Below are 107020 nucleotides of genomic sequence, written 5' to 3'. Positions count from 1 at the left end.
GCCGTAGGGCCCGAGGGGTGGCACGACAGTTACGAGGTCCTCGCCGACCAGGAGCGGGTGGTCCGGGACGAACGGGGCGAGCGCCGGGAGCGGCTTTGCGAGGTGAAGTGCCGCCTCACGGTCCTCGGGGTCACCAAGGAGGACGTGGGGGAGGGCGACTCCCTCAAGGCCGCCTTCTCCGATGCCCTCAAGCGGGCCGCGGTGAAGTTCGGCGTGGGCCGTTACCTCTACCGCTTGGAGAAGCAGTGGGTGGACTACGACCCCGAAAAGGGCCGCTTCACCCCGCCCAAGCTTCCCGAGGAGGCGGAGGCGGGCGAACCCGAGGAGGAGGAAAAACCCGAGGCCTACCGCCTGATAGACCAGCTCCTGGAGCGCCTGAAGGAAAAGGGCCTAGGGAAGGAGGCGGCCAAAATCGTCACCAAGTACGGGGGGTACGGCAAAACCCCCGAGGAGACCAAGCGCCTCTACGGGGAGCTCCGGGCCCTGCTCAAGGGATGAGGATCGTCGCCATCGGGGACCTCCACGCCAACTTCCCCGCCCTCTGGCGGATCCTCAAGGCAGAGGGCCTAGCGGACGCCTCCCTCAAGCCCACACCCCTCCTCCGCTCCGGGGCCGTCCGGGTGGTCCTCCTGGGCGACCTGGTCCACCCCAAGACGCCGAGGGACTACGAGAGGCTCACGGGCCTCGCCCCCTTTGACCCCGAAGACCCCACCCATCTCCGCCTGGCCGCCGGGGCCCAGATCCGGGAGCTTTTCCGTCTGAAAGCTTTCCAGGAGGAGGCCGAGGGAAACGTGGTCGTCCTCCTGGGCAACCACGACGAGGCGGCCCTAAGGGGCGAGCCCATCCTGGGCAACCGCCACCTCCAGCACCTGGAGTTCCACCCCGAAAGGGGCGGCAAACCCCTGCCCGAGGCCCTAAAGGCCTGGATGGCGGGCTTCCCCAAGGAGTTCCTCCTCGAGGGCATCCACTTCGCCCACGTGGGCCCCGTGCCCTGGCTCCAGGAGTACGACGAGCTCTTCTACGCCCAAAGCGAGCCCAAGACCTGGTGGTTCCGCACCCCCGATTACGTGGAAAGGATGGGCTACCGCTTTGGCGTCTACGGCCACGTGCCCATGCGGGAGGGCATCCTCCTCAAAGAACGCTTCGCCCTCATTGACGCCCTGGACCTGGGCGAGTACCTGGAGCTTGCCCCTCAGGAGGAGCCCCTAAACCCCCGGATCAAGCGCCTCCCCCATGCCTAACCCCCTCACCTCCCCCAAAACGGTGCGGGAACTCCTTTCCCGGCACGGCCTTTTCGCCGACAAGCGCCTCGGCCAGAACTTCCTGGTCTCCGAAGCCCACCTCCGGCGCATCGTGGAGGCGGCCAAGCCCTTCACGGGGCCGGTCTTTGAGGTGGGGCCCGGGCTTGGCGTCCTCACCCGGGCCCTGGCGGAAGCGGGGGCCGAGGTGACGGCCTTAGAGAAGGACACCCGGCTCAAACCCGTTCTAGAGGAAACCCTTAGGGGCCTCCCCGTCCGCCTCCTCTTCCAAGACGCCCTCCGCTTCCCTTGGGAAGGGGTACCGGAAGGAAGCCTTCTCGTGGCCAACCTCCCCTACAACATCGCCACCCCCCTGGTCACCCAACTCCTCAAGACGGGCCGCTTCGCCCGGCTGGTCTTCCTGGTGCAGAAGGAGGTGGCGGAGCGCATGACGGCGAGGCCCGGAAGCCCGGCCTACGGGGTGCTCTCCTTGAGGGTGGCCCACCACGCCCGGGCGGAAAAGCTCTTTGACCTTCCCCCTGGGGCCTTCTTCCCCCCGCCCAAGGTCCAAAGCAGCCTGGTGCGCCTCACGCCCCTGGGGGTGCCCGACGACCCCGAGCTCTTCCGCCTGGTGGAAGCCGCCTTCGGCCAGCGGCGCAAAACCCTCAAAAACGCCCTGTTGGCCGCCGGCTACCCCCGGGAAAGGGTAGTCCAGGCCCTGGCCGCTTTGCGCCTTTCGGAAAAGGTCCGCGCGGAGGACCTGGACCTTCCCCTCTTCCAAACGCTTAAGTCCCTTATCTACACCGGTGAGTAGCCAGCGAAATCTCCATAAGATGGGGTATTACACCGATTACCCCCCTCCGGTGTACCCCACCCCTTTTGTCTCGGGAAGGGGGTGGTAAGATGGGCGGGAAAGGGGGCGGGGTCCTTGGGCTCCACTGGGTCCCCGCCTCGTGAAGAGATGCACGAAAGGAGGGGACCTTGGCGCCGATCGCAGAGTACGTGAACGTCCTCATCTACCTGGGGGTGGCCCTCTTCATCGGGGTGGCGGCCCTGGGGGTGGGGGCTCTTCTGGGCCCCAAGAAACCGGGCAGGGCCAAGCTCATGCCCTACGAGTCGGGGAATGACCCCGCCGGGGAGGTGAAGCGCTTTCCCGTCCACTTCTACGTGGTGGCCATGCTCTTCATCCTCTTTGACGTGGAGGTGGCCTTCCTCTGGCCCTACGCCGTGAGCGCCGGGGGGCTTGGGCTATGGGGCTTCCTGGGGGTCTTGGCCTTCACCCTGCTCCTCTTCGTGGGCTTCCTCTACGAGTGGTGGAAGGGGGTGATGCGGTGGCACTGAAGGACCTGTTTGAAAGGGATGTCCAGGAATTGGAGCGGGAGGGGATCCTCTTCACCACCTTGGAGAAGCTGGTGGCCTGGGGAAGGTCCAACTCCCTGTGGCCCGCCACCTTCGGCCTCGCCTGCTGCGCCATTGAGATGATGGCCTCCACCGACGCCCGCAACGACCTCGCCCGCTTCGGCAGCGAGGTCTTCCGGGCAAGCCCCCGCCAGGCGGACGTGATGATCGTGGCCGGGCGGCTATCCAAGAAGATGGCCCCGGTGATGCGCCGGGTCTGGGAGCAGATGCCCGACCCCAAGTGGGTGATCTCCATGGGGGCCTGCGCCAGCTCCGGGGGGATGTTCAACAACTACGCCATCGTCCAGAACGTGGACTCCGTGGTGCCCGTGGACGTCTACGTGCCGGGCTGCCCCCCGCGCCCCGAGGCCCTCATCTACGCCGTGATGCAACTCCAGAAGAAGGTCCGCGGCCAGGCCTACGACGAGAAGGGGCGGAAGCTTCCGCCCGTGGCCGCTTGGCAGCGGGCAAGGGGGTGAAACGTGCGGCTCCATAGCGTCTTGGACGATGCCCGGGCCAAGGGCTACCCCATAGAGGACAACGGCCTCGGCAACCTCTGGGTGGTCCTGCCCCGCGAGGCCTTCAAGGGGGAGATGGCCCGGTACAAGGAGATGGGCTTTAACTACCTGGCGGACATCGTGGGCCTGGACTACCTGGAATACCCCGACCCCCGCCCCGAGCGCTTCGCCGTGGTCTACGAGCTCGTCTCCCTGCCGGGGTGGAAGGATGGGGACGGGAGCCGCTTCTTCGTCCGGGTCTACGTGCCGGAGAAGGACCCTAGGCTCCCCACGGTGACCGACCTCTGGGGGAGCGCCAACTTCCTGGAAAGGGAGGTCTACGATATGTTCGGCATCGTCTTTGAGGGGCACCCGGACCTGCGCAAGATCCTCACCCCAGAGGACCTCGAGGGCCACCCTTTGCGCAAGGACTTCCCCTTGGGGGAAACCCCCACCCTCTTCCGCGAGGGGCGCTTCATCGTGCCGAGCGAGTTCCGGGCGGCCATCACCGGCAAGAACCCCGGCCTCACCCTCTACAAGGGAGGTAGCCGCAAGGGCTACCGGTCCCTCTGGGCCGACCTGACCAAGGCCAAGGAGGTCAAATGAAGGACTACCTGGACCCGGTGGAGACCCTGGAGGAGCCCAAAGAGCTCCGCACCGAGGTCATGACCCTGAACGTGGGCCCGCAGCACCCCTCCACCCACGGGGTATTGCGGGTGGTGGTCACCCTATCGGGCGAAGAGGTCTTGGACCTCGTCCCCCACATCGGCTACCTCCACACCGGCTTTGAGAAGAACATGGAGAACCGGACGTATACGCAGGTCATCACGTATACGCCCCGGATGGACTACCTCCACTCCTTCGCCCACGACCTAGCCTACGCCCTGGCGGTGGAGAAGCTGGTGGGGGCGGTGGTGCCGCCCAGGGCCCAGACCATCCGCATCATCCTGAACGAGCTCTCCCGCCTGGCGAGCCACCTGGTCTTCCTGGGCACGGGCCTTTTGGACCTCGGGGCCCTCACCCCCTTCTTCTACGCCTTCCGCGAGCGGGAAACCATCCTAGACCTCTTTGAGTGGGTCACGGGCCAGCGCTTCCACCACAACTACATCCGCATCGGCGGGGTCAAGGAGGACCTGCCCGAGGAGTTCGTCCCCGAGCTCAAGAAGTTCCTGGAGGTCCTGCCCCACCGCATTGACGAGTACGAGGCCCTCTTCGCCGAAAGCCCCATCTTCTACGAAAGGGCGCGGGGCGTGGGGGTGATCCCCCCCGAGGTGGCCATCCACCTGGGCCTCACCGGGGGCTCCTTGAGGGCAAGCGGGGTGAACTACGATGTGCGGAAGGCCTACCCCTACGCCGGGTACGAGACCTACCGGTTTGACGTGCCCCTTGGGGAACACGGGGACGTGTTTGACCGGATGCTCGTCCGCATCCGGGAGATGCGGGAGTCGGTGAAGATCATCCAGCAGGCCCTGGAGCGCCTCGAGCCCGGGCCCGTCCGCGACCCCAACCCCCAGATCACCCCGCCCCCCCGCCCCCTCCTGGAAACCTCCATGGAGGCGGTCATCTACCACTTCAAGCACTACACCGAAGGCTTCCACCCTCCCAAGGGGGAGGTGTACGTGCCCACGGAGTCGGCCCGGGGGGAGCTCGGCTACTACATCGTTTCCGACGGCGGAAGCATGCCCTACCGGGTAAAGGTGCGGGCCCCCAGCTTCGTCAACCTGCAAAGCCTGCCCTACGCCTGCAAGGGCGAGCAGGTGCCGGACATGGTGGCCATCATCGCCAGCCTGGACCCGGTCATGGGCGACGTGGACCGCTAAGGAGGGAAGATGGGGTTCTTTGACGACAAGCAGGACTTCCTGGAGGAAACCTTCGCCAAGTACCCGCCCGAGGGGCGGCGGGCGGCCATCATGCCCCTTCTAAGGCGGGTGCAGCAGGAGGAGGGCTGGATCCGCCCCGAGCGGGTAGAGGAGATTGCCCGCCTGGTGGGCACCACCCCCACGGAGGTGATGGGGGTGGCGAGCTTCTACTCCTACTACCAGTTCGTGCCCACGGGGCGGTACCACCTGCAGGTCTGCGCCACCCTAAGCTGCAAGCTGGCGGGGGCGGACGAGCTTTGGGATTACCTCACGGAAACCCTGGGCATCGGCCCCGGGGAGGTGACCCCGGACGGGCTTTTTAGCGTGCAGAAGGTGGAGTGCCTGGGAAGCTGCCACACCGCCCCCGTGGTCCAGGTGAACGATGAGCCCTACGTGGAGTGCGTGACCCGGGCCAGGCTTCAGGCCCTCCTGGAAGGCCTCCGGGCGGGAAAGCGGCTTGAGGAGATAGAGCTTCCCGGCCGGTGCGGCCACCACGTGCACGAGGTGGAGGTATGACCGGGCCCATCGTTTCCGGAAAAGACCCCCGGTTTGAGCGCACCCTCTACGCCCACGTGGGCAAGGAGGGCAGCTGGACCTTGGACTACTACCTGAAGCACGGGGGGTACGAGACGGCCAAGCGGGTCCTAAAGGAGAAGACCCCGGAAGAGGTCATAGAGGAGGTGAAGCGCTCGGGGCTCAGGGGCCGGGGCGGGGCGGGCTTCCCCACGGGGCTTAAGTGGAGCTTCATGCCCAAGGACGGGCAGCAGCACTACCTCATCTGCAACGCCGACGAGTCCGAGCCCGGGAGCTTCAAGGACCGCTACATCCTGGAGGACGTCCCCCACCTCCTCCTGGAGGGGATGATCCTGGCCGGCTACGCCATCCGGGCCACGGTGGGCTACATTTACGTGCGGGGCGAGTACCGGAAGGCGGCGGACCGCCTCGAGGCCGCCATCCGGGAGGCCCGGGCCCGGGGCTACCTGGGGCAAAACCTCTTCGGCACGGACTTCTCCTTTGACGTCCACGTGCACCGGGGGGCGGGGGCCTACATCTGCGGGGAAGAGACCGCCCTCATGAACTCCCTGGAGGGCCTTCGGGCCAACCCCCGCCTCAAACCCCCCTTCCCCGCCCAGGCGGGGCTTTGGGGCAAGCCCACCACCATCAACAACGTGGAAACCCTGGCCTCGGTGGTCCCCATTCTGGAGCGGGGGGCGGACTGGTTCGCCCAGATGGGCACGGAGCAGTCCAAGGGCATGAAGCTCTACCAGATCTCCGGCCCCGTGCGGCGGCCTGGGGTCTATGAGCTCCCCATGGGCACCACCCTGCGCGAGCTCATCTACGAGTGGGCCGGGGGACCCTTGGAGCCCATCCAGGCCCTCATCCCCGGCGGGTCCTCCACCCCACCCCTGCCCTTCACGGACGAGGTCCTGGACACCCCCATGAGCTACGAGCACCTCCAGGCCAAGGGCTCCATGCTGGGCACCGGGGGGGTGATCCTCATCCCCGAACGGGTGAGCATGGTGGACGCCATGTGGAACGTCACCCGCTTCTACGCCCACGAGTCCTGCGGCAAGTGCACGCCGTGCCGGGAAGGGGTGGCGGGGTTCATGGTGAACCTTTTCGCCAAGATCGGCACGGGGCAAGGGGAGGAGAAGGACGTGGAAACCCTGGAAGCCCTCCTTCCCCTCATTGAGGGCCGAAGCTTCTGCCCCTTGGCGGACGCCGCCGTCTGGCCGGTGAAAGGCTCCTTGAAGCACTTCAAGGACCAGTACCTCGCCCTGGCCCGGGAGAAGAAGCCCGTGCCCAGGCCAACCCTCTGGAGGTGAAGGTGGTTAGGGTCAAGGTCAACGACCGCGTGGTGGAGGTACCCCCGGGGACGAGCGTCATGGACGCCGTCTTCCACGCGGGGTACGACGTCCCCCTTTTCTGCTCGGAAAAGCACCTCTCCCCCATCGGGGCCTGCCGCATGTGCCTGGTGCGCATCGGCCTGCCCAAGCGGGGCCCCGACGGGAAGCCCCTGCTGAACGAGAAGGGAGAGCCCGAGATCCAGTGGCAACCCAAACTGGCGGCAAGCTGCGTCACCGCCGTGGCCGAGGGCATGGTGGTGGACACCCTTTCCGAGGTGGTGCGGGAGGCCCAGGCGGGGATGGTGGAGTTCACCCTGGTCAACCACCCCCTGGACTGCCCCACCTGCGACAAGGGAGGGGCCTGCGAGCTCCAGGACCGCACGGTGGAGTACGGGCTTTACGAGAAGTACTACCAGAAAGACCCCCTGGAGCTTCCCGTCTACACCCGCTTTGAGTTCACCCGCCGCCACGAGGACAAGCACCACCCCCTCTCCCCCTTCGTGATCCTGGACCGGGAGCGGTGCATCCACTGCAAGCGGTGCGTGCGCTACTTTGAGGAGGTCCCGGGGGACGAGGTCCTGGACTTCATTGAGCGGGGGGTGCACACCTTCATCGGCACCCTGGACTTCGGCCTCCCCTCGGGCTTCTCCGGAAACATCACCGACATCTGCCCCGTGGGGGCCCTCCTGGACCTCACCGCTCGTTTCCGCGCCCGCAACTGGGAGATGGAGGAAACCCCCACCACCTGCGCCCTCTGCCCCGTGGGGTGCGGCATCACGGCGGATACCCGGAGCGGGGAGCTCCTGCGCATCCGGGCCCGGGAGGTGCCCGAGGTCAACGAGATCTGGCTTTGCGATGCGGGCCGCTTCGGCCACGAGTGGGCGGATACGGACCGCCTCAAGACCCCCCTGGTGCGCAAGGAGGGCAGGCTGGTGGAGGCCACCTGGGAGGAGGCCTTCTTGGCCCTCCAGGAGGGCCTGAAGGGGGCCAAGGGGGAGGAGGTGGGGCTTTACCTTGCGGGGGACGCCACCCTCGAGGAGGGCCTCATGGCCGCCGAGCTGGCCCGGGTCCTTGCCACGCCCCACCTGGACTTCCAGGGCCGCACCGCCGCCCCGGCGAGCCTCTACCCCGCCGCCACCCTGGAGGACCTCCTCCGGGCGGACTTCGCCCTGGTCCTCGGGGACCCCACGGAGGAGGCCCCCATCCTCCACCTCCGCCTCTCCGAGTTCGTGCGGGACCTCAAGCCTCCCCATCATTTTGCCCACGGCACCCCCTTCGCCGACCTGCAGATCAAGGAGCGCATGCCCCGAAGGAAGGACAAGATGGCCCTCTTCGCCCCCTACCGCGCCCCCCTCATGCGCTGGGCCGCCATCCAGGAGGTCCACGCCCCCGGGGAAGAGCGGGAGATCCTCCTCGCCCTCCTGGGGGAGAAGGAGGGGAGCGAGGCGGTGCAAAGGGCCAGGGAGGCCTTTGAACGGGCCGAGCGCCCCGTGCTCATCCTGGGGGCCGGGGTCTTGCAGGATGCGGTGGCGGCGGAACGGGCCCGGCTCCTCGCCGAGCGCAAGGGGGCCAAGGTCCTCACCATGACCCCCGCCGCCAACGCCCGGGGCCTCGAGGCCATGGGGGTCTGGCCCAAGGAGAAGGGCGCCGCCTGGGATGAGCCCGGGGCCCCCTACGCCTACTACGGCTTTGTACCCCCAGAAGGGGCCCTCAAAGGGAAGCGCTTCGTGGTTCTCCACCTAAGCCACCTCCATCCCCTGGCCGAGGCCTACGCCCACGTGGTCCTGCCCGCCCCCACCTTCTACGAGAAGCGGGGCCACGTGGTGAACCTGGAAGGCCGCGTCCTCCCCCTCTCCCCCGCTCCCATTGAGAACGGGGAGGCGGAAGGGGCCCTCCAGGTCCTCGCCCTCCTCGCGGAGGCCCTCGGGGTGCGGCCGCCCTTCCGGCTCCACCTGGAGGCGCAAAGGGAGCTTAAGGCCAAGAAGGTGCCCGAGGCCATGGGCCTCCTTTCCTTCCGCACCAAGGCGCTCAGGCCCAGGGAGGAGAAGGGCAACCTCTACCTCCGCCCCACCATGTGGAAGGCCCACCAGGCCGTGGGCAAGGCGGTGGAAGCCGCCTCCCTGGAGCTTTGGGTCCACCCGGAGACGGCCCGCCTCGAGGCCCTCTTGGAAGGGGCCCTGGTGGAGGTGGAAACCCCCCTGGGCCCGCAGAAGGCCCGGGTGGTCCACCGGGAGGACGTGCCCAAGGGCCTTTACTACCTCTCCGCCCGGGGCCCCTGGGCCGGCAGGAGGCTGGAGGCCCGAATCCTGGTCCCCACAGGAGGTGAAGCGTGAACCCGTACCCCCAGGACCCCTACTGGATGGTGGCCCTCAAAGCCTTTCTGGTGGTGGTGGGCCTCCTCACCGCCTTCGCCTTCATGACCCTCATTGAAAGGCGGCTCCTCGCCCGCTTCCAGATCCGCATGGGCCCGAACCGGGTGGGACCCTTCGGCCTCTTCCAACCCATCGCCGACGCCATCAAGAGCATCTTCAAGGAAGACCTGGTGGTGGAGCGGGCCGACAAGGTCCTCTTCGTCCTCGCCCCCCTCCTCGGGGTGGTCTTCGCCCTCCTGGCCTTCGGGGCCATCCCCTTCGGCCCGCCTGGGAGCTTTTTCGGCTTCCACCCCTGGGTGGTGAACCTGGACCTAGGGATCCTCTACCTCTTCGCCGTGAGCGAGATGGCCATCTACGGCATCTTCCTGGCGGGGTGGGCCTCGGGGAGCAAGTATAGCCTCCTGGGCTCCCTGCGCTCCTCCGCTAGCCTCATCTCCTACGAGCTCGGCCTCGGCATCGCCCTCCTCGCCCCGGTGCTTCTCGTGGGGAGCCTCAGCCTGAACGACATCGTCAACTGGCAAAAGGAAAACGGCTGGCTTTTCCTCTACGCCTTCCCCGCCTTCTTGGTCTACGCCATCGCCGCCCTGGCCGAGGCCGCCCGCACCCCCTTTGACCTCCCCGAGGCGGAGCAGGAGCTGGTGGGCGGCTACCACACGGAATACAGCTCCATCAAATGGGCGCTTTTCCAGATGACGGAGTACATCCACTTCATCACCGCTAGCGCCCTCATCCCCACCCTCTTCCTAGGGGGCTGGACCATGCCCTTCCTCAACGTCCCCTACCTCTGGATGTTCCTCAAGATCGCCTTCTTCCTCTTCGTCTTCATCTGGATCCGGGCCACCTGGTTCCGCCTCCGCTACGACCAGCTTCTCCGCTTCGGCTGGGGGTTCCTCTTCCCCGTGGCCCTTTTCTGGTTCTTGGTCACCGCCCTCGTGGTGGCCTTGGACCTGCCCCGGGTCTACCTCGTCTACCTCTCCGCCCTAAGCTTCCTCGCCCTCCTCGGGGCCCTCTTCTATAGCCCCAAGCCCGTGCGCAAAGGAGGTGGCGCATGACCCTAAAAGCCCTAGCGCAAAGCCTCGGCATCACCCTGAAGTACCTCTTCTCCAAGCCGGTGACCGTCCCCTACCCCGACGCCCCCGTGGCCCTAAAACCCCGCTTCCACGGGCGGCACGTCCTCACCCGCCACCCCAACGGCCTGGAGAAGTGCATCGGCTGCTCCCTCTGCGCCGCCGCCTGCCCCGCCTACGCCATCTACGTGGAACCCGCCGAAAACGACCCGGAAAACCCCATCTCCGCTGGGGAGCGCTACGCCAAGGTCTACGAGATCAACATGCTCCGGTGCATCTTCTGCGGCCTCTGCGAGGAGGCCTGCCCCACGGGGGCCATCGTTCTTGGCTACGACTTTGAGATGGCGGACTACCAGTACTCCGACCTGATCTACGGCAAGGAGGACATGCTGGTGGACGTGGTGGGCACCAAGCCCCAGCGGCGCGAGGCCAAGATGACCGGGAAGGCGGTGAAGCCGGGCTACGTGGTGCCCTACGTTAGGCCCGAGCTGGAGGGCTTCAAGGCCCCCACGGAAGGAGGGAAGCGGTGAGCCCCTGGGAAGCCTTGGCCCTCCTCCTCCTCCTCGCCACCGGGCTTCTGGTGGTGACCCTGAGGAACGCCATCCACGCCGCCTTGGCCCTCATCGCCAACTTCCTGGTCCTGGCCGGGGTGTACGTGGCCCTGGATGCCCGCTTTCTCGGGTTCATCCAGATCATCGTCTACGCCGGGGCCATCGTGGTCCTCTTCCTCTTCGTCATCATGCTCCTCTTCGCCGCCCAAGGCGAGGTGGGCTTTGACCCCTTGGTGCGCTCCAAGCCCTTGGCCGCCCTCCTGGCCTTGGGGGTGGCGGGGATCCTCCTCTCCGGGTTCCTGGGCCTGAAGCTCGCCCTCACCCAGGACCTCCAGGGAGGGCTCCCCCAGGCCCTGGGGCCCCTCCTCTACGGGGACTGGCTCCTCGTCCTCCTCGCCGTGGGCTTCCTCCTCATGGCGGCCACGGTGGTGGCGGTGGCCCTGGTGCAACCCAGCCGCTCCCTAGACGCCCTGCGCCCCGAGGAGCGCAAGGAGGAGGTGCTCCGATGAGCTACCTTTTCGCCTCGGCCCTCCTCTTCGCCCTCGGGGTCTATGGCGTCCTCACCCGCAGGACCGCCATATTGGTCTTCCTCTCCATTGAGCTCATGCTGAACGCCGCCAACCTCTCCCTGGTGGGCTTCGCCAAGGCCCACGGGCTGGAAGGGCAGGTGGCCGCCCTCATGGTCATCGCCATCGCCGCCGCCGAGGTGGCGGTGGGCCTGGGGCTCATCGTGGCCATCTTCCGCCACCGGGAAAGCACGGCGGTGGACGACCTATCGGAGCTTAGGGGGTAAGCATGGCGCTGCTATCCACCATCCTCCTGCCCCTTCTGGGCTTCGCCCTCCTGGGGCTCTTCGGCAAACGGATGCGGGAACCCCTTCCCGGGGTCATCGCCTCTGCCCTGGTGTTCCTTTCCTTCCTGGTGGGCACGGGGCTCCTCTTGGGGGGTGGGGCCCGCTTTGAGGCGGAGTGGCTTCCCGGCATCCCCTTTAGCCTTCTCCTAGACAACCTCTCCGGCTTCATGCTCCTCATCGTCACCGGGGTGGGCTTCCTCATCCACGTGTACGCCATCGGCTACATGCACGGGGACCCGGGCTATAGCCGCTTCTTCGCCTACTTCAACCTCTTCATCGCCATGATGCTCACCCTGGTCCTGGCGGATAGCTACCCGGTGATGTTCATCGGCTGGGAAGGGGTGGGCCTGGCGAGCTTCCTCCTCATCGGCTTCTGGTACAAGAACACCCAGTACGCCGATAGCGCCCGCAAGGCCTTCATCGTGAACCGCATCGGCGACCTGGGCTTCCTCCTGGGCATGGCCATCCTTTGGGCGCTCTACGGGACGCTTTCCATCTCCGAGCTCAAGGAAGCCCTGGAAGGCCCCCTGAAGAATCCCTCCCTCCTGGCCCTGGCGGGGCTTTTCCTCTTCCTCGGGGCCGTGGGCAAAAGCGCCCAGGTGCCCCTCATGGTCTGGCTTCCCGACGCCATGGCCGGCCCCACCCCGGTTTCCGCCCTCATCCACGCCGCCACCATGGTGACCGCCGGGGTCTACCTCGTCGCCCGGAGCTCCTTCCTCTATAGCGTGCTGCCCGACGTTTCCTACACCATCGCCGTCATCGGCCTCCTCACCGCCTTCTACGGGGCCCTTTCCGCCTTCGGGCAAACCGATATCAAGAAAATCGTCGCCTACTCCACCATCAGCCAGCTCGGGTACATGTTCCTGGCGGCGGGGGTGGGGGCCTACTGGGTGGCGCTTTTCCACGTCTTCACCCACGCCTTCTTCAAGGCCCTCCTCTTCCTGGCCTCGGGGAGCGTGATCCACGCCCTGGGCGGGGAACAGGACGTGCGCCGGATGGGCGGGCTCTGGCGCCACCTGCCCCTGACCCGCTGGCATGGGCTCATCGGCGCCCTGGCCCTGGGAGGCCTACCCCTCCTTTCCGGCTTCTGGTCCAAGGACGCCATCCTCACCGCCACCCTCACCTACCCCTTCGGCGGGGTGGGCTTTTACGTGGGGGCGCTCCTGGTGGCGGTGCTCACCGCCATGTACGCCATGCGCTGGTTCGTTTTGGTCTTCCTGGGGGAGGAGCGGGGCCACCACCACCCCCACGAGGCCCCGGCGGTGATGCTCTGGCCCAACCACCTCCTGGCCCTGGGCTCGGTGCTCGCGGGCTACCTGGCCCTGCCCCACCCCTTGCCCAACGCCCTAGAGCCCTTCCTGAAGCCGGCTTTGGCGGAGGTGGAGGCCCACCACCTCTCCTTGGGGGCCGAGTGGGGCCTCATCGCCCTCTCCGCCCTGGTGGCCCTCCTCGGGCTTTGGCTCGGCTACACCTTCTTCCAACGCAAAGCCTTCCCCGCCTGGTACCTGGCCTTTGAGCGGGCGAGCCGGGAAAGCTTCTACGTGGACCAGATCTACAACGCCCTCCTGGTGAACCCCCTGAAGGCCCTAGCCGAGGCCCTCCTTCAGGGGGACTTTGGCCTCCTTAGGGGGTACTTTGGCCTGGGGGGTGCGGTGCGGGGCCTGGGGCAGGGCACGGCCCGGCTCCAGGCGGGCTACCTTAGGGTGTACGCCCTCCTCTTCGTGCTGGGCGTCCTTGTCCTTCTGGGGGTGATGCGGTGGTAGTCCTGGCCATCCTCCTACCCATCCTCTTCGGGGTGCTCCTCCTCTTGGGCGCCCCTAGGGCCCTGGGGGTCCTGGGGGCCTTGGCCTCCTTCCTCCTCAACCTGGCCCTTTTCCTGGCGCAAAGGGGCGGGGAAAGCTTCGCCCTAAGCCTGCCCCTCCTGCCGGGGGCGGGGGTCCACTGGGCCTTCGCCCTGGACGGGCTTTCCGCCCTCTTCTTCCTCACGGTGGGCCTCACCGTCCTCCTAGGGGCCCTGGTGGCCCGGGTGGAGGGGCGCTTTCTGGGCCTCGCCCTCCTCATGGAGGGGCTCCTTTTAGGCCTCTTCTCCGCCCAGGACCTGGTGGTCTTCTACCTCTTCTTTGAAGCGGCCCTGATCCCCGCCCTCCTCATGCTCCTCTTCTATGGCGGGGAAGGCCGGCTTAAGGCCATCTACACCTTCCTCCTCTTCACCCTGGTGGGCTCCTTGCCCATGCTGGCCGCCATCCTGGCGGTAAAGGCCCTAGGGGGAAGCCCCACCTTCCTCCTCAAGGACCTCCTCGCCCACCCCGTGCGGGGCGAGGCCGCCCTCTGGGTCTTCCTGGGCTTCGCCTTGGCCTTTGCCATCAAGACGCCCCTCTTCCCGGTGCACGCCTGGCTTCCCCTCTTCCACCGGGAAAACCACCCCTCGGGCCTGGCGGACGCCCTCGGCACCCTTTACAAGGTGGGGGTCTTCGCCTTCTTCCGCTACGCCATCCCCCTGGCCCCCGAGGGCTTCGCCGAGCTCCAGGGGCTTCTCCTCTTCCTGGCGGCCCTTTCCGCCCTCTATGGGGCCTGGGTGGCCTTCTCCGCCACGGACTTCAAGACCCTCCTCGCCTACGCCGGGGTTTCCCACATGGGGGTGGCGGCCCTGGGGGTCTTCTCCGGTACCCCCGAAGGCGCCCTGGGGGGGCTGTACCTCCTGGCGGCGAGCGGCGTCTACACGGGGGGGCTATTCCTCCTTGCGGGGAAGCTTTACGAGCGGCTCCACACCCTGGAGATTGGGCGCTACCGGGGCCTCTCCCATAGCGCCCCGGGGCTTGCCGCCTTGGCCCTCTTCCTCTTCCTCGCCATGGTGGGGCTTCCCGGCCTTGCCGGTTTCCCCGGGGAGCTCATGACCCTCCTTGGGGCCTACAAGGCAAGCCCTTGGCTTGCGGGCATCGCCTTCCTCTCGGTGATCGCCTCCGCCGCCTACGCCCTCACCGCCTTCCAGAAGACCTTCTGGGAGGAGGAGGGGAAGGGGGTGGCGGACCTGAAGGGGGAGGAGTGGCCCTTCGCCCTGCTGGCCGTCGTGGCCTTGGTCCTCATGGGCGTCTTCCCGGGCTTTTTCCTCCAGGGCCTTGAGCCCTTGGCGGAGGCCTTCGCCCGCATCCTCGGAGGTGGCGCATGACGCTTTTGGTGCTGGCCGGCTTCTCGGTGGTCCTCACCCTTTTGGGCTTTTTCGTCTCCGTCCCCGCCTTCAAGCGGCTCACCATCCTGGGGCTTTCCCTGGGGCTTCTGGCCCTCCTCCTCACCTGGGGACGGGCGGAGGCCTTTGGCCCTTACCAGGTGGACGGCGTATCCCGGACCTTCACCCTCCTCGCCCTCCTGGGGGCCCTTTGGACCGTGGGGCTCGTGCGCACGCGGCGCTTTGAGTTCTACCTCCTGGTCCTCTACGCCGCCACGGGGATGCACCTCCTCGCCTCCACGCAGAACCTGGTCCTGATGCTGGTGGCCCTCGAGGCCCTCTCCCTCCCCCTCTACGCCCTCGCCACCTGGCGGCGGGGGGCGGGCCTCGAGGCCGCCCTCAAGTACTTCCTCCTGGGGGCCCTGGCTGCCGCCTTCTTCCTTTACGGCACCGCCCTCTTCTACGGGGCCACGGGAAGCCTCCTGGCGGGTACCCCTGGGGAAGGCCCCCTCTACGCCCTGGCCCTGGCCCTCCTCCTGGTGGGGCTCGGCTTCAAGGTGGCCCTGGCCCCCTTCCACTTCTGGACCCCGGACGTCTACCAGGGTAGCCCCACCCCCGTGGTCCTCTTCATGGCCACGGGGGTGAAGGCCGCCGCCTTCGCCGCCCTCCTCCGGGTGGTGGCCCCGGGGGCGGGGGACGCCCTGGCCCTCCTCGTGGCCCTTTCCGTCCTCATCGGCAACCTGGCCGCCTTGGGCCAGAAGGAGGCCAAAAGGCTCCTCGCCTACTCCTCCATTGCCCACGCCGGGTACATGGCCTTGGCCCTTTACACCGGGAACGCCCAAGCCCTGGGCTTCTACCTCCTCACCTACGTCCTGGCCACGGGCCTGGCCTTCGCCGTGCTCTCGGAGGTCTCCCCGGACCAGGTGCCCTTGGAGCGCCTCAAGGGCCTCTTCCACAAGGACCCCCTCCTGGGCCTGAGCCTCTTCGTGGCCGCCCTCTCCCTCCTGGGCCTGCCCCCCTTGGCGGGCTTCTGGGGGAAGTACCTGGTTTTCACGGAGGCGGCCAAGGCGGGGCAGTGGGGGCTTCTGGTCCTGGCCCTCCTCACGAGCGCCGTGAGCGCCTACTACTACCTGGGCCTGGCCCTGGCGGTCTTCCAGAAGGGCGAGGCGGAAGCCGCCCCCAGGCCCCTGGCCCGGAACGTGGCCCTTTTGGTGGCCCTTTTCCTCCTCCTCCTCGGGCTTTTCCCGGGAACGCTGCTTCCCGCCCTGGCGGCGGGCTAGCCGGCACCCGGCTCCAAGGGGGGCCAAGGCCCCCCTTGTGCGCTTTTTGGGGCTTGGGTAAAGTGAGGGCCAACGTGGAAGGCCCCTTGGCCCCCGAGCTTTGGGAGAAAGACCCCTTGGCGGGCGTGCGGCTTTTCGCCCAAAGCCTGCCCAAGGAGATCCGGGGGGCCTGGCTTTTGGGGGTGGCAAGCGGCTTCCTCTGGCCCGAGGCCCCGCCCCCCAAGGACCTCGCCGCCCTTTTCCGCCGCCTCGAGGGGGCCTGGCAAGAGGCGGAAAGCTACTTTTGGGACACGGGCCTGGACTTCCCCGTCTTGGTGAGCGAGTGGGCGAGGGGCGCCCTCGAGCCCCTCCTTTACCGCAAGCGCCGCCCCAGCTACGCCCGCCTGCGCCAGGCCTTTCTCCAGGGAAGCCGCCTTGGGGAAGCCCTTCGGGCCAGGGTCCCCTAGAGGATGCGCTTGCCCAAAAGGCTCAAAGCCAGGCCCACCATCATCTCCGCCGTGCGGTTCCGCTCGTCCAGGATGGGGTTCACCTCCACCAGGTCCAGGCTTCGCACCCGCCCGGTCTGGGCGAGGATTTCCATGAGGAGGTGGGCCTCCCGGTAGGTAAGCCCTCCCGGCACCGGGGTGCCCACCCCGGGGGCCAGGGTGGGGTCCAGGACGTCCGCATCCAGGGAAACGTGCAGGGGTAGGCCGTCCAGGTAGGCCAAGGCCTCCTCGGCAATGCGGGCGATGCCCAGGCGGTCCACCTCGTGCATGGTGTAGACCCTGACCCCCATCTCCCGCAGAAGCCGCCTCTCCCCGGGGTCCAGGCTCCGCACCCCGATGAGGACCACGTCCCTGGGGTCCACCGCCTGGAAAACCTCCGTGAGCCGGGTGTAGCCTAGCCCGGAGAGCACCGCCAGGGGCATGCCGTGGATGTTCCCGGAAGGGCTCGTCTCCGGGGTGTTGAAGTCGGCGTGGGCGTCCACCCAGATAACCCCAAGCCGCCCCTTGGCCACGCCGGAAACCGAGCCCATGGAAAGGGAGTGGTCCCCCCCAAGGACGATGGGGAAAACCCCTTCGGGCAAGGCGCGAAGCCTCTCCTTTAGGTCCAGGGCCGCCTGGCGGATCTCCTCCAGGTAGGGCCCCTTGCGCCCCCTAAGGGTTTCCGCCACGGGCACCCGCACGTCCCCTAAGTCCTCCACCAGGTAGCCCAAGGCTTCCAGTTCCTCCAAAAGCCGGGCGTAGCGCAGGGCGGAAGGCCCCATGTCCACCCCGCGCCTTCCCGCCCCCAGGTCCATGGGCACCCCAACCACCGCTACCCGTTCCATGGGGGGCATGGTAGCAGAAAGCCCTATGCGTTGCCCGGGAAGTTTATGCCCGCAAGCCCAAACCACCCCGCCCCAGACCCGCACGGGGCCACCCAAAGCGGCACGAGGGGCCTGGGGGCAGGGCAAGACAGCGTCAATCCCCTTACGGGGAAGCATCTCTTGTAACCGGTTATCGGCTAGGTAGACACCCTTTACCCTGGGAGGACAGTCGCAATCCCCTTACGGGGAAGCATCTCTTGCAACTTATCAGGAGGTATGGGGTGGGTACGGGGTGCCCTACCTGTCGCAATCCCCTTACGGGGAAGCATCTCTTGCAACTCGGGGCGAACGGGCGCGTGGTAAGGGCGTCCTCCGAAGTGTCGCAATCCCCTTACGGGGAAGCATCTCTTGCAACCTGATGCCCGTCTTCAAGGGCGTGCACATCATCCGTGCCCGCCAGTCGCAATCCCCTTACGGGGAAGCATCTCTTGCAACCACAAGGCGCAGGAGATCATGACTGAGGCGTGGGGGATCGCGGAGTCGCAATCCCCTTACGGGGAAGCATCTCTTGCAACCTGGCTTTCATTTACTCCTACGCCTCTAGAAAAATCTTGTCGCAATCCCCTTACGGGGAAGCATCTCTTGCAACCAAACACAAATGCGGGAAGAGGTCGCCCTAATCAAACAGTCGCAATCCCCTTACGGGGAAGCATCTCTTGCAACACAGAGGTTGTCTTCGCCACCTACAACGAGATGGTGTCGCAATCCCCTTACGGGGAAGCATCTCTTGCAACTAGTGGAGTTCTTGGCGTTCCTAGACTCCAGAACCTTCCTAGCTTGTCGCAATCCCCTTACGGGGAAGCATCTCTTGCAACGGCAACCCCTTAGGAATAGCGTCCTGGAGGGCATGCTCCGGAGGGGGTTTTCTGAGAAAGATGAAGTCTGGAATATGCACACGCCGTATAAGGGCCATTTTTGGGGGTTTATGCTGTTAGGCAGGCGCATGGGGAACGGGCGATGAGAGGGCCAAAGCGCATAAAGCCCTTGCGCAAGGGGAAAACCGTTTGTCAAGATGCCCTCCGGCGGGTGCCGGTACCCCCATTCTAGCACTTCACCGTAACGCTTGACGCGGTCCAAAAAAGACGGACGAGGGCCCTTCAAGGGCTCGCTATACCATGTGAAAGCGAAAGGCGCGCCCTTTCCATCGTGTCAAGTGACCATCGCCGCGGGTAGCCCCTGGCCCGTCAGGCTAGGAAATCCGCCCTAAAGGCGCTATACTTGTAAGGATGGAACAGCGCGAGGTGACCAGCATTAACCTAGCCCGCCTTTTGAAGGAAGGAGGCACCGCCCGGGCCGCAGGCGTGGTGCGGGAGGCCTTCCATGTGGGCGAGGAGCACTTCCCCTTGCAGGGCGAGGCCAACTGGAAGGTGGCGGTGTCCGCCGTGGGCGGCCAAGAGTACTGGCTTTCCGGCGAGGTGGAAGGGGTGGTCCTCATGGAGTGCCGCCGTTGCCTCAAGCCCACCCCCACCCACATCCACGCCCACTTCCAGCACCTCCTTCGCTACCAAGAGGGCCTAAAGGAGGTGGTCTTCCACGAGGAGGAAGAGGAGGAGTACTACACCTTCGGCCTTCCCGACCTGGACCTCCTCCCCTTCCTCACGGAGGCCTTCGTCACGGAGATGCCCTACACCGTGCTGTGCGAGGAGGGGTGCAAGGGGCTTTGCCCGGTGTGCGGGGCCGACCGCAACCTGGTGGACTGCGGCCACGAGGTGGGGCTCTCCCACCCCTTCACGGGGCTTAAGGACCTCCTTCCCGAACTCTAGCGGGTCTGCTATACTACCAGGGGTTTAGCGGGGGCCAAGGCCCCCCACGGAGGATTGGAGATGGCGAAGCACCCGGTACCCAAGAAGAAAACCTCCAAGGCCCGGCGGGACGCGCGTCGGAGCCACCACGCCCTAACCCCCCGACCCTGGTTCCCTGCCCCGAGTGCAAGGCGATGAAGCCCCCGCACACCGTTTGCCCGGAGTGCGGCTACTACGACGGGCGCAAGGTCCTAGAGGTTTAGACCCCGTTCAATCCCCAAGCCCCGGCTCTCCGGGGCCTCAACTTTTTTCATGGGCGCGAGTATAGTAAAGCCCATGACGGGAGGTCGGGCATGAGCGGCATCCTGGCCCTGGGGGCCTATGCGCCCCAAAGGGTCATGAAAAACGAGGAGTTTGAGGCCTACCTGGACACCTCGGACGAATGGATCGTGACCCGCACGGGCATCCGGGAACGGCGCATCGCCGCGGAGGACGAGTACACCTCGGACCTGGCCTTTAAGGCGGTGGAGGACCTCCTGGCCCGCCACCCGGGGGCCCTGGAAGGGGTGGACGGGGTCATCGTGGCCACCAACACCCCGGACGCCCTCTTCCCCGATACCGCCGCCCTGGTCCAAGCCCGCTTCGGCCTCCAGGCCTTCGCCTACGACCTCCTTGCGGGCTGCCCGGGGTGGGTCTATGGCCTGGCCCAAGCCCACGCCCTGGTGGAGGCAGGCCTCGCCCGCAAGGTGCTGGTGGTGGGGGCCGAGGCCCTCTCCAAAATCCTGGACTGGAACGACCGGGCCACCGCCGTTCTCTTCGGGGACGCCGGGGGAGCGGCGGTGGTGGGGAAGGTCCGGGAGGGCTTTGGCTTCAAGTCCTTCGTCCTGGGGGCGGACGGCGCTGGGGCCAAGGAGCTCTACCACGCCTGCGTGGCCCCGAGGCTACCCGACGGCACCTCCATGCGAAACCGCCTTTACATGAACGGGCGGGAGGTCTTCAAGTTCGCCGTGCGGGTGATGAACACGGCCACCCTCGAGGCCATAGAAAAGGCCGGCCTCACCCCCGAGGACATCAAGGCCTTCGTACCCCACCAGGCCAACCTCCGCATCATTGATGCCGCCCGGGAGCGGCTTGGCCTCCCTTGGGAGCGGGTGGTGGTGAACGTGGACCGCTACGGGAACACCTCCACCGCCTCCATCCCCCTGGCCCTCAAGGAGGCGGTGGACGCCGGGCGCATCCGGGAGGGGGACCACGTGCTCCTGGTTTCCTTCGGGGCCGGGCTCACCTGGGCGGCGGCGGTCCTCACCTGGGGGGGTGCCTGATGTGGGCGGCCCTCTTCCCGGGGCAGGGCTCGCAGAGGGTGGGCATGGGAAGGGCCCTCTACGAGGCCTTCCTCGAGGCCCGGGAGGTCCTGGACCGGGCCGAGGCGGTCCTGCCGGGCCTCCTCTCCCTCATGTGGGAAGGCCCTGAAGAAGCCCTCACCCTCACGGAAAACCAGCAACCCGCCCTCCTCGCCGTGGGCTACGCCGCCTACCGGGCCTACCTGGGCCAAGGGGGCAAGCCCCCCGCCCTGGCCGCCGGGCACTCCTTGGGGGAGTGGACGGCCCACGTGGCCGCCGGCACCCTGGAGCTAGAGGACGCCCTAAGGCTTGTGCGCCTCCGGGGGCGGTACATGCAGGAGGCGGTGCCCCCGGGCCAGGGGGCCATGGCCGCCATCCTCAAGCTCCCCCTGGAGGAGATTAGGGCCGCCTTGGAAGGCCTGGAAGGGGTGGAGATCGCCAACCTCAACGCCCCCGAGCAGACGGTCATCTCCGGGCGAAAAGAGGCGGTGGAGATGGCGGCGGAAAGGCTTAAGGCCAAGCGGGCCCGGGTGGTCTTCCTGCCCGTTTCCGCCCCCTTCCACTCCTCCCTCATGGCCCCCGCCCAGGAAAGGCTCGCCCAGGAGCTGGAAGGGGTTCCCTTCCGGAAGCCCCTTTTCCCCGTCTACTCCAACGTCACCGCCCAGCCGGTGGAGGACCCCGAGGCCATTAGGGCGCTCCTCCTTCAGCAGATCACCGCCCCCGTGCGCTGGGTGGAGATCCTAAAGGATATGGAAAGGCGGGGGGTGCGCCGCTTTTTGGAGTTCGGGAGCGGGGAGGTGCTGAAAGGGCTCGTGGGCCGCACCCTGGAAGGGGCGGAAGCCCTTTCCGTCACCGACCCAGAAACCTTGCAAAAGGCGTTGGAGGTGCAGGATGCGTAAGGCGCTCATTACCGGAGCGAGCCGGGGCATCGGCCGGGCCATCGCCCTCCGCCTGGCCCAGGAGGGCTTTGCCCTGGCCATCCACTACGGCCAAAACCGGGAAAAGGCGGAGGAAGTGGCGGAGGAAGCCCGCCGCCTAGGAAGCCCCTTGGTGGGCATCCTGGGGGCGAACCTCTTGGAGGCGGAGGCGGCAAGCGCCTTGGTGCACCAGGCGGCGGAGGTTTTGGGCGGGCTAGACACCCTGGTGAACAACGCCGGCATCACCCGGGACACCCTCCTCGTGCGCATGAAGGACGAGGACTGGGAGGCGGTCTTGGAAGCCAACCTCTCCGCCGTCTTCCGCACCACCCGCGAGGCCATCAAGCTCATGATGAAGGCCCGCTTTGGGCGCATCGTGAACATCACCAGCGTGGTGGGGATTCTCGGCAACCCGGGGCAGGCCAACTACGTGGCCTCCAAGGCGGGGCTCATCGGCTTCACCCGGGCCGTGGCCAAGGAGTACGCCGCCCGGGGCATCACGGTGAACGCCGTGGCCCCGGGGTTCATTGAGACGGAGATGACGGAGAAGCTACCCCCCGAGGTGCGGGAAGCCTACCTCAAGCAGATCCCCGCCGGCCGCTTCGGCCGCCCCGAGGACGTGGCCGAGGCGGTGGCCTTTTTGGTTTCGGAAAGGGCGGGGTACATCACCGGCCAGACCCTTTGCGTGGACGGGGGGCTTACCCCCCACTAGGTGGTAAAATCCCCCAGGGAGGTTTCCATGACGGAGCAGGAAATCTTTGAAAAGGTCAAGGCGGTTATCGCGGACAAGCTCCAGGTGGAGGCGGAGAAGGTGACCCTCGAGGCCCGCTTCATTGAGGACCTGGGGGCGGACTCCCTGGACACCGTGGAGCTCATCATGGGCCTGGAGGACGAGTTCGGCCTGGAAATCTCCGACGAGGAGGCCGAGAAGATCCGCACCGTGAAGGACGCCGTGGAGTACATCAAGGCCAAGCTGGGTTAGTACCCATCCGTGCCTCCGGGAGCGGGGTGCTTCCCCGCTCCCCGGCCTTTTGGGAAGGCCACGGGGTATACTACCCCCATGCGACGCGTGGTGGTCACCGGCCTCGGCGCCCTCACCCCCATCGGGGTGGGGCAGGAGGCCTTCCACAAGGCCCAACTGGAGGGCAAGAGCGGGGTCCGCCCCATCACCCGCTTTGACGCCTCGGCGCTTCCCGTGCGCATCGCCGCCGAGGTGGACGTGGACCCCGAGGCCTACCTGGACAAGAAGGAAATCAAGCGCCTGGACCGCTTCGCCCAGTACGCCCTCATCGCCGCCGAGCTGGCCCTCCAAGATGCCGGGCTGGAACCGGGTGCCCTGGACCCCGAACGGGTGGGCACCCTGGTGGGCACCGGCATCGGGGGCATGGAAACCTGGGAGGCGCAGAGCAAGGTCTTCCTGGAAAGGGGTCCCAACCGCATCAGCCCCTTCTTCATCCCCATGATGATCGCCAACATGGCCTCGGCCCACATCGCCATGCGCTACGGCTTCATGGGGCCCTCCACCACCGCCGTCACCGCCTGCGCCACGGGCTCGGACGCCATCGGCCAGGCCTACCGCATGATCCAGTGGGGGGAGGCGGACGTGGTCCTGGCCGGGGGCACGGAGGCCGCCATCACCCCCATGGCCATCGGGGCCTTCGCCGTGATGCGGGCCCTTTCCACCCGGAACGAGGAGCCCGAGAAAGCGAGCCGCCCCTTCACCCTAAGCCGGGACGGCTTCGTCATGGGGGAGGGGGCGGGGATATTGGTCCTGGAGGAGTACGAGCACGCCAAGAAGCGGGGGGCTAAGGTCTACGCCGAGATCGTGGGCTTTGGCCGGAGCGCCGACGCCCACCACATCACCGAGCCCCACCCCGAAGGGAAGGGGGCCGCCCTGGCCATGCGCCGGGCCCTGGAGGACGGCAAAGTGCCCCCGGAGGCCGTGGGCTACATCAACGCCCACGGCACCTCCACCCCCGTGGGGGACAGGGCCGAGGTCCTGGCCATCAAGCAGGTCTTCGGGGAACACGCCAAGCGGCTCATGGTCTCCAGCACCAAGAGCATGATCGGCCACCTCCTGGGGGCGGCGGGGGCGGTGGAGGCCATCGCCACGGTGCAGGCCCTCCACCACGGGGTCATCCCCCCACCCTTAACCTGGAGGACCCCGACCCCGAGCTGGACCTGGACTTCGTGCCCGAACCCCGGGAGGCCAGGGTGGACTACGCCCTTTCCAACTCCTTCGCCTTCGGCGGCCACAACGCCGTCCTCCTCTTCAAGCGGGTCTAGATGCTGTTCCCTCGGGAAACCCTTCTGGAACTGGAGGCCAGCCGCCTCGCCCCCTACGCCCAGAAAGCCAAGGACACCCGGGGGCGCATGCACCCGGAGCCTGAGTCCCCCTTCCGCACCCCCTACCAGAAGGACCGGGACCGCATCCTCCACACCACCGCCTTCCGCCGCCTGGAGTACAAGACCCAGGTGCTCCCGGGATGGGCGGGGGACTACTACCGCACCCGCCTCACCCACACCCTGGAGGTGGCCCAGGTATCCCGCTCCATCGCCCGGGCCCTCGGCCTCAACGAGGACCTCACCGAGGCCATCGCCCTCTCCCACGACCTGGGCCACCCCCCCTTCGGCCACACGGGGGAAAAGGTCCTGCACGAGCTCATGAAGGCGCATGGGGGGTTTGAGCACAACGCCCAGGCCCTGCGCATCCTCACCCACCTGGAGGTGCGCTACCCGGGCTTCCGCGGCCTCAACCTTACCCACGAGGTCCTGGAGGGCATCGCCACCCACGAGGCCGCCTATGTCCCCGGCTTCAAGGAGAGCTACCAGGGGCAGGGGACCCTCGAGGCCCAGGTGGTGGACCTCTCCGACGCCATCGCCTACGCCGCCCACGACCTGGACGATGGGCTCAGGGCAGGGCTTCTGCGCCCGGAGGAGCTCTTGGAAGTCCCCCTCCTCAAGGCCTTGGCCCAGGAGGAAGGGCTGGACCTCCTGAGGCTTCCCGAGTTGGAAAGGCGGGTCTTGGTGCGGCAACTGCTGGGCTACTTCATCACCGCCGCCATTGAGGCCACCCACGCCCGCCTGGAAGCGGCCCAGGTGCAAAGCGCCGAAGCGGTGCGCCACCACCCAAGCCGCCTCGCCGCCCTCACGGAGGAGGCGGAACGGGGACTTAAGGAGCTCAAGGCGTTTTTGCTGGAGCGCTTCTACCGCCACCCCGAGGTGCTCCGGGAAAGGCTCAAGGCCGAAACCGCGCTGGAAGGGCTTTTCCGCGCCTACACCCGCTATCCGGAAACGCTACCCAAAGAGGTGCAGGCCAGGATTTCCGAGGAGGGCCTGGAGCGGGCGGTGTGCGACTACATCGCCGGCATGACGGACCGCTACGCCCTGGAAGCCTACCGCCGCCTCTTCCCCTAAGGCGTAGAATGGGTAAGTGAAAACCCTAGACTGGAATACCCTTTTTGGCGAAAGGGCGCGCCGCATCCAGGCCTCCACCATCCGGGAGCTCCTCAAGCTCACCCAGCGCCCTGGGGTCATCAGCTTCGCCGGGGGGCTTCCCGCCCCCGAGCTTTTCCCCAAGGGCTTGGCGGCGGAAAAGGCGGCCGCCATCCTCCGGGATAAGGGCGAGGTGGCCTTGCAGTATGGGCCCACGGAGGGCTACTTCCCCCTAAGGGCCTGGGTGGCGGAGTGGCTTGGCCTAAGCCCAGAGGAGGTCCTCATCACCACGGGAAGCCAGCAGGTCTTGGACCTCCTGGGGAAGGTCTTCCTGGACGAAGGAAGCCCCCTCCTCCTGGAGGCCCCCAGCTACATGGGGGCCATCCAGGCCTTCCGGCCCTATGGTCCCCGCTTCCTCACCGTGCCCGCCGGGGAAGAGGGGCCGGACCTCGAGGCCCTGGAAGAAGCCCTGAAGGGGGAACGCCCCCGCTTCCTCTACCTCATCCCCTCCTTCCAAAACCCCTCGGGGGGTCTCATGCCCCTTCCCGCCCGTAAGCGCCTCCTGGAGATGGCCATGGCAAGGGGCCTCGTGGTGGTGGAGGACGACGCCTACCGGGAGCTCTACTTTGGGGAAAGCCGGCTTCCAAGCCTCTTTGAACTCGCCCGGGAGGCGGGTTACCCCGGGGTCATCTACCTGAGCAGCTTCTCCAAAATCCTCGCCCCGGGCCTCAGGGTGGCCTTCGTGGCCGCCCACCCCGAGGCCATCCTGAAGCTCACCCAGGCCAAGCAGGGGGCGGACCTCCACTCCCCCGTCCTCAACCAGATGCTGGTCCACGCCTTGGTACAGGAGGGCTTCCCCGAGCGCCTCGCCCTCATCCGCCAAACCTACCGGGAGAAGGCGGAGGCCATGCTCTCCGCCCTGGACCGGGAGATGCCCGCGGGGGTGCGCTACACCCGGCCCAAGGGGGGCATGTTCGTCTGGATGACCCTACCCGAAGGGCTTTCCGCCGAGCGCCTCTTCCAACGGGCCATAGAGGAAAACGTGGCCTTCGTGCCCGGCAGCCCCTTCTTCGCCGAGGGGGGTGGGGAGAACACCCTAAGGCTTTCCTACGCCACCATGGACCGGGCCCGGATAGAAGAGGGCGTGCGCCGCCTGGGAAGGGCGCTTAAGGGGCTTCTAGCCCTCGTCTAGGAAAAGGAGGGGCTCCCGCTGGCGCAAGGCCTCCACCAAAGTATCTAAAAAAGCCTCGCCCGCACGAACCGTTTCTTCGGGATTTCGCAGAAGCGGCTTCTTGCGGCTGTCCATCTCCAAGACCCAATGGGCCTCCACAAGCCCTTGGGCCCAAAGGGGCGGCCGCCTTTGGGCTAAGGCGGCCAGGCCTTCCTTAAAGCGGGCATAGATGGAAAGGAGTTCGTCCCCTTCGGGCCGCTTGTAGGTGCCCTTCCGCTTGGTAGGGGCGCCGTGGTCTAAAACCACGACGTACCCCACCACCACCTCCGGGAAAAGCATCTGAACGGAGGAGACCTCCCCCACCAAGTCATCCAGGCGGTTAGGCCACGAACCCGAGGGGTTTCGCAGAATGGACTTGAGCGAAAGGAGGAGCCGGGGCTTTTTCGGGAGAGAGGGCTCCACAGGGTAGACCAAGCCCAGGTCCCAAGCTTTTTCCCGCGCCAAGCCTGGCACCTGGACCTCCGCTTCCAGATAGGGCCAAAGGCGGGACGGAAGGCGGTCCTTTAGCCGCTCTACCAAGTACTTGGCCAGGCCGCCTTGACGCCCGCTGTCCTGGGAGGAGGTACCCAGCACCCCTTGCAAAAGGCGCTCTAACTCCCTGGCTAGGTCTCGCTCCATCGCCAAACCTCCAGGGGTTCAAGCCGAGCCTCTGGGAGCTCCTGGGCGAAGCGCTTTTGGGCGAGCTCGGCGTACTTGGGCACGAGCTCCACCCCCAAAGCCCGCCTCCCCCACCGGGCAGCGGCGATAAGGGTGGTGCCGGTGCCGGCAAAGGGGTCTAGGACCACGTCCCCCACGAAGCTGAACATGCGCACAAGCCGCTCCGCCAACTCCAGGGGGAAGGGGGCGGGGTGGGCCTTGGTGCTCTCCCCCGGGATGTCGTCCCAGATTTGGCGGAACCAACGGGCGAAGAGGTCCTTGGGGATTCTGGAGGCTTCCCGTTGCTCGGGGGTGGGCTTGCGGTAGCCCCCGGGCTTCCGTTGCATCAGGATGTACTCCACCTCGGTCTTGATGATGGCCCCGGGCTCGTAGGGCTTGCCCAAGAAAAAGCCGGGGCGGTCCGCTTCTAGGGCGGCGTTGGTGTGCTTGTGCCAAAGGATGGGGTTCAGGTTGTCGAAGCCCATCTTCCGGCACCGCACCTGGATGTCGGCGTGGAGGGGAAAGACCAGGTGCCGCCCGAAGCGTTTCCGGGCCACGGCCACATCCCCCACCACCACGATGAGCCTGCCCCCAGGCACCAGTAGGCGGTACACCTCCCGCCAGACCCGGTCCAGCTCGTCCAAGAACGCCTCGTAATCCTCCACGTGGCCGAGCTGGCCGGGCACGTCCTCGTAGCGCTTCAGGGTCCAGTAGGGGGGAGAGGTGATGACCAGGTGCACGGAGGCCTCGGGCAACCGGCTGAGCACCTCCCGGGCATCCCCCACGTAGAGCGTGTGCCCTTTGGACGTTCCCACCCCTGCCGCCGGAAGGGCCTGGAAAGCGTTCATTGAACCCCAGTATATCCTTCCAAGCGGGTTTCCTCCGGCCACACCCCCCCACCGCCTCCCAAGCCCGCACCATATCCAAAGGCACGGGGGCTAGGAACTCCAGGATGCGCCCGGTGCGGGGGTGGGGGATTCTGAGCTCGTAGGCGTGCAGGGCTTGGCGGGGGATATGGGGGCTTTTCCTGCCGTAAACCTCATCCCCCAGGATAGGCGCCTTAAGGTGCTTCAGGTGTACCCGGATCTGGTGGGTGCGGCCCGTGTGGGGCCTGGCCTCCACCAGGGCGTAGGGCCCTGCGGTGGCGAGGACCCTAAACTCCGTCTCGGCGTACCGGGGAGCCACGCCCCCCACATGCATCTTGTGCCGCTCCACCGGGTGGCGGCCAATGGGGGCGATGAGGGCTCCCTCCTTGGGGTGCCCCTCGGTGAGGGCCAGGTAGCGCTTCATCACCAGCCGGTCGCGGAAGGCCCGGGAAAGGGCCTCCACCGCTCCCGGGTGTTTGGCCACCACCAAAACGCCGCTGGTGTCCTTGTCCAGGCGGTGGACGATGCCCGGGCGCACCCACTCGGGCCGTGCGGACGGCAGGGCTTCCGGAACCTCCAGGTACCGGCCCAAAAGGGCGTTCACCACGGTACCCGTGTAGACCCCGGGGGCCGGGTGGGTGAGGAGGCCCGGGGGTTTGTTCAGGACCAGGAGGTCCTCGTCCTCGTAAAGCACGGGGATGGGAAGGTCCTCCGGGACCACCATAGGGCGCTCCTCTGGGGGCTCCACCTGGACCTCTTCCCCCTTGAGGCGGTAGGCGGGCTTTTCCACCACCCGATTCCCCACCCGCACCCGGCCCTCGGCAATCCAGGCCTGAGCCCGGGCCCGGCTCACGCCGCAGGCCTCGGCCACCGCCTGGTCCAGGCGCACCCCCTCCGCCTGAAAGCGCACCACGGTCCCCATTGTAGGGCTAGAAGCTGTGCTCGGGGCCAGGGAAAACCCCTTCCCGCACCTCCTCGGCGTACTTTGCAAGGGCCTCTTGGATGAGCTTCCCCGCCTCCAGGTAGCGCTTTACAAAGCGGGGCTTGAACTCCCCATAAAGCCCCACCACATCGTGGAAGACCAGGACCTGGGCGTCCGTATGGGGCCCCGCCCCGATGCCCACGGTGTGGATGGAAAGCCGCTCTGTGATCTCCTTGGCCAAGGAGGCGGGCACCATCTCCAGCACCACCCCATAGGCCCCCGCCTCCTCCAAGGCCAAGGCCCCTTTCAGGATGCGCTCGGCCTCCTCTTTGCCCTTACCCTGGAGCCTGTAGCCCCCAAGCTGGCTCGCCGTCTGGGGGGTGAGGCCCACGTGCCCCAGGACCGGCACCCCGGCCCGGGTGAGGCCCTTGACAATCTCCGCCACCTCCTCGCCCCCCTCCAGCTTCACCGCATCCGCCCCGCCCTCCTTGAGGAGGCGCTCCGCCGCCCTCAAGGCCCGGTCCAGGGTGGCGTAGCTCAGGTAGGGCAGGTCCGCCACCAAAAAGGTCTCCGGGGCTCCCCGCCTGGCCGCCTTGGTGTGGTGGAGCATCTCCTCCAAGGTGACGGGGACGGTGGAGGGGTAGCCCAGCACCACCATGCCCAAGGAGTCCCCCACCAAGATGGCGTCCACCCCGGCGGCCTCAGCCAGCCGGGCCGTGGGGTAGTCGTAGGCCGTGAGGTAGACGAGCCTCTTGCCCTTAGCCTGGCGAAACTCCTTCACCGTGCGCCGCACGGGAAAAGGCTATCATGAAAGGGCGTGGAGGTTTACCCGGACCTTGCCCTAAGGCCCAAGACCCTGGACGAATACATCGGCCAGGAGAGGCTCAAGAGAAAGCTCAGGGTCTACCTCGAGGCCGCCAAGGCCCGGGGGGAGCCCCTGGAGCACCTCCTCCTCTTTGGGCCCCCCGGTCTCGGCAAAACCACCCTGGCCCACGTCATCGCCCACGAGCTCGGGGTGAACCTGCGCATCACCTCGGGGCCGGCCATTGAGAAGCCTGGGGACCTGGCCGCCATCCTGGCCAACTCCCTGGAGGAGGGGGATATCCTCTTCATTGACGAGATCCACCGCCTAAGCCGCCAGGCGGAGGAGCACCTCTACCCGGCCATGGAGGACTTCAAGATGGACATCGTCATCGGCCAGGGGCCGGCGGCGAGGACCATCCGCCTGGAGCTTCCCCGCTTCACCCTCATCGGGGCCACCACCCGCCCCGGCCTCATCACCCCGCCCCTTAGGAGCCGCTTCGGCATCGTGGAGCACCTGGAGTACTACAGCCTGGAGGAGCTTGCCCTTGGGATCAAGCGGGACGCCCGCCTCCTTGGGGTGGAGATCGCCGAGGAGGCCGCCATAGAGATCGCCAAGCGGAGCCGGGGCACCATGCGCATCGCCAAGCGGCTCTTCCGCAGGGTGCGGGACTTCGCCCAGGTGGCGGGGGAAGGGGTCATCACCCGGGAAAGGGCCGAGGAGGCCCTGGCCACCTTGGGGCTAGACGAGCTCGGCCTGGAGAAGCGGGACCGGGAGATCCTCGAGGCCCTCATCCTCCGCTTCGGCGGCGGCCCCGTGGGCCTCGCCACCCTGGCCACGGCGGTGTCCGAGGACCCCGGGACCCTGGAGGAGGTGCACGAGCCCTACCTCATCCAGCAGGGCCTCCTCAAGCGCACCCCCAGGGGGCGGGTGGCCACGGAAAGGGCCTACCGCCACCTGGGCTTTCCGCCGCCGGCGGAACCCCTTCTCTAGCATGATCCGGGCCACCTTGGAGGAACTGGACCTGGGCGAGCTCCTAAAGGCCCTCGCCGCCCAGCGGAAAAGCGCCGTGGTGGCCTTCCAGGGGCGCATCTATGGCCGGGTCCACCTCCTAGGCGGGCGCATCCTCTACGCCCGCACGGAGCCCGGGCCCCACCTGGGGGAGTACCTGGTGCGCCTCGGCCACCTGAGCCTGGAGGAGGTGCAGGCCCTGGTGGAGCGCCAGGGCCGGGAGAACCCCGGCACCCCCTTAGGGGCCTTGGCCCTGGAGCTTGGCCTCATCGGGGAGGAGGAGCTACGGGAGGCCCTGGAGGCCCAGGTCCTGGAGGCCTTGGCCACCCTCCTGGGGGAAAGGGAGGGGGAGATCTTGGCCGAACCCCTCACGGAGGGGAGCCAGGTGGCCCTGCCCCACACCCTGGACACGGACGCCGCCCTCATGGAGGCGGCGAGGCGCCTGGACGAGTGGCGCCGGGGCCAGGTGGACCCGGACGAGGTGCTCCACCTGGTGGAAGACCCCACCCGCCACCCCCTTTCCCCCGAGGCCTGGGCGGTGTTGGAGCACCTGGACGGGGTGCGCCGGGCGCGGAGCGTGGCCCTCCTTTCGGGCCTGCCGGAAGAAGCGGTGTACCACCTCCTCTTTGAGCTCAAAAGCCGGGGCCTGGTCCGCCCCTCCACCCTCCTGGCGGAGGACCCCTTGGTCCTCATCCTTTCGGAGAGCGGGGTGGTGCGGAGGCTCCTTTTGTACCTCCTCGAGGCCCACCGCTTCCGCGTCCTCCTGGCCAAGGACCTGGAGATGGCCCTGAGGCTCCTCAAGGAAAGGCCCAAGGGCGTCATCCTGCAAGGGGAGAAAGCCCTGGAGTGGGTCCGCAAAATCCGGGCCCACCCCGAAGGGAAACTGGCCTCCTTGTACCTGGTGAGCGAAACGCCCCCAGGCCTCCTCTTCCGCCCCCTAAGGGTCCTCCACCTGCCCAAGCCCCTTCGGGCCCAGGAGGTGCTTAAGGCCCTAAGCCCCCTGCGGCGGGGCTAGTTGGGCCGCCTGCCCTGGCGCAGGATGGCCTCCGCCCGCTCCCGGTAGGCGAGGAGGGCCTGGTGCCACTCGTCGGCAGGGTGGACATGGGGAAGCACCGCCTCGGCGCGGGCCAGGATCTCCTCGGGGGAGCGGTAGCCCAACTGGGCCAGGGTATCCACCACCATCTCCTGGGCCCCCACCCACTCCCGGCTTCCCTCCTCGGAAAGCTCCGCCGCCTTGCGGTAGTGGGCCAAGGCCTCCTCCAGGTGCATGAGGTCGTAGGCCACGTGGCCCAGGATGAGCTCCCCCGCCGCCTCCGCCCCCTGGGCCATGGCCTCCTTGGCCACGCTTTCCGCCTCCTGGTAACGCCCTTGGCGGTAAAGGGCCTCCGCCAGGTCCGCCAGGGCCTGGGCCCGGTAAGGGTAGCCCTCCTCTTCCACCAAGCGCCGGAGGTACTCCTCCGCCTCCAGGTAGGCCCCCTGGTCCAAGGCCGCCACCCCCATCTCGTGGAGGACATAGGGGCGCTCCTCCCCTTGGGCCCTCGCCAGGGCCTCCTGAAAGGCGGCCATGGCCTCCGGGTAGCGGCCTAGGCGCAGGAGGGCCTGGCCGAGGAGGAGAGGGGTGCCGTAGGCCTTGTGGCCGCTTTCCTCCTCCCTCCTCAGGGCCTCCTGCACCTCCTCGAGGGCGCGGTTGGGGTTTTCCAGGAGGAGATGGGCCCGGGCCAGGAGGTAGTGGCGGGTGGCGGCGTCTTCGGCGCCTTCCATCTCCCCCACCTCCTCCCTCGCTTCCTCCAAGGCGAGGAGGGCCCTTTCCCCCTCCCCCGCCTCCACCCACATGGCGGCGGCGTCCAGGAGGAGCCAGTAGCGCTCAAGCCCCAGGGCGAGCTCCGCCCCCCGCTCGTAGGCCATGGCCGCCTCCCGGTGGCGGCCAAGCCGCTCCAAAGCCCTCCCCTTAAGGGCCTCCGCCCGCCAGGCCAAAAAGGCGGGAAGCCCCTCCTTAAGCGTCCCAAGAACCTCCTCAAAGCGGCCTAGGTAAAAGAGGGCCTGGGCCTGGTGGTAGAGGGCCCGGGGATCCCCCGTGGGGAGGAGAAGGGGAAGGACTTCCCGCTCGCTTCGGCCCTCCAGGGCCAAAAGCTCCGCCAAGAGGGCCCGGTAGAGGGGGTTAAACTCCAACCCCCCAAGCTCATAGGCCTCCTCCAGGGCCTGGTGGGCCCGCTCCAGCCCCTCCTCCCCATAGAGGCTATGCACCTCGGCGAGGAGCAGGAGGGCCTCCCGGGCCTCCTCCTTGGAGCCGAAGAGGGCCTTGCGGGTAAGGCGCTCTATGGCGGTGTCGTAGTCCCCCTGGTGCAGGGCCTCGAGGACCCCCCTCATCGCCGCTAGAGGATACCACAGCCTTCAGTCCTCTCACCCGGTAAGGCGCTACCATAGGGCAAGGGAGGTAGATGTTGCCGCAACGCTTGAACCCCTTCACCCTAATCTTTCTGCTCCTCTTAGGCTACCTGGCCTACACCGCCTTCACCGGCCCCCCCGCCCCCACCCTCTCCTACACCGGCTTCCGGGAACTGGTGCGCCAGGGCAAGGTGGCCGAGGTCACCCTGGAGGAAACCCGCCTCCTGGGCACACTCAAAGAACCCGAGCGCTTCCCCACCCCCCAAGGAGGCACCCAGGTGGCCCGCCGCTTCCAGGTGCCCCTGCCCCCCGCCCAGGTGGCGGACCCCGAGCTCTTGCGCTTCCTGGAGGAAAACGGGGTCCGGGTGGTCACCAAAGCGCCCTCCTTCTGGCCGCAACTCCTCCTCTACGTGGGACCCACCCTCCTCCTTATCCTCTTCTTCTGGTTCTTCTTCATGCGGGCCCAAGGGGGGGCGGGCCAGGTGATGCAGTTCGGCCAAAGCCGGGCCAAGCTCTACGGCAAGGAGCGGAAGGTGAACACCACCTTCAAGGACGTGGCCGGGCACGAGGAGGCCAAGCGCGAGCTCATGGAGGTGGTGGACTTCCTCAAAAACCCCAAGAAGTACCTAGAGCTAGGGGCGGAGATCCCCAAAGGCGTCCTCCTGGTGGGCCCCCCGGGCACGGGCAAGACCCTTCTGGCCCGGGCGGTGGCGGGGGAGGCGGGGGTGCCCTTCTTCTCCGTCTCCGCCAGCGAGTTCATGGAGATGTTCGTGGGGGTGGGGGCGAGCCGGGTGCGGAGCCTCTTTGAGGACGCCCGCCGCAACGCCCCCAGCATCATCTTCATTGACGAGCTGGACTCCATCGGCCGCAAACGGGGAGCGGGCATCGGGGGCGGCCACGACGAAAGGGAGCAGACCCTGAACCAAATCCTTTCCGAGATGGACGGTTTTGAGAAGGACACCTCCGTCATCGTCCTCGCCGCCACCAACCGCCCCGACATCCTAGACCCCGCCCTCCTCCGCCCCGGGCGCTTTGACCGCCAGGTGGTGGTGGGCCTTCCCTCCTTGGAGGAGAGGAAGGACATCCTCCTGGTGCACATGCGGGGCAAGCCCATCGCCGAGGACGTGGACGCCCTGGAGCTCGCCCACCTCACCCCGGGCTTCTCCGGGGCCGACCTCAAGAACCTGGTGAACGAGGCGGCCCTCCTCGCCGCCCGGGACGGGGAAAAGAAAATCCGCAAGGAACACTTCCTCAAGGCCCTGGACAAGATCGTCCTGGGCCTGGAACGCCCCGCCCTCAAGCTTTCCCCCGAGGAGAAGCGGGCCGTGGCCTACCACGAGGCGGGCCACGCCGTGGTGGGCGAGGTGCTGCCCCACGCCGACAAGACGGAAAAGGTGTCCATCGTCCCCCGGGGCATGGCCCTGGGGGCCCGGTGGAGCAAGCCGGAAGAGCGGGTCCTGGTCTCCCGGGAGCACCTCATGGACGAGCTTTCCGTCCTCATGGCGGGCCGGGTGGCGGAGGAGCTTTTCACCGGCACCGTGACCACCGGGGCCCAGGACGACTTCAAGCGGGCCACCCAGATCGCCAAGCGCATGGTCCTGGACTGGGGCATGGGGGAGCACTTCAAGAACATCGCCTGGGGCTCGGACTCCGGCCCCATCTTCCTGGGCGAGGAGATCGCCAAGAAGAAAGACCACTCCGAGGAGACCGCCCGCCTCATTGACCAGGACATCCGCAAAATCCTGGACGAGGCCTACGCCCGGGCCCGCGAGGTCCTCCTGGCCCACGCCGAGGCCATGCACCGCCTGGCGGAAGAGCTCCTCCGGGAGGAAACCATCCCCGGGGAAAGGGTGCGGGCCATCCTGCGGGAAACGCAGGCGGTGCAGAGGGCGGAGGAGGCTTAGCAAAGCCCGGGCAAGGCGGCCCGGGCCTCCTCCAGCTCCGCCCGGGCCCTCCCCTCGTCCCAGCCCAGGAGGGGGGCCATGAGGGCCACCACCCGGGGCAGGGCCTCCCGCGCCGCCTCCTGGTCCAAAAGGGCCAGGCCCATCCGCCGGGCGAGCACGTCCAGGGGCTTCTGGGCAAGCTCCTCCCGCACGGCGTAGACCACCTCCCCCTCCAGGTAAGGGCGCCCGGGCAGGAGGGGCCTATCCCCCAGGGCCGCCACCGCCTGCGCCTCCCTGCCGTAGGTGCGGTAGAGGTGTTCCGCCACCCCCTCGGGGAGGTCCAAGGGGGGCTTGGGGCCAGCCCCCAGGAGGGGGGTGGCGTGGGAGGGGGAGGGGGGAAGCCCGAGGCCCAGGTCCCGGTCCAAGCGGTCCACGAGGTCCTGGGCCATGAGGCGGAAGGTGGTCCACTTGCCCCCCGTGAGGGTGTAAAGCCCCCTTTCCTCGGCGATGAGGTGGTCCCGCACCAAAAGCCGCGTCTCCCCCCGCCCCACCAGGGGCCTAAGGCCGCTCCAGACCGCCCGGATATGGGGGGAGAGGTCCCCCAGGTAAGGCCTCACCTCCTCCAGGAGGTAGGCCACCTCCTCCTCCTTGGGCAAGGGGCAGAAGCTGGCCTCGGCGGGCCGGTCGGTGGTGCCCAAGAGGGCCTTTCCCCGGTAGGGCAGGAGGAAGAGAACGCGGCCGTCCCGGGTCCTGGGGAGGAGGAGGCCCGTCCTGAGCGGGTAGTCCAGGACCAGGTGGGCCCCGCTGGAGGGGGTGAGGAGGGGGGGCAGGTGGGGGTCCAGGAGGCGGCGGGTAGCGTCGGTGAAGGGGCCCGTGGCGTTCACCACCGCCTTGGCGTGGACCTCCACCTCCCTTCCCGTGAGGTGGTCCCGCACCACCGCCCCCACCACCCTGCCCCCTTTCAGGAGAAAGGCGTGGGCCTCGGCGTGGTTCAGGGCCAGGGCCCCTCGCCTTAGGGCGGAGAGGAGGAGGGCCAGGACCAGGCGGTGGTCCTGGAACTGGCCGTCCCAGTAGAGGATGCCCCCCAGGGTGGGGGGTAGATCGGGGAAAAGTTCCGCCACCCCCCTCGGGGGGAGGTAGCGGGTGGGCCCAAGGCGCCTTTGCCCCGAGAGGAGGTCGTAGAGGAGGAGGCCCGTCCCGTAGTAGGGGAGCTCCAGGGGCCGGAAAAGGGGGGTGAGGAGGGGGAGGGGGTAGGCCAGGTGGGGGGCCAGGTCCATAACCACCTTGCGTTCCCGGAGGGCGTCCATCACCAGGCGGAGTTGCCTCCGGTCCAGGCGCCTCAGGGCCAGCTCCAGGTAGCGCACCCCCCCATGGAGGAGTTTGGTGGAGCGGCTGCTGGTCCCCGAGGCGAAGTCCCTGGCCTCCACCAAGGCCGCCTTGAGCCCCCTTAGGGTCGCCTCCCACAGGACCCCCGCCCCCGTGGCCCCTCCCCCTAGGACGAGGAGGTCCCAGGGCTCCTTCAGCCGTTCCCACAGGGCTTCCCGGTCGGCCATCTACCCCTCCTGGACCCAGCCCTTGGCCCGTTCCACCGCCCGACGCCAGCCCCGGTAAAGGGCCTCCCGCCTCGCCTCCGGCATCCGGGGCAGGAACCGGGCCTCTTCCCGCCAAAGGGCGGGAAGGTCCCCCAGGGAAAGCGCCCCCGCCCCGATCCCCGCCGCCCACGCCGCCCCCAGGGCGGTGGTCTCCGTGACCCTTGGCCTCAGCACCGGCACCCCCAGAAGGTCCGCCTGGATCTCCAGGAAAAGGTCGTTCTGCGCCATGCCCCCGTCCGCCTTCAGGGCCTTGAGCCCTAGCCCCGCCGCCCCCGCCATGGCCCAGGCCACCTCCCCCACGGAGAAGGCCACCCCCTCCAGGGCCGCCCGGGCCAGGTGGGCCCGGGTTGTCCCCCGGGTAAGCCCCAGGATGGCCCCCCGGGCGTAGGGGTCCCAGTGGGGGGCCCCAAGCCCCGTGAAGGCGGGGACGAAGTAGACCCCGCCCGCATCCTCCACCTGCCGGGCTAGGCTCTCCACCTCGTGGCTTTCCCCAAGGAGGCCCACCTCCCTAAGCCACCCCACCGCCGCCCCCGCCACGAAGACGCTTCCCTCCAGGGCGTAGGCCGCCTTGCCCTCCAGGTGCCAGGCCAAGGTGGTGAGGAGGCCCCCCTCCGCCCAGACGGGCCGCTCCCCCGTGTTTAGGAGGAGGAACGCCCCCGTGCCGTAGGTGCACTTCCCCTCCCCCGCCCCCAAGGCCGCCTGCCCCAGAAGGGCCGCCTGCTGGTCCCCCAGGACCCCTCGGATGGGAATAGGGGCCCCCAAAAGCCCGGGCAGGGTCTCGCCAAAGTCCCCGTCCGAGGGCCGCACCTCGGGGAGGAGGGCCTTCGGGATACCTAGCACGCGGAGGAGTTCCTCGTCCCAGGTCAGGGTTTCCAGGTGGAAGAGGAGGGTGCGGCTGGCGTTGGTGGGGTCGGTGGCGTGGACCCTGCCCCCCGTGAGGTTCCAAAGGAGCCAGGTGTCCACGGTGCCGAAGCACACCTCTCCCCTCTCCGCACGCTCCCTTAGCCCAGGCACGCGCTCCAAAAGCCAAAGGAGCTTGGTGGCGGAGAAGTAGGGGTCCAGCAGGAGCCCCGTGCGCGCCCGGAAAAGCCCCTCCAACCCCCGCTCCCGCAGGGCCTCGCAAAGGGAAGCGGTCCTGCGGTCCTGCCAGACGATGGCGGGGTGGAGGGGCCGCCCCGTATCCCTCTCCCACACCAGGGTGGTCTCCCGCTGGTTGGCGATGCCCAGGGCCAGCACCGCCTCCGGCCCCACCCCCGCCCGGCGCAGGGCCTCCTTGGCCGCCCAAAGCTGGCTCTCCCAGATCTCCCAAGGATCGTGCTCCACCAAGCCTGGCTCGGGGTAGTGCTGGGCAAAGGCCCGCTGCGCCACGGCCACCACCTCCCCCTCCAGGGTGAAGAGAATGGCCCAGCTGGACGTGGTGCCTTGGTCTAGGGCTAAAAGGTATTTCATAAAACCTCCCTAAGCCGCTTCGCCGTTTCCTCGGGCAGGGCGTCCACCACGAAGGTGCCCGCCCCAAGTTCCGTCCCCGCCAGGAACTTGAGCTTGTCCTGCGTGCGCTTGGGGGGGTAGAACTCCACGTGGAAGTGGAAGGTGCGCTCCTCCCCCAAAGGGGCGGCGTGGAAGGCCATCACGTAGGGAAAGGGTTCGCCAAAAAGGGCATCGTACCGGGCCACCACCCGGCCCAGAAGCCGGGCGAAGGCCGCCATCTCCTCGTCGGAAAAGGTCCAGGGCCCCGGGTGGCGCTCCCAGGGAGCAAGCCAAACTTCATAGGGGTAGCGGGCGAAGGGGGGAACGAAGGCCAGGAAGCCTTCCTCCTGGTCTATCCAGTAGGCCTCGAGGCGGGGAAAAAGCTCCTGAAGCACGGGCCGCTCGCGGAAGGCGGCGCTTTCCCGCTCCAAGATGGGGGGCACAAAGGGATAGGCGTAGATCTGCCCGTGGGGGTGGTGCAGGGTCACCCCTACCGCCTCCCCCCGGTTCTCAAAGGGCATGACGAAGCGCACCCCCGGGAGGCTATAGAGGGCCTGGTACCGCTCCCGCCACACCCAGGCCAAAAGAAGCCTCTCCTCTTCGGAAAGGGTGGCGAGGCTTCCCGTGTGGAGGGGCGTGTAGACCACCACCTCGCACCGGCCCCGGGCGGCCTCCGCGGGCACGGGGAGGCCAGCGGGGGGAGGGGGTGGGCTGGCAACCAGGGCGGGGAAGCGGTTCTCAAAGACCGCCACCTGGAAGCGGGTAAAGGGGATCTCCGTGGGGAAGGCCCCTTCCCGGCTTGGGCAAAGGGGGCAGTGCTCCTTCGGGGGAAGGAAGGTGCGCTCCTGGCGGTGGGCGGCGTAGACCACCCACTCCCCCCGCAAGGGGTGGTAGCGGAGGTGGGGGGCGGCGTGGAAGGCCTCCTCCCCCTCCGGCAAGGGCGCCTCCTCCAAGGGGCTTAGGCCGTAGAGGATGAGCTCCCTTCCGTCCCCTTTGCGGTGGTGGCGTTTAAAGAAGGGGGGCATAGTCCAGAACCTCCTCCCCGAAGCGGAAGCGGTAGGGACCGAGCCGCTCCACTCCTCCCTCTTCGGTCAAAAAACCCCGCAAGCGCACCTCCTCTTCCGGCAGAAGCCAAGAGGGGGGGTCCGAGGTGGCCTTAAAACCGGTATAACGCGCCAAAACCTCTTGCAGCCGCATGGTCTCTGGGGAAAGTAGGTTAAAACGGGTGCGGAAGAAAACCACATCGGGATCCACTTGAACGTTTTCCCGAAGCCAAAGCCGGTGCAAGGTGGTGCGCAGGGCGTTTCTGAGCCCGGGCCCCGTGGGGTCGCCGAGCCAGGTGGAGCGGTCCTCGTTGTCCCAGTAGGGGGCCACATCGGGACCTACCCTAAGCCCATCCGCCAACCCCAAAGAGGCCAAAACCGGAGCCCCACAGAAGAGGAGGTAGGCATCCCCCGCTGCCTGGCGTATCCGCTCCATAGCCACACGATACCGCCCCTCACCCTCCGCCCCGGGAAGGGATGCTGCATAGAGGAAGTCTAGCTTTAAGTAGTCATAACCCCAGGAGCACACCTTCCGGATGAGGCCCTCCACCCAGGCAAGAACCTCTTCCTTCCCCGCATCCAAAGCCAAAAGGGGCTTCCCCCAGTTGAAGCCCGCAGGAAGCGGCCGCCCCTCCCGGTCCCGGAGGAGCCATTCTGGGCGGGCGTGAACAATGGGGCTATCCGCCGTTACCAAGAAAGGGGCAAGCCAAAGCCCCGGCCGCAGACCCTTTGCCCGGATTCGCTCCGCCAGATAGGCCATGCCATGGGGAAAGCGCTCATTAGCCTCCCAGTCGCCCAGAGCTCTCTGCCAACCATCGTCTACCTGAAAGACCTCAAAGGGATAGCTGGCCACCTCTTCCAGAACCTGAAGGAGGCGCACCTCGCTTATGTTCGTATAAAAAGCGTACCAAGAGCACCAGACCCTAGGCGGCTTTCCCAAAAGGCGGCGAGGCAGGAGGCGGGCGTAGGCGGGAAACACCTCTTCTTCAGAACCCCAAGCCACGAACCACCCACCCTCTTCCCCCTCCATCCGGCCCAGGAGCAAATCCGGCCGGCCCAGGACCCGGGCCCCTACTCCCAAGGCACCCAGCAGGAGCACCCGGCCCTCGGGGCCGCGCAGGGCGCCGAGCCCACTGCCCCACCACTCTGAGGCACGAAGCAGGAAAGGGTCATCGGCCTGGGGCTGGCGTTCTGGAGGAAGAAGAGGAACCGGCGGCTGGGAAAGCGAAACCCAGGAAGCCAGGCTCCAGCTTTGCCAACCGTGCCGGAAGAACGCCTCTCCCCGAAAAGGGGGATAAACCCGTACCTCCCTGCCCTTGAGGTACAGCCCACCTGGGGCCGCTTTCACCTCCTCCGCTTCCAGGGCCACCTCGAGGCTCCCCACCTTTACCCGCATCCCTTAACCCTCCTCCCAAACCGCCACCTCGTACGGGGAAAGCCTAGGGCCTCCCAAGCGGAAGCGCACCCCCGAAGGAACGGGAAGAACCACCTCTTCGGGGCCATAGTTAAAGGCAAAAACCAAGTGGCCCCTCCACCGCAAGCGGAGCCCTGAGGGCAAGGGCTTTGGCGAAAGCCCTCCTTCCTGGGCCAAGCCTACCAACAGAGCACCAAGGAGCTCCGGGCTAGGCCAAGCAGCAAGGTACAGGTAGCGGCCCGCCCGGAACAAAGCCCCTAAACCATCCGCAAAACGCAACAGGGGGCTTAGATCCGTTTCCACCCACTCCCGCCACAGGCCCGAAGAAAACCGGCCCCAAGGTCCCTCTACCTCTTCCCGCAAACCCGGCGGCAAGCTTTCCACCCGCACCACCTTCAGCGGAAGCAAGGCCTGCAAAGGCCCTGGAGGGAGCCCTTGAGGAATATGGAAGTTCTCGTTTTTACTGCCACTCCTTGGACCAAAAAGCACGATACCATCGGCTTCCCTAAAGGCATTCAGAGCCTTCTCCCGCACAATGGGCAGGCTCGGCACCAACACCAGCCGGTACCCCTGCAAAGCAGCCCCCGGTGGAACGATATCCACGTCCAATCCGAGCCGCCTGGCTACGCTGTAGAAGAGAAACACCAAGGCCAGGTAGTTCCACTCAGCCCCATGGGGCTGGACCTCGTAAACCCAAGGGGCTTCGGGATCATAGACCAAGGCCACAGGGGCCTGCCCGGGAGGGGGTAAGGAAAGCGCGCCCAGCTCCTCCACCACCCGTTGCACCTCAAAGAAAGCCGCATCTGGGGCATAGTCCGGCCGGTGCAAACCGGCGTGCATCTGTTCTTGGGCAAAGGGCACCTGCCGCCACCGGAAGTAGGAAACCACCTCCGCCCCGTGCGCCAAAGCCTCCCAGGTCCAAAGGCGCACCATGCCCGGAGCGGGATTGGGGTTGTGGGGTGCCCAGTTCACCGGGCCCGGTTGCTGCTCCATCACCCAAAACCGTCCCCGTCCCACCGCGCGGTAAAGGTCGTGATGGAAAGCCGCCACGTCCGGGTGGCCCGTCCGGGCGTAGCGAAGCTTTTCCTCCTCCGGAAGGGGCATGAGGTCGGTGAAGCCCAAGGGATAGCTGTCCCAACTCGCAAAGTCCAAGTCCTCTCCCAAGGGGAAAGGATTTAGGTCCGTGAAGAAACCCATGAAATTGTGCGTGACGAACTTACCCGGGGCGTGCGCCCGAAGGATTTCCACCTGGAGGCGGTTGTAACGCCGTACCTGCTCCGAGGCAAAACGATAGTAGTCCAGAAGGTGACTCGGGTTGGCCTCAGCCACGGTGAGATTAGGGAGTTCTACCTCTTGGAAGGTACGGTAGCGTTGGCTCCAAAAAACGGTCCCCCAGGCCTCGTTGAGGACATCTATGCTCCCGTAGCGCTCCTCAAGCCACTTCCTGAAGGCATCTTGGCAGCGCTCGCAGTAGCAGCGCACCGTGCCGTGGCAGCCGTACTCGTTGTCCGTTTGAAATCCCGCCACTGCGGGGTGCTTACCGTAGCGTTCTCCTAAAAGCGTGACGATGCGGCGCGTTTCCTCGTGGTAAACGGGGCTACTGAAGCAGTAGTGGCGCCTCCCTCCAAAGCGGCGCCTACGCCCCTCCCTGTCCACAGGCAGGATCTCGGGGTAACGGTCCACCAGCCACTTGGGCGGCGTGGCCGTGGGCGTGCCCAGGACCACCTTTAGTCCCGCCTGGGCCAAGACCGCCACCGCCTCGTCCAGCCAGGCCCAGTCCAGACGGCCAGGCTCCGGCTCCAAAAGGGCCCAGGCAAACTCCCCCACCCGCACGTAGGCAAGCCCAAGCTCGCGCATCCGCCTAGCATCTTCAGACCAACGCTCCCTAGGCCAGTGTTCGGGGTAGTAGCAAACACCTAGCATAGCCTTACTCCTTTACCGCACCCGCGGTTATGCCCGCCACGAAATAACGCTGTAAAAAGAGGAAAAGCAACAAAAAGGGTACCGTCATCAAGGCCGAACCCACCATGATGCCTCCCCAGGAAACTCGGGTAAGCCCGATGAGCGTACCCAAGGCCACCGGGGCGGTATACATCTCCTTTTGCGAAAGCACCAGAAGGGGCCAAAGGTAATCGTTCCAGGCATTTAGGAAAAGGATGAGGGCCAGCGCCGCCAAGGCAGGGCGCACCAGGGGCAAGGCGATCTGGAAGAAGATGCGCACCTCCCCCGCCCCATCCACGCGGGCGGCGTCCAGGAGGGAAGAAGGAAGGGAAAGGAAAACCTGGCGCATGTAAAAAACCCCCAAAGCGTTGGCCAAAAAGGGCAGGATAACGCCCCAGAAGGTGTTAGTGAGCTTCAGGTCCCTGGCCACCAAGATGTATTGGGGAATGACCACCACAAAGTAGGGAATGGTGAGCGTGGCCACGATAAAGGAGAACACCAGGGCTTTAAACCGGAATTGGTACACGGCAAGGGCATACCCCGCCATGGCACTAAGCAAAAGTCCCCCTAGGGTGTAAAGCCCAGACACCACCACACTGTTTAAAAGCGCCCGCAGGAAATTGGTATCTGCCTGCAGGTTGGCCAAGTTCTGCCCGAAGGCCCCTCCCGGAAGGAGCGGCGTGGGTATACGAAAGATCTCCTCTTCGGGATGGGTAGCAAACACCACCATGAGCCACAGCGGCGCCAGCCACAAAAGGGCTAAGGGCAAAAGCCCAACGTGGAGGACCAAGGCGAGCCAAAAACGCTGCTTGCTCATCGCTCCCTCCATAGGCGCATCTGCAAAAAGGAGAAAAGCGCCGCCAAGAGGGCCACCGTGTAAGCGATGGCCGAAGCGTAGCCGAAGTTAAAGCTCCGAAAGCCCTGCTGGTACAGGTACACGCCCAAGGTCATGGTGGCGTTGCCAGGCCCCCCGCCTGTGATGAGGAAAGGCTCAGTGAAAAGCTGAAGGGTGCCGATGATGGAAAGGACCAGGGCAAAGAGAAGGACCGGCCGTATGCCAGGTAGGGTCACGTGCCAAAACCTCTGCCAAGGACCCGCCCCATCCAGCGCAGCCGCCTCGTAGAGTTCCTTAGGAATGCTCTGTAACCCCGCCAAGAGGATAATGGCGTTGTACCCTGTCCAACGCCAGGTCAGGGCAATGATAATCACAGCCATGGCCGGCCCGGGGGCATAGAGCCAGTCATACCCTGGATGCCCTAACGTCCGGAGAAGGGCGTTCACCGCTCCAAACTCCGTGTTGAAAAGGAGGCGAAAAACCGCAGAATACGCCACCGCCCCCACCACCACAGGGGCGAAAAAGGCAAAGCGGAAGAAACCCTTGGCACGCAAGAGGGCTGAGTTCAAGGCCAAGGCGAGAAGAAGGGCTAAGGCCAGCATCAAAGGCACTTGTACGAGAAGGATGAAGAGGGTGTTCTTGAGGGCGGTCCAGAAGAAGGGGTCTTGCAGGAGACGCCCCCAGTTGACACCCACCTCGAGGCGCCAAGGATAAACCCGGGTGTTCAAAAAGGAGAGATACAAGGAGTAAGCGATGGGCCAAGCCCAGAAAACCGCAAAGAGAAGGGCATAAGGGGTCAGAAAAAGAAAGGGGGCGATCCTCATGGCTTAGAAAAGGGGGCCATGGCCCGAGGCCATAGCCCCCGTTCGGCCCCTATCGGGCGATGGGCAGTCCCGTGGCCCGGCTAATCTGCCTGGCCGCCTCGTCCAAAGCCTCCTTAGCCGTCCTGTACTTCCCCGCCAGGAAGTCCGCCTGGATGGCGGTCATGATCTGCCGCGCTTCCTGGAAGTACTGCGTACCCCGCGCCGGTGGGATTTTTCCAAGGGTCCCTAAGATTGATTGCCAGATGGGTTGGTTGCCCCAGTAGGGCTGGGGTTGCTTAACGTAAGGATCGTTCAACGCTGGAAGGTAGGAAGGAACCAGACCGTACTCCCTGAGCATGGTTATCTGGCCCTCTGTGGTGGCCAAAGCGTGCCTGACAAACGCCCACGCTGCCTCTTTATTCCGGCTGGATGCGGGAATGGCTAACGCAGAACCGCCCAGGTTGGCTGCCCGCACCCCACCCTTGGTGGCAGCCGGCATCAGGTAAACGCCCCACTTTCCGCTCTGATCGGGAGCGTTCGTGCGGATGGTTCCTTCGTACCAACCACCGAACATGGCACTGGCCACGGTTCCGGCCTTGATGTACTGGATTTGCTCGTTCCAGCCCCCAAAGGCCACTACCCCTGCGTCCACAAGCTTCTTGATGGTATCCAAAGCGCGCACGCATCCCGGCTGATTCACCGTGACGGCGTTGCCCTGGTTGTTGAAGTAGAAGCAACCGTTCTGGTTGGCCAACATGCGGAACCACTCGTCGTCCTGGCCGTTGGCAATGGTGCCCATCTTCACCCGGCCTCCCGTGGCCTGGAGCATCCGCCTACCGGCCGCAAGGAAGTCATCCCACGTCTCTATCCTGTTGGGATCAATCCCTGCTTGCTGGTAAAGATCCCGGCGATAGAAGATGACCACTGGCCCGGAATCCCAGGGGATGGCGTAGATCCGATTCCCCACGGTGAGCTCGGTCCACTTGAACTCCGGAAAATCCCTCCGCAAGGCAGCCGCGCCGAGCCCAGCCAGGTCCGCAAAGCAGTTAGGGAAACGGCTCCAGAACACCTCGGCCTCGTTGTTCTCCACGGAATAAACGTCGGGCAGATCCACCCCGCCAGCGGCACACCCCGCCAGACCCCGGTCAAAAACCTGCTGGTTGCCCAGGTCCACTACCCTCACCTTCACGTTGGGGTAAAGCTTGTTGAAGCTCGGAATGGTAGCCTCCAAGGCTTTGGCGGCAATGTCCCAGCTCCATACGGTGATCTCGCCCCGCAACGAAGGGTTCTGCGCTAGAGCCAACCCCAAAAGGGTCGCCAACGCCACTAACCTTGCCCTCATGGCACCTCCTTTTCACCCCTAGGGGGGGTGTTCTTACCCTACTATTGGCTACGTTTTTTTGTCAAGTGTGACCTTCAAATATACTACGTAAGCTAACGAAATTTGCCAAAATATGCCTATGCCCACCCTCGAGGCCGAAGCCCGTCGGGCGAAGATCCTAGACCTTCTCAAGGAAAAGGGGCAGGTACGCGTGGCGGAGCTGGCCAAGCTTTTAGGAGTTTCCCAGGTTACCGTCCGGGCGGACCTGGACGCCCTGGAGCGAAGCGGCCGTCTTAGGCGGCTTCGGGGCGGAGCGGTCCTCTGGGAAGCCCGCCGTGCCGAGCTTCCCCTAGAGATCACCCGGACCCTTCACGCCCGGGAAAAGGAAGCCATTGGCAAAAAGGCGGCAAGCCTGGTAAAAGACGGGGACGTCATCCTCCTGGACGTAGGGTCCACCACCACGGAAATGGCCAAGGCCCTTTCCCCCAACCTGCGGGACGTGGTGGTCATCACAAGCGCCCTCAACATCGCCCTGCTTCTGGAGAGTCATCCAGGCATCACGGTCATCGTCACCGGAGGAAGGCTCAGACCCCTACAACATTCCCTTGTCAACCCATTCGGCACCCTGCTCTTGGAAGAATTGAACGCCGACAAAGCCTTTCTGGGGTGCAACGGCGTCCACCCCGAGCGGGGCTTCACCAACACCAACCTGGAGGAAGCAGAGGTAAAGAAGGCCATGGTGCGGGCTGCGAGGGAAGTGTACTTTCTGGCGGACCACTCCAAGCTCCTCCAAGTGGCTGCCGCGCGCATCGCTCCCCTCGAGGCCGCCACCGCCCTCATCACAGACCGCAAAGCAGGAAAGGAAACCTTGGAAAGCCTTCGCCAAGCCGGGCTACAGGTGGAAATCGCCTAGCCCTACCAAGCCTCTCCAGGCGGCACCAAGGGTTCCAAGTAGACCAGTTCCACCACCTGCCGCGACCAAAGCCTTTCCCCCTCCCAGGCCTCCCCCACCAGGCGGTACCTCCCTGGAGGAAGCCTGCGCAGGGCTTCGGCCACCCTCATGAGGCGCTCTTGCGCTTCCCAGGGGCTTTCCCAAAGCTCCCCCAGGCTGAAAAACCGCCGCACCTCTCCCCCCGCCACCGCCACCTCGCCCTCCCAAAGGGGCAAAGCCACCGGGCCCTCCAGGGCCAGGGCCACCCGCAGGGTTAAAGGGCGCTCCAGGTCGTTCACCAGCCACGCCTCCCACAACGGCACGCCGCCCACCTCTAGCCGCTCCCGGTAGGGCACCAGGGAAAGGAGAACGGGGCTACTCGCCTCCTTTAGGGCGTGAAATCCCTTCTTGGGGATGCGCTCCACGTCCAAGACCGCCCAGGTAATCCCCTCCCAAGGCTCGGCGAAGAGGAACTGGAAGTAGCCCACCACCTTTCCCTTGGCCCGGCGGTAGACGTGGATGGCGAAGGAAAGGAGCCGGGCTTGGTAAGCCTGGGAGTTCTCCACAAAACTTTCCAAAGATGTCCCCATCTCCACCCCCGCCACCCGGAAGGTTTCGTGGGGCTGGAAGTTGTGGTACGCCCACACCTCCCACTTGGGAGGCCAGGCAGCCTCCCCCAAGACCCGGCGCAACAGCTCCGCCCGGGGAAGGGCCTGGGCTCCAAACTCCGAGGGCAACGGGGCCCCTGGCAGGGCCAAGAAGTCCCTAAAGTGCCCCCAGTACCACCCGGGGTAAGGGTGCTCCCGGAAATCGGAGGCCTCCTTCACCAAGCGGCTTGGGTCCTGGGCCCGAAGCTCCGCCGCCAAAAGGGGTCCCAAGGCGTGGCGGTTATGGGTGGGCTCGTTTTGGGCACACCAAAGGTAGATGGAAGGATGCGCCCCGTAGTGTTCCACCATGGCCCGCACCTGGCGCACCGCCTCCTCGGCGAAGGCCTCGTCCGGGGCATAGCCCCACTGCAAGGGAAAGTCCTGCCAGACCAAAACCCCTTCCCGGTCACACACCTCGTAAAAGACCGGATGGGTGAGGTGGGCGTGGACGCGAACCGCATTGAGCCCTGCTTCCTTCAACAGGGCCACGTCCTTCTCCGCCAAGGCCTGGGAGTAGGCGGCAAGCCACTGGGTGGGGATGTGGTTGGTGCCCCGCAGGAAAAGGCGCCTCCCGTTCAAGAGGAGCCAGCCCTCCTCATCCCAAGCCACGGTGCGGAAACCCAAGGGTGCGGAAACCCGGGCCTGGGCCAGTTCGGCCTCGAGGCGAAAAAGGTGGGGAAAGCCCCGCTCCCACACCTCCCAAAGGGGCATCTCCGGCAGGTCCCACACCACCTCCCGGTACCCCCGCCCCGCATCCCCCCGCAGGCCCACCTCTTGGGTCCACGCCTCCCCGGGGAAGTTCTCCGGGGAAAGGCGGAGCAAAACCCGCTCCGCAAAAGGCCTCGGGGCATCCAGAAGAAGCCGCACCAGGAGCCGCCACCCCCCGGGCCTGGGGTGAAGCCGGTGGGTGAGGTGGAGGAGGGCCACCTCCTCCCGGAACACCACCTCCACCCCACCCCATAGCCCCCCCGTGCCCCGCTCCTGCCCCCGTGGGCTAACCCCCCCAGGCCGGCAGTCGTGCTGGCCCAAAACCCCCTTGATCTGCCGCTTAAAGCGGGGCCACTGGCCTAAGGGCTCTTTGGGGGCGGAAACCCGCAGGTAGAGCTCCTTCCCCGGGGGAAGCTCCAAAAGCCAGGGGAAAAAGTAGCCCTCGTGCCGCCCCAAGAAGCGGCCTTCCAGCCAGGCCTCCTGGTAGTAGTCGCCCAAGGAACGCAGAAACCTCCGTGGACCCCCCTCGGGTAGGGTAAGGCGGTACCAGCCCACCTCCGCCTCCAGGCCCTCGAGGGTCCACTGGTGGGGCAGGGCCACCTCCCGCCAGCCTTCTTCGGGCAGCGCTTCCGGTTCGCCCGCAGGGTGGGCCAAGAAAAGGGCGCTTTTTAGCCTCATTCCCGCACCTCGTGGGGAAAAAGGGCAGCGAGAAGGTAGGCGAGGAGGATAGCCACCCCTGGGATCACGGAAACCAAAAACCGGAACGCCAGACCCGGGTTCGGCCCCGGGTTCTCCCCGCTCACGTAGCCGAAAAGGGGGCCCAGGAGGGCGAAGGCCAGGCCCACCAAGGCCCCCGAGGCCCGCCCCAGAAGGCCCACCAGGCTGTAGTAGGCCCCTTCCCGCCGGGTGCCGGTGCGCTCGGCGTCCAGGTCAATCACCTTGGCCATGACCACCTCCCCCGTGACCCGCACCCCGGCGAAGCCCACCCCCACCAGGGCCCCCACCAGGAGGGCCGACCCTAACCCCTGGGGCAGGAAAAGGAACAGGGCGGCCAACCCCATGACCAAATGGGCGAGCCGCCAGGCCCGCTTCCCCCCTAGCCGCCTAGCCATTACGCCCCAAAGGAAGACCGAGGGCAAGGCCACCAGGAAGACGGCGGCGAAGAGGAGGCTGGTGGCCGCCTCGGGCAGGCCCAGGCTGTGCTTGGCGTAAAAGGCCATCCCCGTCTGGATCACCGTGCGCCCGAACTCAAAGAGGAGGCCCACCAAGGCCGCCACCCAGAAGGCCCGATTCCCCAGAACCAGGCGGAACGAGGCCCAAAGCCCGAGGGAACTCCCCGCCTTCGGGTCTTCCTCCACACCCCTCAGGAAAAGAGTAAAGGCGATCGCGGCCAGGAGGGCAAAGAGGAGGGCCATCCCCCCAAAGCCCACCTGGGCGTAGACCACGGGAGCGAGGGCGATACCGAAGATGAGGCCGAAAAGCTCCGTCCCGCGCTTCCAGGCGGCGGCCTGGGCCCGCTCGCCCAAGCCCCGAAACACCTCGGGGAAAAGCGCCCCGTAGTTGGTCCAAACCACGGTGGCTAGGGTTTCATAGAGGAAGATGGCCAAGGCGAAGTAGTAGGGGAGCACGCCGGGGCTTTTGGCCCAGTCCGGCACCCAAAAGACCAGGAGGTAGGCCAACAGGAAGAGGGGAACGCCCACCCAAAGCCAAGGACGCCGCCGGCCCCAGGGGGTCTTGGTCCTATCGGAAAGGTGGCCAAAGAGGGGGTCATTGAGGGCGTCCCAAAGGGCGTACACCCCCCGGGCCAGGGCGTAGAAGGCGGCGGAAAGCCCAAGCCGCTCCAGGTAAAAGAAGGCCAAATAGGTGCCGAAGCTCTCGGAAACCAGGGTAAGGCCAAGCTGTCCCGCTGCGTAGCGCCAAGGCTTCATAAGGCCTCCCGCACCGCTTTCCAGGTCAGGGGATGAAACTCCGCCAGGACCCGCCGCACCTCGGGGTGGGAAAGGGCGAAATAGTCCGCCTCCCGGCTAGGCCAGTCGGGGAGGGCCCGGCCTTCGGGGGTGGGAAGGGCGCTGTGGTGGACCAGGTAGTAAAGCCCGGGAGGCAGGTGGGCCAGGTTCAGGTAAAAGCCAAGCCGCTCCTCGGGCGGGCCGCCGTAGGGGTCCAGGAAGCGCACCTTGGGGTAGGGGGCTTCCACCAAAAGCCGCTCCAGCTCGGGAAGGAAGGCCTCAGGTACCCCCAAACCCTCCAGGCCATCCGGCACCAAGGGCACCAGGCCATACGCCTCGGCCAGGCGCAGGTAGATCTCCGCCAGGTCGGGCCGGAGCACCGCCCCTTGGTGGCTATCCAGGTGGGTGGGGGAAAAGAGTCTCTTGGCCGCTTCAATCTGCGCCCGAAGCTCTTTTTCCACCTCCTCTGCCCGGGCCCGCCGCCAGAGGTCCTCGAGGGTGGCCGGAAAGTAGCCGCCCTCGTCCTTAAGGCTCTCCCCTCCCGTCAGGGGGCGGAGGCGGGGTGCGGCCCACTCGCTGGTGAGGGTGAGGTGAACCCCTAGGTCCACACCCCGCACCTGGGAGGCCCAGGCCCCCGGGACCATGACGCTCCCCGTGGGCAGGCCCAGGGCGAAAAAGGCAGCGTTCTGGGCGTGGGTTAGCCCCAGGTCATCGTGGTGCAAAAGGAGAACCCGCCGCCCCTTTAGGCCGAGCCGCTCCAAAAATTCCACAAACACCCCCTTTCCTTATGCCCTCAGCTTACAGGAAAGGGGGCCCAGGCCTACGCCAACGCCAGCTCCACCAGCCGCCTGAGGAGCTCGGGGTAGGGCAGCCCGCCCGCCGCAAAGAGCCGGGGATACATGCTGGTGGGGGTGAAGCCGGGAATGGTGTTCACCTCGTTCAGGTAAAGCTCCCCATCCGCCAGGAAGAAGTCCACCCGGGCCATGCCCCGGATCCCGAGGAGGCGGTAGGCCTTTAGGGCCAGCTCCTGCACGGTCTCTTGGGTACCCGGGTCTATGGGCGCTGGAATCAAAAGCTCCGCCCGGCCCGGGGTGTACTTGGTCTCGTAGTCGTAAAAGGGGGCCTGGTAGCGCACCTCGCCCACGGGGCTCGCCTCACCCAGGATGTTCCCCAAAACGCCCACCTCCAGCTCCCGCACCCCTTCCAGGGCCTTTTCCACCACCGCCTTGACATCATGGCGGAAGGCCTCCGCCAAGGCCGCTTCCAGGTGGGCGTAGTCCTCCACCCGGGTGATGCCGATGCTGGAGCCGGTGTTGGCGGGTTTCACGAAAAAGGGCGGTTCAAAGGGAATAAAAGGCCTCTCCCCCCGGTAAAGGGCCACCCAGGGAACCACGGGAATGCCCGCCTGGGCCAGGACCCGCTTGGAGAGGTCCTTGTCCATACAAAGGGCACTCGCCGCCACCCCCGCCCCCACATAGGGCTTGCCCAAGAGCTCCAAAAAGCCCTGCACCGTCCCGTCCTCCCCAAAGCGGCCGTGGAGGAGGGGAAAGACCACCTGGTACCGGTCCCAGTCTAGGGAAGGCGGGAAGGGGAGGCGGCCCAAAGGGGCTACCCCAGCCTTAAGGGCCGCCTCCGCCTCTTCCCCCAAAAGCCAGCGCCCATCCTTGGCGATGACCGCAAGCTCCGTGGGAAAGGGCATGTGGCGAAGGACGCCCTCGGCGGAAAGCAGGGAAACCTCGTGCTCGGGGCTTTGGCCCCCGGCGAGGAGCAAAACGGTGGGCTCGGCCATACCCCAAGCTTAGCGGTTTTCCCGCAGGTCCAGGCCGTTGTAGCGGTCGGCGCAGGGGAGAAGCCCCCGCTCCACCCAGCAGAGCACCGCCTCCTTGGCCGCCTCCAATACCCTTTCCAAAAGGGGGAGCTCCTCGGGAGCGAAGGGGGAAAGCACGTAGGCCGCTCCTAGCTCCTTGGCAGGGGGCTTGCCGATACCCACCCTTAAGCGGTGGAAGGCCAAGGTACCCAGGGCCTCGGCGATGGAGGCCACCCCCCGGTTTCCCGCAGGGCTTCCCCCCGCCTTTAGGCGCAGGCGGCCCAAGGGGAGGTCCATCTCGTCGTGGACCACCAGGATGCGCTCGGGAGGGATTTTGTAAAAGCGGGCCAAGGGGGCCACCGCCTGGCCCGTGAGGTTGTAGTAGGTGAGGGGCTTCAGGAAAAAGCCCTTCTGCCCCCCCACCTCCGCCTCCGCCAAAAGGGCCTCCCCCTTCTTGCGAAAGGGAAACCCCAGCCGGTCCAAGACCATGAAGCCCACGTTGTGCCGGGTATGGGCGTAGCGCTCCCCGGGGTTGCCTTGCCCCACCACCAAGAACATGGCCCTAAAAGAAAGCGGGGAGCCCAAGCCCCCCGCCCCCAAGGGGGAGGCTAGGCCTCCTCCTCCTTCTTGCCCTTCTTGATGACCTCGGGCTCGGCGGGGGCCTCCGCCGCCTCGGCCGCCAAGCGTTCCACGTCCTCCGGGGGCACCACGGCGGCGATGGTCTCCTCGGGGGAGATGGCGAGTTTTACCCCTTCGGGCAGCTTCAGATCGGCGGCGTGGAGGCTATCCCCGATGCCGAGGCCGGAAACGTCCACCTCAATGTACTCGGGGATGTTGCGGGGAGAAACCCGCACCAGGATGTCCCGGTGCACCTCCTGGAGCACCCCGCCCTCCCGCACCCCCTGGGGCGTGCCCACGAAGCGCAGGGGCACATACATCTCCACGGGCTCGTCGGAAAGCACGTAGAAGTCCACGTGTTCCGGACGGCGGCGGCGCTTGTCCAGGTTCACCTGGCGCACCAAGGTGGGGAGCTCCTTGCCGTCAGGGAGTTCCAGGACAATCACATGGTGGATGGAGGCCTGACGGAAGACCTTGTCAAACTCCCCCAGCTCCACGTAGACCTTCTGGTTCAGGCTCTTGTTGTACATGACCCCGGGGAGCTTCCCCGCACGCCTTAGGGCGGCGGGCTTCTCCCCCTCCCGGTAATAGGCCTTTAGGCGGTACTCCATGGCTCCTCCTCGCACGCAAAACCCTGCCCCCCCAAGGGGCGCACAAAGGAAAGCTTACCACATCCCCCTAGATGAGGGCACTCACCGACTGGTTGGTGTGCACGTGGCGGATGGCCTGGGCGAGGAGCTCGGCGGTGGAAAGCACGGTGTAGCCGCCGTCCTTTAGGGGGATGGTGTCGGTGAAGACCACCTCCCGGATGGCGGGGTGGGCCAGGTTTTCCCGGGCCTCCCCCACCAGGACGGGGTGGGTGGCCATGACCACCACCTCGGGCAAGGCCCCCGCCTGGAGAAGCGCCTCCACCCCCCGCCTTATGGTCCCGCCCGTGGAGACGATGTCGTCTATGATGAGGGGCCTTTTCCCCTGCACGTCCCCGATGACGTAGGTGACGGAGGTCTCCTTGGGCCCGTGGCGGCGCTTGGCCAGCATGGCCAGGGGTAGCCCAAGCCGTTCAGCGAGCCGCCTGGCCTCCTCCGCCCGGCCGGCGTCGGGAGAGACCACCACGGCGTTTTCCGCATAGCCCCTTTCCTGGAGGTAGCGGGCGAAGAGGCGCACGGCGGAAAGGTGGTCCACGGGGATGTCAAAGAAGCCCTGGATCTGGGGGGCGTGGAGGTCTATGGCGATGATCCGGTGGACCCCCACCCGCTCCAAAAGCCCCGCCACCAGCTTGGCGCTCACGGGCTCGCGGCCCTCCGTCTGCTTGTCCTGGCGGGCGTAGCCGAAGTAGGGGATGACGGCGTTGATGCGGCCGGCGGAGCTCCGCCTTGCGGCGTCCGCCAGGAGGAGGAGTTCCATGAGGTGCTCGTTCACCGGGGGACAGGTGGGTTGGATGAGGTAGACGTCGTCCCCCCGGACGCTCTCCAATAGCCGCACCCGGATCTCCCCGTCGGGGAAGCGGTCCACCAGGGCCTTGCCCAAAGGCACGCCTAGGGCCTCGGCGATCCTTTGGGCCAAGCCCGGGTGGGCGTTACCCGTGAAGAGGCGGATTTGCATTGGAACCCCCCTCTTAGTATACGAGGGCCCGGGCCAGGAGGCCGAGCCGCCTCGAGGCCTCCCGCAAAAAGGCCTGGAAGTCCCCTTCCGCCCCCTCCCCCGCCCCGTCCGTCACCGCCCGCACCAAGGCCATGGGGTGGCGGAACCGGTAGGCCACCATGAGGGCAGCCGCCCCTTCCATCTCCACGGCGTGGGCCCCGTGGAGGGCGCGAAGCCTTTCCGCCTCCTTCCGGTCCGCCAGAAACCGGTCCCCCGTAGCCACCACCCCCCGCCTCGAGGGCAGGCCCAGGGCCAAGGCCGCCCCTTCCGCCCGCTCTAAAAGGTGGGGGTCCGAGGGGAAAAAGCGCACCCCCAGGGCGGTCTCCCCCGGGGCCCGGCCAAAGGGGGTGAGGTCCACGTCCCACTGCACCGCCCGCTCCGCCAAAAGGAGGTCCAGGGCCCTAAGCCCGGGGTCCAAGGCCCCCGCCACCCCCAGGAAGAAGCTCTCCTTGGGAGCGAAGCGGGTGAGAACGTGGGCCACGGCCATGGCCGCCGCCACCTTGCCCACGCCCGTTTCCGCCACCAAAACCCCCTCGCCCCGGTAAAGGGGAAAGGGGGCTTCCAGGAGCACCCCCGCCCCCAGGGCCTCCCGGATGGCCCCCGCCTCCTCGGGCTCGGCGGCGAAGAAGGCCGTCACCGCCCCTCCAAGGGAACCGTGGGCTGCACCCGAAGCCCCGCCTTCAGGACCCTTTCCGCCCAAGCCTTAGCCCCTTCCAGGTCGTGGTCCCGGTAGTTGCCGCACTCCCTAAAGCTCGCCCCGGGAATGGGCCCCTGGTGGAGCAAGACGTCGCGCAGGGCCCTCTCCAAGGCCACCAAGACCCGCTCCTCGTCCAAGGGGCCTTCCGCCACCAGGTAAAACCCCGTCCGGCACCCCATGGGGGAAAGGTCAATGACCCCTTCCAGGTGGTCCCGCAGGTACCCGGCCAGGAGGTGCTCCAGGGTGTGGAGGCTGGCGGTGGGAATGGTTTCCCGGTTGGGCTGAGCGAACCGCAGGTCGTACTTCTCCACCACCCCGCCTGCCAAGGGCTTCCTGCCCGCTAGGCGCACATAAGGAGCCTGGACCTTGGTGTGGTCCAGGGCGAAGCTCTCCACCTCGGCCATGCCCTCATTACACACCATCTCGGGGGAAAATGAGGGCATGCAGAAGCCCAAACTGCAAAGCGCCTCGGAGCTTGCCGCCAAAGCCCCCCCGCTCAAAGGGGTGCCCACGGGGGTAAAGGGCCTGGACGAGCTTTTCTTCACCCTAGACCCCACCACCCTCAAACCCAAACCCCTAGGGGGCTTTCCCCAAGGGGCGGCGGTGCACGTCACCGGGGTTTCCGACACGGGGAAGAGCCTTTTGGCCGAACAGTTCGCCCTTAAACAGGCGGAACGGGGCGAGGCCGTGCTCTTCGTCACCACGGAAACCCCAGCCCCTCTCTTGGTTCAGGGCTTGAAGCTCCGGGCCAGGGCCATGGGGCTTAAGGAAAAGGTCCTGGAGAACGTGCTCATCGCCGATGCCGCCACCTATACCGCCCTTCGCGAGGACCTCCAGGCCCTTTTCGCCACCCTCGAGGAAGGCCTTGCCCAAAACGCCCGCCACCTGGTGGTGGACTCCCTCACCGGGCTTTACGAGGCCAAGGAGATCGCCGCCCGGCAGGTGGTGCGGCAGGTGTACGCCTTCAGCAAACGCCACGACCTCACCGCCGTCATGGTCAGTCAGAAACGCTCCGGCCACGAAGAGCTTTCCGCCGAGGCCGCCGGCGGCTATGCGGTGAGCCACATCTTGGACGCCACCGTGGTCCTGGCCAAGCTCCTGGTGATGAACCCCGCCCAGGCCAAGCTCTACCGGGTGCCCTTGGGGGAGGTGGTGCGCTTCCTGCGGATAGACGGGTGCCGCCTCTCGGGCCACGACACCCGGACCCACTACCTTCACATACGTCCAGAAGGGCTCTTGGAGGTGGGGCCACCCCTAGGAAACTAACTTGGCAAGACACATATAGATTGCTATAATGGCAGAAAGTAGGAACCTATGATACTCCCTCCTCGGTCGCCCAACCCCAAGGAGCTAGAAGCCACCGTGCTTCGGGTCTTCCTCAAGGTGATTGACCTGCTGGGCGGGCCCAGGGCCATGGCGGAAAAGAGGCGCCTCACCTGGGCGGCAAGCCTCATGACCGCCGCCTACGCCGTGGTCTTGGCCCAGGAGGCCATGTGGAGCGACGAGGCCATCGCCAAGGAACTGGGCCTTTCCACTGCGGCGGTGCGCCAGATCCTCCGCGCCGACCCGGAAACCGCCCTCAAGAAGGTGACGGAGATGGCGGAAGGGGAAGGCCTTCGCACCCACGTGGCGGGGGGGCTGGCCAAAGCCGCTTACCGAGCCATCCGCCAAGGCCAGGAGGAACCCCGGGTGCTCGGCTACTTCCTGGAGCGCTTTGTGGAGATGATGGGGATCCCTTGGGCCGTCCTGGTGCTCAAGGCTGTGAAGGGCCTGGACTTCCCCGTGAACAAGGAAACGCTCTTGGAAAGGCTCCGGGGCTTGCGCATCCTGGATAGGCCGGCGGAGGAGATCCTCGAGCGGCTGGAGTACCCCGTGCAAAACCCCGCCGAGCTCCTGCACCAGGTAAGGCTCCACCTGGAGGCATAGTAGACTGGGGCCGTGGTCCTGGTCCTGGACTTCGGCTCCCAGTACACAAGGCTCATCGCCCGGAGGCTCCGGGAACTCCGGGCCTTCTCCCTCATCCTCCCGGGGACCACCCCCTTGGAGGAGGTGCTCAAGCACCAGCCCAAAGCCCTCATCCTCTCCGGCGGCCCCAAGAGCGTCTTTGACCCCGAGGCCCCCCGCCCCGACCCCCGCCTCCTGGAGCTAGGCCTCCCCACCTTGGGCATCTGCTATGGGATGCAGCTCCTCGCCCAGGAGCTCGGGGGCAAGGTGGAGCGCGCGGGCCGGGCGGAGTACGGCAAGGCCCTCCTCACCCGCTACGAGGGCCCCCTCTTCCGGGGGCTTTCGGGAGAGGTCCAGGTCTGGATGAGCCACCAAGACGCCGTCACCGAGCTTCCCCCCGGTTGGCGGGTTTCCGCCGCCACCGAGGAAAACCCCGTGGCGGCCATGGAGGGGCCGGACGGCAGGACCTTCGCCGTGCAGTTCCACCCCGAGGTGGCCCACACCCCCAAGGGGATGCAGATACTGGAGAACTTCCTGGAGATAGCCGGCGTTCCCCGCGATTGGACCCCAGAGCACGTGCTGGAAAGCCTCCTCCAAGAGGTGCGGGAGCGGGTGGGGAAGGAGCGGGTCCTCCTGGCGGTCTCCGGGGGGGTGGACTCCAGCACCCTGGCCCTCCTCCTGGCCAAGGCCGGGGTGGACCACCTGGCGGTCTTCGTGGACCACGGGCTTTTGCGCCTGGGGGAGCGGGAGGAGGTGGAAGGGGCCTTAAGGGCCCTTGGGGTGAACCTCCTGGTGGTGGAGGCCAAGGAGCGCTTCCTTCGGGCGCTCAAGGGTGTGGAAGACCCCGAGGAGAAGCGGAAGATCATCGGCCGGGAGTTCGTGGCGGTCTTCTCGGAGGTGGCCCGGGAAAGGGGGCCCTTCCGCTTCCTGGCCCAAGGCACCCTCTACCCCGACGTGATTGAGTCGGCAGGGGGACACGGGGCGGCCAAGATCAAGAGCCACCACAACGTGGGGGGGCTACCGGAGGACTTGGAATTCGCCCTCCTAGAGCCTTTCCGCCTCCTCTTCAAGGACGAGGTGCGGGAACTGGCCCTCCTCCTAGGCCTGCCCGACCCCCTCCGCCTGCGCCACCCCTTCCCGGGACCGGGGCTTGCCGTGCGCATCCTGGGGGAGGTGACCGAGGAGCGCCTGGAGATCCTAAGGCGGGCAGACGACCTCTTCACAAGCCTCCTCAAGGAATGGGGGCTTTACCCGCAGGTGGCCCAGGCCCTGGCCGTCCTCACCCCCTTAAGGAGCGTGGGGGTGGCGGGGGACGAGCGGAAGTACGGTTACGTCCTGGCCCTCAGGGCCGTGACCACGGAGGACTTCATGACCGCCGACTGGGCCAGGCTTCCCTTGGAGTTTCTGGACGAGGTGGCCCGGCGCATCACCCGGCGGGTCCCCGAGGTGGGCCGGGTGGTCTACGACATCACCTCCAAGCCCCCCGCCACCATAGAGTGGGAGTGAGCGGCGGCGGAAGGCTTTGGTACACTTAGGGCAAGGAGGCAAGCCATGCCCACCTTTATCGTGCTCAGCACCCTCACGGACGACGGGGCGGAAACCCTGGTGAAAAACCCTGAGCGCATCAAGGAGGTGAACCAGGAGTTGGAGCGGGACTTCGGGGTGAAGGTGGTGGCCCAGTACGCCGTGCTGGGCCCCTATGACTTCGTGAACATCGTGGAGGCGGAGGACGCCGCCAGCGTGGCCCGGGCCATGCTCCACCTGGCCTCCCGGGGGAGCGTGAAGACCACCACCCTCGAGGCCATCCCCGTGGCCGAACTCATCGCCCGGCTCAAGTAGTGGAGGTCCTGGAAACCGCGGTCTACGCCCGGGACCTGGAAAAGGCGCGGGCCTTTTACGAGGGGGTCTTGGGCCTGCCCTGCTTCCAGTACAAGCCCCCCCGCCACGCCTTCTTCCGCGCCGGGCGGGGGGTGTTTTTGGTGTTCAACCCCGAGCACACGGAGAAGGACCCCCTCCTTCCCCCCCACGGGGCCCGGGGGAGCGTCCACGTGGCCTTCCGGGTGGCGGAGGAAGAGCTTCCCCTGTGGGAAGCGAAGCTGAAGGCCCTGGGCTTTCCCGTCTTTTGGGCGGAGTGGCCCAAGGGGAAAAGCCTTTATACCCGCGACCCCGAGGGGAACCTGGTGGAGCTCGCCCCCGCCAAAATCTGGGACCTTTAGCCCTCTTTAAGCCAACGGGCGGCCTCGAGGGCGGCGTAGGTGAGGATGCCCTGGGCCCCTGCCCGGCGGATGGCGTAAAGGGTTTCCAAGACCGCCCGCCTCTCGTCCAGGTACCCCTTGAGGGCGGCGAGTTTGAGCATGGCGTACTCCCCGGAGACCTGGTAGGCGAAAAGGGGCTTCGCCAGGCGCCCCTTCAGGGCGGCGAGCACGTCCAGGTAAGGCAGGGCCGGCTTCACCATGAGGAGGTCCGCCCCTTCCTGGTCGTCCAGGCCCGCCTCCCTTAGGGCGTCCCAAAGCCCCGCCTTGGGGTCCATCTGGTAGCCCGAGCGGTCGCCAAACTCCGGGGCGCTCGCCGCCGCCTCCCGAAAGGGCCCGTAGAAGGCGGAGGCGTACTTCACCGCATAGGAGAGGATGGGCACGTGGGGGAAACCCCCCTCGTCCAGGGCCTTCCGGATGGCCCGCACCTGGCCGTCCATCATGGCGCTCGGGGCCACCACGTCCGCCCCCGCCTGGGCCTGGGAGAGGGCGGTCTTGGCCAAAAGCTCCAGGGTGGCGTCGTTATCCACGTAAAACCCCCAAGGCCCTTCCCGCACCACCCCGCAGTGGCCGTGGCTTGTGTACTCGCAAAGGCAGGTGTCGGCGATGACCAGGAGCTCGGGGAGTTCCCGCTTAAGGAGGCGGATGGCCCGCTGCACCACCCCCTCCTCGGCGTAGGCCCCGTGGCCTAGGGGGTCCTTCTCCCCCTCGGGGAGAACCCCAAAGAGGATGACCCCGCCAAGCCCTGCCCTCAGGGCCTCCTCCCCCAGGCGGGGTAGGTCCTTTATGGGGTGGCGGTAGACCCCAGGCATGGAGGAAACCTCTTCCCTTTCCCCTTCCCTCTTCACGAAAAGGGGAAGGATGAGGTGCCGGGGGGAAAGCTCCACCTCGGCCACCAAGGGGCGCAGGAGGGGGGAACGCAGCCTTCTTGGGCGCTCCATGCCTTCCACTATACTCATAGGGGAGGGACGATGAACCTACAAAAGCTCCTCAAGGAAGCGCAAAGGGCCCAGAAGAAGGCGGCGGAGATCCAAGAGCGCCTGGAAACCATGACCGTGGTGGGCACGGCCCAGGGCCTGGTGGAGGTGGAGGCCAACGGGCACGGCAAGATCCTGGCCGTGCGCCTCAAGCCCGAGGTGCTCACCGCCTTCCAGGACGACCTCGAGGGCCTGGAAGACCTCCTCCTCGTGGCCATCCAGGATGCCCAGAAAAAAGCCCACGAGCTTTCCGAAAGGGAAATGGCCCGGGAGCTTGGGGGCGTGGGCCAGATGCTGGGGAAGCTCTTTTAGATGCGGTACCCCGAAAGCCTCCTCAAGCTCGCCCGGGCCCTCTCCCGCCTCCCCGGCATTGGCCCTAAGACGGCCCAGAAGCTCGCCCTCCACCTGGCCTTCCACCGGGAGGAGGCGGAAGGGCTTCGGGAGGCCCTGGAGGCCACCCGGGCCCTGGGGGTCTGCCGGGTGTGCGGCAACCTGGCGGAAGGGGAGCTCTGCCCCATCTGCCAGGACGAGGGCCGCGACCGCACCCTCCTCGCCGTGGTGGAGACCGTGGCGGACCTCTATGCCTTAGAGCGGAGCGGGGAGTTTACCGGGGTCTACCACGTTCTGGGAGGGGCGCTCAACCCCTTGGAGGGCATCGGCCCCAAGGAGCTCAACCTGGAAAGCCTTTGGCCCCGCCTCCCCGGGGTGAAGGAGGTGGTCCTCGCCACCTCCATGACCGTGGAGGGGGAGGCCACGGCCCTTTACCTGGCGGAGGAGCTCAGGCGCCGGGGAATCAAGGCCACCCGGCTCGCCTACGGGCTCCCCGTGGGCGGAAGCCTGGAGTACGTGGACGAGGTGACCCTGGGCCGGGCTTTGGAGGGGAGGAAGCCCCTTTAGCATGGAGGAGATTCTGCAACGCCTGCTGGACCGCGTAGAAGGCGCCTTCGCCGCAGGGGTCGGCACCCTGGACGGGCTTCTGGTGGAGGGGGCGAGGCGGAAGCGGGTGGACCTCGAGGCGGCCATCGCCGAGCACGCCGCCCTCCTCCGCCAAGCGCGAACCACCTACGCCGCAAGCCTGGGCGCTTCCCGGGTGGAAGAGCTCTGGATAGGCGGGCATCCCGTGGTAGGCTATGCCCGGATGGCGCGTGCCCCCAAGGCCCGGGAGGACCTCTTCCTGCTCCTCCTCATGGAGCCCTCGGCCAACCTAGGCCGGGCCCGGGTGGAGGCCGCCAAGGCAGCGGAGAAGCTTTGGGAGGTGGTGGGATGGCCTACCTAGAAAGCCTGGCCCCTTTGGGGGTAAAGCGGGCGGTGCTCACCGGGCTGGACGGCCTGGTCATTGAGGCCTTGGGCCGGGGCGCCCCCCCCGCCGAGGTCCTGGCGGCGGAGCTTGCCTCCTTGGTGCGCCACATGACCCCCTTGGCGGAGGCCCTTTCCGGGGAGGTGCGCCGCTTCACCCTGGCCACCGATACCCACGAGGTGCTGGCCCTGCGGGTGGGCGAGTACATCCTGGGGGCGGTGCTGGAGCGGGGCATGGACCGCAAGGCCATAGGGCAGGAGCTTTCCCGCATCGCCCTCAAGGTGCAAAGCCTTTAGGAGGTAAGGGATGCTGGAGGTCCTCAAGGAGCTTAAGGAAACCCGGGGGGTGCGGGTGGCGGCCCTCCTGAGCGAGGACGGGTTCGTGGTGGAGGAGGTGCGGGAGGAAAGCGCCCCCGAAGCCAGCCTCCTCGCCGCCCGCTCCGCCACCGTTTTGGGCACCGCCAAGGCCTTGGCCCAAACCCTGGGCCAAGAGAGGGTGGAGGAGGTCATGGTAGAGTACCCGGAGGGGGCTTTGCTTCTCGTGCCGCTTCCCGGCCACCACCTCCTCCTCTTCCTGGACGGGGCCAAAAGCCTAGGCCGGGTGCGGCTCGCCCTGAAACGGGCCCTTCCCAAAATCCAGGAGGCACTGGCATGAGCGAGCTGAAGCTGGACATCCAAATTGACAAGGACACCGCCCTGGGCCGCTACACCAACCTGGCCCTCATCGCCCACACCAAGAACGAGTTCATCCTAGACTTCGCCCTCCTCCAGCCCCAGGGCGGGGCCATGGTGGTGAGCCGGATCATCACGAGCCCGGGGCACGCCAAGGCCCTCTTGCGGAGCCTGGCGGAGAACGTGGCCCGCTACGAGGAAACCTTCGGCCCCATCCCCGAGCCGGTGGCGGAAAACCAGGCCTAGGAAAGACGCCAAAAGGGCTGGGCAAGGGCCCAGCCCTAAAGGTTTTCCCGCCACCAGTCCAGGTAGGCCCGAAGCCGCGCTAGCCTGCGGTCAGGCCGGCCGGAGCGGGAGAGTTCATGCCCTTCCTCGGGCACCCGGAAAAACCGCGCCTTCACCTCGAGGTGAAAGAGGGCCGTGTACCAGGTTTCCCCTTGGTCTATGGGGCACCGGTGGTCCGCCTCGGAATGGACCACCAGGGTGGGGGTCTTCACCCGGTGGACAAGCCTTAGGGGGCTTTTCTCCCAAAGGACCTCGGGGCGCTCCCACGGTTTGGCGAAAAGTTCCAGGTAGGTGAAGCGGGGGCCGATATCGCTGCTGCCGAAGAAGCTCAGCCAGTTGCAGATGCTCCGGTCGGTGACCGCCGCCTTGAAGCGCTCGGGATGGCGGGCGGTGAGCCAGTTCACCATATAGCCCCCGTAGCTCCCGCCCGCCACCCCCACCCGGCCCGGGTCCAAGGGAAAGCGGGCGAGCACGTGGTCCAAAAAGCCCAAGAGGTCCCTTTCGTCCCGCTCGCCCCAAGCCCCCTCTAAAAGGGCGTACTCCTGGCCGTAGCCCGTGGAGCCTCGAGGGTTGCAGAAGGCCACGGCGTAGCCGTGGGCCCGGAAAAGCTGGAGCTCCAGCATGGGAGCGGCCCCGAAGGCGGTGTGGGGCCCCCCGTGGATGTAGAGGATGACGGGGTGCGGGCCTTCCCCCTCGGGCAGGAGCACCCACCCCGGCACCCGGTGCCCCTCCGGGCTCTCCCAGGCGGTGGGCACGGGCTCGGCCAGGGAGAGGACCCCCGCGTTGGGGTCGTAGGTGCCCAAGGGGCCTTCCAGGCGGGCGGGGTGGGTGAAGCCCTCCGTGAGGAGGAATAGCCCCCGGGAGGTGCGGGCGAAGGAAAGGACGCTGCCCGAGGCGGGCAGGGCCTCCGCCTCGCCATCCAGGCCCACCCGGTAAAGCCGGGCCACCCCTTCTTCCGTGCGCACCACATAGACCCCGTCCCCACCCCACCTGGGCCCCTGGAAGTGGGCGCCAAAGCGGAGGTCGCTGTTGATGGAGTTTTGCAGGCTTCCCGTGAAGAGGACCCGGGCCTCGCCCCCCTTCAGGTGGTAAAGCCGCGCCTCCGTCCCCCCACCCCGCTCAAAGGCGTGGCCCAGGAAGAAAAGCCCTTCTGGGCTCCACTCCAGGCCGAAGATGGGGCCATGGCCCCCGTAAACCCTCTTTAGGTCCCCTTCCCCCAGAAGAAAAAGGGTATCCCGCCACGCCGCCTGGGCCTTGGCGTCCTCCGGCATGACCAGGTAAAGGCCCTCCGGGGCGAAGGCCATCTCCTTGGGGGGTGGGTAGCGGTCCAGAAGAAGCCGCTTCTCCCCATCCTTTAGCAGGTACAGGGCCACGTTCCCTTCGGGCAGAAGGCCCCGGCCGTCAAACTTGAAGGGCCAACCCTCAAAACGCCGGGGGCTTCCGGGTCTGGGGGCTTCCTTCAGGGCCAGGAAGGCCACCTCCCCCGAGGGGCCCACGGCGTAGTCCAAGACCCCTGGGGTTTCCGTGAGCCTTTCCGCCTCGCCTCCCCGCAGGTCCAGGCGGAAGAGCTCGTCCCCCTCCCCCACGCGGCGCAAAAAGTACACATAGGGGTCGGCATACCGGGGCCTCTTGGCCTCCTCCTGGGTCAGAAGGCGCAAAGCCCCATCAAAAAGGGCCAGGCGGGAGCGGTAGCGGGGCGGGTCCCCCTCGAGGATGTCCGTGAGGACGAAAAGGGGAAGCCCCTCGGGGCCTTCCGTGAGGCCGGTGAGGAAACGGAGCTTAAAAAGGGCTTCGGGTTCCACGCCCCCATGATACTGACCGGTCAGCCATCCGCCCAGGGGGGGCTTCCGGTAAGCTAGGGTCCATGGACCGGGACGAGCTCGTGCGCTACCTGGACCGCTACCTGAACCTGGCGGCCTTCCCCCAGGACCCCTCCCTCAACGGCCTCCAGGTGGAGGGCAAGGAGGCGGTGCACAAGGTGGGCGCGGCGGTGGACGCGGCGGAGGCCACCTTCCAGAAAGCCCTGGAGGAGGGGGTGGACTTCCTCCTGGTGCACCACGGCCTCTTCTGGGGCAAGCCTTTCCCCATCCGGGGGCACCACAAAAGGCGCCTGGAACTCCTTTTCCGGGGCGGCATCAACCTCTACGCCGCCCACCTCCCCCTGGACGCCCACCCCGAGGTGGGGAACAACTTCGTCCTGGCCCGGGCCCTGGGCCTGGTGGACCTGGAGCCCTACGACGTGGGCGTTAGGGGCCGCTTCCCCCTCCCCACCCCCTTGGTCCAGGTGGCGGACATGCTCGGGCAGCTTACGGGCATGCAGCCCTTGGTGCACCAAGGAGGGCGGGACCAGGTGCAGGAGGTGGTCATCGTCTCCGGAGGCGCGGCGGGCCTGGTGGGCCGGGTGGAGGCGGAGCTCTTCATCACCGGGGAACCCAAGCACAGCGCCTTCCACGAAACCTTTGAGCGGGGGCTCAACGTCATCTACGCCGGCCACTACGACACGGAAGTCTTCGGGGTAAAGGCCTTGGCGGCCCACCTGGAAGAGCGCTTCGGCCTCCCCTGGGTCTTCCTGGACCACCCCACGGGGCTCTAGATGGCTGGGGTTTTCCTCACCTTGGAGGGCCTGGACGGGGCGGGCAAGTCCACCCAGGCCAGACTGCTGGCCGCCTTCCTGGAGGGGAGGGGCATTGGGGTGCGCCTTACCCGGGAGCCGGGCGGGGGGCTGCCCGAGGTGCGGGAGGTCCTCCTCCATGGGAAAGCCCTTTCCCCAGAGGCGGAATACCTCCTCTTCAGCGCCGACCGGTCGGAACACGTGCGCAAGGTGATCCTCCCGGCCCTCCAGGAGGGGCTTTGGGTGATCTCCGACCGCTACCTGGACTCCAGCCTGGCCTACCAGGGCTACGGCCGGGGGCTTCCCCTCCCTTGGCTCCTGGAGGTGGCCAAGGGAGCCACCTTGGGCCTTAAGCCCCACCGCACCTTCCTTCTGGACCTTCCCCCCGAAGAAGCCCTCAAGCGGGTGAAAGACCCCGACCGCCTGGAAGGCCTTGGGCTTGCCTTCTTCGGGCGGGTACGGGAGGGGTACCTGCGCCTTGCGGAAGCCGAGCCCGAGCGCTTCGTGGTCCTGGACGCCACAAGGCCCATAGAGGCCCTCCAGGCGGAAATCCAGCGCCACCTCCTTCCCCTTCTGCCATAATGGGCCCATGCGCCCCTTGGCCCTTTTCCTGCTCGGCCTCTTCGCCTTGGCCCAAGGGGTTTCCTTTCCCAAAAGCACCCTTTACGTGGAAGGTGGCGGCAAGCGCTACCCCCTACGGGTGGAGGTGGCCGACACCCCCGAGCGCCAGGCCCAGGGCCTCATGTTCCGCAAGGCCTTGGGGGAGGACGAGGGCATGGTCTTCCTCTTCCCCGCCCCCACGGCGGGGGGGTTTTGGATGAAAAACACCCTCATCCCCCTCTCCATCGCCTTTTTTGACCGCCAGGGGGTTATCCTGCGCATCCTGGACATGGAGCCCTGTAAGGCCGACCCCTGCCCCGTCTACTACCCCGGGGTGGTGTACCAGGGGGCCCTCGAGGTGAACCGGGGTTGGTTCGCCCGGCGGGGCCTCACCCCCGGGGCCAGGGTAGGGGGCGAAGCCCTAAAGCTTTGGCCGAGATAGCGTGGAACGAAACCCCCTTTTCCCCCTGGTAGCCTTTGCCCTCCTCATCGCCCTTTCGGTCTTCTCCTTTTTGGGCTACCTCCTGGCAGCCCGCCGTTTCCAAACCCCGCCCCCACCCACCCAAGTAGTGGTGGAAACGCCCACGGGGCGGTATACCCTCAAAGCCCGCCTCGCCCGCACGCCCGAGGCCTGGAACCTGGGCCTGGGCATAAGGCGGGAAGCGCTAGAGGCTCTCCTTTATCTCTTCCCCACGGCCACCGATGCCCCTTTCTCCACGGAGGGCTACCGCTTCGCCGTGGTGGTGGCCTTTTTGGATGGGGAAGGGCGGGTGCTTAAGGTGGCGCGGCTCCGCCCGGGGGAAACCTACGCCCCCGGCACCGCTTACCGGGGAATCTTGGAGGTGCGGGAAGGGCTCGTAGAGCTCGCCCCAGGGGACCGGGTGCTGCGCTAGGGCTTGGCACCCCCCTGGAGGCCCCTGAGGTCCAAGAGGAAGTTCCCGGTGCTGGGGACAAAGATGGTCTGTACCCCAGGGGCGAGCTTCTCGGCGAAGGTGAGCTGGACCACCTCGGGAGCGTTCTTGAGCGCCTGGCCCCGAAGGGCGATGGCCTTGGCCTCGCCCTCCGCCCGCAGGATGGCGGCGTCCCGCTCGCCCCGGGCCTCAATCACCCGGCGCTCGGCGGCGATCTCCGCCTGTTTCCGGCGGTTAATCTCAATCTGCACCTGTTGCTCGGCGGTCTGCTTTTCCTCTATGACCTTGGCCACCGCCTCGGGGATGCGGATCTCCCGCAAAAGGACGGAGATGAGCTCAATGTGGTACTGGCGGAGGGTTTCCTCGAGGCCCTGCACCACCGAGGTTTCCAAGGCGGTGCGTTGGGTACTGATGAGTTCGGCGGCGTTAAACTGGCCCACGGCATCCCGCACCTTGGAGCGCACCTGGGGTACGATGAGGGTTTCCAGGTAGGCCGGCCCCACCTCCTGGTGCAACCTGGGCGCCCGGTCCTTGAGTACCCGGTACTGCACGGTCACGTCCACGCCGATCTCCAACCCCTCCTTGGAGCGAGCCCGAATGGAAGTGTCGGCCCGCCTTTCCCCCTCATGGGGCGCGGAGAGCGTAACCTCCTTCACCCGGGTATCGTAGAGGATCACCTGTTGCAACCCGGGGATCACGAAGTGGATGCCCTCGTAAAGCGGCCTCTCCTGCACCCCCCGCAGGATGTTAAAGACCACGCCCACATGCCCCGCCGGAACCACCACGAAGCTGTTGGCCAGCAGGAAGAGAAGGACCCCCCCCACCACCAAGGGGAGCCCCAACCGCCGCCTTGGGGTAAGGAGCACGCCAAGGCCCAACAAAAGGAGCGCAAGCGCTGCTAGGTTCAGCATGAAAAAAGCATAAGGCCCCGGGCCCAGCCCGGGGCCAAGGCACACCTCCCCTACTCCTTGGCGTCTTCCGATTTGGAGGAGGCGTCCTTCTTGGCGTAGTCCTTCACGTGCCACCCCGAGCCCTTGAAGATGATGGCGGGCGGGGTGATGACCCGCTTCAGGGGCTCCCCGGTTTCGGGGTGGGTCTTCAGGGGTTCGTCGTGGAAGCCCTGCTCAAACTCGTAGTACTTCCCCGTTTCCAGGCCTTTGTAGACGTAGACCGGCATACCCTACCCTCCTAGGGGGCATTTTGACACTCATGCACCTTGAGTGTCAAGGGGCCAGGATGGTACCCTCCCCCCGTGGACAAGCCCACCCTGCGCCGCTGGGCCCTGCGCGTGTGGAAGACCCTGGACCGCCACACCCTCTCGGAGCAGCTGGTGGCCCGGCTCCTCCCCTGGCTTTCGGAAAGAGGGTTTGGGGATATCCTCCTCTACCACCCCCTGCCCCACGAGCTGGACCTCCTGCCGCTAACGGAAAAGCACCCTGCCCGCTACTACCTGCCTAAGGTGGCGGGAGAGGGGCTTTCCGTGCACCCTTTGGGCCCCCTAGCCCCAGGCCCCTTTGGCCTTTGGGAGCCCACCACGCCTCCCGTGGACCCAAAGGTGTTGGACCTGGTGGTGGTCCCCGGGCTCGCCTTTGACCGAGAGGGCTTTCGCCTGGGGCACGGAAAGGGGTACTACGACCGCTTTCTCCCCCAGGTAAGGGCTACCCGGCTCGGCGTGGTGCCAGAAGCCCTCCTCCTTCCCCGCCTCCCCAGAGACCCTTGGGACAGGCCCGTGGAGTACCTGGCCACGGAAAAAGGGGTTTGGCGGGTCATCTGACCCGGCCTTTAGAAGGAGGGGTGCTAGACTCAGCCCATGCGCGGGGCCTTGCTGGACCGGGACGGGGTCCTCCTCCTGCTGGACGAGGAATCCCTTTACAAAAAGGCGCTGGAGCTTTCCACCCATGGGGCTGGCCTGGAAAAGGCCCTAGCGGTGCTCGCGCAGGCCATGGGGAAGATCTTACAGGCGGTGCGAGCGCTCAAGGTGCGAACCCTTGCCGAGGAAGCCCGCTTTTTTGCAACGCTAACCCAAAAGGCTGCTAAGGAACTTCGCCTGCCGCCAGAGCGGCTCCAGGGCCTTCGCTACTACCACTTCATGCGCAAAGCGCCGGGCGCCGAGGCCCTCCTTCAGCACCTCAAGGCGCAGGGGCTTAAGGTGGGGGTGCTTTCCAACACCCTGCCAAGCCTTAAGGAAAGCCTCGTCTACCATGGCTTAGACGGCTACATCGATGGCTTCTTCGCCTCCTGCGCCATGGGTGTCGCCAAACCGGACCCGAAGGCCTTTCTCCTAGCGCTAAACGGCCTCGGCCTCTCCCCCGAGGAAACCCTCTACCTGGACGACGACCCCGAGAACGTGGAAACCGCCCAGAAGCTGGGCCTCCGGGCGGCGGTGTACGTGCCTCACCAAAGCGTGGTGGATAGCTGAACGTGCACGAGCTTGCCCTCACGGGTAGTCAAGAGGCGCTCCGGTCCCTCAAAACCCAATCCCCAAACCGACACCACAGGAAGCTCAGCCAACAGCACTTTGCCCACAGGCCGCACAGGCAGGGGGTTGCGCTCCTCGAGGCCCCCCTCGTCCCAAACGCTAAAGGCGATGTCTTCCCCAGCCCCTAGGTTCACGCGGTAGAGCAGGGTATGCGTTTTGCCCTCCTCCAGCACGATAAGGCTCTTGGAATCCGGCCATGCCACCCCCACCACCCGGTTACCCGGCTGGTCTAAAAGGTAGACGTATTCCGCATACAGTCCCACTGGATTGGTTAGCAGAAGGGCAAACCGCACCACCCGGCTCGGGCAGTCGCAAAGCGGGATAGAAGGAACCACCAAAAGGTAGGCCCCCATGGGATCCAGGCTCAGGTGCCCCTCCCTAAGGCGCTGGAACACCGGGGGTAGCACCTCCTTTCCCCCTTTGGTCCCTAAGGGGACATAGCGGGCTTTCCCATCCTCCAGCACCCCACCCTTCAGCTTCCAGGGAGGGATTGCCGCTTGGAGACTCTCGTTTGGCCCAAGGTCCTGAACCCTCCCGGCCTCCCAAAGGAGAACCCTCTCCCCCAACGCCACCACCTTCTTCCCCCCAGCACCAACCCAGCGGGCAGCCACGTCCAAAGTTTCTTGAGAGGCCAAAGAGAAAGAGGGGGATTGCGGGGCCACGGAGGGGGTGGGAGGAACGGGAGCAGGCTTCTTGGCCTCCACCAAAGGTTGCAACCTGGCCAAGGCCAGCGCCAGTTGGTAGCGATTGACCTTTGCGGCCAAACCAAAGGAATCGTCCGGATTGAGGCTCATCAGGCCTGCTCCCAGCACGCGGCACACGGCGGCAGCGGCCCAGTGATCTTGGGGCACATCCCAAGGCAAGGGGGCCTCCTTGGTTACCCCTAAGCGGTCCAGCATCTTCGCCAGAACCACCGCCAAGGCAGCCCGGTTCAGCTCCTCCTGGCCCCGGAAGGTTCCATCGGGGTATCCGGAAACCAATTCCCAAGCCGCCGCCAAAGCCAACCCTTCCATAGCCCAGTGCCCTTGAGGGACGTCCTTGAAGGCCGCCTGCTTGGGTTCCACCCCCAGGTCCTTAAGCGCCCTTCCCAACGTGGCCACCAACTGGTAGCGGTTCACGGGTTCCGTGCCCCGGAAGGTGCCATCCGGATACCCCTGCATCCACCCCGCCTGAACCACACGTTCCACCCTCTCGGCCACCGGTCCCGCCGGCAGATCGGAAAAACCGGCTAAGGCCAGTCCCAAACCAAAAAAGGCCCAAACCCAGATTCGCTTCATAGCTACCCTCGGGTCAAAATACCCAAGGGCCTGGAACCTGTCCAGGCTCCTTCTCCCTACGCTTTAGAGAACGGGTAGTTCCGCCACGGTAACCACGTCCAAGACCGGGCCTCCCTGGCGGAAGGCGGCTAAGCGCCCCACCACCCGCCCCCCGGCCCTTTGGACCATGCGCTCCATGGCCCGCATGGTTTCGCCGCTAGCGACCACATCGGAGATGAGGGTTACCTTCTGGTTCAAGAGCTTTTCCGCAAAGCGGCGGTCCAGCCAAAGCACCTCCCCGACCCCCAGGGTGAGGGTTTGCACCTCTTGGATAATGGGGTCTTCCATGTAGGGACGGCGGCGGCGGCGGGCCACCACGTAGGGGAGGCCCATCTCCTCCGCCAGCACGTGGGTGAGGGGAATGGGGCTCGTCTCCGTGGTGAAGAACACCTCGGTTTCCTGGGGCACCAAAGGCTTTAGGGCCAAGGCGGCGGCCCGCACCAGTTCCGGGTCCCCCAAAAACTCCACCAAGGGGATACGCCGCCCCGGCAAGGGCTCTATCAGGGGCACGTGCCGGGTCACGCCGCCGATGCTAATGGGATAGGTTTCCATAAAGCCCTCCTATTCCGGCTTAAAAAGGGGTAGGTGGCCCAAGGCGATGACGTCCTGCCTGGGCGTGCCCTCGGTAAAGACCGCCAGGACCGCCACCACCTGCCCCCCCACGCTCTCAATGAGCTCCCTGAGGCCGGAAAGCGTGGAGCCCGTGGAGACCACATCGTCCACGATGGCCACCTTCCGCCCGCGGATCAAGGGCACATCCGCCCCATCCAGGACCAACAGCTGGGGTTTGCCCGTGGTGATGGAGAGCACCTGGCGGCTTATGGGGTTGATCATGTAGGGCTTTTCCGTCTTGCGGGCCACCACGTAGGGCTTGCCCGTGATGCGCGAAAGGGCGTGGGCCAAGGGCACCGCCTTGACCTCGGGGGTAACCAGGGTTTCCACCTCCGGAGGAAGGCGCTTGGCCAACTCCTCGGCGGCGGCCTCGGTGAGCTCGGTATCCCCCAAAAGGTTGAGAAGGGCCACGGCCACGTCCGGGCCCACCTGGACGATGGGAAGCTCCCGCTTAACCCCGGCGATCTCCACAGGGTAGGTCCTCACGCCGCCAGTCTATACTCAAAGTATGCTGAACGCCAAGATTGAAACCCTGGGCGTGGACCCCCAGAACGGGAGCGTGGTGGTCCTGCTCAGGACGGAGAATGACAAGCTCCTTCCCATTGTCATCGGCCCCCTCGAGGCCCACCACATCGTGGTGGCCCTGCAGGGGGAAAAGCCCCCCCGCCCCCTCACCCCAGACCTCCTCCTCTCCGTAATGGAAATGCTCCAGGGGAAACTCAAACGGGTGGAGATCACCGACCTAAAGGACGGCACCTTCTACGCCCGGCTCATCCTGGAACACCGGGGGATTGAGCTGGAGGTGGACGCCCGCCCCTCCGACGCCATGGCCCTGGCCCTCCGGGCGGGAGCCCCCATTTTGGTGGCGGAGGAGGTGGTGGAAAAGGCAGGGGTGGAGGAGGCGAGCCTCAAGCCCCACGGGGCGGCAGAAGCCTAGCCCGTGTTCCGGGCGCTCCTAATCCTTCTCTTCTTCCTCCCGGCCCTGGCCCAAGGGGTGCGGGTAGCGGTCCTGGGCGACTGGGGCACCGACACCCCGGGAAGGGCCCAGGTGGCGGCCCTTTTGCGTAAAGCCCACGCCCAAACCCCCCTTATGGCCCTCCTCACCGTGGGGGACAACTTTTACCCCAGGGGCCAGGTGGTGGAGCGGTTTATCCAGGACCTACCGGCGGTGCCCCTGTACCCCGCCTTCGGCAACCACGACGCCCCCGCCCTGGCGGCGCAGCTCAGACGTTTCCGCTTGGAAAAGCCTTCCTACCTATTCCAGTTAGGGCCCGTGGCCTTCTTCGTCCTCTACAGCGAGGCCGACCTCCCGGCCCAAAGGGCCTGGCTCAACGAGGCCTTGGCCCGCGCCACCGCCCCCTGGCGCATCCTCGTCCTCCACCGCCCCCTCTATTCCTCGGGGCTCCACGGGGGAAGCCCCCTCCTGCGAAGCCTCCTGGAACCCCTCCTAAGGCGCCATGGGGTGGCCTTGGTCCTCGCTGGGCACGACCACCACTACGAGCGCCTCGAGGTGGGCCCCACCACCCACCTGGTCCTGGGGGGAGGGGGGGCAAGGCTCTACCCCACCCGGCCTCCCCTGCCCTTCAGCCGGGCCCTTCACGTGGCCCACCACGCCTTCTTCCTGGAGGCCACGGAAACCGCCCTCCGGGGCTATGCCCTAGACCCCGAAGGCCGGGTACTGGACCGGTTTAGCCGGGGCTCCCCATGACGTGCACGTGGACGTGGAAGACCTCCTGGCCGCCCTTCTCCCCCACGTGCACCTGGAGCTTGTAGCCAGGAAGCCCGAGAAGCCGCGCTACCCGGTTGGCGGTACGGAAAAGGGCCCCGAGCTTCCTCTCCCCCTCTTCGGTATCGGGGTAGTCCGAAAGCTTCTCCACGTGTTCCTTGGGCACCACCAGGACGTGCACGGGCGCCTTCGGCCGGATATCGTGGAAGGCCACGAAGCCCTCGTCCTCGTAAACCTTGCGCGAGGGAAGCTCTCCCCGGACGATGCGGCAAAACACGCAGTCCATGGGAAAAGTCTACCTTAGAGGAAGCTCCAGGCGGGCCTCCTCCTTGACCCCCACCACCCGGCCCAAGAGGGTGTACCCCTCCACCCCCTCTATCCGGGCCAGGACCGTCTCTCCAGGCCGGGCCTGGCCCTGCAGGCGGGCCTCGTAGTAGTCGGGGGTGTGGCCCAGGGCGTACCCCCCTTGGAGGCGCTCCACCAGGACCTCCACCGTTTCGCCCATCTTGGGCCTTAGGCGTTCCTCCGCTAGGCGTTGGGCCAGGGCGATGAGTTCCTTGGTGCGGCGCTTGCGCACCTCCGGGGGCACCTGGGGCATGGAGGCGGCCCGGGTCTTGGGGCGGGGGGTGTAGGTGAAGGCGTGGACCCGGGTGGGCCGAAGCTCCTCCAGGAAGGCCAGGGTTTCCTGGTGCTCCTCCTCCGTCTCCGTGGGAAGCCCGGCGATGACGTCGGTGGTGAGGGCGAAACCCGGGATGAGCTCGTAGGCCCTTTGCACCAGGTTCTGGTAGTAGGCCTTATCGTAGCGGCGGCCCATGAGCCTAAGGAGCCGGTCCGAACCCGTCTGCAGGGAAAGGTGCAGGTGGGGCCGCACCTCTGGGGCGTAGCGGGCTATGACCCGGAGGAGGTCCTCCCCCGTGTCCTCGGGCTCTATGGAGGAAAGCCGCACCTTAGCCCCCAGGTGGTAGAGGTCCTCCACGAGCCCGGCGATGCCCCTGGGGTGCCCCCGGTAACTCCCAAGCCGCACCCCGGTGAGGACGATCTCCCGTATGCCCATCCGCAAAAGGGCCTCCGCCTCGGCCAAGGCGTCCCGGTGGTCCCGGTGGCGCTCCTTGCCCCGAAGCCTCGGGATGATGCAGTAGGCGCACCCCACCTGGCAGCCGTCCTGCACCTTCAAGAAGGCCCGGACCCGGCTATTCAAAAGCCCCCGCTCCCCCGCCCCCCAGAACTCGTTGGGCGGGGTGGTGATGGGGTCGGAAGGGAGGCCAAAGTGCTCCAGGATCACCTTGGGGAGCTCGGCCTTGCGGCTGTTGGGCACCACGGCATCGGCCCCAAGCTCCCGGACCGCTTCTGGGGCCAGTTCGGCGTAGCACCCGGTGACCACGATGAAGGCGCTGGGGTTCGCCCGCCGCGCCCGGCGGACCTCCTTGCGGGCGTCCGCCTCGGCGGTGGTGGTCACGGCGCAGGTGTTGATGACCACGAGGTCAGCCCCCGCCTCCAGGGGCACCACCTCGGGCTCCAAGACCTTTAGGAAGCCCAAAAGGGCTTCTGTCTCCACCTGGTTGACCTTGCACCCCAGGGTGCGGAAGGCGGCGCGCATCCTTCCCATTCTGCCCGGGGGAAGGCTTGGGGTCAACGCGCGGGACCACGCTCAGGAAAGGGGACTTTTTCAGTGACTTTCCATATAAGAAGGCATGCGGGCCCGGGAAAACCCTGCTATAATGAGGCTTGGCGTCAATACGCCTTAGGAGCGCTATGTCCCAGGTCCTGCCTGTAGAAATCACCGAGGAGCTCAAGCAAAGCTTCATCAACTACGCCATGTCCGTCATCGTGGACCGGGCCCTGCCCGACGTGCGGGACGGGCTCAAGCCGGTCCAGCGGCGCATCCTCTTCGGCGCTTACCAAGAAGGGGTTTTGCCCACGCGCAAACACGTGAAAAGCGCCAAGATCGTGGGCGAGGTCATGGGTAAGTACCACCCCCACGGGGACGCGGCCATCTACGAGGCTTTGGTGCGCCTCGCCCAGCCCTGGAACCTGCGCTACCCCCTCATGGACGGCCAGGGCAACTTCGGCTCCATTGACGGGGACCCTCCGGCCGCCCAGCGCTACACCGAGGCCCGGCTCTCCCACCTCGGGGCGGAGATGCTCGCGGAGATTGACAAGGAAACGGTGGACTTCCGCCCCAACTACGATGGTTCCCTCAAGGAGCCCGAGGTCCTGCCCGCCGCCATTCCCAACCTCCTGGTGAACGGGGCGAGCGGCATCGCCGTGGGCATGGCCACCAGCCTCCCCCCCCACAACCTTTCCGAGGTGGTGGACGCCCTCGTGGCCCTGATTGACAACCCGGAAATCACCCTCGAGGAGGTGATGCGCCACCTCCCCGGCCCCGACTTCCCCACAGGGGGAAAGCTTTCCAAGAAGGGCATCAAGGAGGCCTACGCCACCGGCCGGGGAAGCCTCAAAATCCGGGCCAAGGTGCGGGTGGAGGAAAAGGGGCAGAGGCCCATGCTGGTGGTCACGGAAATCCCCTACCAGGTGAACAAGGCGAGCCTCATCGCCCAGATCGCCGCCCTGGTCAAGGCCAAGAAGCTGGAGGATATCGTGGCCCTCCGGGACGAGTCCGACCGCCAGGGCCTGAGGATCGCCATTGAGCTCAAACGGGGAGCGAACCCCCAGGTGGTCCTCAACCAGCTCTACAAGCACACCGCCTTGCAGACCTCCTTCACCGTGAACCTCCTCGCCATCGTCCAAGGGGAGCCCAAGGTCCTCTCCCTCCTGGACCTCATGCGCCACTACCTGGACCACCGCAAGGAGGTCCTGAGGCGGAAAAGCCTCTTTGAGCTGAAGAAAGCGGAGGAGCGGGCCCACGTCCTGGAAGGCCTTCTCATCGCCCTGGACCACATTGACGAGGTCATCGCCCTCATCCGGGCCTCGGAGGACGCCCAGAAGGCCCGCGCCGCCCTCATGGAGCGCTTCGGCCTCACCGAGGTCCAGGCCCAGGCCATCCTGGACATGCGCCTCCAGCGCCTGGTGGCCCTGGAACGGGAAAAGCTTCTAGAGGAGTACCGGGGGCTCATGGAGGAGATCGCCCGGCTCAAGGCCATCCTCGAGGACGAAACCCGGCTTTGGGGCGAGGTGAAACAGGACCTCCTCCGCATCAAAGAGAAGTACGGGGACGCCCGCCGCACCCTCATCACCGAGTTTGAGGAGAGCTTCAACCCCGAGGACCTCATTGAGGACGAGCCCATGGTCATCACCCTCACCGCCCAGGGCTTCCTCAAGCGCCTCCCCTTGGAGGCCTACCGGGCCCAGGGGCGGGGCGGCAAGGGCCTGGTGGCGGGCAAGACCAAGGAGGAGGACGAGGCCACCCAGGTCTTCGTGGCCGGGGCCCACGACGACCTCCTCCTCTTCACCAACCGGGGCCGCGTCTACCGCCTCAAGGTCTACGACCTGCCCGAACTCGGCCGCCAGGCCCGGGGGGTGCACGTGAAAACCCTCCTGCCCCTGGCGGAAGAGGAGGAAGTGGCCGCCCTCCTTTCCGTGCGGGGCCTGGACGGGGAGGGCTTTTTGGTCTTCGCCACCGAGCGGGGCCTGGTGAAGCGCACCGCCCTACGGGAGTACCAGAACCTGGGCACAGCGGGCCTCATCGCCCTAAGGCTCCAGGAAGGGGACCGGCTCATCGGCGTGGCCCTCTCCGACCCCGAGGATGAGGCCATCCTGGCCACGGAGGCGGGCCAGGCCATCCGCTTCCCCCTGGAGGAGGTGCGGGCCACGGGCCGGGACAGCCAAGGCGTCACCGGAATCCGCTTTAAAAAACCCGGGGACCGGGTGGTTTCCTTGGTCACGGTGAAGCCCGGGGAGATGGTGGACCTCCTGGCGGTGAGCACCCGGGGCTATGGCAAGCGCACGCCCCTCGCCGAGTACCCCCTCCAGGGCCGGGGCGGGGTGGGGGTCATCACCTACGGGGTGAGCGTGCGCACCGGGCGGCTTTCCGCCCTTCTCAAGGTGCGGGGCACGGAAGACCTCCTGGTCCTCTCCAAGAAGGGCCTGGCCATCCGCACCCCGGTGAAGGAGATCCCCCAGTACTCCCGCCCCACCGCTGGGGTCAAGGTGATGAACCTGCCCGAGGACGACGAGGTGGCGAGCGCCTTCGCCGTGGAGGAGGAGAAGTAGATGGAAGAGGTGGTCCTCATCACCGTGCCCACGGAGGAGGTGGGGAGGGCCTTGGCCCGCACCCTGGTGGAGGAGGGCCTGGCCGCCTGCGTGAACATCGTCCCCGGCCTCACCTCCATCTACCGCTGGCAAGGGGAGGTGGTGGAGGACCGGGAACTCCTCCTCATCGTCAAGACCACCACCTTCGCCTTTCCCAAGCTCAAGGAGCGGGTGCTTTCCCTCCACCCCTACACAGTGCCCGAGATCATCGCCCTGCCCATCGCGGAAGGGCACGGGCCCTACCTGGCCTGGCTTCGGGCGAACACCGGGTGACCCCGGACGGGTTGGACTTCCTCCGGGCCCTGGACCGAAGGGGGCCCGGTTTTTGGCCATGGGAGGGTAGGCCTTGGCCTTTGGGGGGCGGGGTTTCGGTTCTTCAAGAACCGCAAGCGGGCTTTGGGCCCTCCAGTGGACCTGAGGGACCTCGAGGGGCTCGGGCCGTGGGGAGGATCCGCCCCGGAGCCCTCTTTCCCTGGATGACCGGGAGGAGGGGCGGGGGGTAGAGGCTAAGGGCGGTGGGGGAAAGGGCTCCCTTCTGGGCATGCTGGGTGGGGGAGGCCATGGGGCAGGGGAAATATCCACGGAAAAGATCCCTCCCGGGGCGCGAAAGCGCCCCCTAGGGCAGGGCTAAGGGATTTTTGCAACCTAAAGGTTTACAAAATCCCCTGGGGCGTGCTAGCCTGGGGCTAAGGAGGCAGCCATGACCCAGACCCGCGAAACCCTCAGCTTCAAGCCCGGCGAGGTCATCCTCTACCCCGGGGTGCCGGGGCCCAGGGACCGGGTCTACCGGGTCCTCGAGGGCCTCGTGCGCCTCGAGGCGGTGGACGAGGAGGGGAACGCCCTCACCCTGCGCCTGGTGCGCCCGGGGGGGTACTTCGGGGAAGAGGCCCTCTCGGGGACCGAGCGCACCTACTTCGCCGAGGCGGTCACCGAGGTGGCGGTGGAGGCCCTGCCCAAGGAGCCCAGGCCCGAGGAGCTCTTGGACCTGGTGGCCCACCTGGCCCAGGCCCTTTCCGAGTCTTACCGCCGCATTGAGCGCCTGGCCACGCAAAGGCTCAAAAACCGTATGGCGGCGGCCCTTCTAGAGCTCGCCGAAACCCCCTTGGCCCGGGAGGAGGAAGAGGGCCTGGTCCTCCGGGCCACCCACGACGAGCTGGCCGCCGCCGTGGGGAGCGTGCGGGAGACGGTGACCAAGGTCATCGGGGAGCTCGTGCGGGAGGGGTACATCCGCTCGGGCTACGGCAAGATCCTCCTGAAGGACGTGAAGGGGCTAAAGGAGCTCGCCCAAAGCCGGGGAGAGGGCCGCTAGCGCCTCCGGTCCCCCGGGGCCCCCAAGCCCGGGGGGCCTTTTTCGTAAACTGGTAGCCATGCGCCTCCGCCAACGTTTTCTCACGGGGCTCGTCACCCTTTTGCCCCTCCTCGTCACCCTCTACTTCCTGGGCTGGGTCTACACCTACTCGGGGGGCTACATCCAGGGGTTTCTCCACCTCCTGAACCTCGAGGTGCCCCGGGCGTACCAGCCGGCCCTCCCCTTCGTGGGCCTTTTCTTAGCCGCACTGCTCATCTACCTGGTGGGCACCCTGGCGGAACACTACCTGGGCCGGCGCCTCATCGTTTCCCTGGAACGCTCCCTCCTCCTCATCCCCCTGGTGCGGGACATCTACAAGGCGGTGCAGCAGATCGCCCACACCCTCTTCGGGCAGAAGGAGGTGAAGTTCAGCCGGGCGGCGGTCATTGAGTACCCCAGGCGGGGGCTATACACCCTGTGCTTCGTGGTCCAGCCCGTGGGAAGCCGCCTGCCCCCCTTGCCCGAGGGGTACACCGCCGTCCTCGTGCCCACCAGCCCCGTGCCCGCCAGCGGCATGGTGATCCTGGTGCCCACGGAGGAGGTGATCCCCTTGGAGATCAGCGTGGAGGACGCCCTCAAGTACGTGGTTTCCGCTGGCTTCCTCCTGCCCGAAAAACCTTCAGGCCCCTTAACCTCCCTCCCACAAAGGGCGGAGCCCTCTCCCTAAAATGGGGGAAGATGCGCCTTTGGGCTTGGCTTCTCCTCCTCGGTGCGGCCCTGGCCGCTTTGCCCCCCCTCCTGGGCCCCGCCCTGCCCCCGGGGACCGAGCTTAGGCTCCTCTCCCAGGACCTGCGTACCCTCCACGGGGCTTGGCGGGTGGAGGGCAGGCGCCTGCTTCCCCTCTCCTCCCCCGTGCCCCCCAGGCCCGGGCAGGAGGTGCAGCTCCTCCTCGCCCTCCCCGGCGAGAAGCCCAGGGCCTTCTTGGGCGTGGCGGAGCGGGGGGATGTCCTTCTCCTTGCGGAAAGGGAAAGGGTGAGCCTCCTCAGGCTCCTCAAGGAGGTATACGGCCTCACCCCCCCGGAAAGGCTTTGGCCATGAAGCGCATCCTGCTCATTGAGGACGACCCCGAGGTGGCCCGGCTGGTGGAGCTGGAGCTCAAAGAGGCGGGCTTCCAGGTGGAGTGGGCCAAAAGCGGCATGGAGGGCCTGGTGCGCCACCGGGAGAAAAAGCCCGACCTGGTGGTCTTGGATCTGGGCCTTCCTGACCTGGACGGGGCGGAGGTGGCCCGGCGCATCCGCGCCACGGACGACACCCCCATCCTGGTCCTCACCGCCCAGGACGCCGTGGAGCGCAAGGTGGGCCTCCTTTCCGAGGGAGCGGACGACTACCTGGTGAAGCCCTTCCACCCCGCCGAGCTCCTTGCCCGCATCCAGGTGCAGCTCCGCCATAAGGGGGGGAGCGAGGTCCTCGCCGTGGGCCGGCTTGCGCTTTACCCCAAACGGCGCCAGGTCTTCTTCGGGGAGACCGAGGTGCGGCTATCCCCCAAGGAGTTTGACCTCCTCCACCTCCTCATGCACCGCCCAGGAAGGGTCTTCCCCCGGGAGGAGATTGAGGAGAAGATCTGGGGCCGCCCCTTGGGCCGGGAGTCCAACGTGCTGGACGTGCACGTGGCCAACCTCCGGGCCAAGCTCCGGGAGGTGGGGGCCTACGGCTACCTGCGCACGGTGCGGGGCCTCGGCTACGCCGTGCGCCCGGGCAAAGGGGACGAGGAAGCCTAATACCCCATGCCTCCCCTTTCCTTCCGCCTGCGCCTTTTCCTCTCCTTTAGCCTCCTATGGCTCCTCTTCCTGGTGGGGGCCCTCTACCTGGCGGGCCGGGGGGTGGAGCGGGCCCTAAGGGGCCACCTGGAGCGCGGCCTCCTCGAGGACGCCAGAAAAGCAGCGGAAGCCTACCAAAAGGGACTTTCGGGAAGCCTGATCGCCACGGGAGGCGTGTACCTGCACCTCTACGCGGAGGACGGGGAACCCCTTCTCCTCACCCGGCCGGAACACCGCCTGGAGCCGGAGGCGCTTCGGGGTGCGGGGGAAACCCCCCGGGTCACCTTCCGGGAAGGCTTCGCCGCCGCCTGGGCGCGTACCCCCTTGGGCCTCCTGGTCCTCACCCAGGACACGGCCCCCATTGACCTGGCCCTGGCCGCCCTCAGGCGTTCCCTGGTGGAGGCTTTCTTCCTCCTTTTTCCCGTCGGGGTGGGCCTGGTCTACCTGACGGCGCGCCTGGCGGCCCGCCCCCTGGAGGAGGCGGCCCGGGAGATCGCCCGAAGGAACCCAGAGCGCCTGGAGCCCGTACCCCTCACCCTCCCCCAAGACGAGTTCGGCCGCATGGTAAAGGCGGTGAATGGCCTTCTGGAGGCCCTAAAGGAGGCCAAGGAAAGGGAGAGGGCGTTTTTGGCCGAGGCGAGCCACGAGCTCAGAACCCCCCTCACGGTCCTCCTCGGCCACCTGGACCGCCTTTCCCGAAACCCTCAGGACGAGGAAGCCCTAAGGACGGCCAGGGCCACGGCGGAAAGGATGCGCCGCCTGGTGGAGGACCTCCTGGCCCTGGCCCGGGGAGAGGCGGGCTGGAGCCTTAACCTGCACATCGTGGACCTGGAGGCCTTGGCCAAGGAGGCGGCGCAGGAGTACGGGGTGGCCTTCCAAGGGGAAGGCGCCGAGGTCCTCGGGGACCCCGACCGCCTCCTGCAGATGCTCAGGAACCTCCTCGCCAACGGGGTACGGGCCGCCGGGAAGGAGGGGGTATGGGTGCGCCTTCGGCGGGATGGGGGCCTGGCCCTTTTGGAGGTGGAGGACACAGGGCCCGGCATCCCCGAGGACCTCCTCCCCCGGCTTTTCCAGCGCTTCGCCCGGGGGCCTGGGGGAGGGGTAGGGTTGGGCCTAGCCATCGCCCAGGCCATCGCCAAGGCCCACGGGGGAGAGATCTCCGTGGAAAGCCGGCCTGGGCGCACGGTCTTCCGGGTACGCCTTCCCCTTTTGGAGGAGGGGGAGGCGGAGTAAAGTAGGGTCAATGAGCGTCCTTGACGAGCTTTATCGGGAAACCATCCTGAAGCACTACCAGCACCCCAAGAACTTCGGGGTCCTGCCCCAGGCCAGCAGGCGGGCGGGGGGGATGAACCCTTCCTGCGGGGACCAGGTGGAGGTGATGGTCCTGCTGGAGGGGGACACCATCGCCGACATCCGCTTCCAGGGCCAGGGGTGCGCCATCAGCACCGCCAGCGCCTCCATGATGACGGAGGCGGTGAAGGGGAAGAAGGTGGCGGAGGCCCTGGAGCTTTCCCGGAAGTTCCAGGCCATGGTGGTGGAGGGGGCCCCGCCCGACCCCGCCCTGGGAGACCTCCTGGCCCTCCAGGGGGTGGCCAAGCTCCCGGCCCGGGTGAAGTGCGCCACCCTGGCCTGGCACGCCCTCGAGGAGGCCCTGCGGTGAGGCGCTACCCCGCCCACAAGGTGACGCCCCTTCTCCTCCAACACCCCGACCTCATGGAGGCTTGGAAGGAGGCGGCCCGGGAAGGGAAGCTTAGGGCGGAGTCCCGGGGCAAGGAGAACTTCGTGGTGGTGGAGGACCCCGCCCTGGTGGCCCGGCTCAAGGCCTTGGGGCTAGAAGGGGAGCCCGCGGAGGCTTCGGGATAAGCTGAAGGCCATGAGGGGCCTGGTTTTCCTCCACGCCTTCCCCTACAACCCCAAGATGTGGGAGGGGGAGGTGGCCCACTTCCGGGGGCGGCTTCCCGTCCTCGCCCCCCATTACCTGGGCCTAAACCTCCCCCAGGCGGCAGAGAAGGTCCTAAAGGAGATGGACGAGGCGGGGCTGGAGGAGGCGGTCTTCGTGGGGCTTTCCATGGGGGGCTACCTCATCTTTGAGCTGTGGCGGAAGGCCCCCGAGCGCTTCCTGGGCTTTGTCCTGGCGGATACCCGCTCCGGGCCCGACACCGAGGAGGCCAAGCGGAACCGTTACGCCTTAAGGGAGCGGGTGCTGGCGGAGGGGGTGGGCTTCCTGCCCGAAGCCCTCCTCCCAAGCCACCTGGGCCGTACCACCCAAGCGGAGAAGCCCGAGGTGGCGGCGAGGGCCCGGGAGCTGATCCTCCAGGCCATCCCCGAGGCGGTGGCGGAAAGCCTGAAGGCCCTGGCGGAAAGGCCCGACTCCACGCCCCTCCTCCCCGGAATGCGCCGCCCCGCCCTGGTCCTGGTGGGGGAGGAGGATGCGCTCACCCCAGTAGAGGAGGCCAAGCGCCTGGCCAAAGCCCTCCCCGATGCCCGGGCCCTCATCCTGCCCGAGGCCGGGCACCTGGCCAACCTGGAAAACCCCAAGGCCTTCCGCACGGCCCTCTTGGGTTTCCTGGCGGAAATCTTCTAGCCTTCCGCCTTGGGCTCCCGGGACATGAGCTCGGAAAGGGCCTTCAAGGGGTCTAGCCCCTCGTAGGCCACCCGGTAGACCGCCTCGGCGATGGGGAGTTCCACCCCCGCCCTTTGGCGCCAGGCCATGAGGGCCTTCACGGCGTAGAGCCCCTCCACCACCCCCCGGTCCTCGAGGCGCTCCAGGGCCTCCCCCCGCACCAACCGTTCCCCCGCCCCCCGGTTGCGGGAGTGGAGGCTATAGGCGGTGGCGAGGAGGTCCCCCAGGCCCGCAAGGCCATAAAAGGTGGCCTCCTCCCCTCCCTGGGCGGTGCCGAAGCGCACCATCTCCCTAAGGCCCCGGGTGAGGAGGGCGGCCTTGGCGTTGTCCCCAAGCCTCAGCCCGTCCACCATCCCCGCCGCCAGGGCGAGCACGTTCTTGAGGCCCCCGCAAAGCTCCACCCCCCGGAGGTCGGCACTGGTGTAGACGCGGAAGGTGGGGCTATGGAAGACCTCCTGCGCCCGCCGGGCCAGGGCCTCGGGCCCCGCCACCACGCTGGCCGTGGGCAGGAAGCGGGCCACCTCCTCCGCGTGGTTGGGCCCCGAAAGGGCGGCCACGGGCCGGTCCGTGAGGGCGGCCACCCATTGGCTTGGGGTGAGGAGGGCCCCTTCCCGGAAGAAAAGCCCCTTGGTGGCGGAGAGGTACCAGGGAGCCCGGGGAAGGTCCTTTAGGGTATCCAGGGCCTTGGAGGGAAGGGCCACCACGGCGAACTCCGCCCCCGAGAGGGCCTCCTCCGGGTCGTGGGTGGGGTAGAGGTAGGCGGGCAGGGCCACCCCCGGCAGGTAGTCCTTGTTCTCCCTTTGCGCCCGGAGGGCCTCGGCGTGTTCCCGCCTCCGGGCGAGGAGGGCCGTGGGGATGCCCTTGCTGGCCAGAAGGACCCCCAGGGCCGTGCCCCAGGCCCCGGCACCCAGGATGGCCACCTTCATAGGAGGACGCTCACCTCCCAGGCCTCGTACCAGGCGGCGAGGAGGAGGAAGAAGGCCCCCAGGTAGAAGCTCAGGAGGAGCCCCCTAAGCCCCCGCCGGTAGCCTTCCCCCCGGGCGGTTTTGGCGAGGAGGTAAAGCCCGCCGAAGGTCACCAGGATGTAGGCCTGGAGCTCCAAAAGGAGGGTGGGCAGGTGGGGGAGGAAGGTGGGCCCAAGGACGGCCGGGGATAGGGCGAAGCCGAAGGCGAAGTAGCGGAGGGCGTTGAGGAGGAGAACGGGCAGGCCGAGAAAGAGGGCGGGGATGAACCCCGTGAGGAAGAGGCCCTGGCTGAAATTCCAGTGGAAGATCACCCCGGCCAGGACCAAGACCCCCTTCCCCATGGCCCCCTCTAGGCCGATGGCCTCGAGGGCCCCCCGAAGAGGACCTGCACCGCCCGGGCCAGCTCGGGCATCCCGTAGGCCAGGAGGCTTCCCAGGGCGAAAAGCCCATAGAGGAAGAGGTTGGTGAAAAGGTAAAGCCCCCTATGCTCCCTAAGGAGGGCCAAGGCCTCCAGGAACCAGGCGCGGAAGGGGGAGGGTTGCCGGAGGAGGAAGCCCCAAAAGAGGCTCAGGAGCAAAAACCCCCACCCCGCCACGGGGGTGAGGAGGTAGGCGGGCAAGGCGAGGCCCTCCGGGCGGAAGTAGATCCGCCGCACCTCCTCCCCCTCCAAGACCACCACCACCTCCCCCACCTCCTCCCCCAGGGCGGCGGGGAAGAGGACCCGGTTGCCCTCCACCTTCGGGCTTTCCCGGTTCACGGAAAGTCCCTTGGGGGGAGGGGGGAAGAGGGCATAGCGCTCAAGGAGCTTGGGCGCTTCTTCAGGGGGAGCGCGGAGGACCTCCTCCAGCCTCGGGGAAAGCTTCCCCTCAAGCCAGGCGGCCACTGCCTCCTGGGCCACCTCCGTCCTGGCCCAGGCCAAGGAAAGGAAAAGCCAAAGGGCAAGGAAGCGGGCCACCTAGACCTCCTCCAAAGGAACGCCCTCCCGGCACAGGGGGCAGGCCTCGGGGGGGTACTGGGGCACCTGGAGGCGGGCTAGGGCGCGGAAGGGAACGCCAAAGGCCGCCTGGCCGCCGCTTCGGTCCACGATGGCCCCCACCCCCACGCACACCGCCCCCCGGGCCTCCGCCGCCCGGATGGCCTTCCGCACGCTCTCCCCCGTGGTCACCACGTCCTCCACCGCTAGAAAGCGCTCCCCTGGATTCAGGGTAAGCCCCTTGCGGATGGTCATCCCCCCTTGGCCGTCCTTCTCGGCGAAAAGGGCCCGGGCCCCCAAGGCCCGCGCCACCACGAAGGCGAGGATCACCCCCCCCATGGCAGGGCCGATGACGAAGTCCACCTTCTCGTCCTCAAAGGTCTTTCCCAAGGCCTCCCCCACCGCCTCGGCGTAAAGGGGATGCTGGAGGAGGGCCGCCGACTGGAGGAAAAGGGGGGAGTGTACCCCTGAGCGCAGGAGGAAGTGCCCTTCCAAAAGGGCCCCTGTCCTCCGGTAAAGGTCCAGGACCTCCATCCCCCCTACTCTACCAAAGCGGAAAGGAGCCCTTTGGCCGCCTCCTGGGCCCCTTCCAGGTCCGGCCTTCCCCCGGGGTAAAAGAGGGCCCGGCTTGCGGCCAGGAGGAGGCCTTTCCCCTTTAGGGGGCTTCCCCCCTGGGCCCCCACCCCGGGGAGGAGCAAGGGGGCGTGGGGCGCCACGTCCCGCACCGCCCTCACGGCCTCAGGGTAGGTGGCCCCCACCACCATCCCCACCCGGCTCCAAGGGCCTTCCCGCAAGGCCTCCCCTTCCCGGGCCAAAGCCTCCGCCAGGTGAAGGTAAAGGGGCCTACCCTCCACGGCAAGGTCCTGGAGAAAGCCCGAGCCCGGATTGGAGGTTTTCACGAGAACAAACACCGCACCCCCGCTCCGCATAGCCGCCCGGAAAAAGGGGGCAAGGGCGTCCAGGCCCAGGTAGGGGTTTACGGTGAGGGCGCTACCCGGAAAGCGGTCTAGGTACGCCTCGGCGTAGGCCTCCGCCGTGGAGCCGATATCCCCCCGCTTCCCGTCAAAGAGGACGGGCAGGCCCATGACCCGGGCGGCGCTGGCGAGCTCAAAAAGGAGCGCCATCCCCTCAGGGCCCAAGGCCTCAAAGAAGGCCAGCTGGAACTTCACCGCCGCCAGGCTTTCCGCCAGGGCCTCAAAGAGCTCCAGGGCGTAGCGGCGCAGGTGGACAAGGGGCTTGGGCCCGTGCAGCTCCGGCCTTGGGTCCACGCCCAGGACCAAAGGAGGGCGCTCTAGGGCCGAGAGGAAGTCCATGCTTCCCACTATAGGTCTTGACGTCCCGCCCTTGGGCCCTTAGCGTAGGGGGCGTACCTACGAGGAGGGTGTATGAAGGCTCGCATCGGCCTCCTGGGTTTAGGCCTATTGGCGCTCGCCGCCTGCCAGCAACAAGGGAGCCTGGCGCCCCAAGGCCTCGGCGAGGGGACCACGGCCTCGCCATCCCGGCGGAGGACCACCTCGAGGCCCTAAGCGCCTTCATTCTCCGCAACCTCCCCGAGGCCCGGGCCCGCCGCCTGGCCCAAGACCCCCGGGTCTACGCCCTCACCCCCGACCGGGAGGTACGCGCCTACGGCCAGACCGTGCCTTGGGGCGTGGAGCGGATCGGCGCCCCCACCACCACCGCCAAAGGCGCCAACGTCTCCGTTTACGTATTGGACACCGGCATCAAGGTGGGCCACGAGGACCTCACCAACCTCAAGGGCGGCTACGCCGTGGTGAAGTGCCGGGGACGTTGCCGGGCCGCTTACGACGACGACAACGGCCACGGCACCCACGTGGCGGGCACCATCGCGGCGGTGAACAACGCCGCGGGGGTGCTCAGCGTGGCCCCCGCCGCCGAACTTTGGGCCGTGAAGGTGCTTTCGGGCTCCGGCTCGGGTTCCATCAGCGGCATCGTCCAAGGCCTCAACTGGGCCATCGCCCACAACAACGGGGGCAAGCCCAAGGTGGTGAACATGAGCCTAGGGGGTAGCGGCACCGATGACCAAGACGGCCTCTACTGCCCCGCCATCCGCTCCAAGGACGCCTTCCACAACGCCATTCAAAAGGCGGTCTGCGATTACCGGATTACCGTGGTGGTGGCCGCCGGCAACGAGGGGGACAACGCCGCCAACCACACCCCCGCCGCCTACGACGAGGTCATCACCGTGAGCGCCACCAATAGCCAAAACGACTGGCCCTCCTGGTCCAACTACGGCCCCGATGTGGACCTGGCGGCGCCGGGCGTTTCCATCCTTTCCACGTGGCATACCTCCACCAGCGCCTACAACACCCTTAGCGGGACCTCCATGGCCACGCCGCACGTGGCGGGCGCTGCCGCTTTGGTCCTTTCCCGCTACCCCAGCTACACCCCAGAGCAGGTAAAGGGAACCCTCTTGCAAAACGCCGAGAGCACCCACACCTGGAGCAACACCTCCGGCCATCCCCACCCCGAACCCTTCCTGAACGTTCGCGGTTTCTAAAGCCCAAGGCCCCTCCCGTGTGGGAGGGGCCCCAAAAGGAAAACCCCCCTAACGGGGGGTTTCTTGCGCCGGTTGTGCAGGGGCTTGAAAGCGCGGGAATGGGCTTGGTTGCTCCTTAGAAAGGAGGTGATCCAGCCGCACCTTCCGGTACAGCTACCTTGTTACGACTTCGCCCCAGTCACGGGCCCTACCCTCGGCGCCTGCCCTAAGGCTCCCGGCGACTTCGGGTAGAACCCGCTCCCATGGCGTGACGGGCGGTGTGTACAAGGCCCGGGAACGTATTCACCGCGGCATGGCTGATCCGCGATTACTAGCGATTCCGGCTTCATGGGGTCGGGTTGCAGACCCCAATCCGAACTACGCCCACCTTTCCGCGATTCGCTCCCTGTCGCCAGGTCGCCTCGCTCTGTAGTGGGCATTGTAGCACGTGTGTCGCCCAGGCCGTAAGGGCCATGATGACCAGACGTCGTCCCCGCCTTCCTCCTGCTTTCGCAGGCAGTCCCGTTAGAGTGCCCGGCTTAACCCGCTGGCAACTAACGGCAGGGGTTGCGCTCGTTGCGGGACTTAACCCAACATCTCACGACACGAGCTGACGACGGCCATGCAGCACCTGTGCTAGGGCTCCCCTCGCGGGGCACCCCACCCTTTCAGGCAGGTTCCCTAGCATGTCAAGGCCTGGTAAGGTTCTTCGCGTTGCTTCGAATTAAACCACATGCTCCACCGCTTGTGCGGGCCCCCGTCAATTCCTTTGAGTTTCAGCCTTGCGGCCGTACTCCCCAGGCGGCGCGCTTAACGCGTTGGCTTCGGCCCCCAGAAAACCCAGAGACCTAGCGCGCATCGTTTAGGGCGTGGACTACCCGGGTATCTAATCCGGTTTGCTCCCCACGCTTTCGCGCCTCAGCGTCACGAACGAGCCAGGTGGCTGCCTTCGCTATCGGCGTTCCTCCCGGTATCTGCGCATTTCACCGCTACTCCGGGAATTCCACCACCCCCTCCCGCCGTCTAGCCTGAGCGTATCCCACGCTCCCCCACGGTTGAGCCGTGGTCTTTCACATGGGACGCCCCAAGCCGCCTACACGCCCTTTACGCCCAGTAAATCCGGGTAACGCTCGCGCCCTCCGTATTACCGCGGCTGCTGGCACGGAGTTGGCCGGCGCTATTACCTGGGTACCGTCATCCCCCTCATCGGGGCTTTCGTCCCCAGTTCAGGAGTTTACACCCCGAAGGGCTTCCTCCTCCAAGCGGCGTCGCTCCGTCAGGCTTGCGCCCATTGCGGAAGATTCCTAACTGCTGCCTCCCGTAGGAGTGGGGCCCGTGTCTCAGTGCCCCTGTGGCCGGCCATCCTCTCAGACCGGCTACCCGTCGTCGCCTTGGTGGGCCTTTACCCCACCAACTAGCTGATGGGACGCGGGCCCATCCGGAAGCGGACTCTCGCCCTTTAATCATGCCCCACAGGACATGACCACATGCGGGATTAGCCCGAGTTTCCCCGGGTTGTCCCACACTTCCGGGTAGGTCACCCACGCGTTACTCACCCGTCCGCCGCTGACCACGGAGTAAAACCCCATGGCCCGCCCGACTTGCATGTCTTAGGCACGCCGCCAGCGTTCACCCTGAGCCAGGATCAAACTCTCCAAAGAAAAAACGCCACTAGGGCGTTTGGGTTCGCTTGCTGTGCCCTATTCCCGCGCTTTCAAGATCCCCCGCCGGTTCAACCGGCGCAACATTGAATCTACCAGGTCCCCTCCTGCCTGTCAAGCACCCCTAGGGGGGGCTTACAATGGGTTGAGGATGCTACTCCGCCTCGAGGTGAAAAACCTCGCCGCCATCCGCGAGGCCGCCCTGGAGCTTGCCCCCGGCCTCAACGTCCTCACCGGGGAGACGGGGGCGGGCAAAAGCCTCTTGGTGGACGCCTTGGCCCTCCTTTTGGGGGAGCGGGCCGAGGGGCTTATCGGGCCCTATGGGGATAGCCTCCTCGTCACCGCCTTCTTCCAGGGAGAAGGGGAGCGGGTCCTTTCCCGAAGGGTGGGGGCCCGCTCCACGCCCCGCATAGACGGGGAGGTGGTGAGCCTAAGGGAGCTCCAAGAGGAAGCCGAGCGCTGGCTTTCCCTGCACGCCCAGCACGCCGCCCTGTCCCTGCTTTCCCCCAAGCGCCAGCGGGAAATCCTGGACGCCCTCTTGTCTCCCGGATACCTCCAGGCCTACCGGGAAGCCTATGCCCGCCACCAGGCCCTCCTCCAGGAAAAAGAGGCCCTGGAGGAAGCCCTTAGGGCCAAGGGCGAGCGGGAAGACCTCCTGCGCTTCCAACTGCGGGAAATCCGGGAGGCCCGGCCCCGTCCCGGGGAGGACCGGGAACTGGAGGAGGAAGCCCGGCGCCTGCGGCATCTGGAAACCCTTAGGGAACGGGCGGGCCGGGCCTATGCGCTCCTCACCGAAGAGGGGCTTTCCCCTTGGGAGAGTGCCGTGCGGGAGCTTCGCCAAGGGGGGCGGTACGACCCCACCCTGGAAGCCCTGGCCAAGGACCTGGAGGCCGCCTTGGAGGGAGCGGAGGCGGTGGTGCGGGAGCTAGAGGGGTACCTGGAGGGCCTCGAGGCCGACCCTGGCCGCCTGGCCCAGCTGGAGGAACGCCTGGCCCTCCTAGAGCGCTTAAAGCGCAAGTATGGTCCTACCCTGGAAGAGGTCCTGGCCCACGGGGAACGGGCCGAGGCGGAGCTTGCCGCCCTGGAAGGGGGTGAGGAACGCCTTTTAGAGGTGCGCAAGGACCTCCTCAAGGCGGAAGAAGCGCTCCTCCAGCGAGGGACAGAGCTAAGCCAGGCCCGGCAAGGGGCAGCCAAGAAGCTCGCCCGTGCCATGGAGGAGGAACTCGCCGCCTTGGGCCTCCCCCAGGCCCGCTTCCAGGTGGTCCTCACCCCCTTGCCCGAGCCCGGGCCCTTCGGCCTGGAGGAGGTGGCCTTTCGCTTTGCCGCCCATCCCCGCCTGCCCCTCTCCCCCCTCTCCGCCGCCAGCGGGGGGGAGCTTTCCCGCATCGCCCTCTCCCTCGCCCTCCTCACGGGGGCCGAGGCCCCCACCGTGGTCTTTGACGAGATGGACACCGGGGTGGGCGGGGAAACCGCCTGGAAGCTCGCCGAGCGCCTCGCCCGCCTGGGGGAGAAGCGCCAGGTCCTGGTGGTGACCCACCTGCCCCAGGTGGCCGCCCGGGCCCACCGCCACCTTAAGGTGGTCAAGGAAGAGGGGGAGGTGCGGGTGGAGGTGCTGGAGGGGGAAGGGAGGGTGCGGGAGCTCGCCCGCCTCCTCTCGGGCCAGTACACCGAGGCTGCCCTTTCCCACGCAAGGCTCCTCCTGGAGGCGCCATGAACCCCATGGAGGCCCCCTACCCGGTCTTCCACCTGCACGAAGGCGGCGTGGAGCGAAACGCCCTGGCTCAGGGCCTACCCTTCCCCGAAGGGGACACCCTGGTCCATGGGGATAGGACCTACCAGGTAGCCCGCCTCCCGTCCCCCACGGGCACTTACCTCCTTCTCGTGGAAACCACGGACCTCTCGGTGCAGGCCCGGGCCTACAAGGGGCTTCTTAAGGTCTTGCGCGGGCTTTTGCAGCACGAGGAACCGGAGGGGCTTCTCCAGGACCTCATCCGGGAGGCGGTGGCCGCGGTGCCTGGGGCGGAGGCGGGGAGCATCCTGCTTCGGGAAGGGGGGTATTTCTACCTGGTAGCCCAGGAGGGTTTCTCCGAAGCCCTCCTGGGTGCCCGCACCTCCTTGGAGGAGGAGCTCGCCTGGTACGGGCTTGGGGTGGACAACTGGCTCAAGGGCCGCCCCCGGGTGCTAAAAGGGCCCGAGATCCGCCACCTGTCCAGCCTGAGCACCGTGGAGGCCCGGCCCGCCTTTTTTGAGCACGGCCGCCTCTTGGAAATCCAGGCCACCCTAGGCCTGCCCATCGTCTTGGAGGGCGAGGTGCTGGCGGCCATGAACCTGGACAATTTCCGCAACCCCGAGGCCTTTAGTCCGCTCTCCCTGGAGCTAGCCCAAGCCTTTGCCCTGGAAGCCGCCCTCCTCCTCAAGGCCTTGAAGGAGCGCCAGGCGCTGGAAATGGCAGCCCGCACCGACCCCCTCACGGGCTTAGGAAACCGCCGGGCTTTGGAAGACACCTTCCCCAAGCTCCTCGCCGAGGCCCAGGCCCTAGGGGAGCCCTTGGCCCTCATCTACTGGGACCTCAACGGCCTCAAAGCCCTAAACGACCGGGAAGGGCACGCCGCCGGGGACCAGGCCCTTAAGGCCCTGGCCCAGGCCCTGAAAAACCTCTCCCGCCGCCGGGACCTGGCCTTCCGGGTGGGGGGGGACGAGTTCGTGAGCCTCCATCTGGGCCTTTCCCAGGGGGAAATCCCCGCCCTCATCGCCCGCCTGAGGCAGAGCCTCCCCTACGGGGTGGCGGCGGGCGGGGTGGAGGTGGAAGGAGAGGACCTGGAGACGCTTTTGCGGGAAGCGGACCGACGCATGTACCGGGCTAAAGGAGGCCCTTGACCCCGTCGGCCACGTACTGCACCGCCAGGGCGGCGAGCAAAAGGCCGAGCACCCGGGTCACCACGTTCACCCCCGTGCGCCCCAGGGCCCGGCGTATCCCCGAAGCGGCCCGCAAAAAGAGGTAGGCCAAAAGGAGCACCAGAAAAGCGCTAAAGAGGACCACCGCCCACCCCCCCACCACCCCCCGGGCCTCCCCGCCCAGGATGAGGACGCTGGCCAAGGCCCCAGGCCCGGCGATGAGGGGGATGGCCAAGGGGAAGACGGAGATGTCCGCCCGGACCAGGGCCTCGTCCTTCTCCTCCTCGGTTTCCCGCTCGTGGTGGGCGAAGACCATTTCGGTGGCGATGCGGAAAAGGAGGATGCCCCCGGCGATGCGGAGGGCCTCGAGGCTAATCCCCAGGTGGTCCAAAAGCCCCCTTCCGAAAAAGAAAAAGGCCACGAGAAGCCCTCCCGCCACCAGCACCGCCCTGGCGGCAATCTGGGCCTGCTTTTTCGGGGGGCGGTCCCCCGCCAAGGCCAGGAAGACGGGGACCAGCCCCACCGGGTCCATGACCACGAAAAGGGTGAGGAAGGACTTAAGGAAAAGTTCAACCACCTGGAACCTTGGGCGCTACGCCCCTCCCTTGAGGGCCCTGCCCGCCAAGAGGAGTTCCCCTAGCTCCTCCTCCAAGGCCTTGGCCTCCCCCTCCGTGCGGGCCACCACCAGGATGGTGTCCTCACCCGCCAGGGTGCCCACGATCTCGTCCCGCTTTAGGCGGTCTAGGAGGAGGGCGATCCCCGAGGCGTGCCCCTCGGCGGTTTTCACCACCAGGATGTTCCCACCCCGGTCCACGTCCTTGACGAAAAGGCCAAACTGCCGTTTGAGTTCCTCGTATACGTCCTCGGGAAGCTCCACCGAGGGCAGGGCGTACTTGTGCCGTCCCTTGCCCAAAGCGATGCGGGCCAGGCGGAGTTCGGCGATGTCCCGGCTCACCGTGGCCTGGGTCACCTCAAAGCCCAGCTGCCGTAAGCGCTCCACCAACTCCTTCTGGGTGCCGATCTCCTCCCGGCTCACGATCTCCTGGATAGCGCGGTGCCGCTCGGCCTTGCTGCGCATATTCACCCCGTTAGGCTTTCCAAAACTCCTTGACGAAATCCAGTATACGGTGGGCCACCTGGCGCTTGGGCATCCGGGGAAGCTCCAACACCCGCCCATCCCTTAGGAGGAGGACCACCTCGTTTTCCAGGCTCCCAAACCCCACCCCTTCCCGGTTCACCCAGTTGAGGACGATGAGGTCCAGGTTCTTGCGCACAAGCTTCCCCCGGGCCCTCTCCAAACCCTCCCGGGTCTCCATGGCGAAGCCCACCAAAACCCTATCCCCCTTCTTTTCCCCCAACTCCTTGAGGATGTCGGGGTTGGGCACCAGGCGGAGGATTCGTTCCGCCTCCACCTTGGGCTCCTTGTCGGCCAGGGTGGTTTCGGGGCGGTAATCGGCCACCGCCGCCGCCATGACCACCGCCTCGGCCCAAGGGTACTGGGCCAGGATGGCCTCCCGCATCTCCAAGGCGCTTTCCACCCGCACCACCTGGACCCCCCAAGGGTCTGGGAGGGAGGTGGGGCCCGCCACCAAGACCACCTCCGCCCCCCTATCCCGGGCCGCCTCGGCCACGGCGTAACCCATGCGCCCCGAGGAGGGGTTGGAGAGGAAGCGCACGGGGTCCAGATACTCCCGGGTGGGCCCGGCGGAAACGATGAGCTTAAGGCCCTCCAGGTCCTTGGGCGTGAGGAAGGCTTCCAAACGTTCTAGAAGCTCCTCGGGCTCCAACATCCGCCCCCACCCCTCCCCTTCCCCCACGGCGGCAAGGGGGCCATGGGCGGGGCCGAAGAAGGCGTGGCCCAAGGCCTTGAGCCGCTCCACATGGCCCTGGGTCTGGGGAGCGAGCCACATGGCCTCGTTCATGGCCGGGGCCCAGGCCACCCGCTTGGCCCCGGCGAGGAGGGTGGCGGAAAGGAGGTCGTCCGCCAGGCCCAAGGCGGCCTTGGCCAGGGCATCGGCGGTGGCGGGGGCCACCAGGACCACCTCGGCCCAGCGGGCGAGCTCTATGTGGAGGGCCCGGCCGTGCGGCTGAAACCAAGCCTCCTCCGTGGCCACCTCCCCCCCGGCGGCCACCGCCAGGGAAAGGGGGGTGACGAAGGCCAAGGCCCGGGGGGTGGCGAGGACCCGCACCTCGTGCCCCGCCTGGCGGAGGAGGCGGAGGAGGTGGGGCACCTTGATGGCCGCCACCCCCCCGCTCGCCGCCACCAGGACCCGGGCCACCTAGCCCTCCTCTTCCACGGGGTAAAGCTTTTCCATCTCCTTCTGCAGCCGGTCCTCGGGAACCAGGTTCTCCCCGAAGACCAGCCGGCCGGTGTGGAGCTCCTTCATGGCCCAGGTCACGGGGTTGGGGTCGTCAAAGAGGCCCTCGAGGGTCCGCATCTTAGGCCTTTCCTCCGGCTCCAACACCGTGTTCTTGAAGCGGTGGCGCAAAAGCTGCTGCGCCCGCTTGGCCACCACCACGGTGAGCCGGTACTTGGAATCCACCATGCCGAGAAGCTTGTCAATGCCCGGTTCCGCCATAGTCCCTCCTTAAAATCTCGTCCAGTTCGCTTTCCAAATCGGGGTCCCGCTCCAAAGCCTTCTCAAGGGCCCAGGCCATCCGGGGGGTACGCCGCCTTTCGGCGGTGAGGATGGCCAAAAAGTCCGCCACCGCCTCCTCCAGCACATCGTTCACCACCACGTAGTCAAAGAGGTGGGCGTTTTGGATCTCCCACTCCGCCTGCGCCAAGCGCTTCGCAATCTTCTCCGGGCTATCCTTCCCCCGGTAGACCAGGCGGCGCTTGAGCTCGGAGAGGGAAGGGGGGAGGAGGAAGATCAGGACCGCTTCCGGCACCTTCTCCCGTACCTGCAAGGCCCCCTGCACCTCAATCTCCAAGAGGACGTCCTCCCCCCGGGCCAGGGCCCGCTCCACCGGGGCCCTGGGGGTGCCGTAGAGGTGGCCCACGTACTCGGCGTACTCCAAAAAGCCATCCTCTTTCCGAAGGGCCTCAAAGGTAGATCGGTCCACGAAGTAGTAGTCCACCCCATGCCGCTCCCCCGGCCTTGGGGAGCGGGTGGTCATGGAGATGGAGTAGAAAAGGCGGGTGCGCTCCAGCACCTTGGCCCGCACCGTCCCCTTCCCCACCCCGCTGGCCCCGGTCATGACAAAAAGGCGGCCCCGCATGGCCTTCACCCCGGGAGGATACCAAAAGGCCTAGGCTAGGGGCAAGGATTTTTGTGACATGGGCACCTTTCACCCATGGTACACTTGGGCCCGTGGCCTGGTACGAGGGTGCCTTCTTCTATCAGATCTTCCCCGACCGCTTCTTCCGGGCAGGACCGCCCGGCAAGCCCGCCCCCGCAGGCCCCTTGGAGCCTTGGGAAGCCCCGCCCACCTTAAGGGGCTTCAAGGGGGGGACGCTCTGGGGGGTAGCCGAGAAAATCCCCTACCTGGCGGAGCTCGGGGTGGAGGCCCTCTACCTCAACCCCATCTTCGCCTCCACCGCCAACCACCGCTACCACACGGTGGACTACTTCCAGGTGGACCCCCTCCTGGGCGGGAACGCCGCCTTTCGCCATCTCCTGGAGGTGGCCCACGCCCACGGGATCCGGGTCATCCTGGACGGGGTCTTCAACCACACGGGACGGGGCTTCTTCGCCTTCCAGCACCTTCTGGAAAACGGGGAGCAGAGCCCCTACCGGGACTGGTACCACGTCAAGGGGTTTCCCCTCCACGCCTATAGCCCCCACCCCAACTACGAGGCCTGGTGGGGCAACCCCGAGCTTCCCAAGCTCAAGGTGGAAACCCCGGCGGTGCGGGAGTATCTCCTCGCCGTGGCCGAGCACTGGATCCGCTTCGGGGCCGACGGTTGGCGGCTGGACGTACCCAACGAGATCCCAGACCCCGAGTTCTGGCGGGCCTTCCGCAGGCGGGTCAAGGGGGCGAACCCCGAGGCCTACATCGTGGGGGAGATCTGGGAGGAGGCGGATTTTTGGCTCCAGGGGGACATGTTTGACGCCACCATGAACTACCCCTTGGCCCGGGCCGTCCTGGGCTTCGTGGGAGGAGAGGCGCTGGACCAGGAGCTGGCGGGAAGGTGCGGCTTCGGCCGGATAGAACCCCTCCAGGCCCTGGCCTTTAGCCACCGCTTGGAAAACCTCTTCGCCCGCTACCGCCCAGAGGTGGTGCGGGCCCAGATGAACCTCCTCACCTCCCACGACACCCCCCGCCTCCTCACCCTCCTCAGGGGAAGCCTGGAGCGGGCCAGGCTCGCCCTCTCCCTCCTCTTCCTCCTGCCGGGAAGCCCCACGGTCTACTACGGGGAGGAGGTGGGCATGGAGGGGGGGCTGGACCCGGACAACCGGGGGGGCATGGTGTGGGCCGAGGAGAGGTGGCGGAAGGAGCTTTGGGAAACCGTGCGGCGGCTGGCCCACCTGCGCAAGGAGCACCCCGGGCTCCGCACCGCCCCCTACGGCAGGGTTTACGCCGTGGACGGGCACCTGGCCTTCACCCGGGGGCCCTACCTGGTGGTGGTGAACGCCACCCCCAGGCCCTTCCCCCAGGACATCCCCCTGCACGGGGCCCTACCCCGGGGGGCCCAGGCGGTGGACCTCCTCTCGGGGGCCCTCTGCGTTCCCAAGGGGGGCCGGCTTTGCGGCCCCGAGCTTCCCCCCTTTTCCGTGGCGGTCTGGGCCGAGATCTAAAGGGCCCCCTCAAAGCGGAGGAGCCAAAGCTTTAGCCCCTCCTGCCCGGCGAAGCCCCCAAGCCGCCCGTCCTGGTGGATGACCCGGTGGGCGGGCACCAGGAGGAAGAAGGGAGTAGCCCTGAGCGCCGCCCCCACCGCCCGGGGGGAAAGCCCCAGCTCCCGGGCGAGCGCCCCGTAGCTCGTGGTCTTCCCGTAGGGGATGCGGCGCACCCGCTCGTAAAGGCGCACCCGGGACGGGGAGAGGCCGGTGTAGTCCAGGGGGATGTCCAGAAAATCCGGGCGCCCCCCGGCGAAATAGGCGGCGAGGGCTTCCCTCACCCGCTCCGCCAGGGGGCCTTGCGCCTCCGGCCCCCGGGGGAAGAGGGCGGGCTCGAGGCGCACCACCCCCAAGGGGGAGAGGGCAAGCCAAAGGGGGCCTAGGGGTGTGGCGAGGAGCACCTAGGGCACCCCGGCCAGGAGGAGCTCGGAGAGGAAGGTGCCGGGGAAGTAATGGCCCAGGATCTCCCGGTGGTCAAAGCCCGCCTCCGCCATCCCCTTGGCCCCCCACTGGGAAAGCCCCACCCCGTGCCCCGCCCCCCGGCCCACCGCCTCAAAGCCCTGGAACTCGGCCAGGGCCGAGGGCAAGCCCATGAGGCGGAGAAGCCGCCCCGCCTCGGGCCCCTGGACCTCCACCCCCAGAAGGCGCACCCGCCAGGCCCGGCCCGAGGGGGTACGCTCCAGCACCTGGGGGGCCTCCTCCCCCCTCGGGGTGTAGCCCAAGGACCGAAGGGCCTTCTCCGCCCTTTCCTTGGGTACCGCCACCCGCCAGGCGCTCTTGGGACCCCTGGCGTAGGGATCGGGCCGGGGGCGGAGGTAGGGGAGGGCCACCTGGAACACCTCCTCGCTCCCCGCGGTCATGCCCCCAGAGTCGGCGTGGTAAAGGGCGGAGATGGCCTTACCCCCAAAGCTCAGGACCTGGCCCCGGGTGGCGGCCACCGCCTGGGCGTACCTGGGCTTTTCGGCGGCGAAACCCAGGTAGACCTGGCAGAGCTCGCTGGCGCAGAGGTCATAAGGGGCCTTGGGGTTCAGGCGGTTCACGGCGAAGGTGCGGGCCAGGACCGCCTGGGCCTTCAAGGCCTCCGGGGGGAAGCCCTCGGGCATCTCCCCGGGCAATACGCCGAGGAGGTAGTCCTCCAGGAGGACGAGGTTGACCACCAGGAGCTTCCCCCCCTGGGCGAGGAGCCGCACCCCACCCCGGTAGGGGCGGCCCTCGAGGGCGAAGTAGGGCACGTCCAGGTCAAAGGAGGGCTGGAGGCGCCCCCCCAAAACCACCCCCTCCCCCGTGGCGATGGCGCGCACCTCCCCGGAAGGGAGGCTTAGGCGCACCCCTTGGCCCTGGGGGACCTCCTGGAGGAGCACCCGGAGGAGGAGGTCTTTCCCCTGCCCCCATGCGGGGGGGAGGGCGAGAAGGGGCAGGAAAAGAAGGAGGATAAAGGGGCCAAACCGCGCCATAGCCTTTCTCCCCTATCCTACCCCAAGACCAGGGTGGCCTTGCCCTGGGACGGAGCCTCCTGCAGCCGGTCCAGGGCCTCCGGGTGCCGCAGGGCGTACATGGCGAAGGGGTAGACCCGCTCCTGGGGCTGGCCCAGGGGCAGGAGGTGGCGCTTAAGCCGCTCAAGATGGCCCATAAGGACCGCATCCCTCCCCATGCGGGCCCTCAGGAGCTTGCGCAAAAGCCTCTCCCCCTCCCCTGCAAGCCGCACCCGGAAGCGGCGGAAGGGACGCTCTAAGGTGGGTTCCAAATCCCTGGCCTGGGCCTCCCACGCCTCCAAGCGGGCGAGAAGCCCCCGAAGCTCCTCCTCCAAGGAGCGGTAACCCTCCCAAACGCCCCGCACCGCCCCCAAGAAGGCCTCCTCCCCCCTCTCCACCAAGGCCCAGGGGGAAAGGCGGTAGTTCTCCAGGATGCGCCGGATGGGGGGTTCCAGCGCCACCGCCTGGAGCCTCAGGAAAAGGGCGGGTACGGGGAGGCCATGGAGGGCGTAGACCCGGGAGAGCTCCGCCACGTAGCGGAACTCGTTGGGCCCCACCACAAACCCCGCCGTGGGGAGGACGAGGTCCTGGAAGACGGGCCTAAGCCCGGCGGCGGGGGTGAGGCGGGTGGGGTCTTGCCGTGCCACTTCCCAAAGCTCCCTGGCCGTGTAGCGCCGCACCCCATCGGTAAAGGCCCCGCCTTCGTAGAAGAGGAGGCGGCGGGCATCGGTTTCCAGGAAGAGGTTGGTGGCCCCGGGCTTCCGCCTTAGAGGGGGCTTTCCCCCCAGGGCCCGGATCCTCTCCGCCTCCTCGTTGATGGCCTGGGCGCTGGCTAAGGGGTCGGCAAGCTCCCGCTCCAGGGCCCCCAGGAAAAGAGGGGCGAGCTCCTCCGCCATGGGGTCAAAGGGGATGAGGCCCCTTGGGCCCAAGAAGGCGAGGAGGGTGCGGGCGAAGAACTCGGCCAAGGTCTTCCCCTCCAGGGCATAGGCCACCCGTGCGTCCCTGGCCCAAGGCCCAAGGAAGGCCTTTAGGTCCTCCAAGTAAGGGGCCAGGGGGATGCGCCCGGCGGGCAAGGGAGGCAGGGGGAGGGAAAGGGTGCGCACCTCCTCGCCCACAAGGAGGTGCAGGTGGCGCACCTCCTCCACGTCGTGGTCCTGGGAGGCCACCCAGAAGACCCCAGCCCCCCCCACCCCCTCGGCCAGGCGCAAGGCGGTGTGGGCCTTGTAGAAGACGAGGGCTGGCCCCCCCAAAAGCCCCGCCTGCTGCCCCGCCACCACCGCCCCCCGGGCAAGGCCTTCCAAGGCGGCCAAGGCTTCCTGGGGCGCCCCTAGGCGCTTCAAATAAGCCTTTAGGGCCTCGGCAAGCCCCGGGTGGCCCGCCCGGCCAAGGCGCGCCTTAAGGGCCTCTTCCCCTTGGGGCAAGCCCAGGAGGCGGGCCAAGAGGGCGGTTTCCATAGCTTTAAAGCCTATAGCGCCTCGGCCAAGCGGGCAAGGGCCTCCGGGTCCCGGAGCTCCACCCGCCGGTAGCCCAGGTCCACAAAGCCCTTTAGGGCCCACTCCCCCAGGAGCTTGGTCACGGTTTCCCGGGTAGCCCCCACCATGTGGGCCAGGTCCTGGTGGGAAAGGGCCACCTCCCCTTCCTGGGCCAGGGTAAGGAGAAGGCGGGCCAGGCGCTGGGCCACGGAGAGGTGGCGGGCCGCCCAAAGGGCCTCCTCCGCCCCCTTAAGCCTCCGGTAGAGGGCCCTTAAAAAAAAGGCCTCCACCTCCGGATAGCGCCTTACGGAACCGAGCTCCTCCACCTTGGCGAAAAGGAGTTCGGCGTAGGTAAGGGCGGTGGCCCCCGAAGTGCGCCTTCCTCCCCCCACCAAGGCCTCCTCCCCAAAAAGCCCCCCAGGCCCCACCACCCCCAAGGTGGCGGGCTCCCCTTCCGCCGAGCGGGGTCCCTCCAGCCAGACAAGCCCTTCCCGCACCAGGTACACCCCCTCCGCCCGGTCCCCCAGAGCGTAGAGGGGGGTACCCCGCAAGACCCTCTTGGGCTGGAACACCCTGGCCACCTCCCGCCGGGCCTCGAGGGAAAGCTCCTGGAACATGCCCCGAGTTTACAAAAAGAGGGGGGCTTCGGAGGAAGGGATAAGCCCCCGGGCCTCGGCCTCAGCGAAGAGCCGTTTCACCGCTTTTTCCCCTTCCTCCCCCACGTCCTGGCTGAACCCGTTCACATAGGTGCGCACATGGGCCCAGATCACCTCCTCCGAAAGCTCCTGGGCATGGGCTTTCAGGTAGGGAAGGGTTTCCTCGAGATGGGCAAAGGCGTATTCCAGGCTCCGCCGCACCGCCTCGTCCAGGGCCTGGATGAGCTCCTTCCCCAGATCCCGCCGGGCCAGGATGGCCCCCAAGGGAAGGGGCAGGCCCGTTTCCCCCTCCCACCACTCCCCCAGGTCCAGGACCCTGACCAGGCCGTACTCCGGGTAGGTGAAACGGCTTTCGTGGATGATGAGGCCTGCCTCCACCTCCCCTTGGGCCACCAGGGGCATGATCCGGTCGTAGCGCACCTCCACCGGCTCAAACCCTTCCGCGTACAGGAAGAGGAGCAAAAAAGCCGTGGTGTTCCGCCCGGGAATGGCCACCCGGGCTCCCTTCAGGCTCCTCAAGGGCTTTTTGGCCACCACCAAAGGGCCCACCCCTCTTCCCAAGGCTCCTCCGCTCCTCAGGGCCACATACCGGTCCCGCACCCTCCCATAGGCGGCATAGGAGAGCTTGGTCAGGGGTAGCCTCCCCTCCAAAGCCCAGCGGTTCAGGGTTTCCACGTCCTCCAAAACCGCCTCCACCGGAAGGGGGCTTTCCACAAGGCCATGGGTGAGGGCGTAGAAGATGAAGGTGTCGTTGGGGCAGGGGGAGTAGCCCAGCTTCAGAACCGGCGCCTCCATGAACCCTACTGTACCCCCTTGAGGGCTCGTTTGAAGAGCTCGGGGGCGAAGGCCTTGAGGGCTCTTAAAAACCCCGTGGCCCCCCGGGCCCGCCCCGGGATCACGTAGACCGGAACCCCCAGGCGCTCCGCCTCGAGGCGCACGGGCTCGGCGAAGTCGTGGCCCACATAGCTGGAAACGATCATCAGGCCATGGGCCTTCTCCAGGCGGTTCAGGATACGCCTCAGGGCCTCCTTGCCCACGCCAGCGCTGTCCGCATCAAACCAATCCACCTTAAGGCCCCGGGCCTCCAGGAAGGGAACGAGGCGGCTCCGGAGCTGGGTGTGGCCCCCCACCACCAGGAGGTGCTCCCCGTGGAAGCGGGGCAGGGCCTCTTCCAGAAGCTCCTCGGGGGTTTCCGCCGGAGGCTTGGCCTCCTCCCCCAGGGCCTTAAGCCCCCGGGCCACGGCCTTAAGCTCCTCCAGGTAGAGGAGGAGGCTCTCGTCGTGGGGCCTTAGGAAAAGGAGGTTCCGGAGAAGCTCCCGGGCAAGCTCCTGGTCCTTCTCCCGGTAAAGGGCCACCTCCAGGGCCTTCTGCCAGTACTCCGCCGCCTGCCGCCAGCTCCCCTGGGCCTCATGGTGCTCCGCCAGGTCAAAGAGGACCTCCAGGGCCTGGGGGTTTTGCGCAAGCTCTGCCCGCAAAAGGGCCTCCGCCTCCGCCGCCTGCCCCGAGGCGTAGAGGGCCGCCAGGTACTGCCCCCGCACCGCCTCCGCCTCCGGGCTTTCCCGGAAGGAGCGGGAAAGGCGGTAGGCCAGGGCGAGGAGCTCCAAAGGCGGCTCGGGGGTGCGGCCTAGGGCCTGGTAGAGGACGTGGAAGGCCGCCCAAGGACCTTCCAGCCGCTCCAAGAGGGAAAGAAGCCCCTTGAGGTCCTCCTCCGCCACCTCGCCGAGGCCCGCATCCCGGGCCCGGGAAAGGAGCTCCCGGGCCACGACCTCCTCCCCCCCCCTTAGGGCCTCCTGGGCCAGGCGGAAGAGGTAGGGGGCAGGATAGGCCTTTAGGGCGTGGGCCCTCTTGTGGTCGCCCAAAACCTCCTTCAAGGGGCGCCCCAGGGCCCGCTTTACCTCCGCCAGGTGGTGGTAGGCAAGCCCCGCCACCTCCCCTTCCCCGTGCTGGGCCGCCCGCTCCAGGAGGTACAGGGCTTCGCGGTGGCGCCCTTCCCGCTTGCGCAGAATCCCAAGGAGGAGCAGGGCCTCGGGGATCTCCGCCCGGGCCAAGGCCTCGGTGAGGTAGGGCTCCACCCCCTTAAGGTCCTCCCCCCGGTAGTCCAGGGGCGTGCGCAGGCGCAAGGCGGCCAAGGCCAGGCCCAAAAAACCCTCCGCCTCGTCCAGGTCAGCAAGCCGGCGGGCGTACCGCTCCGCCCGGGCGAAAAGCCCCTGGAGAAGGGCCGCCTTTAGGCCCAGCCGGAGCATCTCCCGGGTGAGGAGGCTTGGGGAGAGGTCCTCCACGAACTCCGCCCTACGGCTCACCTCCGCCCACTCCCCCTCCCGGGCGAAGCGGCGCATGCGCTCGGCGATGCGCTCCAAAGCTTCCCGCACGTAAAGCTCCGCCTCGGGCAGCCCCGACTCCACGAACTGCCTTAAGGCGTCGGCGTACCGCCCCTGGGCCAGGTAGACCCGCCCCAAGGCCAGGCGGTACCGCCCACCCCGCACCGCCAGGGCCTCGAGGCGCCCCTGGGCCCGGGCGTACTCCCCAAGCTCCACCAGCACCAAGGCCCTGAGGTCCTCCGCCTCCTCGGAAAGGGCCCGCCTCAAGGCCTCCTCCGCCTCGGCGAAGCGGGAAAGGGCGAAAAGCGCCTTCCCCCGGAGGTAGGCTGCCTCCCCTTCCCCCCCTTCGGGCAGGAGGGCGAGCACCTCGGCGTACTGCCCCGCCTCCAGGAGGGCCCGCACCCGCCCCAGGTCCGGCCCCTCCGCCAAGACCGCCACGGGCTCCAAGTTAGGCGCCTCCTCCAAGGCCTCCTCGGCCCACACCGCCTCCAAGACCTCGGGCCTGCGGGCGAGGACCAGGAAGTACTCCCCCTCCCCCACCCGCTCCACCGCCTGGAAGCCAAACCGCCTCAGGCCCTCCTCCACCCCCTCGGGGCTTTTCCCGAGGAAGGGGCCGTGGCCGTAGACGAGAAGCCCCCCGGGCTTCAGGAGCCGGGCGAAAAGGGGCAGGCGCTCAAAGAAAGAGAAGCGCTTCCAAAAGGCCTCGGGCTCCAGGCGGCTTTCCAGGTCCTGGTCCACGAGCCCCTCGGGGAAGACGGAGAGGAGAAGCAGGGTGTCAAAGGGGGGAAGGTCCACCTCCTCGGCCCAGCCCAGGTGCCACGCCACCTCGGGCACCCGCTTCCTGCCCAGGGCCACCGCCTCCTCCACCCCGTCCAGGGCGTGCCAGGAAAGCTCGGGCCGCTTCCTTTGCAGGTACCCCACCAGGGCCCCGGTGAAGGCCCCCACCTCCAGGACCCGCCCCTCCACCCGGGAAGGCACCTCCTTGGCGTAAAACTCCAAAAAGGGGAGGTGCATGCCGTAGACCAGGGCCTCCCCCTTGGGCACCTTGAGCACCTCCCGGTAGAAACTTCGCACCGCCTCCCTTCCCCCGCCCGCCAGGTAAGCCCGCCAGGCCTTGAGGAGGGGCTCCCGCCGGGCCGGGCTTCCCATGCGCTTGGCCAGTTCCGCCTCAAAGCGCCCCGGGGAAACGGGCCCCTGAACGGCAAAACGCTCCTTGAGGTAGAGCCTTAGCTCGTCGGGCATTTGCCGGGAGTGTACCAAAAAGGCAGGGGGGTGGTAAAGCCACCCCCCTGGGGGCGCCCAAGGCCTAAGCGGGCACTTCCCGCCGGAAGAGGTCGGCGTAGCGCCGCTTGGCCCGCATGGGGGCCCGGTGGTAGACGTAGGAGGCGAGGAGGGGGAAGGCCAGGGTGGCCTCGGCGAAGACCATCTGGGAAAGGGCGGCGTCCACCTTGCCCCAGCTTTGCGCCTCGGAAAGGGTGGAGCCGGAAAGCCCCCCATCCCGCTCATCGGCCACGGTGATCTGGATGGCGTACTTGTGCATCTCCACCGGGTGGCCCAAGACCTCCGCCGCCACCACGATGTCCTGGGCGAAGTTCTTGGGCACCCCGCCCCCGAGCATCACGAGCCCCGTGGTCCCCGCCTTGAGCTTGATCTCCGTGAGCTCGCGGAAATCCGCCACGGAGTCAATGGTCACGTGGGCCTTGGGGTTTTTCACCTGGTGGTAGACCAGGCCGAAGCCTGCGGAGGAGTCGGAGAAGGCAGGCACGAAGATGGGCACCCCCTCCTCGTAAGCAGCCCGGACGATGCTCTTCTCCCCCAGGCCCCTTTCCGCCAGGTAGCGGCCCATGTGCCAGATGAACTCCCGGCTGGAGTAGGGCCTAGGCTCCAGGGAATCGGCGATCTCGGCGATGGTGTAGTCCGTGTGGCGGAGCTCCTCCTCGTCGATGTAGGTGTCGTAGATGCGGTCGATCCAAAGCTGCCTAAGGGCTTCATCGTCAGCCTTGGGGTCTCCCTGGTAGTGGCGGTGGCCCAAGGCCTCAAAGAAGTCCTGGTCCACAATGTTGGCCCCGGTGGCCACGATAACGTCCACCAGGCCCTTCCGGATGAGGTCGTGGATGATGAGGCCCTGGCCCGCGGAAACCAGGCTCCCCGCCAGGGTGAGGATGACGCCGGCGTCGTCCTCCAGCATCCTGAGGTAGATCTCCGCCGCCCGGTAGAGGTTCCGGGCCTGGAAGGCAGTCTTGCCCATGGCCTCGAGGATGGGCCCAGCGTCAAAGGCCTTGATGTCTATGGGAACCACGGGCGTAGAGAGGAGTTCTTTCTTCTCCATCCTTCTCCTTTCTACGCGGGGTGGGCGTCGGGCGGCTCCCCCCTTGTTCGCGCCCCCTGCCTTTAGGGCAGGACTTCCAGTATACCACCCCCGGCGATGGGGGGGTAGACCTCGAGGGGGCCCTCCACTTCCTCGTGGGGCTCCACCATCCTTCCACCCACCGCCAGAAGCCAGGCCTCCTCCAGGGGAATGCCCAGCTTCTCCAGGGCTTCCTTGGGCGTCTTGGCCTCCACCTCGAGGACTTCTCCAAACCGCCTAAGGTCCCCGTGAAGGACCAACTTCATCAGTATCCCTCCAAAACCACGTTCCTAAGGGGCTCACCCCGGAGGTATCGCCCCACCTGCTCCGCCAAAAACCGGGCCGCCCGGCGGTGGAAACCCTGGGAAAGCCCAGCCACATGCGGGGTGATGAGGACTCCAGGAGCCTGCCAAAGAGGATGGTCGGAAGGCAGAGGCTCAGGGTCAGTGACATCCAAGGCCGCCCGAACCTTTCCCTCCCGTAGCGCCTCGAGGAGGGCTTCTGTGTCCACCACTGGCCCCCGGCCAGCATTCACCAAAAGGGCTCCCGGCTTCATCCAGGAAAGAAAATCCCGGTCCACCAGCCCCCGGGTTTCGGGGGTAAGGGGAAGCAGAACCACCACGGCATCCGCCTGGGGCAGAAGATGCGGGAGGTCCTGGGGAGTGTAGACCCCAGGGCGGGCGTGGCGGGCCACGGGGAGGAGTTCCACCCCAAAGGGCCTAAGCCTTTCCGCCACCGCCCGGCCAATGGCCCCGTAGCCCAGGAGGAGGATGGCCTTGCCCTCCAGGTCCTGAAGCCGCTTGGGGGCCCAGCGCCCTTCCCTCTGCGCCTCCAGGAAGCCCGGCAGGTCCTTGAGGAGGGCGAGGAGGGCCATCGCCACCCACTCCGCCACGGGGACGTCGTGGATGCCCGAGCCGTCGCAGAGCACCACGCCTTCGGGGACCATGGGGAGGACCCAGTCCACCCCGGCGGAAAGGGTCTGGACCACCTTGACCTCCACCTCCGCCAACACCTTCCGCACCAAGGCCTCCTGGCCAAAGGGGGGGATAAAGAAGTCCGCCGCCTCCGGCCAAGCCTCGTCCAGAAAGCGCACCTCCACCCCCTCGGGCAGGAGGGCGAAGACCTCTTCCCTAAGCCTCGGGGCCAAAATCCTCACGGCGCACCTCCATGTACACGTCCTCCTTGCCTTGGGGCCCGGGACCTAAGCCCACCTCGCGGAAGCCCGCCTTCTGAAAAGCCCGCCGGGCCCGGAGGTTGTGGGCATAGGTGCGGAGCTTCACCCGCCTAAGGCCCAGGACGTCAAAGGCGTAGGCCAAGGCCGCCCGCACCGCCTCCGTGCCGTAGCCTTGGCCCCAGCGCTCCTTTTTGCCGATGAGGATGCCCAAGGTGGCCTCTTCCGGGGTGAGGTCGTAAAGCTCCAGGGTACCCAGGTACTCCCCCTTCTCGTCCAGGATGGCGAAGGCCAGGCGGTCCTTCCGCCGCATCTCCGCCTGGACAAAGCGCTTGAAGAGCCAAAAGGGGGTGCGCAAGGGGCTAGAGCCGTTCCACTCCGCCACCTCGGGGTCGCGGAAGGTCTCGTAGAGGCCCTTCCACTCTGCCTCGGTGAGCCCCGCGCCAAAGGGCTTCAGGGTCACGCGGCCATAGCGGGGCCAGTCCACAAGGGATAGCCTAGCGCATTAGGGGTAAAGCCCCCGTAGGGCCCGGGCCTCGAGGACCCTCGTGGCGGCCACCACGTAGGCGGCGGTGCGCAAGGGGATCCGCTTCTCCTGGCTCACCTGCCACACCGCCTCAAAGGCGCTCCGTAGGACCCTTTCCAGCCTTTGGTTAATCTCCTCCTCCGTCCAGAAGTAGGAGTTGAAGTCCTGCACCCACTCAAAGTAGCTCACCGTGACCCCCCCGGCGTTGGCGATCACGTCCGGCACCACCAGGACGCCCTTTTCCTGCAGGATGTCGTCCGCGGCGGGGGTGGTGGGGCCGTTGGCCCCCTCGGCGACGATCTTGGCCTGGATGCGCCAGGCGTTGTGCTCGGTGATCTGCTTCTCCAAGGCGGCGGGGATGAGGAAGTCCGTGGGCACCGCCCAGAACTCCGGGTTGGGCAGGGGCTCCGCCTTGGGGTAGCCCCGCACCCCCCCGTACTCCCCCACGTGGCGGAGGAGGTCGTAAGGGTCAATCCCCGCCTCGTTGTAGATGGTCCCCGTGTGGTCCTGCACGGCGATGATCCGGGCCCCGTGGTCATGGAAGATGCGGGCGGCGGCGTTCCCCACGTTGCCAAAGCCCTGCAACGTAACCCGGCTCCCTTCAATGGCAAGCCCAATCTTTTCCGCCGCCGCCGCCGCGGTGACGAAAACCCCCCGGCCCGTGGCGTCCCGCCGCCCCAAGGAGCCCCCTAGGGCGATGGGCTTCCCCGTCACCACCCCGGGCACGGTGCGGCCCACGTTCATGGAGAAGGTGTCCATCATCCAGGCCATCTCCCGCTCCCCGGTGTTCACGTCGGGGGCCGGGATGTCCCGGTCCGGGCCCAGGAGGATGCCGATTTCCGAGGTGTAGCGGCGGGTAAGGCGCTCTAACTCGTGGGGGGAAAGCTTCTTGGGGTCCACCCGGATACCCCCTTTGCCCCCGCCGTAGGGCAGGCCCACGGCGGCGTTCTTGATGGTCATCCAGGCCGCCAAGGCCATGACCTCGGAGAGGGTAACCTCGGGGTGGTAGCGCACCCCGCCCTTGGCGGGACCGCGGGCGGTGTTGTGGTGAACGCGGTAACCCTCAAAGTGGGCCACGGTGCCGTCGTCCAGGTGGATGGGCACGTCCACGATCAGGACCCGCTTGGGCCGCTTGAGGCTTTCCGCCAAGGGGGCGTAGCGCCCCAGGTAGGGGACCACCCGGTCCACCTGCTCGGTAAAAATCTCCCAAGGACCGCCGTCTTTGCCTAGGTAGGAAAGGGGTTCGCTCTTCATACGCCGCCTCTTTAGGGATACACGCCGCGAAGCCGCGTGGCCTCGTTCACCCGCTCCAGGGCGAGGGCCATGGCCCCCGTGCGCAAATCCGCGCCCAAGGCCTCGGCCTTGGCGCACACCTCGCCCACGGCCTTGGCCACGCTCTTGGCAAAGCTCGCCTGCACTTCCTCCGCCGTCCAGAAGAACATGTTCAGGTCCTGCACCCACTCCAGGTAGCTGGCCAAAAGCCCCCCGCCCCCGGTGAGGAGGTCGGGCACCACCAAAACCCCCTTGCCCAGGAGGTAGGCCTCAGCCTCCGGAGTAAGGCCAAAGTTGGCCGCTTCCAGGACCACCTGGGCCCTTACCCCCTTGGCCCCTTCC

The 107020-nt window shown here is 67.0% G+C and carries 113 protein-coding genes, 1 rRNA gene, 4 pseudogenes and 1 CRISPR repeat array (2 of these 119 only partly in view); of the genes and pseudogenes, 64 read left to right on the top strand and 54 right to left on the bottom strand.

Annotated elements, in window-relative coordinates:
* The 18 genes from A0O31_RS07855 to A0O31_RS07770 form a co-directional block, all read left to right on the top strand.
* On the top strand, positions 1–498 hold the 3' portion of the coding sequence (locus tag A0O31_RS07855; protein ID WP_071677380.1) for a Rad52/Rad22 family DNA repair protein. The gene continues 144 nt to the left of window position 1, outside the view; only the last 498 of its 642 coding nucleotides appear in the window; its start codon lies beyond the left edge, outside the window; it ends in the stop codon at positions 496–498.
* Entirely contained in the window at positions 495–1241 is a 747-nt protein-coding gene (locus A0O31_RS07850) for a metallophosphoesterase (protein ID WP_071677379.1), read from the top strand. Before A0O31_RS07855 ends, A0O31_RS07850 begins: the two co-directional genes overlap by 4 nt.
* Complete coding sequence (gene rsmA, locus A0O31_RS07845) at positions 1234–2052, top strand: 16S rRNA (adenine(1518)-N(6)/adenine(1519)-N(6))-dimethyltransferase RsmA (protein ID WP_071677378.1); 819 nt, start codon at positions 1234–1236, stop codon at positions 2050–2052. Before A0O31_RS07850 ends, rsmA begins: the two co-directional genes overlap by 8 nt.
* 167 nt (positions 2053–2219) lie before the next feature.
* A complete protein-coding gene (locus A0O31_RS07840) occupies positions 2220–2579 on the top strand; it encodes an NADH-quinone oxidoreductase subunit A (RefSeq protein WP_071677377.1) in 360 nt (119 codons plus the stop codon).
* On the top strand, positions 2570–3115 hold the full coding sequence (locus A0O31_RS07835) for a NuoB/complex I 20 kDa subunit family protein (RefSeq protein WP_071677376.1): 546 nt from the start codon (positions 2570–2572) through the stop codon (positions 3113–3115). The genes A0O31_RS07840 and A0O31_RS07835 overlap by 10 nt, the downstream gene beginning before the upstream one ends.
* Before the next feature lie 3 nt (positions 3116–3118).
* The gene (locus A0O31_RS07830) at positions 3119–3739 is read left to right on the top strand and encodes an NADH-quinone oxidoreductase subunit C (RefSeq protein ID WP_071677375.1); all 621 of its coding nucleotides are present in this window, start codon (positions 3119–3121) and stop codon (positions 3737–3739) included.
* Complete coding sequence (nuoD, locus tag A0O31_RS07825) at positions 3736–4953, top strand: NADH dehydrogenase (quinone) subunit D (protein ID WP_071677374.1); 1218 nt, start codon at positions 3736–3738, stop codon at positions 4951–4953. Before A0O31_RS07830 ends, nuoD begins: the two co-directional genes overlap by 4 nt.
* 9 nt (positions 4954–4962) lie before the next feature.
* Positions 4963–5508 (top strand): NADH-quinone oxidoreductase subunit NuoE, encoded by a 546-nt coding sequence (gene nuoE / locus A0O31_RS07820; protein WP_071677373.1) that lies wholly within the window; start codon positions 4963–4965, stop codon positions 5506–5508.
* The gene (nuoF, locus tag A0O31_RS07815; RefSeq protein ID WP_071677372.1) at positions 5505–6818 is read left to right on the top strand and encodes an NADH-quinone oxidoreductase subunit NuoF; all 1314 of its coding nucleotides are present in this window, start codon (positions 5505–5507) and stop codon (positions 6816–6818) included. Before nuoE ends, nuoF begins: the two co-directional genes overlap by 4 nt.
* 2 nt (positions 6819–6820) lie before the next feature.
* The gene (gene nuoG / locus A0O31_RS07810) at positions 6821–9172 is read left to right on the top strand and encodes an NADH-quinone oxidoreductase subunit NuoG (protein WP_071677951.1); all 2352 of its coding nucleotides are present in this window, start codon (positions 6821–6823) and stop codon (positions 9170–9172) included.
* A 26-nt stretch (positions 9173–9198) separates the two neighbouring features.
* Positions 9199–10263 carry an NADH-quinone oxidoreductase subunit NuoH gene (gene nuoH / locus A0O31_RS07805; protein ID WP_071677952.1) on the top strand — a complete coding sequence of 355 codons (1065 nt, stop codon included), beginning with the start codon at positions 9199–9201 and terminating at the stop codon, positions 10261–10263.
* Positions 10260–10808 carry an NADH-quinone oxidoreductase subunit NuoI gene (nuoI, locus tag A0O31_RS07800; RefSeq protein ID WP_071677371.1) on the top strand — a complete coding sequence of 183 codons (549 nt, stop codon included), beginning with the start codon at positions 10260–10262 and terminating at the stop codon, positions 10806–10808. The genes nuoH and nuoI overlap by 4 nt, the downstream gene beginning before the upstream one ends.
* The gene (locus tag A0O31_RS07795; RefSeq protein WP_071677370.1) at positions 10805–11338 is read left to right on the top strand and encodes an NADH-quinone oxidoreductase subunit J family protein; all 534 of its coding nucleotides are present in this window, start codon (positions 10805–10807) and stop codon (positions 11336–11338) included. Before nuoI ends, A0O31_RS07795 begins: the two co-directional genes overlap by 4 nt.
* On the top strand, positions 11335–11622 hold the full coding sequence (gene nuoK / locus A0O31_RS07790; protein WP_071677369.1) for an NADH-quinone oxidoreductase subunit NuoK: 288 nt from the start codon (positions 11335–11337) through the stop codon (positions 11620–11622). The genes A0O31_RS07795 and nuoK overlap by 4 nt, the downstream gene beginning before the upstream one ends.
* Before the next feature lie 2 nt (positions 11623–11624).
* On the top strand, positions 11625–13445 hold the full coding sequence (nuoL, locus tag A0O31_RS07785) for an NADH-quinone oxidoreductase subunit L (RefSeq protein ID WP_071677368.1): 1821 nt from the start codon (positions 11625–11627) through the stop codon (positions 13443–13445).
* The gene (locus A0O31_RS07780; RefSeq protein ID WP_071677367.1) at positions 13439–14848 is read left to right on the top strand and encodes a complex I subunit 4 family protein; all 1410 of its coding nucleotides are present in this window, start codon (positions 13439–13441) and stop codon (positions 14846–14848) included. Before nuoL ends, A0O31_RS07780 begins: the two co-directional genes overlap by 7 nt.
* Complete coding sequence (locus tag A0O31_RS07775) at positions 14845–16125, top strand: NADH-quinone oxidoreductase subunit N (protein WP_071677366.1); 1281 nt, start codon at positions 14845–14847, stop codon at positions 16123–16125. The genes A0O31_RS07780 and A0O31_RS07775 overlap by 4 nt, the downstream gene beginning before the upstream one ends.
* Positions 16126–16187: 62 nt before the next feature.
* Positions 16188–16571 (top strand): hypothetical protein, encoded by a 384-nt coding sequence (locus tag A0O31_RS07770; RefSeq protein WP_237259043.1) that lies wholly within the window; start codon positions 16188–16190, stop codon positions 16569–16571.
* Here A0O31_RS07770 and rocF read toward each other — a convergent pair.
* Positions 16568–17443, bottom strand: coding sequence for an arginase (gene rocF, locus A0O31_RS07765; protein ID WP_071677365.1), 876 nt, complete (start codon positions 17441–17443; stop codon positions 16568–16570). The genes A0O31_RS07770 and rocF overlap by 4 nt on opposite strands.
* A gap of 121 nt (positions 17444–17564) precedes the next feature.
* Positions 17565–18288: a CRISPR direct-repeat array (repeat unit 36 nt; unit sequence GTCGCAATCCCCTTACGGGGAAGCATCTCTTGCAAC).
* A 411-nt stretch (positions 18289–18699) separates the two neighbouring features.
* Here rocF and A0O31_RS07760 point away from each other — a divergent pair.
* From A0O31_RS07760 to lysN, 9 genes and pseudogenes are all read left to right on the top strand, one after another.
* On the top strand, positions 18700–19236 hold the full coding sequence (locus A0O31_RS07760) for a DUF177 domain-containing protein (protein ID WP_071677364.1): 537 nt from the start codon (positions 18700–18702) through the stop codon (positions 19234–19236).
* Positions 19237–19296: 60 nt separating this feature from the next.
* Positions 19297–19478, top strand: a pseudogene (gene rpmF / locus A0O31_RS13540) (50S ribosomal protein L32).
* 90 nt (positions 19479–19568) lie between these two features.
* Positions 19569–20537 carry a beta-ketoacyl-ACP synthase III gene (locus tag A0O31_RS07750; protein ID WP_071677363.1) on the top strand — a complete coding sequence of 323 codons (969 nt, stop codon included), beginning with the start codon at positions 19569–19571 and terminating at the stop codon, positions 20535–20537.
* The gene (gene fabD / locus A0O31_RS07745; protein WP_071677362.1) at positions 20537–21454 is read left to right on the top strand and encodes an ACP S-malonyltransferase; all 918 of its coding nucleotides are present in this window, start codon (positions 20537–20539) and stop codon (positions 21452–21454) included. Before A0O31_RS07750 ends, fabD begins: the two co-directional genes overlap by 1 nt.
* Positions 21447–22184 carry a 3-oxoacyl-[acyl-carrier-protein] reductase gene (gene fabG, locus A0O31_RS07740; RefSeq protein WP_071677361.1) on the top strand — a complete coding sequence of 246 codons (738 nt, stop codon included), beginning with the start codon at positions 21447–21449 and terminating at the stop codon, positions 22182–22184. Before fabD ends, fabG begins: the two co-directional genes overlap by 8 nt.
* Before the next feature lie 27 nt (positions 22185–22211).
* On the top strand, positions 22212–22454 hold the full coding sequence (gene acpP, locus A0O31_RS07735) for an acyl carrier protein (protein ID WP_071677360.1): 243 nt from the start codon (positions 22212–22214) through the stop codon (positions 22452–22454).
* A 78-nt stretch (positions 22455–22532) separates the two neighbouring features.
* Positions 22533–23612: pseudogene (fabF, locus tag A0O31_RS07730) on the top strand (beta-ketoacyl-ACP synthase II); the annotation flags it as partial.
* 146 nt (positions 23613–23758) lie between these two features.
* A complete protein-coding gene (locus A0O31_RS07725) occupies positions 23759–24889 on the top strand; it encodes a deoxyguanosinetriphosphate triphosphohydrolase (RefSeq protein ID WP_071677359.1) in 1131 nt (376 codons plus the stop codon).
* A 16-nt stretch (positions 24890–24905) separates the two neighbouring features.
* Positions 24906–26099, top strand: coding sequence for a 2-aminoadipate transaminase (lysN, locus tag A0O31_RS07720; RefSeq protein ID WP_071677358.1), 1194 nt, complete (start codon positions 24906–24908; stop codon positions 26097–26099).
* On the opposite strand, the gene A0O31_RS07715 is transcribed toward lysN, so the two are convergent.
* From A0O31_RS07715 to panB, 4 genes and pseudogenes are all read right to left on the bottom strand, one after another.
* Entirely contained in the window at positions 26085–26756 is a 672-nt protein-coding gene (locus A0O31_RS07715; RefSeq protein ID WP_071677357.1) for a hypothetical protein, read from the bottom strand. The genes lysN and A0O31_RS07715 overlap by 15 nt on opposite strands.
* Positions 26741–27622 carry a DNA-methyltransferase gene (locus A0O31_RS07710; RefSeq protein WP_071677356.1) on the bottom strand — a complete coding sequence of 294 codons (882 nt, stop codon included), beginning with the start codon at positions 27620–27622 and terminating at the stop codon, positions 26741–26743. The genes A0O31_RS07715 and A0O31_RS07710 overlap by 16 nt, the downstream gene beginning before the upstream one ends.
* Positions 27619–28553 (bottom strand): annotated as a pseudogene (locus tag A0O31_RS07705) (RluA family pseudouridine synthase). The gene A0O31_RS07710 and the pseudogene A0O31_RS07705 overlap by 4 nt, the downstream one beginning before the upstream one ends.
* Positions 28554–28569: 16 nt before the next feature.
* Complete coding sequence (gene panB / locus A0O31_RS07700) at positions 28570–29355, bottom strand: 3-methyl-2-oxobutanoate hydroxymethyltransferase (protein WP_071677355.1); 786 nt, start codon at positions 29353–29355, stop codon at positions 28570–28572.
* 24 nt (positions 29356–29379) lie between these two features.
* Here panB and ruvB point away from each other — a divergent pair, with 24 nt between their 5' ends.
* Together ruvB and A0O31_RS07690 are read left to right on the top strand one after the other, a co-directional pair.
* Entirely contained in the window at positions 29380–30357 is a 978-nt protein-coding gene (gene ruvB / locus A0O31_RS07695; protein WP_071677354.1) for a Holliday junction branch migration DNA helicase RuvB, read from the top strand.
* Between the two features lies 1 nt (position 30358).
* A complete protein-coding gene (locus A0O31_RS07690; RefSeq protein WP_071677353.1) occupies positions 30359–31390 on the top strand; it encodes a response regulator in 1032 nt (343 codons plus the stop codon).
* Here the strand turns inward: A0O31_RS07690 and A0O31_RS07685 are convergent.
* On the bottom strand, positions 31387–32742 hold the full coding sequence (locus A0O31_RS07685; protein ID WP_071677352.1) for a tetratricopeptide repeat protein: 1356 nt from the start codon (positions 32740–32742) through the stop codon (positions 31387–31389). The two genes, A0O31_RS07690 and A0O31_RS07685, sit on opposite strands and share 4 nt — an antisense overlap.
* 74 nt (positions 32743–32816) lie before the next feature.
* Here A0O31_RS07685 and ftsH point away from each other — a divergent pair, with 74 nt between their 5' ends.
* A complete protein-coding gene (ftsH, locus tag A0O31_RS07680) occupies positions 32817–34664 on the top strand; it encodes an ATP-dependent zinc metalloprotease FtsH (RefSeq protein ID WP_071677949.1) in 1848 nt (615 codons plus the stop codon).
* Here ftsH and A0O31_RS07675 read toward each other — a convergent pair.
* The 8 genes from A0O31_RS07675 to A0O31_RS07640 are packed head-to-tail and all read right to left on the bottom strand — an operon-like array spanning position 34661 to position 45080.
* On the bottom strand, positions 34661–36196 hold the full coding sequence (locus A0O31_RS07675; RefSeq protein WP_071677351.1) for a glycerol-3-phosphate dehydrogenase/oxidase: 1536 nt from the start codon (positions 36194–36196) through the stop codon (positions 34661–34663). The genes ftsH and A0O31_RS07675 overlap by 4 nt on opposite strands.
* Complete coding sequence (gene glpK / locus A0O31_RS07670) at positions 36197–37684, bottom strand: glycerol kinase GlpK (protein ID WP_071677350.1); 1488 nt, start codon at positions 37682–37684, stop codon at positions 36197–36199. It lies immediately after the preceding gene.
* Positions 37681–38727 (bottom strand): galactose-1-phosphate uridylyltransferase, encoded by a 1047-nt coding sequence (galT, locus tag A0O31_RS07665; protein WP_071677349.1) that lies wholly within the window; start codon positions 38725–38727, stop codon positions 37681–37683. The genes glpK and galT overlap by 4 nt, the downstream gene beginning before the upstream one ends.
* Complete coding sequence (locus tag A0O31_RS07660; protein ID WP_071677348.1) at positions 38711–40141, bottom strand: glycoside hydrolase family 36 protein; 1431 nt, start codon at positions 40139–40141, stop codon at positions 38711–38713. The genes galT and A0O31_RS07660 overlap by 17 nt, the downstream gene beginning before the upstream one ends.
* Before the next feature lie 3 nt (positions 40142–40144).
* Positions 40145–42082: a beta-galactosidase gene (locus tag A0O31_RS07655; RefSeq protein ID WP_071677347.1), complete on the bottom strand. Its 1938-nt coding sequence runs from the start codon at positions 42080–42082 to the stop codon at positions 40145–40147.
* Positions 42083–42086: 4 nt separating this feature from the next.
* Entirely contained in the window at positions 42087–42917 is an 831-nt protein-coding gene (locus tag A0O31_RS07650) for a carbohydrate ABC transporter permease (protein ID WP_071677346.1), read from the bottom strand.
* On the bottom strand, positions 42914–43759 hold the full coding sequence (locus A0O31_RS07645) for a carbohydrate ABC transporter permease (RefSeq protein WP_071677345.1): 846 nt from the start codon (positions 43757–43759) through the stop codon (positions 42914–42916). Before A0O31_RS07645 ends, A0O31_RS07650 begins: the two co-directional genes overlap by 4 nt.
* A 49-nt stretch (positions 43760–43808) precedes the next feature.
* Positions 43809–45080: an ABC transporter substrate-binding protein gene (locus A0O31_RS07640; protein ID WP_071677344.1), complete on the bottom strand. Its 1272-nt coding sequence runs from the start codon at positions 45078–45080 to the stop codon at positions 43809–43811.
* Positions 45081–45198: 118 nt separating this feature from the next.
* On the opposite strand from A0O31_RS07640, the gene A0O31_RS07635 reads away from it, so the two are divergent.
* Positions 45199–45972, top strand: a complete 774-nt coding sequence (locus A0O31_RS07635) for a DeoR/GlpR family DNA-binding transcription regulator (protein ID WP_071677343.1) — start codon at positions 45199–45201, stop codon at positions 45970–45972.
* Positions 45973–45974: 2 nt separating this feature from the next.
* Here A0O31_RS07635 and A0O31_RS07630 read toward each other — a convergent pair whose 3' ends face one another.
* The 9 genes from A0O31_RS07630 to A0O31_RS07590 form a co-directional block, all read right to left on the bottom strand.
* A complete protein-coding gene (locus A0O31_RS07630; protein ID WP_071677342.1) occupies positions 45975–48023 on the bottom strand; it encodes a glycoside hydrolase family 2 TIM barrel-domain containing protein in 2049 nt (682 codons plus the stop codon).
* Positions 48020–49273, bottom strand: coding sequence for an MFS transporter (locus A0O31_RS07625; RefSeq protein WP_071677341.1), 1254 nt, complete (start codon positions 49271–49273; stop codon positions 48020–48022). Before A0O31_RS07625 ends, A0O31_RS07630 begins: the two co-directional genes overlap by 4 nt.
* Positions 49270–50061 (bottom strand): carbohydrate deacetylase, encoded by a 792-nt coding sequence (locus tag A0O31_RS07620; RefSeq protein ID WP_071677948.1) that lies wholly within the window; start codon positions 50059–50061, stop codon positions 49270–49272. The genes A0O31_RS07625 and A0O31_RS07620 overlap by 4 nt, the downstream gene beginning before the upstream one ends.
* A gap of 50 nt (positions 50062–50111) precedes the next feature.
* Positions 50112–51080, bottom strand: a complete 969-nt coding sequence (gene ddl / locus A0O31_RS07615) for a D-alanine--D-alanine ligase (RefSeq protein WP_071677340.1) — start codon at positions 51078–51080, stop codon at positions 50112–50114.
* Positions 51081–51089: 9 nt separating this feature from the next.
* Entirely contained in the window at positions 51090–51656 is a 567-nt protein-coding gene (gene pth / locus A0O31_RS07610) for an aminoacyl-tRNA hydrolase (protein WP_071677947.1), read from the bottom strand.
* A 50-nt stretch (positions 51657–51706) separates the two neighbouring features.
* Complete coding sequence (locus tag A0O31_RS07605; protein ID WP_071677339.1) at positions 51707–52327, bottom strand: 50S ribosomal protein L25; 621 nt, start codon at positions 52325–52327, stop codon at positions 51707–51709.
* 67 nt (positions 52328–52394) lie between these two features.
* Positions 52395–53318 (bottom strand): ribose-phosphate diphosphokinase, encoded by a 924-nt coding sequence (locus tag A0O31_RS07600; RefSeq protein ID WP_071677338.1) that lies wholly within the window; start codon positions 53316–53318, stop codon positions 52395–52397.
* 13 nt (positions 53319–53331) lie between these two features.
* Entirely contained in the window at positions 53332–53994 is a 663-nt protein-coding gene (mtnN, locus tag A0O31_RS07595) for a 5'-methylthioadenosine/S-adenosylhomocysteine nucleosidase (protein WP_071677337.1), read from the bottom strand.
* Complete coding sequence (locus A0O31_RS07590; protein ID WP_071677336.1) at positions 53991–54458, bottom strand: S-ribosylhomocysteine lyase; 468 nt, start codon at positions 54456–54458, stop codon at positions 53991–53993. Before A0O31_RS07590 ends, mtnN begins: the two co-directional genes overlap by 4 nt.
* Positions 54459–54495: 37 nt before the next feature.
* Here A0O31_RS07590 and A0O31_RS07585 point away from each other — a divergent pair, with 37 nt between their 5' ends.
* Genes A0O31_RS07585 through A0O31_RS07565 form a run of 5 tightly spaced genes read left to right on the top strand, consistent with a single transcriptional unit; the run spans position 54496 to position 58214 of the window.
* On the top strand, positions 54496–55320 hold the full coding sequence (locus tag A0O31_RS07585; RefSeq protein WP_071677335.1) for a KaiC domain-containing protein: 825 nt from the start codon (positions 54496–54498) through the stop codon (positions 55318–55320).
* Between the two features lie 48 nt (positions 55321–55368).
* The gene (locus A0O31_RS07580; RefSeq protein ID WP_071677334.1) at positions 55369–55980 is read left to right on the top strand and encodes a KaiC associated regulatory domain protein; all 612 of its coding nucleotides are present in this window, start codon (positions 55369–55371) and stop codon (positions 55978–55980) included.
* 12 nt (positions 55981–55992) lie between these two features.
* The gene (gene guaA / locus A0O31_RS07575) at positions 55993–57504 is read left to right on the top strand and encodes a glutamine-hydrolyzing GMP synthase (protein ID WP_071677333.1); all 1512 of its coding nucleotides are present in this window, start codon (positions 55993–55995) and stop codon (positions 57502–57504) included.
* Positions 57505–57549: 45 nt separating this feature from the next.
* Positions 57550–57837, top strand: a complete 288-nt coding sequence (locus A0O31_RS07570) for a glutamine synthetase/cystathionine beta-lyase binding protein (RefSeq protein WP_071677332.1) — start codon at positions 57550–57552, stop codon at positions 57835–57837.
* Positions 57837–58214 carry a VOC family protein gene (locus A0O31_RS07565; protein WP_071677331.1) on the top strand — a complete coding sequence of 126 codons (378 nt, stop codon included), beginning with the start codon at positions 57837–57839 and terminating at the stop codon, positions 58212–58214. Before A0O31_RS07570 ends, A0O31_RS07565 begins: the two co-directional genes overlap by 1 nt.
* Here the strand turns inward: A0O31_RS07565 and hemB are convergent.
* Positions 58211–59191, bottom strand: coding sequence for a porphobilinogen synthase (gene hemB / locus A0O31_RS07560; protein WP_071677330.1), 981 nt, complete (start codon positions 59189–59191; stop codon positions 58211–58213). The genes A0O31_RS07565 and hemB overlap by 4 nt on opposite strands.
* A gap of 30 nt (positions 59192–59221) precedes the next feature.
* Here hemB and A0O31_RS07555 point away from each other — a divergent pair, with 30 nt between their 5' ends.
* From A0O31_RS07555 to A0O31_RS07530, 6 genes are read left to right on the top strand one after another with little or no spacing between them, the layout of a single operon-like run.
* Complete coding sequence (locus tag A0O31_RS07555; protein ID WP_071677329.1) at positions 59222–59539, top strand: YbaB/EbfC family nucleoid-associated protein; 318 nt, start codon at positions 59222–59224, stop codon at positions 59537–59539.
* Positions 59540–60124 carry a recombination mediator RecR gene (gene recR, locus A0O31_RS07550; RefSeq protein ID WP_071677328.1) on the top strand — a complete coding sequence of 195 codons (585 nt, stop codon included), beginning with the start codon at positions 59540–59542 and terminating at the stop codon, positions 60122–60124. It begins immediately after the preceding gene.
* A 1-nt stretch (position 60125) separates the two neighbouring features.
* Positions 60126–60503, top strand: coding sequence for a roadblock/LC7 domain-containing protein (locus tag A0O31_RS07545; RefSeq protein ID WP_071677327.1), 378 nt, complete (start codon positions 60126–60128; stop codon positions 60501–60503).
* Entirely contained in the window at positions 60491–60820 is a 330-nt protein-coding gene (locus tag A0O31_RS07540; protein ID WP_071677326.1) for a roadblock/LC7 domain-containing protein, read from the top strand. The genes A0O31_RS07545 and A0O31_RS07540 overlap by 13 nt, the downstream gene beginning before the upstream one ends.
* 10 nt (positions 60821–60830) lie before the next feature.
* Positions 60831–61178, top strand: coding sequence for a roadblock/LC7 domain-containing protein (locus A0O31_RS07535; protein ID WP_071677325.1), 348 nt, complete (start codon positions 60831–60833; stop codon positions 61176–61178).
* Positions 61175–61441 carry a DUF3467 domain-containing protein gene (locus A0O31_RS07530; RefSeq protein ID WP_071677324.1) on the top strand — a complete coding sequence of 89 codons (267 nt, stop codon included), beginning with the start codon at positions 61175–61177 and terminating at the stop codon, positions 61439–61441. The genes A0O31_RS07535 and A0O31_RS07530 overlap by 4 nt, the downstream gene beginning before the upstream one ends.
* A 35-nt stretch (positions 61442–61476) precedes the next feature.
* On the opposite strand, the gene A0O31_RS07525 is transcribed toward A0O31_RS07530, so the two are convergent.
* Positions 61477–63282, bottom strand: a complete 1806-nt coding sequence (locus A0O31_RS07525; protein ID WP_071677323.1) for a S9 family peptidase — start codon at positions 63280–63282, stop codon at positions 61477–61479.
* A gap of 62 nt (positions 63283–63344) precedes the next feature.
* Here A0O31_RS07525 and A0O31_RS07520 point away from each other — a divergent pair, with 62 nt between their 5' ends.
* From A0O31_RS07520 to A0O31_RS07505, 4 genes are read left to right on the top strand one after another with little or no spacing between them, the layout of a single operon-like run.
* Positions 63345–64073, top strand: coding sequence for a Nif3-like dinuclear metal center hexameric protein (locus A0O31_RS07520; RefSeq protein WP_071677322.1), 729 nt, complete (start codon positions 63345–63347; stop codon positions 64071–64073).
* A complete protein-coding gene (gene tmk, locus A0O31_RS07515) occupies positions 64074–64673 on the top strand; it encodes a dTMP kinase (RefSeq protein WP_071677321.1) in 600 nt (199 codons plus the stop codon). It abuts the gene before it with no gap.
* A 7-nt stretch (positions 64674–64680) separates the two neighbouring features.
* Complete coding sequence (locus A0O31_RS07510; protein WP_071677320.1) at positions 64681–65133, top strand: DUF192 domain-containing protein; 453 nt, start codon at positions 64681–64683, stop codon at positions 65131–65133.
* A gap of 1 nt (position 65134) precedes the next feature.
* Positions 65135–65584 (top strand): DUF192 domain-containing protein, encoded by a 450-nt coding sequence (locus tag A0O31_RS07505; protein WP_071677319.1) that lies wholly within the window; start codon positions 65135–65137, stop codon positions 65582–65584.
* On the opposite strand, the gene A0O31_RS07500 is transcribed toward A0O31_RS07505, so the two are convergent.
* Complete coding sequence (locus A0O31_RS07500; protein WP_071677946.1) at positions 65581–66513, bottom strand: prohibitin family protein; 933 nt, start codon at positions 66511–66513, stop codon at positions 65581–65583. The genes A0O31_RS07505 and A0O31_RS07500 overlap by 4 nt on opposite strands.
* Positions 66514–66563: 50 nt before the next feature.
* Entirely contained in the window at positions 66564–66779 is a 216-nt protein-coding gene (locus A0O31_RS07495; RefSeq protein ID WP_071677318.1) for an FmdB family zinc ribbon protein, read from the bottom strand.
* Between the two features lie 75 nt (positions 66780–66854).
* Here A0O31_RS07495 and A0O31_RS07490 point away from each other — a divergent pair, with 75 nt between their 5' ends.
* Positions 66855–67376, top strand: coding sequence for a 5-formyltetrahydrofolate cyclo-ligase (locus A0O31_RS07490; RefSeq protein WP_071677317.1), 522 nt, complete (start codon positions 66855–66857; stop codon positions 67374–67376).
* Positions 67377–67412: 36 nt separating this feature from the next.
* Positions 67413–68021 carry an HAD family hydrolase gene (locus A0O31_RS07485; RefSeq protein WP_071677316.1) on the top strand — a complete coding sequence of 203 codons (609 nt, stop codon included), beginning with the start codon at positions 67413–67415 and terminating at the stop codon, positions 68019–68021.
* Here the strand turns inward: A0O31_RS07485 and A0O31_RS07480 are convergent.
* From A0O31_RS07480 to A0O31_RS07470, 3 genes are all read right to left on the bottom strand, one after another.
* Positions 67997–69358 (bottom strand): S-layer homology domain-containing protein, encoded by a 1362-nt coding sequence (locus A0O31_RS07480; RefSeq protein ID WP_071677315.1) that lies wholly within the window; start codon positions 69356–69358, stop codon positions 67997–67999. The genes A0O31_RS07485 and A0O31_RS07480 overlap by 25 nt on opposite strands.
* A gap of 63 nt (positions 69359–69421) precedes the next feature.
* Positions 69422–69949: a type I phosphoribosyltransferase gene (locus A0O31_RS07475; protein WP_071677314.1), complete on the bottom strand. Its 528-nt coding sequence runs from the start codon at positions 69947–69949 to the stop codon at positions 69422–69424.
* A 9-nt stretch (positions 69950–69958) separates the two neighbouring features.
* Positions 69959–70495: a phosphoribosyltransferase family protein gene (locus A0O31_RS07470; protein ID WP_152024412.1), complete on the bottom strand. Its 537-nt coding sequence runs from the start codon at positions 70493–70495 to the stop codon at positions 69959–69961.
* Positions 70496–70517: 22 nt separating this feature from the next.
* Between A0O31_RS07470 and A0O31_RS07465 the strand changes: the two genes are divergently transcribed.
* A complete protein-coding gene (locus tag A0O31_RS07465; RefSeq protein WP_071677312.1) occupies positions 70518–70946 on the top strand; it encodes a bifunctional nuclease family protein in 429 nt (142 codons plus the stop codon).
* Positions 70947–70949: 3 nt separating this feature from the next.
* A complete protein-coding gene (locus A0O31_RS07460) occupies positions 70950–71717 on the top strand; it encodes a metallophosphoesterase family protein (RefSeq protein ID WP_071677311.1) in 768 nt (255 codons plus the stop codon).
* Here A0O31_RS07460 and A0O31_RS07455 read toward each other — a convergent pair.
* Together A0O31_RS07455 and A0O31_RS07450 are read right to left on the bottom strand one after the other, a co-directional pair.
* Complete coding sequence (locus A0O31_RS07455; RefSeq protein WP_071677310.1) at positions 71698–72021, bottom strand: histidine triad nucleotide-binding protein; 324 nt, start codon at positions 72019–72021, stop codon at positions 71698–71700. The genes A0O31_RS07460 and A0O31_RS07455 overlap by 20 nt on opposite strands.
* 9 nt (positions 72022–72030) lie before the next feature.
* Positions 72031–73332 (bottom strand): MiaB/RimO family radical SAM methylthiotransferase, encoded by a 1302-nt coding sequence (locus tag A0O31_RS07450; RefSeq protein WP_071677309.1) that lies wholly within the window; start codon positions 73330–73332, stop codon positions 72031–72033.
* A 155-nt stretch (positions 73333–73487) separates the two neighbouring features.
* Between A0O31_RS07450 and gyrA the strand changes: the two genes are divergently transcribed.
* The 10 genes from gyrA to A0O31_RS07400 all read left to right on the top strand — a co-directional run bounded on the left by gyrA (position 73488) and on the right by A0O31_RS07400 (position 81633).
* Positions 73488–75905: a DNA gyrase subunit A gene (gene gyrA / locus A0O31_RS07445; protein ID WP_071677308.1), complete on the top strand. Its 2418-nt coding sequence runs from the start codon at positions 73488–73490 to the stop codon at positions 75903–75905.
* Complete coding sequence (cutA, locus tag A0O31_RS07440; RefSeq protein WP_071677307.1) at positions 75906–76217, top strand: divalent-cation tolerance protein CutA; 312 nt, start codon at positions 75906–75908, stop codon at positions 76215–76217.
* Positions 76218–76644: 427 nt separating this feature from the next.
* The gene (locus tag A0O31_RS07435; RefSeq protein WP_071677306.1) at positions 76645–77253 is read left to right on the top strand and encodes a helix-turn-helix domain-containing protein; all 609 of its coding nucleotides are present in this window, start codon (positions 76645–76647) and stop codon (positions 77251–77253) included.
* Positions 77254–77311: 58 nt separating this feature from the next.
* The gene (locus tag A0O31_RS07430; protein WP_071677305.1) at positions 77312–77959 is read left to right on the top strand and encodes a DUF502 domain-containing protein; all 648 of its coding nucleotides are present in this window, start codon (positions 77312–77314) and stop codon (positions 77957–77959) included.
* 11 nt (positions 77960–77970) lie between these two features.
* Positions 77971–78330 carry a hypothetical protein gene (locus tag A0O31_RS07425; RefSeq protein WP_071677304.1) on the top strand — a complete coding sequence of 120 codons (360 nt, stop codon included), beginning with the start codon at positions 77971–77973 and terminating at the stop codon, positions 78328–78330.
* On the top strand, positions 78327–79010 hold the full coding sequence (locus A0O31_RS07420) for a response regulator transcription factor (RefSeq protein WP_071677303.1): 684 nt from the start codon (positions 78327–78329) through the stop codon (positions 79008–79010). Before A0O31_RS07425 ends, A0O31_RS07420 begins: the two co-directional genes overlap by 4 nt.
* Before the next feature lie 6 nt (positions 79011–79016).
* A complete protein-coding gene (locus A0O31_RS07415) occupies positions 79017–80282 on the top strand; it encodes a sensor histidine kinase (protein WP_071677302.1) in 1266 nt (421 codons plus the stop codon).
* A gap of 10 nt (positions 80283–80292) precedes the next feature.
* Complete coding sequence (sufU, locus tag A0O31_RS07410) at positions 80293–80709, top strand: Fe-S cluster assembly sulfur transfer protein SufU (protein WP_071677301.1); 417 nt, start codon at positions 80293–80295, stop codon at positions 80707–80709.
* Complete coding sequence (locus tag A0O31_RS07405) at positions 80706–80912, top strand: hypothetical protein (RefSeq protein WP_071677300.1); 207 nt, start codon at positions 80706–80708, stop codon at positions 80910–80912. The genes sufU and A0O31_RS07405 overlap by 4 nt, the downstream gene beginning before the upstream one ends.
* Before the next feature lie 10 nt (positions 80913–80922).
* Complete coding sequence (locus tag A0O31_RS07400) at positions 80923–81633, top strand: alpha/beta fold hydrolase (RefSeq protein WP_071677299.1); 711 nt, start codon at positions 80923–80925, stop codon at positions 81631–81633.
* Here the strand turns inward: A0O31_RS07400 and A0O31_RS07395 are convergent.
* The 4 genes and pseudogenes from A0O31_RS07395 to pyrF form a co-directional block, all read right to left on the bottom strand.
* Complete coding sequence (locus A0O31_RS07395; protein ID WP_071677298.1) at positions 81630–82598, bottom strand: NAD(P)H-dependent glycerol-3-phosphate dehydrogenase; 969 nt, start codon at positions 82596–82598, stop codon at positions 81630–81632. The genes A0O31_RS07400 and A0O31_RS07395 overlap by 4 nt on opposite strands.
* Positions 82595–83592: pseudogene (locus A0O31_RS07390) on the bottom strand (hypothetical protein). The gene A0O31_RS07395 and the pseudogene A0O31_RS07390 overlap by 4 nt, the downstream one beginning before the upstream one ends.
* Entirely contained in the window at positions 83593–84144 is a 552-nt protein-coding gene (gene pyrE, locus A0O31_RS07385) for an orotate phosphoribosyltransferase (protein ID WP_071677297.1), read from the bottom strand.
* Positions 84145–84149: 5 nt separating this feature from the next.
* Positions 84150–84923 carry an orotidine-5'-phosphate decarboxylase gene (gene pyrF / locus A0O31_RS07380; protein ID WP_071677945.1) on the bottom strand — a complete coding sequence of 258 codons (774 nt, stop codon included), beginning with the start codon at positions 84921–84923 and terminating at the stop codon, positions 84150–84152.
* A gap of 68 nt (positions 84924–84991) precedes the next feature.
* Between pyrF and A0O31_RS07375 the strand changes: the two genes are divergently transcribed.
* Positions 84992–86128: a S8 family peptidase gene (locus A0O31_RS07375; RefSeq protein WP_237258980.1), complete on the top strand. Its 1137-nt coding sequence runs from the start codon at positions 84992–84994 to the stop codon at positions 86126–86128.
* A gap of 119 nt (positions 86129–86247) precedes the next feature.
* On the opposite strand, the gene A0O31_RS07370 is transcribed toward A0O31_RS07375, so the two are convergent.
* Positions 86248–87768 (bottom strand): 16S ribosomal RNA (locus A0O31_RS07370).
* Between the two features lie 151 nt (positions 87769–87919).
* Here A0O31_RS07370 and A0O31_RS07365 point away from each other — a divergent pair.
* Both A0O31_RS07365 and A0O31_RS07360 read left to right on the top strand, forming a co-directional pair.
* The gene (locus A0O31_RS07365) at positions 87920–89482 is read left to right on the top strand and encodes a DNA repair protein RecN (RefSeq protein ID WP_071677296.1); all 1563 of its coding nucleotides are present in this window, start codon (positions 87920–87922) and stop codon (positions 89480–89482) included.
* Complete coding sequence (locus A0O31_RS07360; RefSeq protein ID WP_071677295.1) at positions 89479–90645, top strand: GGDEF domain-containing protein; 1167 nt, start codon at positions 89479–89481, stop codon at positions 90643–90645. The genes A0O31_RS07365 and A0O31_RS07360 overlap by 4 nt, the downstream gene beginning before the upstream one ends.
* Here the strand turns inward: A0O31_RS07360 and A0O31_RS07355 are convergent.
* The 5 genes from A0O31_RS07355 to gmk are packed head-to-tail and all read right to left on the bottom strand — an operon-like array spanning position 90629 to position 93885.
* Positions 90629–91240, bottom strand: a complete 612-nt coding sequence (locus A0O31_RS07355) for a MarC family protein (protein WP_071677294.1) — start codon at positions 91238–91240, stop codon at positions 90629–90631. The genes A0O31_RS07360 and A0O31_RS07355 overlap by 17 nt on opposite strands.
* A gap of 15 nt (positions 91241–91255) precedes the next feature.
* Complete coding sequence (gene argR / locus A0O31_RS07350) at positions 91256–91741, bottom strand: arginine repressor (protein ID WP_071677293.1); 486 nt, start codon at positions 91739–91741, stop codon at positions 91256–91258.
* 10 nt (positions 91742–91751) lie between these two features.
* Positions 91752–92942: a bifunctional phosphopantothenoylcysteine decarboxylase/phosphopantothenate--cysteine ligase CoaBC gene (gene coaBC / locus A0O31_RS07345; protein WP_071677292.1), complete on the bottom strand. Its 1191-nt coding sequence runs from the start codon at positions 92940–92942 to the stop codon at positions 91752–91754.
* The gene (gene rpoZ, locus A0O31_RS07340) at positions 92943–93242 is read right to left on the bottom strand and encodes a DNA-directed RNA polymerase subunit omega (RefSeq protein ID WP_071677291.1); all 300 of its coding nucleotides are present in this window, start codon (positions 93240–93242) and stop codon (positions 92943–92945) included.
* Positions 93223–93885: a guanylate kinase gene (gmk, locus tag A0O31_RS07335; RefSeq protein WP_071677290.1), complete on the bottom strand. Its 663-nt coding sequence runs from the start codon at positions 93883–93885 to the stop codon at positions 93223–93225. The genes rpoZ and gmk overlap by 20 nt, the downstream gene beginning before the upstream one ends.
* A 92-nt stretch (positions 93886–93977) precedes the next feature.
* Between gmk and A0O31_RS07330 the strand changes: the two genes are divergently transcribed.
* Positions 93978–95405 carry a glycoside hydrolase family 13 protein gene (locus A0O31_RS07330; RefSeq protein ID WP_071677289.1) on the top strand — a complete coding sequence of 476 codons (1428 nt, stop codon included), beginning with the start codon at positions 93978–93980 and terminating at the stop codon, positions 95403–95405.
* Here A0O31_RS07330 and A0O31_RS07325 read toward each other — a convergent pair.
* From A0O31_RS07325 to A0O31_RS07270, 12 genes are all read right to left on the bottom strand, one after another.
* Positions 95402–95845 carry a methylated-DNA--[protein]-cysteine S-methyltransferase gene (locus tag A0O31_RS07325; protein ID WP_071677288.1) on the bottom strand — a complete coding sequence of 148 codons (444 nt, stop codon included), beginning with the start codon at positions 95843–95845 and terminating at the stop codon, positions 95402–95404. The two genes, A0O31_RS07330 and A0O31_RS07325, sit on opposite strands and share 4 nt — an antisense overlap.
* Entirely contained in the window at positions 95846–96898 is a 1053-nt protein-coding gene (locus A0O31_RS07320; RefSeq protein ID WP_071677287.1) for a SpoIID/LytB domain-containing protein, read from the bottom strand.
* Between the two features lie 17 nt (positions 96899–96915).
* Positions 96916–98370 carry a bacillithiol biosynthesis cysteine-adding enzyme BshC gene (gene bshC, locus A0O31_RS07315; RefSeq protein ID WP_071677286.1) on the bottom strand — a complete coding sequence of 485 codons (1455 nt, stop codon included), beginning with the start codon at positions 98368–98370 and terminating at the stop codon, positions 96916–96918.
* An 11-nt stretch (positions 98371–98381) separates the two neighbouring features.
* Entirely contained in the window at positions 98382–99005 is a 624-nt protein-coding gene (locus A0O31_RS07310; RefSeq protein ID WP_071677285.1) for a Crp/Fnr family transcriptional regulator, read from the bottom strand.
* 9 nt (positions 99006–99014) lie between these two features.
* On the bottom strand, positions 99015–99839 hold the full coding sequence (locus tag A0O31_RS07305) for a menaquinone biosynthesis family protein (RefSeq protein ID WP_071677284.1): 825 nt from the start codon (positions 99837–99839) through the stop codon (positions 99015–99017).
* Between the two features lie 5 nt (positions 99840–99844).
* A complete protein-coding gene (locus tag A0O31_RS07300; protein ID WP_071677283.1) occupies positions 99845–102604 on the bottom strand; it encodes a hypothetical protein in 2760 nt (919 codons plus the stop codon).
* Positions 102605–102668: 64 nt separating this feature from the next.
* Complete coding sequence (locus A0O31_RS07295) at positions 102669–103691, bottom strand: 1,9-bis(guanidino)-5-aza-nonane synthase (protein ID WP_071677282.1); 1023 nt, start codon at positions 103689–103691, stop codon at positions 102669–102671.
* 62 nt (positions 103692–103753) lie between these two features.
* On the bottom strand, positions 103754–103975 hold the full coding sequence (locus A0O31_RS07290) for a hypothetical protein (RefSeq protein ID WP_071677281.1): 222 nt from the start codon (positions 103973–103975) through the stop codon (positions 103754–103756).
* Positions 103975–104865, bottom strand: coding sequence for a 2-hydroxyacid dehydrogenase (locus tag A0O31_RS07285; RefSeq protein WP_071677280.1), 891 nt, complete (start codon positions 104863–104865; stop codon positions 103975–103977). The genes A0O31_RS07290 and A0O31_RS07285 overlap by 1 nt, the downstream gene beginning before the upstream one ends.
* Positions 104840–105367 (bottom strand): GNAT family N-acetyltransferase, encoded by a 528-nt coding sequence (locus A0O31_RS07280; protein WP_071677279.1) that lies wholly within the window; start codon positions 105365–105367, stop codon positions 104840–104842. The genes A0O31_RS07285 and A0O31_RS07280 overlap by 26 nt, the downstream gene beginning before the upstream one ends.
* Before the next feature lie 18 nt (positions 105368–105385).
* Positions 105386–106660, bottom strand: coding sequence for a Glu/Leu/Phe/Val family dehydrogenase (locus A0O31_RS07275; RefSeq protein WP_071677278.1), 1275 nt, complete (start codon positions 106658–106660; stop codon positions 105386–105388).
* A gap of 11 nt (positions 106661–106671) precedes the next feature.
* Positions 106672–107020: the end of a Glu/Leu/Phe/Val family dehydrogenase gene (locus tag A0O31_RS07270; RefSeq protein ID WP_071677277.1), read on the bottom strand. It continues 911 nt past the right edge of the window; the window shows 349 of its 1260 coding nt (coding positions 912–1260); its start codon lies off the right edge, out of view; the stop codon is at positions 106672–106674.

The sequence above is a fragment of the Thermus brockianus genome, from assembly GCF_001880325.1.
In the GTDB taxonomy this organism is placed as follows: domain Bacteria; phylum Deinococcota; class Deinococci; order Deinococcales; family Thermaceae; genus Thermus; species Thermus brockianus.
The sequence above is the reverse complement of the archived record's forward strand: the minus strand, read 5'-3'. Positions and strand labels throughout refer to the sequence as shown.

Bases quoted from the DNA above. Each gene is read 5' to 3' on its own strand.
- rocF (WP_071677365.1), bottom strand. From the start codon at position 17,443: ATGCCCCCCATGGAACGGGTAGCGGTGGTTGGGGTGCCCATGGACCTG.
- A0O31_RS07690 (WP_071677353.1), top strand. From the start codon at position 30,359: ATGATCCGGGCCACCTTGGAGGAACTGGACCTGGGCGAGCTCCTAAAG.
- A0O31_RS07760 (WP_071677364.1), top strand. From the start codon at position 18,700: ATGGAACAGCGCGAGGTGACCAGCATTAACCTAGCCCGCCTTTTGAAG.
- A0O31_RS07750 (WP_071677363.1), top strand. From the start codon at position 19,569: ATGAGCGGCATCCTGGCCCTGGGGGCCTATGCGCCCCAAAGGGTCATG.
- A0O31_RS07685 (WP_071677352.1), bottom strand. From the start codon at position 32,742: ATGAGGGGGGTCCTCGAGGCCCTGCACCAGGGGGACTACGACACCGCC.
- A0O31_RS07710 (WP_071677356.1), bottom strand. From the start codon at position 27,622: ATGAACGCTTTCCAGGCCCTTCCGGCGGCAGGGGTGGGAACGTCCAAA.
- A0O31_RS07590 (WP_071677336.1), bottom strand. From the start codon at position 54,458: ATGGCCGAGGTGGAGAGCTTCGCCCTGGACCACACCAAGGTCCAGGCT.
- A0O31_RS07640 (WP_071677344.1), bottom strand. From the start codon at position 45,080: ATGAGGGCAAGGTTAGTGGCGTTGGCGACCCTTTTGGGGTTGGCTCTA.
- A0O31_RS07310 (WP_071677285.1), bottom strand. From the start codon at position 99,005: ATGTTCCAGGAGCTTTCCCTCGAGGCCCGGCGGGAGGTGGCCAGGGTG.
- A0O31_RS07520 (WP_071677322.1), top strand. From the start codon at position 63,345: ATGGACCGGGACGAGCTCGTGCGCTACCTGGACCGCTACCTGAACCTG.
- A0O31_RS07580 (WP_071677334.1), top strand. From the start codon at position 55,369: ATGATACTCCCTCCTCGGTCGCCCAACCCCAAGGAGCTAGAAGCCACC.
- A0O31_RS07450 (WP_071677309.1), bottom strand. From the start codon at position 73,332: ATGCGCGCCGCCTTCCGCACCCTGGGGTGCAAGGTCAACCAGGTGGAG.
- ddl (WP_071677340.1), bottom strand. From the start codon at position 51,080: ATGGCCGAGCCCACCGTTTTGCTCCTCGCCGGGGGCCAAAGCCCCGAG.
- A0O31_RS07535 (WP_071677325.1), top strand. From the start codon at position 60,831: ATGCTGGAGGTCCTCAAGGAGCTTAAGGAAACCCGGGGGGTGCGGGTG.
- pth (WP_071677947.1), bottom strand. From the start codon at position 51,656: ATGTTCTTGGTGGTGGGGCAAGGCAACCCCGGGGAGCGCTACGCCCAT.
- gyrA (WP_071677308.1), top strand. From the start codon at position 73,488: ATGTCCCAGGTCCTGCCTGTAGAAATCACCGAGGAGCTCAAGCAAAGC.
- A0O31_RS07600 (WP_071677338.1), bottom strand. From the start codon at position 53,318: ATGCAAATCCGCCTCTTCACGGGTAACGCCCACCCGGGCTTGGCCCAA.
- A0O31_RS07430 (WP_071677305.1), top strand. From the start codon at position 77,312: ATGCGCCTCCGCCAACGTTTTCTCACGGGGCTCGTCACCCTTTTGCCC.
- nuoE (WP_071677373.1), top strand. From the start codon at position 4,963: ATGGGGTTCTTTGACGACAAGCAGGACTTCCTGGAGGAAACCTTCGCC.
- gmk (WP_071677290.1), bottom strand. From the start codon at position 93,885: ATGCGGGGCCGCCTTTTTGTCATGACCGGGGCCAGCGGGGTGGGGAAG.
- nuoI (WP_071677371.1), top strand. From the start codon at position 10,260: ATGACCCTAAAAGCCCTAGCGCAAAGCCTCGGCATCACCCTGAAGTAC.
- rsmA (WP_071677378.1), top strand. From the start codon at position 1,234: ATGCCTAACCCCCTCACCTCCCCCAAAACGGTGCGGGAACTCCTTTCC.
- A0O31_RS07435 (WP_071677306.1), top strand. From the start codon at position 76,645: ATGACCCAGACCCGCGAAACCCTCAGCTTCAAGCCCGGCGAGGTCATC.
- galT (WP_071677349.1), bottom strand. From the start codon at position 38,727: ATGCCCCCCTTCTTTAAACGCCACCACCGCAAAGGGGACGGAAGGGAG.
- A0O31_RS07530 (WP_071677324.1), top strand. From the start codon at position 61,175: ATGAGCGAGCTGAAGCTGGACATCCAAATTGACAAGGACACCGCCCTG.
- A0O31_RS07465 (WP_071677312.1), top strand. From the start codon at position 70,518: ATGCTGAACGCCAAGATTGAAACCCTGGGCGTGGACCCCCAGAACGGG.
- A0O31_RS07420 (WP_071677303.1), top strand. From the start codon at position 78,327: ATGAAGCGCATCCTGCTCATTGAGGACGACCCCGAGGTGGCCCGGCTG.
- A0O31_RS07540 (WP_071677326.1), top strand. From the start codon at position 60,491: ATGGCCTACCTAGAAAGCCTGGCCCCTTTGGGGGTAAAGCGGGCGGTG.
- argR (WP_071677293.1), bottom strand. From the start codon at position 91,741: ATGCGCAGCAAGGCCGAGCGGCACCGCGCTATCCAGGAGATCGTGAGC.
- A0O31_RS07365 (WP_071677296.1), top strand. From the start codon at position 87,920: ATGCTACTCCGCCTCGAGGTGAAAAACCTCGCCGCCATCCGCGAGGCC.
- A0O31_RS07775 (WP_071677366.1), top strand. From the start codon at position 14,845: ATGACGCTTTTGGTGCTGGCCGGCTTCTCGGTGGTCCTCACCCTTTTG.
- nuoD (WP_071677374.1), top strand. From the start codon at position 3,736: ATGAAGGACTACCTGGACCCGGTGGAGACCCTGGAGGAGCCCAAAGAG.
- A0O31_RS07360 (WP_071677295.1), top strand. From the start codon at position 89,479: ATGAACCCCATGGAGGCCCCCTACCCGGTCTTCCACCTGCACGAAGGC.
- A0O31_RS07510 (WP_071677320.1), top strand. From the start codon at position 64,681: ATGCGCCCCTTGGCCCTTTTCCTGCTCGGCCTCTTCGCCTTGGCCCAA.
- A0O31_RS07585 (WP_071677335.1), top strand. From the start codon at position 54,496: ATGCAGAAGCCCAAACTGCAAAGCGCCTCGGAGCTTGCCGCCAAAGCC.
- A0O31_RS07455 (WP_071677310.1), bottom strand. From the start codon at position 72,021: ATGGACTGCGTGTTTTGCCGCATCGTCCGGGGAGAGCTTCCCTCGCGC.
- A0O31_RS07625 (WP_071677341.1), bottom strand. From the start codon at position 49,273: ATGAAGCCTTGGCGCTACGCAGCGGGACAGCTTGGCCTTACCCTGGTT.
- A0O31_RS07675 (WP_071677351.1), bottom strand. From the start codon at position 36,196: ATGGCCGACCGGGAAGCCCTGTGGGAACGGCTGAAGGAGCCCTGGGAC.
- tmk (WP_071677321.1), top strand. From the start codon at position 64,074: ATGGCTGGGGTTTTCCTCACCTTGGAGGGCCTGGACGGGGCGGGCAAG.
- A0O31_RS07660 (WP_071677348.1), bottom strand. From the start codon at position 40,141: ATGCGGGTAAAGGTGGGGAGCCTCGAGGTGGCCCTGGAAGCGGAGGAG.
- A0O31_RS07655 (WP_071677347.1), bottom strand. From the start codon at position 42,082: ATGCTAGGTGTTTGCTACTACCCCGAACACTGGCCTAGGGAGCGTTGG.
- nuoL (WP_071677368.1), top strand. From the start codon at position 11,625: ATGGCGCTGCTATCCACCATCCTCCTGCCCCTTCTGGGCTTCGCCCTC.
- nuoK (WP_071677369.1), top strand. From the start codon at position 11,335: ATGAGCTACCTTTTCGCCTCGGCCCTCCTCTTCGCCCTCGGGGTCTAT.
- A0O31_RS07305 (WP_071677284.1), bottom strand. From the start codon at position 99,839: ATGGAGGCGCCGGTTCTGAAGCTGGGCTACTCCCCCTGCCCCAACGAC.
- rpoZ (WP_071677291.1), bottom strand. From the start codon at position 93,242: ATGGCGGAACCGGGCATTGACAAGCTTCTCGGCATGGTGGATTCCAAG.
- pyrE (WP_071677297.1), bottom strand. From the start codon at position 84,144: ATGGAGGTCCTGGACCTTTACCGGAGGACAGGGGCCCTTTTGGAAGGG.
- A0O31_RS07425 (WP_071677304.1), top strand. From the start codon at position 77,971: ATGCGCCTTTGGGCTTGGCTTCTCCTCCTCGGTGCGGCCCTGGCCGCT.
- A0O31_RS07605 (WP_071677339.1), bottom strand. From the start codon at position 52,327: ATGGAGTACCGCCTAAAGGCCTATTACCGGGAGGGGGAGAAGCCCGCC.
- sufU (WP_071677301.1), top strand. From the start codon at position 80,293: ATGAGCGTCCTTGACGAGCTTTATCGGGAAACCATCCTGAAGCACTAC.
- A0O31_RS07715 (WP_071677357.1), bottom strand. From the start codon at position 26,756: ATGGAGCGAGACCTAGCCAGGGAGTTAGAGCGCCTTTTGCAAGGGGTG.
- A0O31_RS07725 (WP_071677359.1), top strand. From the start codon at position 23,759: ATGCTGTTCCCTCGGGAAACCCTTCTGGAACTGGAGGCCAGCCGCCTC.
- A0O31_RS07485 (WP_071677316.1), top strand. From the start codon at position 67,413: ATGCGCGGGGCCTTGCTGGACCGGGACGGGGTCCTCCTCCTGCTGGAC.
- A0O31_RS07400 (WP_071677299.1), top strand. From the start codon at position 80,923: ATGAGGGGCCTGGTTTTCCTCCACGCCTTCCCCTACAACCCCAAGATG.
- A0O31_RS07650 (WP_071677346.1), bottom strand. From the start codon at position 42,917: ATGAGCAAGCAGCGTTTTTGGCTCGCCTTGGTCCTCCACGTTGGGCTT.
- A0O31_RS07500 (WP_071677946.1), bottom strand. From the start codon at position 66,513: ATGCTGAACCTAGCAGCGCTTGCGCTCCTTTTGTTGGGCCTTGGCGTG.
- A0O31_RS07475 (WP_071677314.1), bottom strand. From the start codon at position 69,949: ATGGAAACCTATCCCATTAGCATCGGCGGCGTGACCCGGCACGTGCCC.
- A0O31_RS07275 (WP_071677278.1), bottom strand. From the start codon at position 106,660: ATGAAGAGCGAACCCCTTTCCTACCTAGGCAAAGACGGCGGTCCTTGG.
- A0O31_RS07555 (WP_071677329.1), top strand. From the start codon at position 59,222: ATGAACCTACAAAAGCTCCTCAAGGAAGCGCAAAGGGCCCAGAAGAAG.
- A0O31_RS07495 (WP_071677318.1), bottom strand. From the start codon at position 66,779: ATGCCGGTCTACGTCTACAAAGGCCTGGAAACGGGGAAGTACTACGAG.
- A0O31_RS07415 (WP_071677302.1), top strand. From the start codon at position 79,017: ATGCCTCCCCTTTCCTTCCGCCTGCGCCTTTTCCTCTCCTTTAGCCTC.
- recR (WP_071677328.1), top strand. From the start codon at position 59,540: ATGCGGTACCCCGAAAGCCTCCTCAAGCTCGCCCGGGCCCTCTCCCGC.
- bshC (WP_071677286.1), bottom strand. From the start codon at position 98,370: ATGGAAACCGCCCTCTTGGCCCGCCTCCTGGGCTTGCCCCAAGGGGAA.
- glpK (WP_071677350.1), bottom strand. From the start codon at position 37,684: ATGAAATACCTTTTAGCCCTAGACCAAGGCACCACGTCCAGCTGGGCC.
- A0O31_RS07545 (WP_071677327.1), top strand. From the start codon at position 60,126: ATGGAGGAGATTCTGCAACGCCTGCTGGACCGCGTAGAAGGCGCCTTC.
- cutA (WP_071677307.1), top strand. From the start codon at position 75,906: ATGGAAGAGGTGGTCCTCATCACCGTGCCCACGGAGGAGGTGGGGAGG.
- A0O31_RS07570 (WP_071677332.1), top strand. From the start codon at position 57,550: ATGCCCACCTTTATCGTGCTCAGCACCCTCACGGACGACGGGGCGGAA.
- fabD (WP_071677362.1), top strand. From the start codon at position 20,537: ATGTGGGCGGCCCTCTTCCCGGGGCAGGGCTCGCAGAGGGTGGGCATG.
- A0O31_RS07635 (WP_071677343.1), top strand. From the start codon at position 45,199: ATGCCCACCCTCGAGGCCGAAGCCCGTCGGGCGAAGATCCTAGACCTT.
- A0O31_RS07850 (WP_071677379.1), top strand. From the start codon at position 495: ATGAGGATCGTCGCCATCGGGGACCTCCACGCCAACTTCCCCGCCCTC.
- pyrF (WP_071677945.1), bottom strand. From the start codon at position 84,923: ATGGACTTCCTCTCGGCCCTAGAGCGCCCTCCTTTGGTCCTGGGCGTG.
- A0O31_RS07645 (WP_071677345.1), bottom strand. From the start codon at position 43,759: ATGAGGATCGCCCCCTTTCTTTTTCTGACCCCTTATGCCCTTCTCTTT.
- fabG (WP_071677361.1), top strand. From the start codon at position 21,447: ATGCGTAAGGCGCTCATTACCGGAGCGAGCCGGGGCATCGGCCGGGCC.
- nuoF (WP_071677372.1), top strand. From the start codon at position 5,505: ATGACCGGGCCCATCGTTTCCGGAAAAGACCCCCGGTTTGAGCGCACC.
- hemB (WP_071677330.1), bottom strand. From the start codon at position 59,191: ATGGAGCGCCCAAGAAGGCTGCGTTCCCCCCTCCTGCGCCCCTTGGTG.
- A0O31_RS07630 (WP_071677342.1), bottom strand. From the start codon at position 48,023: ATGAGGCTAAAAAGCGCCCTTTTCTTGGCCCACCCTGCGGGCGAACCG.
- A0O31_RS07300 (WP_071677283.1), bottom strand. From the start codon at position 102,604: ATGCCCGACGAGCTAAGGCTCTACCTCAAGGAGCGTTTTGCCGTTCAG.
- A0O31_RS07480 (WP_071677315.1), bottom strand. From the start codon at position 69,358: ATGAAGCGAATCTGGGTTTGGGCCTTTTTTGGTTTGGGACTGGCCTTA.
- A0O31_RS07290 (WP_071677281.1), bottom strand. From the start codon at position 103,975: ATGAAGTTGGTCCTTCACGGGGACCTTAGGCGGTTTGGAGAAGTCCTC.
- nuoH (WP_071677952.1), top strand. From the start codon at position 9,199: ATGGTGGCCCTCAAAGCCTTTCTGGTGGTGGTGGGCCTCCTCACCGCC.
- acpP (WP_071677360.1), top strand. From the start codon at position 22,212: ATGACGGAGCAGGAAATCTTTGAAAAGGTCAAGGCGGTTATCGCGGAC.
- A0O31_RS07395 (WP_071677298.1), bottom strand. From the start codon at position 82,598: ATGAAGGTGGCCATCCTGGGTGCCGGGGCCTGGGGCACGGCCCTGGGG.
- A0O31_RS07320 (WP_071677287.1), bottom strand. From the start codon at position 96,898: ATGGCGCGGTTTGGCCCCTTTATCCTCCTTCTTTTCCTGCCCCTTCTC.
- A0O31_RS07295 (WP_071677282.1), bottom strand. From the start codon at position 103,691: ATGGAGAAGAAAGAACTCCTCTCTACGCCCGTGGTTCCCATAGACATC.